This window comes from Streptomyces sp. NPDC002209 (assembly GCF_042890265.1).
Classification (GTDB): domain Bacteria; phylum Actinomycetota; class Actinomycetes; order Streptomycetales; family Streptomycetaceae; genus Streptomyces.
The window spans coordinates 1-112,933 of record NZ_JBIARX010000014.1 but is presented as its reverse complement, the minus strand read 5'-3'; the positions used below and the strand labels follow the sequence as shown (position 1 = coordinate 112,933).

Annotated in this window: 100 protein-coding genes, 1 tRNA gene and 3 pseudogenes (1 of these 104 cut by a window edge); 37 read left to right on the top strand and 67 right to left on the bottom strand. The window is 73.3% G+C overall.

What is annotated here, in order from left to right; translation table 11 throughout:
- A protein-coding gene (locus tag ACFYXK_RS25360; RefSeq protein ID WP_389413162.1) for a SpoIIE family protein phosphatase crosses the window boundary here: on the top strand, positions 1–1,328 show its 3' portion. Its footprint begins 787 nt before the window's first position; the window shows 1,328 of its 2,115 coding nt (coding positions 788–2,115); its start codon lies off the left edge, out of view; the stop codon is at positions 1,326–1,328.
- Positions 1,329–1,346: 18 nt separating this feature from the next.
- Here the strand turns inward: ACFYXK_RS25360 and ACFYXK_RS25355 are convergent, their stop codons facing one another.
- On the bottom strand, positions 1,347–4,136 hold the full coding sequence (locus tag ACFYXK_RS25355; RefSeq protein ID WP_389413161.1) for a SpoIIE family protein phosphatase: 2,790 nt from the start codon (positions 4,134–4,136) through the stop codon (positions 1,347–1,349).
- Between the two features lie 18 nt (positions 4,137–4,154).
- A complete protein-coding gene (locus ACFYXK_RS25350) occupies positions 4,155–5,132 on the bottom strand; it encodes a GlxA family transcriptional regulator (protein ID WP_389413160.1) in 978 nt (325 codons plus the stop codon).
- Positions 5,133–5,213: 81 nt separating this feature from the next.
- On the opposite strand from ACFYXK_RS25350, the gene ACFYXK_RS25345 reads away from it, so the two are divergent.
- The gene (locus ACFYXK_RS25345; protein ID WP_389413159.1) at positions 5,214–5,825 is read left to right on the top strand and encodes a cysteine hydrolase family protein; all 612 of its coding nucleotides are present in this window, start codon (positions 5,214–5,216) and stop codon (positions 5,823–5,825) included.
- Here ACFYXK_RS25345 and ACFYXK_RS25340 read toward each other — a convergent pair.
- Both ACFYXK_RS25340 and ACFYXK_RS25335 read right to left on the bottom strand, forming a co-directional pair.
- Complete coding sequence (locus ACFYXK_RS25340) at positions 5,780–6,295, bottom strand: GNAT family N-acetyltransferase (RefSeq protein WP_389413158.1); 516 nt, start codon at positions 6,293–6,295, stop codon at positions 5,780–5,782. The genes ACFYXK_RS25345 and ACFYXK_RS25340 overlap by 46 nt on opposite strands.
- 147 nt (positions 6,296–6,442) lie before the next feature.
- Positions 6,443–7,591 (bottom strand): glycerate kinase, encoded by a 1,149-nt coding sequence (locus tag ACFYXK_RS25335; protein ID WP_389413157.1) that lies wholly within the window; start codon positions 7,589–7,591, stop codon positions 6,443–6,445.
- Between the two features lie 143 nt (positions 7,592–7,734).
- Here ACFYXK_RS25335 and ACFYXK_RS25330 point away from each other — a divergent pair.
- From ACFYXK_RS25330 to ACFYXK_RS25315, 4 genes and pseudogenes are all read left to right on the top strand, one after another.
- Positions 7,735–8,016, top strand: a pseudogene (locus ACFYXK_RS25330) (BCCT family transporter); the annotation flags it as partial.
- Between the two features lie 24 nt (positions 8,017–8,040).
- Positions 8,041–8,508, top strand: a pseudogene (locus tag ACFYXK_RS25325) (BCCT family transporter); the annotation flags it as partial.
- Entirely contained in the window at positions 8,492–8,992 is a 501-nt protein-coding gene (locus ACFYXK_RS25320; protein WP_389413156.1) for an NUDIX domain-containing protein, read from the top strand. The pseudogene ACFYXK_RS25325 and the gene ACFYXK_RS25320, both read left to right, overlap by 17 nt.
- Before the next feature lie 35 nt (positions 8,993–9,027).
- The gene (locus tag ACFYXK_RS25315; RefSeq protein ID WP_389413155.1) at positions 9,028–9,456 is read left to right on the top strand and encodes a hypothetical protein; all 429 of its coding nucleotides are present in this window, start codon (positions 9,028–9,030) and stop codon (positions 9,454–9,456) included.
- Between the two features lie 16 nt (positions 9,457–9,472).
- Here ACFYXK_RS25315 and ACFYXK_RS25310 read toward each other — a convergent pair whose 3' ends face one another.
- The 11 genes from ACFYXK_RS25310 to ACFYXK_RS25260 all read right to left on the bottom strand — a co-directional run bounded on the left by ACFYXK_RS25310 (position 9,473) and on the right by ACFYXK_RS25260 (position 22,661).
- Positions 9,473–9,988 (bottom strand): methylated-DNA--[protein]-cysteine S-methyltransferase, encoded by a 516-nt coding sequence (locus ACFYXK_RS25310; protein ID WP_389413154.1) that lies wholly within the window; start codon positions 9,986–9,988, stop codon positions 9,473–9,475.
- A gap of 15 nt (positions 9,989–10,003) precedes the next feature.
- Entirely contained in the window at positions 10,004–11,485 is a 1,482-nt protein-coding gene (locus tag ACFYXK_RS25305; RefSeq protein WP_389413153.1) for an AlkA N-terminal domain-containing protein, read from the bottom strand.
- Positions 11,486–11,615: 130 nt separating this feature from the next.
- Positions 11,616–12,440: a CDP-diacylglycerol--serine O-phosphatidyltransferase gene (gene pssA / locus ACFYXK_RS25300; RefSeq protein ID WP_030155141.1), complete on the bottom strand. Its 825-nt coding sequence runs from the start codon at positions 12,438–12,440 to the stop codon at positions 11,616–11,618.
- 34 nt (positions 12,441–12,474) lie between these two features.
- Positions 12,475–13,131, bottom strand: coding sequence for a phosphatidylserine decarboxylase (locus tag ACFYXK_RS25295; protein WP_030868027.1), 657 nt, complete (start codon positions 13,129–13,131; stop codon positions 12,475–12,477).
- 186 nt (positions 13,132–13,317) lie between these two features.
- On the bottom strand, positions 13,318–14,523 hold the full coding sequence (locus ACFYXK_RS25290; protein WP_030868030.1) for an acyl-CoA dehydrogenase family protein: 1,206 nt from the start codon (positions 14,521–14,523) through the stop codon (positions 13,318–13,320).
- Between the two features lie 2 nt (positions 14,524–14,525).
- On the bottom strand, positions 14,526–15,038 hold the full coding sequence (locus ACFYXK_RS25285) for a MaoC family dehydratase (protein ID WP_030155134.1): 513 nt from the start codon (positions 15,036–15,038) through the stop codon (positions 14,526–14,528).
- Between the two features lie 5 nt (positions 15,039–15,043).
- The gene (locus tag ACFYXK_RS25280) at positions 15,044–16,018 is read right to left on the bottom strand and encodes a CoA ester lyase (RefSeq protein ID WP_030292956.1); all 975 of its coding nucleotides are present in this window, start codon (positions 16,016–16,018) and stop codon (positions 15,044–15,046) included.
- Positions 16,015–18,066, bottom strand: coding sequence for a protein meaA (locus ACFYXK_RS25275; RefSeq protein WP_383510237.1), 2,052 nt, complete (start codon positions 18,064–18,066; stop codon positions 16,015–16,017). Before ACFYXK_RS25275 ends, ACFYXK_RS25280 begins: the two co-directional genes overlap by 4 nt.
- Before the next feature lie 49 nt (positions 18,067–18,115).
- The gene (gene ccrA, locus ACFYXK_RS25270) at positions 18,116–19,453 is read right to left on the bottom strand and encodes a crotonyl-CoA carboxylase/reductase (protein ID WP_053786625.1); all 1,338 of its coding nucleotides are present in this window, start codon (positions 19,451–19,453) and stop codon (positions 18,116–18,118) included.
- A gap of 408 nt (positions 19,454–19,861) precedes the next feature.
- Positions 19,862–20,683, bottom strand: coding sequence for a TetR family transcriptional regulator (locus ACFYXK_RS25265; protein ID WP_389413152.1), 822 nt, complete (start codon positions 20,681–20,683; stop codon positions 19,862–19,864).
- Positions 20,684–20,858: 175 nt separating this feature from the next.
- Positions 20,859–22,661 carry a 3-hydroxyacyl-CoA dehydrogenase family protein gene (locus tag ACFYXK_RS25260; protein WP_389413151.1) on the bottom strand — a complete coding sequence of 601 codons (1,803 nt, stop codon included), beginning with the start codon at positions 22,659–22,661 and terminating at the stop codon, positions 20,859–20,861.
- Positions 22,662–23,075: 414 nt separating this feature from the next.
- On the opposite strand from ACFYXK_RS25260, the gene ACFYXK_RS25255 reads away from it, so the two are divergent.
- Positions 23,076–23,627 (top strand): adenylosuccinate lyase, encoded by a 552-nt coding sequence (locus ACFYXK_RS25255; RefSeq protein WP_389413150.1) that lies wholly within the window; start codon positions 23,076–23,078, stop codon positions 23,625–23,627.
- Between the two features lie 13 nt (positions 23,628–23,640).
- Entirely contained in the window at positions 23,641–24,087 is a 447-nt protein-coding gene (locus tag ACFYXK_RS25250) for a RidA family protein (protein WP_389413149.1), read from the top strand.
- On the opposite strand, the gene ACFYXK_RS25245 is transcribed toward ACFYXK_RS25250, so the two are convergent.
- From ACFYXK_RS25245 to ACFYXK_RS25210, 8 genes are all read right to left on the bottom strand, one after another.
- Positions 24,073–25,515 (bottom strand): acyltransferase family protein, encoded by a 1,443-nt coding sequence (locus tag ACFYXK_RS25245; protein ID WP_389413148.1) that lies wholly within the window; start codon positions 25,513–25,515, stop codon positions 24,073–24,075. The two genes, ACFYXK_RS25250 and ACFYXK_RS25245, sit on opposite strands and share 15 nt — an antisense overlap.
- Positions 25,516–25,672: 157 nt before the next feature.
- Positions 25,673–27,274 carry an alpha/beta hydrolase gene (locus tag ACFYXK_RS25240; RefSeq protein WP_389413147.1) on the bottom strand — a complete coding sequence of 534 codons (1,602 nt, stop codon included), beginning with the start codon at positions 27,272–27,274 and terminating at the stop codon, positions 25,673–25,675.
- Between the two features lie 112 nt (positions 27,275–27,386).
- Positions 27,387–28,427, bottom strand: a complete 1,041-nt coding sequence (locus tag ACFYXK_RS25235) for an Rv2578c family radical SAM protein (protein ID WP_389413146.1) — start codon at positions 28,425–28,427, stop codon at positions 27,387–27,389.
- Positions 28,428–28,660: 233 nt separating this feature from the next.
- Positions 28,661–28,861: a hypothetical protein gene (locus tag ACFYXK_RS25230; protein WP_389413145.1), complete on the bottom strand. Its 201-nt coding sequence runs from the start codon at positions 28,859–28,861 to the stop codon at positions 28,661–28,663.
- A gap of 43 nt (positions 28,862–28,904) precedes the next feature.
- Positions 28,905–29,222, bottom strand: a complete 318-nt coding sequence (locus ACFYXK_RS25225) for a hypothetical protein (protein WP_389413144.1) — start codon at positions 29,220–29,222, stop codon at positions 28,905–28,907.
- 294 nt (positions 29,223–29,516) lie between these two features.
- Positions 29,517–31,511, bottom strand: coding sequence for a DUF5107 domain-containing protein (locus ACFYXK_RS25220; protein WP_389413143.1), 1,995 nt, complete (start codon positions 31,509–31,511; stop codon positions 29,517–29,519).
- Positions 31,512–31,646: 135 nt separating this feature from the next.
- Positions 31,647–32,546 carry an arginase family protein gene (locus ACFYXK_RS25215; protein ID WP_389413142.1) on the bottom strand — a complete coding sequence of 300 codons (900 nt, stop codon included), beginning with the start codon at positions 32,544–32,546 and terminating at the stop codon, positions 31,647–31,649.
- Between the two features lie 4 nt (positions 32,547–32,550).
- The gene (locus ACFYXK_RS25210; RefSeq protein WP_389413141.1) at positions 32,551–33,129 is read right to left on the bottom strand and encodes a GNAT family N-acetyltransferase; all 579 of its coding nucleotides are present in this window, start codon (positions 33,127–33,129) and stop codon (positions 32,551–32,553) included.
- 11 nt (positions 33,130–33,140) lie between these two features.
- Here ACFYXK_RS25210 and ACFYXK_RS25205 point away from each other — a divergent pair, with 11 nt between their 5' ends.
- On the top strand, positions 33,141–33,887 hold the full coding sequence (locus ACFYXK_RS25205; RefSeq protein WP_389413199.1) for a hypothetical protein: 747 nt from the start codon (positions 33,141–33,143) through the stop codon (positions 33,885–33,887).
- Between the two features lie 9 nt (positions 33,888–33,896).
- Here the strand turns inward: ACFYXK_RS25205 and ACFYXK_RS25200 are convergent, their stop codons facing one another.
- From ACFYXK_RS25200 to ACFYXK_RS25180, 5 genes are all read right to left on the bottom strand, one after another.
- A complete protein-coding gene (locus ACFYXK_RS25200) occupies positions 33,897–35,891 on the bottom strand; it encodes a prolyl oligopeptidase family serine peptidase (RefSeq protein WP_389413140.1) in 1,995 nt (664 codons plus the stop codon).
- A gap of 13 nt (positions 35,892–35,904) precedes the next feature.
- Complete coding sequence (locus tag ACFYXK_RS25195) at positions 35,905–37,290, bottom strand: M20/M25/M40 family metallo-hydrolase (protein WP_389413139.1); 1,386 nt, start codon at positions 37,288–37,290, stop codon at positions 35,905–35,907.
- Between the two features lies 1 nt (position 37,291).
- Positions 37,292–38,125: a M55 family metallopeptidase gene (locus ACFYXK_RS25190; RefSeq protein ID WP_389413138.1), complete on the bottom strand. Its 834-nt coding sequence runs from the start codon at positions 38,123–38,125 to the stop codon at positions 37,292–37,294.
- Positions 38,126–38,313: 188 nt separating this feature from the next.
- Entirely contained in the window at positions 38,314–38,757 is a 444-nt protein-coding gene (locus ACFYXK_RS25185) for an SRPBCC family protein (protein ID WP_383510284.1), read from the bottom strand.
- Between the two features lie 157 nt (positions 38,758–38,914).
- On the bottom strand, positions 38,915–39,733 hold the full coding sequence (locus ACFYXK_RS25180; protein ID WP_389413137.1) for a methyltransferase domain-containing protein: 819 nt from the start codon (positions 39,731–39,733) through the stop codon (positions 38,915–38,917).
- A 194-nt stretch (positions 39,734–39,927) separates the two neighbouring features.
- On the opposite strand from ACFYXK_RS25180, the gene ACFYXK_RS25175 reads away from it, so the two are divergent.
- From ACFYXK_RS25175 to ACFYXK_RS25165, 3 genes are all read left to right on the top strand, one after another.
- Positions 39,928–40,500, top strand: coding sequence for a TIGR03086 family metal-binding protein (locus ACFYXK_RS25175; protein ID WP_389413136.1), 573 nt, complete (start codon positions 39,928–39,930; stop codon positions 40,498–40,500).
- 147 nt (positions 40,501–40,647) lie between these two features.
- Positions 40,648–41,865, top strand: a complete 1,218-nt coding sequence (locus tag ACFYXK_RS25170; protein WP_389413135.1) for an aminotransferase class I/II-fold pyridoxal phosphate-dependent enzyme — start codon at positions 40,648–40,650, stop codon at positions 41,863–41,865.
- A 68-nt stretch (positions 41,866–41,933) separates the two neighbouring features.
- Positions 41,934–43,175: an MBL fold metallo-hydrolase gene (locus tag ACFYXK_RS25165; RefSeq protein ID WP_389413134.1), complete on the top strand. Its 1,242-nt coding sequence runs from the start codon at positions 41,934–41,936 to the stop codon at positions 43,173–43,175.
- Between the two features lie 41 nt (positions 43,176–43,216).
- Here the strand turns inward: ACFYXK_RS25165 and ACFYXK_RS25160 are convergent, their stop codons facing one another.
- Positions 43,217–43,852, bottom strand: a complete 636-nt coding sequence (locus ACFYXK_RS25160; protein WP_389413133.1) for a DedA family protein — start codon at positions 43,850–43,852, stop codon at positions 43,217–43,219.
- Positions 43,849–44,625: an MBL fold metallo-hydrolase gene (locus tag ACFYXK_RS25155; RefSeq protein ID WP_389413132.1), complete on the bottom strand. Its 777-nt coding sequence runs from the start codon at positions 44,623–44,625 to the stop codon at positions 43,849–43,851. Before ACFYXK_RS25155 ends, ACFYXK_RS25160 begins: the two co-directional genes overlap by 4 nt.
- Positions 44,626–44,751: 126 nt before the next feature.
- Between ACFYXK_RS25155 and ACFYXK_RS25150 the strand changes: the two genes are divergently transcribed.
- The 6 genes from ACFYXK_RS25150 to ACFYXK_RS25125 all read left to right on the top strand — a co-directional run bounded on the left by ACFYXK_RS25150 (position 44,752) and on the right by ACFYXK_RS25125 (position 52,530).
- The gene (locus ACFYXK_RS25150; RefSeq protein WP_389413131.1) at positions 44,752–45,156 is read left to right on the top strand and encodes a hypothetical protein; all 405 of its coding nucleotides are present in this window, start codon (positions 44,752–44,754) and stop codon (positions 45,154–45,156) included.
- A 171-nt stretch (positions 45,157–45,327) separates the two neighbouring features.
- Positions 45,328–47,505 (top strand): phage holin family protein, encoded by a 2,178-nt coding sequence (locus ACFYXK_RS25145; protein WP_389413130.1) that lies wholly within the window; start codon positions 45,328–45,330, stop codon positions 47,503–47,505.
- Between the two features lie 77 nt (positions 47,506–47,582).
- Entirely contained in the window at positions 47,583–48,956 is a 1,374-nt protein-coding gene (locus tag ACFYXK_RS25140) for an amino acid permease (RefSeq protein WP_389413129.1), read from the top strand.
- Between the two features lie 63 nt (positions 48,957–49,019).
- Positions 49,020–49,460, top strand: coding sequence for an SRPBCC family protein (locus ACFYXK_RS25135; protein ID WP_389413128.1), 441 nt, complete (start codon positions 49,020–49,022; stop codon positions 49,458–49,460).
- A gap of 102 nt (positions 49,461–49,562) precedes the next feature.
- Positions 49,563–50,624, top strand: coding sequence for an ATP-binding protein (locus ACFYXK_RS25130; RefSeq protein ID WP_389413127.1), 1,062 nt, complete (start codon positions 49,563–49,565; stop codon positions 50,622–50,624).
- Positions 50,625–50,727: 103 nt separating this feature from the next.
- Positions 50,728–52,530 carry a hypothetical protein gene (locus ACFYXK_RS25125; protein ID WP_389413126.1) on the top strand — a complete coding sequence of 601 codons (1,803 nt, stop codon included), beginning with the start codon at positions 50,728–50,730 and terminating at the stop codon, positions 52,528–52,530.
- A 5-nt stretch (positions 52,531–52,535) separates the two neighbouring features.
- Here ACFYXK_RS25125 and ACFYXK_RS25120 read toward each other — a convergent pair whose 3' ends face one another.
- The gene (locus ACFYXK_RS25120; protein WP_030292906.1) at positions 52,536–54,125 is read right to left on the bottom strand and encodes an RNA polymerase sigma factor; all 1,590 of its coding nucleotides are present in this window, start codon (positions 54,123–54,125) and stop codon (positions 52,536–52,538) included.
- 226 nt (positions 54,126–54,351) lie between these two features.
- A complete protein-coding gene (locus tag ACFYXK_RS25115) occupies positions 54,352–55,113 on the bottom strand; it encodes a class I SAM-dependent methyltransferase (protein ID WP_389413125.1) in 762 nt (253 codons plus the stop codon).
- 251 nt (positions 55,114–55,364) lie between these two features.
- Here ACFYXK_RS25115 and ACFYXK_RS25110 point away from each other — a divergent pair, with 251 nt between their 5' ends.
- Complete coding sequence (locus ACFYXK_RS25110; RefSeq protein WP_389413124.1) at positions 55,365–56,273, top strand: bifunctional 5,10-methylenetetrahydrofolate dehydrogenase/5,10-methenyltetrahydrofolate cyclohydrolase; 909 nt, start codon at positions 55,365–55,367, stop codon at positions 56,271–56,273.
- A 339-nt stretch (positions 56,274–56,612) separates the two neighbouring features.
- A complete protein-coding gene (locus tag ACFYXK_RS25105) occupies positions 56,613–57,902 on the top strand; it encodes an NADH:flavin oxidoreductase/NADH oxidase family protein (RefSeq protein ID WP_389413123.1) in 1,290 nt (429 codons plus the stop codon).
- A gap of 17 nt (positions 57,903–57,919) precedes the next feature.
- Here the strand turns inward: ACFYXK_RS25105 and ACFYXK_RS25100 are convergent, their stop codons facing one another.
- From ACFYXK_RS25100 to ACFYXK_RS25085, 4 genes are all read right to left on the bottom strand, one after another.
- Positions 57,920–59,137 (bottom strand): MAB_1171c family putative transporter, encoded by a 1,218-nt coding sequence (locus tag ACFYXK_RS25100; protein WP_389413122.1) that lies wholly within the window; start codon positions 59,135–59,137, stop codon positions 57,920–57,922.
- The gene (locus tag ACFYXK_RS25095; protein WP_389413121.1) at positions 59,134–60,621 is read right to left on the bottom strand and encodes an NAD(P)/FAD-dependent oxidoreductase; all 1,488 of its coding nucleotides are present in this window, start codon (positions 60,619–60,621) and stop codon (positions 59,134–59,136) included. Before ACFYXK_RS25095 ends, ACFYXK_RS25100 begins: the two co-directional genes overlap by 4 nt.
- A 107-nt stretch (positions 60,622–60,728) precedes the next feature.
- Positions 60,729–61,292 (bottom strand): toxin-antitoxin system, toxin component, encoded by a 564-nt coding sequence (locus tag ACFYXK_RS25090; RefSeq protein WP_389413120.1) that lies wholly within the window; start codon positions 61,290–61,292, stop codon positions 60,729–60,731.
- A complete protein-coding gene (locus ACFYXK_RS25085) occupies positions 61,289–62,317 on the bottom strand; it encodes a hypothetical protein (protein ID WP_389413119.1) in 1,029 nt (342 codons plus the stop codon). The genes ACFYXK_RS25090 and ACFYXK_RS25085 overlap by 4 nt, the downstream gene beginning before the upstream one ends.
- 309 nt (positions 62,318–62,626) lie before the next feature.
- Between ACFYXK_RS25085 and ACFYXK_RS25080 the strand changes: the two genes are divergently transcribed.
- Entirely contained in the window at positions 62,627–63,049 is a 423-nt protein-coding gene (locus ACFYXK_RS25080) for a hypothetical protein (protein WP_389413118.1), read from the top strand.
- On the opposite strand, the gene ACFYXK_RS25075 is transcribed toward ACFYXK_RS25080, so the two are convergent.
- Together ACFYXK_RS25075 and ACFYXK_RS25070 are read right to left on the bottom strand one after the other, a co-directional pair.
- Positions 63,035–63,826: a helix-turn-helix domain-containing protein gene (locus tag ACFYXK_RS25075; RefSeq protein ID WP_389413117.1), complete on the bottom strand. Its 792-nt coding sequence runs from the start codon at positions 63,824–63,826 to the stop codon at positions 63,035–63,037. The two genes, ACFYXK_RS25080 and ACFYXK_RS25075, sit on opposite strands and share 15 nt — an antisense overlap.
- Before the next feature lie 24 nt (positions 63,827–63,850).
- Positions 63,851–65,665 carry an FAD-dependent oxidoreductase gene (locus tag ACFYXK_RS25070; RefSeq protein WP_389413116.1) on the bottom strand — a complete coding sequence of 605 codons (1,815 nt, stop codon included), beginning with the start codon at positions 65,663–65,665 and terminating at the stop codon, positions 63,851–63,853.
- 208 nt (positions 65,666–65,873) lie between these two features.
- Here ACFYXK_RS25070 and ACFYXK_RS25065 point away from each other — a divergent pair, with 208 nt between their 5' ends.
- Entirely contained in the window at positions 65,874–66,179 is a 306-nt protein-coding gene (locus ACFYXK_RS25065) for a 4a-hydroxytetrahydrobiopterin dehydratase (RefSeq protein WP_266997932.1), read from the top strand.
- A 92-nt stretch (positions 66,180–66,271) separates the two neighbouring features.
- On the opposite strand, the gene ACFYXK_RS25060 is transcribed toward ACFYXK_RS25065, so the two are convergent.
- From ACFYXK_RS25060 to ACFYXK_RS25015, 10 genes are all read right to left on the bottom strand, one after another.
- Positions 66,272–66,742: an RICIN domain-containing protein gene (locus tag ACFYXK_RS25060; protein WP_389413115.1), complete on the bottom strand. Its 471-nt coding sequence runs from the start codon at positions 66,740–66,742 to the stop codon at positions 66,272–66,274.
- Between the two features lie 10 nt (positions 66,743–66,752).
- Positions 66,753–67,601, bottom strand: coding sequence for an aldo/keto reductase (locus tag ACFYXK_RS25055; protein WP_389413114.1), 849 nt, complete (start codon positions 67,599–67,601; stop codon positions 66,753–66,755).
- 98 nt (positions 67,602–67,699) lie between these two features.
- Positions 67,700–68,470 carry an ABC transporter ATP-binding protein gene (locus ACFYXK_RS25050; protein WP_389413113.1) on the bottom strand — a complete coding sequence of 257 codons (771 nt, stop codon included), beginning with the start codon at positions 68,468–68,470 and terminating at the stop codon, positions 67,700–67,702.
- On the bottom strand, positions 68,467–71,199 hold the full coding sequence (locus ACFYXK_RS25045) for an ATP-binding cassette domain-containing protein (protein WP_389413112.1): 2,733 nt from the start codon (positions 71,197–71,199) through the stop codon (positions 68,467–68,469). Before ACFYXK_RS25045 ends, ACFYXK_RS25050 begins: the two co-directional genes overlap by 4 nt.
- 10 nt (positions 71,200–71,209) lie before the next feature.
- Entirely contained in the window at positions 71,210–72,478 is a 1,269-nt protein-coding gene (locus ACFYXK_RS25040) for an ABC transporter substrate-binding protein (protein WP_389413111.1), read from the bottom strand.
- A gap of 112 nt (positions 72,479–72,590) precedes the next feature.
- Entirely contained in the window at positions 72,591–74,414 is a 1,824-nt protein-coding gene (locus ACFYXK_RS25035; protein ID WP_389413110.1) for an AMP-dependent synthetase/ligase, read from the bottom strand.
- Between the two features lie 217 nt (positions 74,415–74,631).
- Positions 74,632–76,212, bottom strand: coding sequence for a protein kinase (locus ACFYXK_RS25030; RefSeq protein WP_389413198.1), 1,581 nt, complete (start codon positions 76,210–76,212; stop codon positions 74,632–74,634).
- A 212-nt stretch (positions 76,213–76,424) separates the two neighbouring features.
- Positions 76,425–76,509, bottom strand: a tRNA-Leu gene (locus tag ACFYXK_RS25025).
- A 145-nt stretch (positions 76,510–76,654) separates the two neighbouring features.
- On the bottom strand, positions 76,655–77,116 hold the full coding sequence (locus ACFYXK_RS25020; RefSeq protein ID WP_389413109.1) for a hypothetical protein: 462 nt from the start codon (positions 77,114–77,116) through the stop codon (positions 76,655–76,657).
- 214 nt (positions 77,117–77,330) lie between these two features.
- Positions 77,331–78,272 (bottom strand): beta-ketoacyl-ACP synthase III, encoded by a 942-nt coding sequence (locus ACFYXK_RS25015; protein ID WP_383510372.1) that lies wholly within the window; start codon positions 78,270–78,272, stop codon positions 77,331–77,333.
- Between the two features lie 218 nt (positions 78,273–78,490).
- On the opposite strand from ACFYXK_RS25015, the gene fdhD reads away from it, so the two are divergent.
- On the top strand, positions 78,491–79,327 hold the full coding sequence (gene fdhD, locus ACFYXK_RS25010; protein WP_389413108.1) for a formate dehydrogenase accessory sulfurtransferase FdhD: 837 nt from the start codon (positions 78,491–78,493) through the stop codon (positions 79,325–79,327).
- Positions 79,328–79,382: 55 nt separating this feature from the next.
- Here the strand turns inward: fdhD and ACFYXK_RS25005 are convergent, their stop codons facing one another.
- On the bottom strand, positions 79,383–79,814 hold the full coding sequence (locus tag ACFYXK_RS25005) for a (2Fe-2S) ferredoxin domain-containing protein (protein ID WP_389413107.1): 432 nt from the start codon (positions 79,812–79,814) through the stop codon (positions 79,383–79,385).
- Positions 79,815–79,823: 9 nt separating this feature from the next.
- Entirely contained in the window at positions 79,824–80,876 is a 1,053-nt protein-coding gene (locus tag ACFYXK_RS25000) for a bile acid:sodium symporter family protein (RefSeq protein WP_389413106.1), read from the bottom strand.
- Between the two features lie 176 nt (positions 80,877–81,052).
- On the opposite strand from ACFYXK_RS25000, the gene ACFYXK_RS24995 reads away from it, so the two are divergent.
- The gene (locus ACFYXK_RS24995) at positions 81,053–81,904 is read left to right on the top strand and encodes a LysR substrate-binding domain-containing protein (protein ID WP_389413197.1); all 852 of its coding nucleotides are present in this window, start codon (positions 81,053–81,055) and stop codon (positions 81,902–81,904) included.
- A gap of 396 nt (positions 81,905–82,300) precedes the next feature.
- Here ACFYXK_RS24995 and ACFYXK_RS24990 read toward each other — a convergent pair.
- Positions 82,301–83,020, bottom strand: a pseudogene (locus ACFYXK_RS24990) (IclR family transcriptional regulator C-terminal domain-containing protein); the annotation flags it as partial.
- Between the two features lie 794 nt (positions 83,021–83,814).
- Entirely contained in the window at positions 83,815–84,336 is a 522-nt protein-coding gene (locus ACFYXK_RS24985) for an RNA polymerase sigma factor (RefSeq protein WP_389413105.1), read from the bottom strand.
- A 520-nt stretch (positions 84,337–84,856) separates the two neighbouring features.
- On the opposite strand from ACFYXK_RS24985, the gene metG reads away from it, so the two are divergent.
- Positions 84,857–86,572, top strand: coding sequence for a methionine--tRNA ligase (metG, locus tag ACFYXK_RS24980; RefSeq protein ID WP_389413104.1), 1,716 nt, complete (start codon positions 84,857–84,859; stop codon positions 86,570–86,572).
- 156 nt (positions 86,573–86,728) lie between these two features.
- Positions 86,729–87,907: a glycosyltransferase 87 family protein gene (locus ACFYXK_RS24975; RefSeq protein WP_389413103.1), complete on the top strand. Its 1,179-nt coding sequence runs from the start codon at positions 86,729–86,731 to the stop codon at positions 87,905–87,907.
- Between the two features lie 52 nt (positions 87,908–87,959).
- On the opposite strand, the gene ACFYXK_RS24970 is transcribed toward ACFYXK_RS24975, so the two are convergent.
- Positions 87,960–88,628: a response regulator gene (locus ACFYXK_RS24970; protein ID WP_389413102.1), complete on the bottom strand. Its 669-nt coding sequence runs from the start codon at positions 88,626–88,628 to the stop codon at positions 87,960–87,962.
- A complete protein-coding gene (locus ACFYXK_RS24965; RefSeq protein ID WP_389413101.1) occupies positions 88,616–89,920 on the bottom strand; it encodes a sensor histidine kinase in 1,305 nt (434 codons plus the stop codon). The genes ACFYXK_RS24970 and ACFYXK_RS24965 overlap by 13 nt, the downstream gene beginning before the upstream one ends.
- A 216-nt stretch (positions 89,921–90,136) precedes the next feature.
- On the opposite strand from ACFYXK_RS24965, the gene ACFYXK_RS24960 reads away from it, so the two are divergent.
- Together ACFYXK_RS24960 and ACFYXK_RS24955 are read left to right on the top strand one after the other, a co-directional pair.
- Positions 90,137–90,808: a hypothetical protein gene (locus ACFYXK_RS24960; RefSeq protein WP_389413100.1), complete on the top strand. Its 672-nt coding sequence runs from the start codon at positions 90,137–90,139 to the stop codon at positions 90,806–90,808.
- Between the two features lie 48 nt (positions 90,809–90,856).
- On the top strand, positions 90,857–91,636 hold the full coding sequence (locus ACFYXK_RS24955; RefSeq protein WP_389413099.1) for a hypothetical protein: 780 nt from the start codon (positions 90,857–90,859) through the stop codon (positions 91,634–91,636).
- Positions 91,637–91,675: 39 nt separating this feature from the next.
- On the opposite strand, the gene ACFYXK_RS24950 is transcribed toward ACFYXK_RS24955, so the two are convergent.
- The 3 genes from ACFYXK_RS24950 to ACFYXK_RS24940 all read right to left on the bottom strand — a co-directional run bounded on the left by ACFYXK_RS24950 (position 91,676) and on the right by ACFYXK_RS24940 (position 94,150).
- A complete protein-coding gene (locus ACFYXK_RS24950) occupies positions 91,676–92,863 on the bottom strand; it encodes an MAB_1171c family putative transporter (RefSeq protein WP_389413098.1) in 1,188 nt (395 codons plus the stop codon).
- A complete protein-coding gene (locus ACFYXK_RS24945) occupies positions 92,860–93,417 on the bottom strand; it encodes a toxin-antitoxin system, toxin component (protein ID WP_389413097.1) in 558 nt (185 codons plus the stop codon). Before ACFYXK_RS24945 ends, ACFYXK_RS24950 begins: the two co-directional genes overlap by 4 nt.
- A gap of 67 nt (positions 93,418–93,484) precedes the next feature.
- Positions 93,485–94,150, bottom strand: coding sequence for a helix-turn-helix domain-containing protein (locus ACFYXK_RS24940; RefSeq protein ID WP_389413096.1), 666 nt, complete (start codon positions 94,148–94,150; stop codon positions 93,485–93,487).
- A gap of 219 nt (positions 94,151–94,369) precedes the next feature.
- Here ACFYXK_RS24940 and ACFYXK_RS24935 point away from each other — a divergent pair, with 219 nt between their 5' ends.
- The 3 genes from ACFYXK_RS24935 to ACFYXK_RS24925 all read left to right on the top strand — a co-directional run bounded on the left by ACFYXK_RS24935 (position 94,370) and on the right by ACFYXK_RS24925 (position 98,999).
- The gene (locus ACFYXK_RS24935; RefSeq protein ID WP_389413095.1) at positions 94,370–95,356 is read left to right on the top strand and encodes a helix-turn-helix domain-containing protein; all 987 of its coding nucleotides are present in this window, start codon (positions 94,370–94,372) and stop codon (positions 95,354–95,356) included.
- 130 nt (positions 95,357–95,486) lie between these two features.
- Positions 95,487–96,842: a 6-phospho-beta-glucosidase gene (locus tag ACFYXK_RS24930; RefSeq protein WP_389413094.1), complete on the top strand. Its 1,356-nt coding sequence runs from the start codon at positions 95,487–95,489 to the stop codon at positions 96,840–96,842.
- Positions 96,843–96,926: 84 nt separating this feature from the next.
- Positions 96,927–98,999 (top strand): MDR family MFS transporter, encoded by a 2,073-nt coding sequence (locus tag ACFYXK_RS24925; protein WP_389413093.1) that lies wholly within the window; start codon positions 96,927–96,929, stop codon positions 98,997–98,999.
- Between the two features lie 36 nt (positions 99,000–99,035).
- Here ACFYXK_RS24925 and ACFYXK_RS24920 read toward each other — a convergent pair whose 3' ends face one another.
- From ACFYXK_RS24920 to ACFYXK_RS24905, 4 genes are all read right to left on the bottom strand, one after another.
- Entirely contained in the window at positions 99,036–99,293 is a 258-nt protein-coding gene (locus ACFYXK_RS24920) for a hypothetical protein (RefSeq protein WP_389413092.1), read from the bottom strand.
- A complete protein-coding gene (locus ACFYXK_RS24915) occupies positions 99,280–99,552 on the bottom strand; it encodes a DUF6400 family protein (RefSeq protein ID WP_383510414.1) in 273 nt (90 codons plus the stop codon). Before ACFYXK_RS24915 ends, ACFYXK_RS24920 begins: the two co-directional genes overlap by 14 nt.
- Positions 99,553–99,666: 114 nt before the next feature.
- Complete coding sequence (locus ACFYXK_RS24910) at positions 99,667–100,152, bottom strand: NUDIX hydrolase (RefSeq protein ID WP_389413091.1); 486 nt, start codon at positions 100,150–100,152, stop codon at positions 99,667–99,669.
- Complete coding sequence (locus ACFYXK_RS24905) at positions 100,149–100,814, bottom strand: helix-turn-helix domain-containing protein (protein WP_389413090.1); 666 nt, start codon at positions 100,812–100,814, stop codon at positions 100,149–100,151. Before ACFYXK_RS24905 ends, ACFYXK_RS24910 begins: the two co-directional genes overlap by 4 nt.
- Positions 100,815–100,880: 66 nt before the next feature.
- On the opposite strand from ACFYXK_RS24905, the gene ACFYXK_RS24900 reads away from it, so the two are divergent.
- Both ACFYXK_RS24900 and ACFYXK_RS24895 read left to right on the top strand, forming a co-directional pair.
- Complete coding sequence (locus ACFYXK_RS24900; RefSeq protein WP_389413089.1) at positions 100,881–101,942, top strand: NAD(P)/FAD-dependent oxidoreductase; 1,062 nt, start codon at positions 100,881–100,883, stop codon at positions 101,940–101,942.
- 104 nt (positions 101,943–102,046) lie between these two features.
- Positions 102,047–103,447 carry an NAD(P)/FAD-dependent oxidoreductase gene (locus ACFYXK_RS24895; protein ID WP_389413088.1) on the top strand — a complete coding sequence of 467 codons (1,401 nt, stop codon included), beginning with the start codon at positions 102,047–102,049 and terminating at the stop codon, positions 103,445–103,447.
- Positions 103,448–103,484: 37 nt separating this feature from the next.
- On the opposite strand, the gene ACFYXK_RS24890 is transcribed toward ACFYXK_RS24895, so the two are convergent.
- Positions 103,485–104,558 (bottom strand): ATP-dependent DNA ligase, encoded by a 1,074-nt coding sequence (locus tag ACFYXK_RS24890; RefSeq protein ID WP_389413087.1) that lies wholly within the window; start codon positions 104,556–104,558, stop codon positions 103,485–103,487.
- Between the two features lie 75 nt (positions 104,559–104,633).
- On the opposite strand from ACFYXK_RS24890, the gene ligD reads away from it, so the two are divergent.
- The 3 genes from ligD (at position 104,634) to ACFYXK_RS24875 (ending at position 106,840) form a co-directional block, all read left to right on the top strand.
- A complete protein-coding gene (ligD, locus tag ACFYXK_RS24885) occupies positions 104,634–105,653 on the top strand; it encodes a non-homologous end-joining DNA ligase (RefSeq protein ID WP_266997976.1) in 1,020 nt (339 codons plus the stop codon).
- Between the two features lie 56 nt (positions 105,654–105,709).
- Positions 105,710–106,504, top strand: a complete 795-nt coding sequence (locus tag ACFYXK_RS24880; protein WP_389413086.1) for a VOC family protein — start codon at positions 105,710–105,712, stop codon at positions 106,502–106,504.
- Positions 106,505–106,585: 81 nt separating this feature from the next.
- Complete coding sequence (locus tag ACFYXK_RS24875; RefSeq protein ID WP_053790266.1) at positions 106,586–106,840, top strand: WhiB family transcriptional regulator; 255 nt, start codon at positions 106,586–106,588, stop codon at positions 106,838–106,840.
- Positions 106,841–106,949: 109 nt separating this feature from the next.
- Here ACFYXK_RS24875 and ACFYXK_RS24870 read toward each other — a convergent pair whose 3' ends face one another.
- The 4 genes from ACFYXK_RS24870 to ACFYXK_RS24855 all read right to left on the bottom strand — a co-directional run bounded on the left by ACFYXK_RS24870 (position 106,950) and on the right by ACFYXK_RS24855 (position 111,066).
- Positions 106,950–107,921, bottom strand: a complete 972-nt coding sequence (locus tag ACFYXK_RS24870) for an acyl-ACP desaturase (RefSeq protein WP_389413085.1) — start codon at positions 107,919–107,921, stop codon at positions 106,950–106,952.
- Between the two features lie 222 nt (positions 107,922–108,143).
- Positions 108,144–109,784 (bottom strand): ABC-F family ATP-binding cassette domain-containing protein, encoded by a 1,641-nt coding sequence (locus ACFYXK_RS24865; RefSeq protein WP_389413084.1) that lies wholly within the window; start codon positions 109,782–109,784, stop codon positions 108,144–108,146.
- Between the two features lie 261 nt (positions 109,785–110,045).
- Positions 110,046–110,462 carry an SsgA family sporulation/cell division regulator gene (locus tag ACFYXK_RS24860; RefSeq protein ID WP_389413083.1) on the bottom strand — a complete coding sequence of 139 codons (417 nt, stop codon included), beginning with the start codon at positions 110,460–110,462 and terminating at the stop codon, positions 110,046–110,048.
- Between the two features lie 187 nt (positions 110,463–110,649).
- On the bottom strand, positions 110,650–111,066 hold the full coding sequence (locus ACFYXK_RS24855) for a (4Fe-4S)-binding protein (protein WP_389413082.1): 417 nt from the start codon (positions 111,064–111,066) through the stop codon (positions 110,650–110,652).
- 95 nt (positions 111,067–111,161) lie between these two features.
- Between ACFYXK_RS24855 and ACFYXK_RS24850 the strand changes: the two genes are divergently transcribed.
- Positions 111,162–112,238 (top strand): WD40/YVTN/BNR-like repeat-containing protein, encoded by a 1,077-nt coding sequence (locus ACFYXK_RS24850; RefSeq protein ID WP_389413081.1) that lies wholly within the window; start codon positions 111,162–111,164, stop codon positions 112,236–112,238.
- A gap of 7 nt (positions 112,239–112,245) precedes the next feature.
- Here the strand turns inward: ACFYXK_RS24850 and ACFYXK_RS24845 are convergent.
- Positions 112,246–112,933 (bottom strand): GNAT family N-acetyltransferase (locus ACFYXK_RS24845; protein WP_389413080.1); only part of this gene is annotated, 688 nt, incomplete at its 5' end.

Here is a 112,933-nt window from a genome sequence, read left to right as displayed (position 1 = left end):
ACGCCGAGCGGGCCCGGCGCCGCTTCGCCGTCCTCGCCGAGGCCGGCACCCGCATCGGCACCACCCTCGACCTCGACCAGACCGCCCGGGAGATCGTGCAGGTCCTCGTACCCCAGCTGGCCGACTCGGCCGACGTACAGCTGCTGGAGGCCGTCCTCGCACCCGACGACGCCGCGGCCACCCACCAGGGCGTGCTGCGCCGCCTGGCGGTCCAGTTCCCCGACCCGGACGCCCCCACCGCCCGGCTGGCACCCGGCCAGACCTTCCAGATCCCGGCGGAGTCGGTCTACGAGCAGGTCATCGCCGAGGGGCGGCCCATGAACCTGTACGTGTCCGACGTCCACGCGCTGCTCCCCGACCCGCGCGCCACGGAACTGCGCGACTACCTCACGACCCTCGGCTCCGCCCGGCTGATCCCGCTCGTCGCCCGCGGCACCGTGCTCGGCGCGGTCACCGTGACACGGGTGCGCGGCCGCGAGCCCTTCGACGAGCAGGACTGCGTACTCCTCGACGAGGTGGTCGCCCGCGGGGCGCTCAACATCGACAACGCCCGCATGTACACCAACCAGCGGCGGGCCGCCCTGACCCTCCAGCGCAGCCTCAGCAACAGCGCCCTGCCCGAGGTGACCGGCCTCGAACTCACCGGCCGCTACCTGCCCGCCAGCGACCACGACGTCGGCGGCGACTGGTTCGACGTCATCCAGCTGCCCGGCGGCCGCACCGGCCTGGTCATCGGGGACGTCATGGGCCACGGGATCCACGCCGCCGCCGTCATGGGGCAGCTGCGCACGGCCGTACGCACCCTCGCCCGCCACGACGTCTCCCCGACCCGGCTGCTGCGCTCGCTGGACGCCGCGGTCGCCGACCTCGGCGAGGACGAGATGGCGACCTGCGTCTACGCCGTCCACGACCCGGCCACCGGCGGCTGCACCATCGCCCGCGCCGGCCATCCGCCGCCCGCCGTGGCCACGGCGGGCGGGGAGGTCACCTTCCTCGACGGGCCGCCCGGCACCCCGCTGGGCACGGGAGCACGCGAGTTCCGCACCGAGCAGGTCGCCCTGCCGCCCGGAAGCCTGCTCGTGCTGTACACCGACGGGCTCATCGAGTCCCGCGACCGGGACCTCGACCAGGGCATGGCCCAGCTGGGGTGGGCGCTGCGCGACGCCGGACAGCCGCTGGACCGTTTGTGCGACGAGATCCTGGCGCGCCTGCTGCGGGGGGCCCCGCAGGACGACGTGGCGGTCCTGCTCGCCCGTACGGCGGCCGCCGGCCCCGCTGCCCCGCCGCCGGCCCCGGGCGCGGAGCCCGGCGCCGCCCCGGGCCCGTGACGCCGGCGCCCCCGCCCGTCACCAGGCCAGGTCCTCCAGCGACTCCAGGTCCATCACCGGCAACGCCGGCTCCGGGCCGCCGGTCAGCGGCAGCTCGGCCCAGATGACCTTGCCGCGCTCGGTGTACCGGGTGCCCCAGCGCTCGGCGTACTGCGCGACCAGGAACAGGCCGCGGCCGCCCTCGTCGGTGGTGGCCGCGTACCGCAGGTGCGGCGAGGTGCTGCTGCCGTCGGAGACCTCGCAGATGAGGTTCCGGTCCCGCAGCAGTCGCACCCGGATGGGCGCGGTCCCGTACCGGATGGCGTTGGTGATCAGCTCGCTGAGGATCAGCTCGGCCGTGAACGCGATGTCCCCCAGCCCCCAGGCGGCGAGCTGCGCCGAGCCCGCGTTGCGCACCCGGGAGACCGCGGCCGGGTCGGCGGGCACGTCCCACTCCGCGATCCGGTCCGCCTCCAGCCGCCGCGTGTCGGCGATCAGCAGGGCGATGTCGTCGCTCGGGGCCGGGAACAGCATCGCGGCCAGCACGTCCGCACAGGCCTGCTCGGGGCTGCGGCCGGGCAGGGAGAGCGTGTCGGCCAGCAGGCCGAGGCCGGTGTCGAAATCCCGGTCGCGGTCCTCCAGCAGGCCGTCCGTGAACAGCACGAGCCGGCTCGACTCCGGCAGCGGCAGCTCGGTGGCCTCGAAGGGCATGCCGCCCACGCCCAGCGGCAGCCCGGCGGGCAGCTCCGGGAACTCCACGCCCCCGTCGGGCCGGACCAGGGCCGGTCCGGGGTGCCCGGCGCTCGCCATCGTGCAGACCCCGGAGACCGGGTCGTAGACCGCGTACAGGCAGGTGGCGCCCGTGACGCCGGCCGCGTCGCCCGCGCCCTCACCGGCGTCCCCGGACTCGTTCTGGTCGATCCGGTGGATCAGCTCGTCCAGGTGGCCCAGCAGCTCGTCGGGCGGCATGTCCAGGGTGGAGAAGTTGTGCACGGCGGTCCGCAGCCGGCCCATCGTGGCCGCCGCGTGCACGCCGTGCCCGACGACGTCGCCGACGATCAGCGCCACACGGGCGCCGGCGAGCGGGATCACGTCGAACCAGTCCCCGCCCACCCCCGCCTTCGCGGGCAGGTACCGGAAGGCCACGTCCACCGCGCTCTGGTCCGGCAGCACCCGGGGCAGCAGGCTCCGCTGGAGGGCCACGGCCGTCGCGTGCTCCCGGGTGAAGCGGCGGGCGTTGTCGATGGAGACGGCCGCCCGCGCCCCCAGCTCCTCCGCGAACGACAGGTCCTCCTCGTCGAAGGCCTCCGGGGTGTCGGCGGCCCGCCAGAAGTTGGCCATGCCGAGGACCACGCCGCGGGCCTGGAGCGGCACCGAGATCAGCGAATGCAGCCCGTACCCCAGCGCCTCGCGGGTGCCCGCCTCGTCCTGGGCCCGCCAGCCCATCGCCGCGTTCAGATCGGCCGCGAGCACCGCGTGCCCGGCGTCCAGGGCCGCCGCCATCGGAGCGGTGGGCACCTCGAAGCGGATGATGTCGCCGACCGGCTGGAGCGGCTGGTCGGTGCGCACCCCGCTCATCGCCGCCCTGCGCATCTGCGAGTACATGCCGGTGGCCGGCGAGGGCTCCTCGCCCTTCAGCACCGGCTCCAGCAGCTCCACGGTGACGAAGTCGGCGAACCGGGGCACGGCCACCTCGGACAGCTCCTCGGCGGTCCGCACCACGTCCAGCGTGGTCCCGATCCGCCCTCCCGCGTCGTACAGCAGCTGGAGCCGCTCGCGGGCCACCTCGGCGCGTCCGGAGAGCGAGGCGAGCTCCGTGGTGTCGCGCAGGGTCATGACGCTGCCGGACGGGTGTCCTCCGTACGGCTTGGTCGGGCGGACGTTGACGGCGAGGAGCCGGTCGCCCGCCAGGTGCACCTCGTCCGTCGCGACCCGCCCGGACACCAGCAGCGAGGTGGTGCGCGGGTCGAGGCCCAGCTCGCGCACATGGCGCTGCTCGGCGTCGGGCGGCAGGTTCAAGAGCCGCCGGGCCTCGTCGTTGGCGAGCAGCAGCCGCTGGTCGGCGCCGATGATCAGGACACCCTCGCGCACCGCGTGCAGGACCGCCTCGTGGTGCTCGTTCATCCGGGCCATCTCCCTCTCGCCCAGGCCCCGGGTCTGGCGCCGCAGCCGCCGGCTGACCAGGGCGGCGCCGCCCGTGCCGAGCAGCAGCGCGCCCGCGGCGGCGCCGAGCAGCAGCGGCAGCTGGCCCTCGACGACATCGGAGACCTTGGCGACCTCGATGCCGGTGCCGACCAGGCCGACGACCGCCCCGTTCGCGTCCCGTACCGGGACCACGGCGCGGACCGCATCGCTCGGCGACCCCTTGAACACCTCGGTGAAGGACTGCCCGCCGACGGCCCGCGAGAGGTCGCCGGTGGCCCGTTTGCCGATCAGCTCCGGCCGCGGGTCGGTGTAGCGGACCCCGTCGGGCGTCATCACGGCGATGAAGTCGACGCCCGAGGCCCGCCGGGCGGCCTCGGCCAGGGGTTGCAGTTCGTCCGTCGGGTTCGGCGTCTTCAGGGCTTCGGGGAGGCCGGGGGCGTGCGCGAAGGCCTCCGCGGCCGCCAGCGAGCGGTGGCGCGCGTCGCGCTCGGTGTCGTACCGCTCCTGGAACACGAGGGCCAGCGAGGCCGCGGCGATCAGCAGCACCACGATGACCGCCTGGAGCGTGAAGACCTGACCGGCGACGCTGCGGGCGCCCAGGGAGAGACGCGGCGGCAGGCCCGGGTCCCGCCCGGTCGGCTGCCCGGGTGGGGATCCCCTGGGTCGACCCAAACGTCCGGTCATGAGCCATTTCTAACACTGTCACCGGGATTTGGGCGGGGCTGCTGGTGTGGCGATCGCCGCACTGCGGTACGCACGGGGGCCGAGGCCCACGTACGAGGTGAAGTGCTGGCGGAAGGTGACCTCGCTGGCGAAGCCCGCGCGGCGGGCCACTTCCGCAACCGGATGGTCGGTGCGCTCCAGGAGCTTGCGGGCCTGGTCCAGGCGGTGGCCGAGCAGCCAGCGGTGCGGGGTGGTGCCGGTGGAGGCGACGAAATGGCGGGCGAAGGAGCGCGGCGACATCCCCGCCCAGCGGGCCAGCGTGGCCACGGACAGCGGCTCGTGCAGATGGCGCAGGGCCCGCTCACGTACGGCCGCCAGGGCCTCGGCGGTCCGGTCCGCCGTCGGGGTGGGCCGGTCCAGGTACTGGGCGTGCCCGCCGGTGCGGAACGGTCCCGTCACCATGGACCGGGCGATGGCGGCGGCGGCCTCCGCCCCGTGGGCCTCCCGTACGAGGTGCAGGCAGAGGTCGATCCCGGAGGCCACCCCCGCGGAGGTCCACAGCCCGCCGTCCTCCACGTACAGCGGGGCGTCCTCGACCAGCACGGAGGGATGGCGCTCGGCGAGCTGCGGGGCCAGCCACCAGTGCGTCACGGCCCGGCGGCCCGCCAGCAGGCCCGCCTCCGCGAGGATGAACGCCCCGGCGCACAGTGCGGCGACCGGCACGCCCCGGGCGTGCGCGTCCCGCAGGGCGGCCAGGACCGGCCCGGGCGTCGGGGCGGCGGGTTCGGCCAGCGCCGGCACGACGACGAGATCGGCCTCGGCCAGCCAGTCGAGCCGCCGGTCGGGGGCCAGGGTGAGCCCGCCGGGCAGCGCGATCGGCTCGGTGTCCACGGCGCACCGGCGCAGCTCGAAGCGGGGGACGCCGAGGTGGCTGCGGTCGGGGCCCCAGACCTCGGTGATGACGGCGAGGTCGAAGCTGCGGATCCCGGGCTGGACGACGACGGCTACACGATGCATGCTGCCATCCTGGCAGGATCCCATCGATTCGGGTCCCGGTTGCCGCTGTCGACGCGGCGGCGGGCCGAAGATCATGAAGTCATGACGAAGAACGAGATCGCACTCGCCCCGAACGCCGCCCTGCTGGTCATCGACGTACAGAAGGGCTTCGACGACGCCTCCTACTGGGGCCCGCGCAACAACCCGGCCGCCGACGCCAACATCGCCGCGCTGATGGATGCCTGGCAGGAGTCCGGCCGCCCCGTGGTGCTCGTCCGGCACGCCTCGCGGGCCGCGGGCTCGGTCCTGGCCGCCGACCACCCCGGCCACGCCTTCAAGGACTTCGTGGCCGACCGGGCGGGGCAGGAGGCCCTGCTGGTCACCAAGACCGTGAACTCCTCCTTCTACGGCACCCCGGACCTGGCCGCATGGCTCACCGCCCAGGGCATCGGCCAGCTCGTGGTCTGCGGGATCCAGACCAACATGTGCGTCGAGACCACCGCACGGATGGCCGGGAACCTGGGCTACGACGTACTCGTCCCGCTCGACGCCACCCACACCTTCGACCTCGAGGGCCCGGACGGGCTCCGGCTGACCGCCGACGAGCTGGCCGCCGCCACCGCCGTCAACCTCCAGGGCGGCGGCTTCGCCCGGGTGGTGAGCACCGCTCAGCTGCTCGCCGCCTCCGGGGCGCCCGCCCAGCTCACCGCGTAGTACCTCAGCCGCTCGTCCTCCCCGACGAGCCGCATCCCGGCCGCGGCCATGACCCGGTGCGAGGCCGCGTTCTCCCGGTCCGCATCACCCGCCGCCCCGCTCGCCCCGTGCGCGCGGGCATGGCCGAGCAGGGCCCGCAGGGCCTCGGCGGCGTAGCCCCGGCCGCGGGCGGCCGGGATCAGCCCGTAGCCGACGGTCACCACCCCGGCCGCGTCGGCCGGGCCGTGGAAGCCCGCCCCGCCGATCGTCAGCCCGTCGCCCCGGCGGCGGATCTCGTACGCGCCGAACGGCGCGGGATCCCCGGTCTCGGCCAGCACCCGCAGGTACCGCCGGGCTCCGGCCCGGTCTCCGTCGTCCGGATACCCGGGCCCCCACCGGCACCCAGCCCCGGGCACCCCGGAGAGGAGCCCCCGCGCCCGCGCCGGATCCAGGGGTACGAGTACGAGTCGCTCGGTCGGCAGCTGGTCCATGCCTCCACGGATAGCAGCCGAACCCGCCGCCCCGCACCGGGGTTCTTGCGGCTCACGCCCCCAGCCGCGCGTGGCGGACCGGCCGCCGAACGCCGAGGCCCGGCACCCCCGAGCGGGGGTACCGGGCCTCGTACGGCCGTCCGGGGGTCAGAGCACGTCGGCGGCGATGTTGGCCGCAACACGCTCCAGCAGGGGACCCGCGTTCGGGATCGACTTGGCCGGGTCGGGCTCCAGGTCCGTCAGCGGGTACGCCTTGCGGATGCCGGCCGCCTCCAGGGCCTCCTGGCCCAGCAGCAGCCGCCCGCACACCGCCACGACCGGCTTGCCCGCCGCGCGCGCCGCCGCCGCGACGCCGGCCGGGGCCTTGCCGTGCAGGGTCTGCTCGTCCAGCGAGCCCTCACCGGTGATCACCAGCGTCGCCCGCTGCAGGGCCGGAGCGAACCCCAGCACCTCCAGCATCAGCTCGATGCCGGGCCGGAACGACGCACCGAGCAGCAGTGCCCCGTACCCGATACCGCCCGCGCCACCCGCACCGGGCGCGGCGGCCAGCCGGCCCGCCTTCTCGCCGATCGACTTCTCCAGTACCACCGCGAAGTGCGCCAGCGCCGCGTCCAGCGCCGCCACGTCCTCGGGCGACGCCCCCTTCTGCGGGCCGTAGACCGCGGGCGCGCCCTTCGGGCCCGTCAGCGGGTTGTCCACGTCGCTCGCCAGGACGAGGTCGACCTCCGCGAAGCGCGGGTCGACCCCGGACAGGTCGGCGGACGCCAGCTCCGCGAGCGCGCCGCCGCCCGGACCGACCGGTTCACCGTTCGCGTCCAGGAACACCGCGCCCAGCGCGGCCAGCATCCCCGCACCGCCGTCGGTGGTGGCGCTGCCGCCCACACCGAACACGATCGAGCGCGCCCCCGCGTCCAGCGCGGCCCTGAGCAGCTCGCCCGAGCCGTACGTGGTCGCCGTCAGCGGGGCGAACACACCCGCCGGCAGCAGCTGCAGCCCGGAGGCCTCCGCCATCTCGACCACGGCGGTGCCGTCACGCAGCGCGAAAGCGGCCGTGACCTGCTCACCGAGCGGACCGGTGACCCGTACCTCCCGGCGTTCGAACCCGGCCGCCACGGCGGCCGCGACCGTACCGTCGCCGCCGTCCGCGACGGGGAGGGTCTCGATCTCCACGCCCGGTACGGCCTTGCGGAGGCCCGCCGTCACCCGCTCCGCGACCTGAACGGCCGTGAGCGAGCCCTTGAATTTGTCCGCGGCGATGAGCACGCGCGCGGTCTCAGTTACTGCTCCGTCCGTCACCTTGCTAATCCCTTGCTATCGAACAGTGCAGTCGCGCCCCCATGAGCCTATCCGGAGGATCCTCCTATGCCCATGGGTGGCCTGGGTCACGCCCGGCGCTCCATGCCCGTAAATGCGGATATACGCCTGCATAGTGTGGCCGCATGAGCGCGGAATCGCTGGAAGACGCACGTCCGGAAGGTGCGAACCCCGAACCGGACCGTGCCGTCGTCACCGCCGGCGTGGTCGCCGTACTCGCCGTCGTCGCCTGGGCGGCGCCGGGCAAGGATTCCTTCGACACCGCGTCGAGCACCGCGCTGGCCCGGGTGCTGGCCAACTTCGCCTGGCCGTTCGTGATCGCCGCCGACGCCTTCCTCGTCATGTGCGTCGTCCTCGCGATCAGCCGGTTCGGCCGGATCAGGCTCGGCGCCGACGACTCCGAACCCGAGTTCACGAACCGCCTTCGTCCCGCTGATGGGGGAGGAGCGCGCGGGCGGCCTGCCCGGCAGGGCCATCGACCTGCTCGCCGTCTTCGCGACCGTCTTCGGCACGGCGACCAGCCTCGGCCTCGGAGCGCTCCAGGTCGCCGAAGGCCTCCACATCACGGCCGGCATCGAGGAGGCGTGGAATGGCTCGGCACGATCAACATCGTGCTCGCGGCGGCCCTGATGACCTTCGTGTTCCTGCTCGGCCCGACCGTCCACATCCTCGACGTGATCCCCGCCGGCGTGGGCAGCAGCTACCTGCACACCAGCCGCGGCTCGCTGGACCCGCCCACCTGGCTCGTCGTCACCTGGGGCGTGCCGATGGCGGCGGCCCCGGCCGTACTCCTGGTCGCCGGCGGCCTCAAGTCCCCGCAGACCGCCACCATCCCCCGGAGCCGTGAACCCGGCGGCCGGGGCCGCTGGGTAGGGTGGCGGCGTGACCACCACGGATGACTACGCCACGTACATCGCGAGCCTGCCCCGGGTGCTGGCCGGAGCCGCCGCCCTCTACCGGGACGCCGAGGGCCGGGTGCTGCTCGTCGAGCCCAACTACCGTGAGGGCTGGGCCCTGCCGGGCGGCACCATCGAGTCGGACCAGGGCGAGTCCCCGCGCACGGCGGCCCGCCGCGAGAGCGCCGAGGAGATCGGCCTCGACCTGCCGCTCGGCCGGCTGCTCGCCGTCGACTGGACGCTGGGCGAGGGCCGCCCGCCGCTGGTCGCCTACCTCTACGACGGCGGCGTGCTCGACGCGGCACAGCTCGCCTCGATCAAGCTCCAGGAGGAGGAACTGCTCTCCTGGCGCCTGGTCGAGCCCGCCGAACTCACCGCCTACCTCCCCGGATCGCTCGGCCGGCGCACCCGAGAGGCCTACCGGGTCCTCGAGTCCGGCGAGGGCGCCGCGGAGCTGGAGAACGGCACGCGCCCGGTCTCCTCGTGACACCGGGCTTACTTCGAGCAGGACAGAATCATCTGATGATCACGATGTACGCCTGGCCCAGCACCGCCGATGGGCCCGACGCCCTGCCCATGGTCCACTTCACCACCGAAGAACAGGCGGGCGGCGAGGTCACCGCCGAGGGGACGCCGGTGTGGCTGTTCGACACCGCGATACGCGAGGGCGGCTGGGCCCAGTTCACCGATTTCGAGGGCTGGTCCGTCCCCGCCGCCGGCTGGCAGGCCTTCTACCGCCGCGAGGACGACCTCCTCGCCGTCACGGGCCCCGGCGCCTGCGAGGGCTGGTACCAGGGCAACCTCGGCGCCGACGCCGACTGGGTGGCGGCGGCCGGCGCCCAGCAGAGCGTGGTCCTGCTCGCCGCCCCCGTCCAGCACCCCTCGCTCTTCGGCTACGCGGTGGAGGCGGGCGCCGCGTTCGCCCTGCTCGTCCCGCTCGCGCTGGTCTGACCCACGCCGGGCCGGCTCAGAGGGCGGCCTCGCCGGCCTCGAAGGCCAGCAGCCGCACCTTGCGCTCGACACCGCCGCCGTAGCCGGTCATGCTGCCCGAGGCGCCGATCACCCGGTGGCACGGCACGATGATGCTCACCGGATTCTTCCCGTTGGCCAGGCCCACCGCGCGCGAGGCGTTCGGCTTGCCGAGCCGGGCCGCGAGCTCCCCGTACGACCAGGTCTCGCCGTACGGGATCCGTACGAGCTCGTCCCACACGCTGCGCTGGAACGCGGTGCCCTCGAGCCGGACGGGCACGTCGAACTCGGTCAGCTCCCCGGCGAAGTACGCGGTCAGCTGCCGCACGACCTCGGGGAACGGCTCCTCGGTCGCGGCGACCCGCTCCCCGAAGGACTCCTCGGCGGGCCGGTGCCGCTGCCCGGTCATGTACAGCCCGCTGAGGACGCCGTCCGTGGCGACCAGGGTGAGCGCGCCGTAGGGGCTCTCGACGACGGTGTGCTGCTTGGTGCTCATGGTGCCGGTGGTGCTCATGACGGGATGCACTCCTCAGACGGGCAGGTGGTTGACGGGGTGGGCGTCGGTGGCCCACAGGTACTGCACGGCGTACGCGCGCCAGGGCCGCCAGCCGGCCGCCCGGGCGGTGAGCGCCGCGGGCGTGGACGGCAGCCCGAGCTCCTTCGCGGCCCGCCGGACCCCGAGGTCGGACGGCAGGAAGGCGTCGGGATCGCCCAGCGCCCGCATCGCGATCACCTCGGTGGTCCACGGGCCGAACCCGGGCATCGCGTTCAGCTGCGCGCGGGCCGCCTCCCAGTCGCTGTCGATACCGAGCGGGAGGGAGCCGTCGGCCAGCGCGCCGACGAGCGTGGTGAGGGTGGCGCGCCGGCTGGCCGGCAGGGCCAGCGACTGCGGGTCCAGGGCGGCCAGCGCCTGCGGCGAGGGGAACAGGTGGGTCAGCCCGCCCTCGGGATCGGGGTCGGCCACCGGTTCCCCGTACGAGGCGACCAGCCGGGCGGCGTGCGTACGGGCCGCCGCCGTGGACACCTGCTGGCCGAGCACCGCCCGTACGGCGAACTCCGCCGCGTCGACCGTACGCGGCACCCGGCGCCCCGGGGCCTTGTCCACGAGCGGGACCAGCAGCGGGTCGGTGCGCAGCTGCTCGTCGACGGCCTCGGGGTCGGCGTCGAGGTCGAGCATCCAGCGGCAGCGGCTGATGGCGATGGTGAGGTCGCGCAGGTCGGTGAGGGCGAGCTGGCAGCCGATGTGGTCGGGCTGCGGGGTCAGCGCGACGACCCCGGTGCCGTACGGGAGCCGCAGCGTCCGGCGGTACGCACCGGACCGCCACTCCTCGACGCCGGGGACGGCGGTCGCGGCGAGGTGGCCGAAGAGGTTGTCGGGGTTGAGCGGGGCCCGGAACGGCAGGCGCAGGCTGATGGTCCCGGGAACCCGCGGGATGTGGCGGTTCGCCTTCTCGGCCCGCAGGCGCAGCTCGCCGGGGGCGAGGGCGAAGACCTCGCGGACGGTCTCGTTGAAGGTCCGGATGGAGGAGAACCCGGCGGCGAAGGCGATGTCGCCCATGGGCAGCTCGGAGGTCTCGATCAGCAGCCGTGCGGTCTGGGCGCGCTGCGCCCGGGCGAGGGCGAGGGGCCCGGCGCCGAGTTCGGCGTTCAGCTGCCGCTCGACCTGGCGGGTCGAGTACCCCAGCCGGACCGCCAGCCCGGGCACGCCCTCGCGGTCCACGACGCCGTCCTGGATGAGCCGCATGGCCCGGGCGACGGCATCGGCGCGGGCGTTCCACTCGGGGGAGCCGGGGGAGGTGTCGGGCCGGCACCGCTTGCAGGCCCGGAACCCGGCCTGCTGGCAGGCGGCGGCGCTGGGCAGGAAGGTCATGTTCTCGACCTTGGGCGGCACCGCGGGGCAGCTGGGACGGCAGTAGATCCCGGTGGTCCGCACGGCGGTGAAGAACCACCCGTCGAAACGGGCGTCCTTCGACTGCACGGCCCTGACGCAGCGCTCGGTGTCGGTGTACATGGCTCCAGGATCCCGGCCCAGTCCCTGCGGGGCTGGCGATTTTCCGACATCAAGCGTAGCCGCCACCGCATGCGGAAGCCCCCGGCGCCTGACGGCGGCCGGGGGCCTCGTACGACTGCAGTGGCCCGGGTTACGGGAGCTGCGACGCCGCTCGCGCCTCGCGGCGGTTGTGGCGGAAGGTGTTCGCGCGACGGGTCGTCGCGAACAGCGGGATGGTCGCCGCCAGGGCGATCTGCAGCGCGCAGCCCGCCTGGAGCAGCAGCTGGCCGCCCGGGGCGTCGAACGCCCAGGCCGCCAGCAGGCCCATGGCCCCGATGATCCAGCTCAGCATCGCCACCGCGAGGACACCCCGCGGCTTCGGGTACTCGACCCGGCTCACCATCAGCCAGGCCACCCCGATGATCGCCAGCAGCGTCGGGACGAACGGCAGCTCCAGCAGCACGATCGAGACGACCGTCAGCGCGCCGAAGGGGCTCGGCATGCCCTGGAACATGCCGTCCTTCATCGTCACGCAGCTGAATCTCGCGAGTCGGAGCACCACGGCCAGCAGCACCACGATCGCGGCCAGCGCCGACATCTTCTGCACCGCGTCGTCGGCGACCATGCCGTACACCAGGACGAAGTACGCCGGTGCCAGCCCGAAGCTGATGAGGTCGGACAGGTTGTCCAGCTCGGCGCCCATCGGCGAGCTGCGCAGCTTGCGGGCCACGATGCCGTCGAAGAGGTCGAAGACCGCGGCGAGCAGCATCAGTATCACTGCCGTCGCGGCGCTGTTGCGGGCCATGCCCGACTCGCCGCTGCCGGTGAGGTGCGGGATGAGGATTCCGGTGGTGGTGAAGTACACCGCCATGAATCCGCAGGTCGCGTTGCCGAGGGTGAGGGTGTCCGCTATCGACAGCCGCAGCGAGAGCGGCATGTCGTCCTCGGCGGATTCCTCTTCCGCGGCCTCGGGCACCCACCCACCCGAGGGTGTGGTGGGAGTCTCAGGGTCAGTCACGGTCAATTCGGGTCACCCCCGCAGTGGTGGCCTGCCCGACCTCGACCGCGACCTCGACACCCTCGGGGAGGTAGATGTCGACGCGGGAGCCGAAGCGGATCAGACCGATGCGTTCGCCCTGCTCCACCTTGGTGCCGGCCGGCAGGTACGGGACGATGCGGCGTGCGACGGCGCCGGCGATCTGCACCATCTCGATGTCGCCGAGCTCGGTGTCGAAGTGCCAGACAACGCGCTCGTTGTTCTCGCTCTCCTTGTTGAACGCCGGGACGAACCCGCCGGGGATGTGCTCCACGGACGTCACGGTGCCCGCGAGGGGCGCGCGGTTGACGTGGACGTTCAGCGGGCTCATGAAGATCGCGACCCGGGTCCGTCCGTCCTTCCACGGCATGATGCTCTGCACCACACCGTCGGCGGGCGAGATGACCCGGCCCTGCGTGATCTCACGCTCGGGGTCGCGGAAGAACCACAGCATGCCCGCCGCGAGCGCGGTGGTGGGCACGGCCACTGCCGCCCAGCGCCCGGACTTGCGGGCCCGGGTGAGGCTGAGCGCAGCGGTGGCGACGGTCGGCAGAAGCCACGGCGATGCTCCGCGTGCGAGACGTCCACCGAGGATGCCGACGCGAGGTGCAGAGGTTTGGCTGTGGGGCATGGATGACCTTCGTAGCGGGTGATTGCCGCGCCGCAAACAGGGGGACGGGACGGCGGCTTTACTGGAATGCTATCGGTTGCACGCAACAACTGGGCAAGCCAGAAGCCGAGTCGATGGCCGCAAGCCAGTGACTGCCAGTGATTCTTTTGCGACGAATCCACGGAGGATCCGCCGCAAAAGGGACTTTCAGCCCTGGAGTCGGTACTCCTCGAGAAGGCGCCGGCCGATGATCATTTTCTGGATCTCGGCGGTACCTTCACCGATCAGCAGCATCGGTGCCTCGCGGTAGAGGCGCTCGATCTCGTACTCCTTCGAGAATCCGTAGCCGCCATGGATACGGAAGGCGTCCTCCACCACCTCCTTGCAGTATTCGGAGGCGAGGTACTTCGCCATCCCTGCTTCGAGGTCGTTTCGTTCCCCGGAGTCCTTTTTGCGTGCTGCATTCACCATCATCGCATGGGCGGCCTCGACCTTGGTAGCCATCTCGGCCAGCTTGAACTGGATGGCCTGGTGCTCGGCGATCGCCTTGCCGAAAGTGTGACGTTGCTGGGCATACGAGACACCCAGCTCGAACGCACGCTGAGCGACGCCGCAGCCACGCGCCGCCACGTTCACGCGGCCGACCTCGACCCCGTCCATCATTTGGTAAAACCCTCGGCCCGTCTGGCCTCCGAGGACCCGATTGGCCGGAATGCGCAGTCCGTCCATGATGAGCTCGGTCGTGTCGACGCCCTTGTAGCCCATCTTGTCGATCTTGCCCGGGATGGTCAGGCCCGGACGGACCTCACCGAAGCCGGGCTCCTTCTCGACGAGGAAGGTCGTCATCGACTTGTGCGGGGCCGTGCCCTCGGGGTGGCCTTCGTCACTTCGCACGAGGACCGCCACCAGCGTGGAGCTGCCGCCGTTCGTCAGCCACATCTTCTGGCCGTTCAGGACGTACTCGTCGCCGTCCTTGACCGCCTTGGAGGTGATCGCCGACACGTCGGAGCCCAGCCCCGGCTCGGACATCGAGAACGCGCCGCGCACCTCGCCCAGCGCCATGCGGGGCAGGAAGTGGTCCTTCTGCTCCTGCGTGCCGTGCTGCTTGAGCATGTACGCCACGATGAAGTGGGTGTTGATGATGCCCGAGACGGACATCCAGCCCCGCGCTATCTCCTCCACGCACAGTGCGTAGGTGAGCAGCGACTCACCCAGGCCGCCGTACTCCTCGGGGATCATCAGCCCGAAGAGGCCGAGCTCCTTGAGGCCGTCGACGATCTGCTGCGGGTACTCGTCACGGTGTTCGAGCTCGGTGGCGACCGGGATGATCTCCTTGTCGACGAACTCGCGGACGGTCTTGAGGATCTCCCGCTGGACGTCGGTGAGCCCGGCGGTCTGGGCGAGTCGGGCCATGGCTACTTCCCCTGTTCCTTCAGCTGCGGGCGGCCGGGCTGCTCGCCGCCGCGCTCCTTGATGTACGTCTCGGTCGGGACCATCACCTTGCGCCGGAAGACGCAGACGAGGGTGCCGTCCTGCTTGTACCCCTTGGTCTCCACGTAGACGATGCCGCGGTCGTTCTTCGACTTCGACGGGGTCTTGTCGAGGACCGTGGTCTCGCCGTAGATGGTGTCGCCGTGGAAGGTCGGCGCCACGTGCCGCAGGGACTCGATCTCCAGGTTGGCGATGGCCTTCCCGGAGACGTCCGGCACGGACATGCCCAGCAGCAGCGAGTAGATGTAGTTGCCCACGACCACGTTCTTGCCGAAGTCGGTCGTGTTCTCCGCGTAATTGCTGTCCATGTGGAGCGGGTGGTGGTTCATGGTCAGCAGACAGAAGAGGTGGTCGTCGTACTCGGTGACCGTCTTTCCGGGCCAGTGCTTGTAGACCGCGCCGACCTCGAACTCTTCGTACGTGCGTCCGAACTGCATCGGGATCAGGCCTCCGGGATCTCGAACTTGGTGGTGCGCTGCATCCCGGCCGCGCGGCCCTTGCCCGCGATGACCAGGGCCATCTTGCGGCTGGCCTCGTCGATCATCTCGTCGCCGAGCATGGCCGAGCCCTTCTTGCCGCCGGCCTCCGAGGTGCACCAGTCGTACGCGTCGAGGATCAGCTCGGAGTGGTCGTAGTCCTCCTGGGAGGGGGAGAAGACCTCGTTCGCCGCGTCGACCTGGCCCGGGTGCAGCACCCACTTGCCGTCGAAGCCCAGCGCCGCCGCCCGGCCCGCCACCTCGCGGTACGCGTCCACGTCGCGGATCTGGAGGAAGGGACCGTCGATCGCCTGGAGGTTGTGCATGCGGGCCGCCATCAGGATCCGCATCAGGATGTAGTGGTAGGCGTCCGCCGGGTAGCCGGGCGGCTGCATGCCCACGACCAGCGACTTCATGTTGATGGAGGCCATGAAGTCGGCCGGGCCGAAGATGATGGTCTCCAGTCGCGGCGAGGCGGCCGCGATCTCGTCGACGTTGACCAGGCCCTTGGCGTTCTCGATCTGCGCCTCGATGCCGATCTTGCCGACCTCGAAGCCCATGGTCTTCTCGATCTGCGTCAGCAGGAGGTCGAGGGCGACGACCTGCTGGGCGTCCTGGACCTTCGGCAGCATGATGCAGTCGAGGTTCTGGCCCGCGCCCTCCACGACCGTGATGACGTCGCGGTACGTCCAGTGCGTGGTCCAGTCGTTGACGCGCACGACCCGGGTCTTGCCGGTCCAGTCGCCGTTGTTCAGCGCGTCCACGATCGTGTGGCGGGCGCCTTCCTTGGCGAGCGGGGCGCAGGCGTCCTCCAGGTCGAGGAAGACCTGGTCGGCCGGCAGGCCCTGGGCCTTCTCCAGGAAGCGCGGGTTCGAGCCCGGCACCGCGAGGCAGGAGCGGCGCGGCCGAAGGCGGTTCACGGGAGACGTGGGCGTGGTCATGCGGGGACCTCCAGAGGGTCGAGCTTGTTCGCTTTCCGGATCTCGTCGACGATACGGCCGATGATCTCCGTGATACCGAAGTCCTTGGGTGTGAAGACGGCGGCGACTCCGGCCGCCTTGAGGGCGATGGCATCGGCGTTCGGAATGATGCCGCCGAGCACGACGGGGATGTCACCCGCCCCCGCGGTACGGAGGCGTTCCAGCACGTCCGGCACGAGCGCGCTGTGCGAGCCGGACAGGATGGACAGTCCCACGCAGTGCACGTCCTCGGCCAGCGCCGCCGAGGAGATCTCCTCGGGCGTCAGCCGGATGCCCTGGTAGACCACCTCGAAACCGGCGTCGCGGGCCCGTACGGCGATCTGCTCGGCGCCGTTGGAGTGCCCGTCCAGACCGGGCTTGCCGACCAGCAGGCGCAGCCGGCCGGAGCCCAGGTCCTCGGCGGTACGGGCGACCTTCTCCCGGACGAGGGCCATCGGGGTGCCCTCCTCCGCGGTGACGGCCACCGGGGCCGAGGAGACCCCGGTCGGGGCGCGGAACTCGCCGAACACCTCGCGCAGTGCGTTCGCCCACTCGCCGGTGGTGACACCGGCGCGGGCGCACTCCAGCGTGGCCTCCATCAGGTTCTCGGTCCCGGCCGCGGCCTCCTTCAGCCGGTCCAGGGCCTGCATCACCGTCGGGAAGACGAACGGGTCGCCGTTCCCCTGCCGGTCCGAGGACTCCTGACGCTCCTCGCGCCAGCGCCCGATCCGCTCCACGGTCAGCGCCTCGACGGCCGGGTCGACCGTCATGATGGCGCCGTCCAGGTCGGCGGTGAGCGGGTTCGGCTCGGTCTGCTCGAAGCAGTTGACGCCGACGATCTTGTCCTCGCCGGCCTCGATGCGGGCCCGGCGCTCGGCGTGCGAGGAGACGAGCTGGGACTTCAGGTACCCGGACTCGACGGCGGCCATCGCGCCGCCCATCTCCTGGATCCGGTCGATCTCGGCCAGGCAGTCGGCGACCAGGGAGTCGACTTTGGCCTCGATGACGTGGGAACCGGCGAAGATGTCCTCGTACTCCAGCAGGTCGCTCTCGTGCGCCAGGACCTGCTGGATGCGCAGCGACCACTGCTGGTCCCAGGGCCGGGGCAGGCCCAGCGCCTCGTTCCAGGCGGGCAGCTGCACGGCGCGGGCGCGGGCGTCCTTGGAGAGGGTGACCGCCAGCATCTCCAGCACGATGCGCTGGACGTTGTTCTCCGGCTGAGCCTCGGTCAGGCCCAGGGAGTTGACCTGGACGCCGTAGCGGAAGCGACGCTGCTTCTCGTTCTCGATGCCGTAGCGCTCGCGGGTGACCTTGTCCCAGATGCGGCCGAAGGCGCGCATCTTGCACATCTCCTCGATGAAGCGGACGCCCGCGTTCACGAAGAAGGAGATACGGGCGACCACCTCGCCGAAACGATCCTCCGGGACCTGGCCCGAGTCGCGCACCGAGTCCAGCACGGCGATGGCGGTCGACATCGCGTACGAGATCTCCTGGACCGGGGTGGCCCCGGCCTCCTGGAGGTGGTACGAGCAGATGTTGATCGGGTTCCACTTCGGGATGTGGTTGACCGTGTACGCGATCATGTCCGTCGTCAGGCGGAGCGAGGGCCCGGGCGGGAAGACGTGCGTCCCGCGCGAGAGGTACTCCTTGACGATGTCGTTCTGGGTGGTGCCCTGGAGCAGGGCGATGTCCGCGCCCTGCTCCTCGGCGGCCACCTGGTAGAGCGCCAGCAGCCACATGGCGGTGGCGTTGATCGTCATCGAGGTGTTCATCTGCTCCAGGGGGATGTCCTGGAACAGCCGCCGCATGTCGCCCAGATGGGAGACCGGGACCCCGACCCGGCCCACCTCGCCGCGGGCGAGGATGTGGTCGGGGTCGTAGCCGGTCTGCGTCGGAAGGTCGAACGCGACCGACAGGCCGGTCTGGCCCTTGGCGAGGTTGCGGCGGTACAGCTCGTTGGACGCCTCGGCCGTGGAGTGGCCGGCGTACGTCCGCATGAGCCACGGACGGTCTTTCTGGCGCTCTGTCATCTCAGGCTGTCCCTTTGGCCCTTGAACGATCTCAGACGGGTCGGGCGAATCAGATGTTGCGGAAGCGGTTGATGGCTTCCAGGTGCGTCGCGCGCATCTCGTGGTCGCGCACGCCCAGGCCCTCCTCGGGGGCGAGGGCGAGGACGCCGACCTTGCCCTGGTGGAGGTTGCGGTGGACGTCGTACGCGGCCTGGCCCGTCTCCTCGAGGGAGTAGACCTTGGACAGCGTGGGGTGGATCTTGCCCTTGGCCACCAGGCGGTTGGCCTCCCAGGCCTCGCGGTAGTTCGCGAAGTGCGAGCCGATGATCCGCTTGAGCGACATCCACAGGTAGCGGTTGTCGTACTCGTGCATGTAGCCCGAGGTCGAGGCGCAGGTGGTGATGGTGCCGCCCTTGCGGGTGACGTAGACGCTCGCGCCGAAGGTCTCGCGGCCGGGGTGCTCGAAGACGATGTCGATGTCCTCGCCCCCGGTCAGCTCGCGGATGCGCTTGCCGAAGCGCTTCCACTCCTTGGGGTCCTGGGTGTGCTCGTCCTTCCAGAACTTGTAGCCCTCGGCGCTGCGGTCGATGATCGAGGTCGCGCCCATCGCCCGGCAGATCTCCGCCTTCTGCGCGCTGGAGACCACGCAGATCGGGTTGGCGCCGCCGGCCAGCGCGAACTGGGTGGCGTACGAGCCGAGTCCGCCGCTGGCGCCCCAGATCAGGACGTTGTCGCCCTGCTTCATGCCGGCGCCGTTGCGGGAGACCAGCTGGCGGTAGGCGGTGGAGTTGACCAGGCCGGGGGAGGCGGCCTCCTCCCAGCTCAGGTGGCCGGGCTTGGGCATCAGCTGGTTGGACTTGACGAGTGCGATCTCGGCGAGACCGCCGAAGTTCGTCTCGAAGCCCCAGATGCGCTGCTCGGGGTCGAGCATCGTGTCGTTGTGGCCGTCCGAGGACTCCAGCTCGACCGACAGGCAGTGCGCGACGACCTCGTCGCCGGGCTTCCAGGAGTTGACGCCCGGTCCGGTGCGCAGCACGACGCCCGCGAGGTCGGAGCCGATGACGTGGTACGGGAGGTCGTGGCGCTTGCTCAGGTCGCTGAGCTTGCCGTAACGCTCCAGGAAGTTGAAGGTCGACACCGGCTCGAAGATCGACGTCCAGACCGAGTTGTAGTTGACCGAGGAGGCCATGACGGCCACCAGGGCCTCGCCCGGGCCGAGCTCCGGCACGGGCACCTGGTCGAGGTGCAGGGACTTGCGCGGGTCCTTCTCGCGGGTGGTGAGCCCTGCGAACATCTCCGCCTCGTCCTTGTGCACGGTGATCGCGCGGTACGAGTCGGGGAGCGGCAGGGCCGCGAAGTCGGCGGCCGTTGCGGCCTGCGACTGGATCGCGTCCAGGATGTCCTTCACGGTGTGCCTCCGGCGAGCGCTGAGGGTGCGCTGAGGGATACGCGGGTGCGTGGAACGGGTGTGGTGTGGTGCTGCGGTGCTGCGAGATGCCGTCGGTCCGGCGGAGCTGTGGTGCTGGCGACGCCCGTGGTGAGGCGTGCGGTGCCTGGTGACGCAGGCATCCGGGGCGCGGTTCGTGCCGAGTGGGCGTGGACCGCGGGGACATCCGGACGAGATTCAACGTATGGCACCCCGTGTCACTCAGCAAGGCACCGCGTGCCAAAACTTTCTCTCATTTGCCTATTGACCTGCGCAGATGAGCGATGATCGATCAGAGTTACCCGTGAGTAGGGGCAAGTCGGACAAACAAAAGCGGCCGCCCCCGGAACGGGGACGGCCACTGTGATGTGTGTGACTCGAGGGATGTGACTACTGCTTGTTCCTCAGTGCTTCCTCGATGGTCCGCATGACCTCGTCGAGCGGGGCGTCCGTACGGGCCACCGCCACCAGCACCTCGCCCTGCGTACGGACCTCCGCCGGCGCGGCCGGGGCCGGCGCCGTGCTCAGGGTCCGGCCCGCCCCGATCCCGCTGCCGAAGGTCTTGCGCACGATCGAGAAGGCGTGGTCCAGCTGCGCCTCCACGTCCCCCTGGCCGCCCGCGCGCAGCCAGCGCCGCAGCACGTGGTTGTGGGCCGTGACGACCGCCGAGGCGGCCACCTCGGCCAGCAGCGGGTCGTCGTTGCCGTCGTGGTGGTCGGTCTCGTCGAAGTGGGCCAGCAGGTAGCGGGTGAACAGCCGCTCGTACCGGGCCACCGAGGCGATCTCCCGCTCCCGCAGCGCCGGTACCTCGCGGGTCAGCCGGTAGCGCTCCACCGACACCGCCGGCGAGGCGGCGTACATCTTCATGACTTCCTTGATCCCGCGGCACACCGTGTCGAGCGGGTGCTCGTGCGCCGGGGCCACGTCCAGCACGGCCTCGGCCCTGGTCAGGGTGTCGTCGTGGTCCGGGAAGATCGCCTCTTCCTTGGAGCGGAAGTGCCGGAAGAAGGTCCGGCGCGCCACCCCCGCGGTCGCGGCGATCTCGTCGACCGTCGTCGCCTCGTACCCCTTGGTCGCGAACAGCTCCATCGCGGCTGCGGCGAGCTCACGGCGCATCTTGAGCCGCTGGGCGGCCGCCTTGGTGCCGGCCGCGCTCTCCGGGCTGTCGGAGGCCGTGGCGGTGCGGGGCGAGGTCTTGGCGGGCTGGGACATGGATCGAAAGTACTTCATTTGCGCAGGGGAGCGCGCCTGAGGGGGGTGGGACAGGGGTGGATGCGGGGGAGAGCCCGCACTGGGCTCGGAAGGTACGGCCTGCCGTGAGGGTCCGGCAGACCCGAGCAGCCCTCCCCACGCATCCGGCTCTTGGGGCACCTGGCCAGGGCGCTGCTTACCGGCGGGCGTACTCACGGAATCCGCGGCCGGTCTTCCGGCCCAGGCAGCCCGCCGCCACCAGGTGCTCCAGCAGCGGGGACGGGGCCAGTCCCGGGTCGCGGAACTCCTTGTGGAGGACCTTCTCGATCGCGAGCGAGACGTCCAGGCCGACGACGTCGAGGAGCTCGAACGGTCCCATCGGGTAGCCGCCGCCCAGCTTCATGGCGGCGTCGATGTCGTCGAGGCTGGCGTAGTGCTGCTCGACCATCTTGACGGCGTTGTTCAGGTACGGGAACAGCAGCGCGTTCACGATGAAGCCGGCCCGGTCCCCGCAGTCCACCGGGTGCTTGCGCACCTTCGTGCAGATCTCGCGGACCGTGGCGTGCACGTCGTCGGAGGTCAGGACGGTCCGGACCACCTCGACCAGCTTCATCGCCGGCGCCGGGTTGAAGAAGTGCATGCCGATCACGTCCTGCGGACGCGAGGTCACGCGGGCGATCGCGATCACCGGCAGCGAGGAGGTGGTGGTGGCGAGCACCGCGCCCGGCTTGCAGACCTTGTCCAGGGCCGCGAACAGCTCCTGCTTGACCGCCAGGTCCTCCGCGACGGCCTCCACGGCCAGGTCCACGTCGGCGAACGCGTCCAGCGAGCCGGCCGGGGTGATCAGGGCCAGCGTCTGCGCGGCGCCCTCCTCGGTCAGCCGGCCCTTGGACACCGCACGGCCCAAGGACTTGCCGATCGCGGCCTTCGCGGCGTCCGCCTTCTCCTGGCTGCGGGCGGCGAGCACCACCGCGAAGCCGGCCTGCGCGAAGACCTGCGCGATACCGCTCGCCATGGTGCCCGAGCCGGCCACGCCGACCGAGCTGACCGGACGGCCCTCGCCGAGCCGGGCCCCGTCCAGCGGGGTCTGCGCGTCGCGGACGATCGCGGAGCTGCCCGGCTCCTCGTACGTGTAGAACCCGCGCCCGGACTTCTGTCCGGTCAGGCCAGCCTCGGCGAGGTGGCCCAGGATCGGGGCCGGGGCGTGCAGCCGGTCGCCGGAGGAGGAGTACATGGCCTCCAGGACGGTCCGGGCGGTGTCCACACCGATCAGGTCGAGCAGCGCGAGCGGGCCCATGGGCAGGCCGCAGCCGAGCCGCATCGCCGCGTCGATGTCCTCGCGGGAGGCGTACTTCGACTCGTACATCGCGGCGGCCTGGTTGAGGTAGCCGAAGAGCAGGCCGTCCGCGACGAAGCCGGGGCGGTCGCCGACCGCGACGGGCTCCTTGCCGAGCTCGCGGGCCAGCGCGGTGACCGCCTCGACGGCCGGCGGGGCCGTGAGGACGCTGGAGACGACCTCGACCAGCTTCATCGCCGGCGCCGGGTTGAAGAAGTGCAGGCCGAGGACGCGCTCGGGACGCTGCGACTCGGCGGCGAGGCGGGTCACCGACAGGGCGTTGGTGCCGGTCGCCAGGATCGCGTCGGGCCGGACGATCGCGTCGAGCTCGCGGAAGAGCCGCTGCTTGAGCTCGTAGTTCTCCGGCACGACCTCGATCACGAGATCGGCGTCGGCCGCGGCGGTCAGCTCGGTGAAGGTGCGGAAGCGGGCCAGCACGCCCTCCCGCTCCTGCTCGGTGAGGCGCTCGCGGGTCACCGAACGGGCCGTGGCGGCCGCGAGGGAGGCGGTGGCCCGGCGGGTGGCGGTGTCGCTGACGTCGATGCCGATGACCTCGCGGCCGGCCCGGGCGAGGACCTCGGCGATGCCGGTGCCCATCGTGCCGAGGCCGACGACGGCGATGGTCTGGAGGGTGGACTGACTGGACGTGGACGGAAGGTCCATCGCGGGACTCCAGTGGAAGAGGGTGACGACTGAGGGCGGCGCGCGGCGCACGACGCGCGGCAGGGATCCCGGCCCCGTCGAACGGGAGGGGCGCAGGGAGCGGCGGACCCTGTCCCGGGGCCACGCCGAACACGAGAAACACTCGAGGCAGCCGAGGTGCACGAGGTGCGTGCTGTGCCCGGGGTGCCCGATGTGCCTGAGGTACTGAACCTGACGTACCGAACCGACTGGTACGGGGCGGCTGCGTCACCAGGCCTGCCTCGTACGTTGAAAGGAGCGTAACCCGCCGGTAACTGGCGCGCCAGAGCGCGGAGATGTGACCTGTACCGCCCAAATGTACCGATCATCGATCATCGATCACCCATCTGCGGAAACCCGCCGCGGAGGGCGCCCCCACCCCCCTAGGGTGGCCGGGTGAACGACGTGCTGGAGCGCCTGCGAACGGAATCCGGGCAGTCCCCTCCGTACGAGGAGCTGCTCGCGGCGGAGCCCGACGCGCTCGCGGCCTCCCTGACCTCCGCCGGGCTGCCGCTGTGGGCCCGCGAGCTGGCCGCCTACCGCCTCGGCCTGGCCGGGGACCGGCGGGCCTTCGAGCCGCTGGTGCTGCTGCTCAACCACCGGGACCCGCCGCGCTGCGCGGCCGCCGCCGAGGCGCTCGCCGTACTGGGGGACCCGCGCACCGCCCGCGCGGCGGCCGCCCTCGCCACCAACACCCTGCGCACGGCCTACGCCCTCCAGCCCGTACGGCTGCTCGCCGCCCTGCGCGCCCCCGAGTCGGCGCCGGCGTTGATGGCCACCCTGGCCCGGCTGCTGTCCCCGCACGACCCGTACTGGCGGGTGGCCCTGGCCTGCGTCGAGGGACTCGGCGCCCTCGCCGACCCCCGGTCCCGCGAGGTGCTGACCCGGGCCCAGTCCCATCCGCGCCTCGCCGTGGCGGCCACCGCCGCGCTGCGCTCGCTCGGCTGACATGATCGTCCGTATGAGCGAACGCGACGACAGCCACATCACCCGCCTGGCCGCGCCGGAGGGCGTCCATCCCGGTACGGGCTACAGCCATGTCGCCTGGGGCACCGGGCGGTTCATCGCCGTCTCCGGCCAGTGTGCCTTCGACGAGCAGGGCGAGGTCGTCGGCGCGGGCGACGCCTCCGCGCAGGCCCGCCAGGTGTTCGAGAACCTGCGGCGCTGCCTGGCGGCGGCCGGGGCGACCTTCGACGACGTGGTGAAGCTGACCTACTTCGTCACGGACGTCGCCCACCTCCCGGCGGTACGGGAGGCACGCGACGCCGTCATCCCCGGCGACCGGCAGCCGGCCTCCTCGGCCGTCCAGGTCGCCGCCCTGTTCCGCCCCGAACTCCTGCTGGAGGTGGAGGCCTTCGCGGTGCTGCCGCTGCCCGCGGGCCGGCAGTCCGGGTCAGCGGGAGGCTGAGTTCCGGTCGCCCCGCGCGCGGACGGCGGCGGGCCCGCGGCCCGTGCCGTCCGGCTGCCGGGGCACCAGGATCACATCGGGCCCGGCCGCGGCCGCGGCCGGCGCGGCAGGGCCCGCCGGAACGGCCGGCGCGGACGGGGCGGACGGCGCGGACGGCCGGCGGCGCTCCGCCGCCCGCTGGACCCGCCGCCCGAGCCGCTGCGCCGGCAGCTCCACCAGGCGGTACATCACATGGCTCGCGGCGAGCAGCACGGCCAGGAAGATCCCCGTCCAGGCGAACTTCCCGAGCGTCGACGAGGGCATCGGCGGAACCCCGAGCAGTGGCCCGAGGGTGCGCAGCAGCGGGAAGTGCAGCAGGTACAGCGAGAAGCTGATCGCGCCGAGCCAGGTCAGCACCTTCGGGAAGCGCCGGTTGCGCAGCAGGAAACCGAGGCCGAACACGGCCCAGGCCGCCAGGTACGACAGCGAGAAGGCCTTCCACCCCCAGGTCCAGGTGTGCGCCTGGACCCCGTCCCGGTTGTACAGCCACCCGGCGAGCACGCCCGCGGCGACCACGAACGCGCAGGCGAGCAGGGCCGGGGCCCGGCGGAGCCGGCCGTGCTGCGCACGATGGACCGCGGTGCCGGCGAACATCGTCGCGGGGATCAGCAAGGTCTCGAACGTCACCGCCCGGCTGTTCAGTGTGAGCAGCACCAGGCCGAGCCCGCCGAGCAGCAGGGCGCCCGCCCCGGTCGCCCTCCGGTTCCCGCTGAGCACACCCCAGAAGCCCAGGAGGAAGACCGGGGTGACGATCAGCAGGAGCAGCCGGACCGAGCCGAGCTGCGTCAGCAGCAGCTGCGGCGCCAGGGCCGTGCCGATCACCAGCGCGGCGCCCGCGAAGGCCGCCGCGATCACGCCGCTGTGCCGGTGCAGGCCGCGGGTGAACAGCGCGGTGACGAAGAAGTAGAAGACCATCTCGTAGCAGAGGGTCCAGGTGACGTTCATGCCGTTGCGGACGCCGAGCAGGTCCTGGAGCATCAGGCCGTTCGCGACCAGCGAGGCGAGGTCGTCACCGGTGCGCAGCAGCGAGGTCGAGCCGTCCCCGGCCGGCAGCATCACGATCGAGGCGGCCAGCGCGACGACGAGAGCCGGGTAGATCCGGAAGATCCTGCCGATCCAGAAGGCCCGGACATCGCCCCGGCGCTCCAGCGAGGCCGGGATGATGTAGCCGCTGACGATGAAGAAGAGCATGACCCCGAACACGCCGAGGTCGAAGTTCTGCCGGACCGGCCCGCCGAACGGCAGCATCCGCAGGACGTCGAAGTGGTGCAGTGCCACGACCAGGGCGGCGAAGCCGCGCAGCGCGTCGAGCCAGCCGAGCCGCGCACCGGCGGCGGCCGGGGCTCCGGTGGTCTTCCGCCGGGCGAGGAGGGGTATGTGCTGCTTCACCGCAGGGACCCTAGCTCATACCCGGCCGGCCCGCCCCCGTTCACCGCAGCGTCGGGGACGGGCCGGGCGGAGCCGGTACGAGTGGCGCCGATCCGGGACGAAACCGGGCGAACCGGCAAACCCGAACCGGCCGGCCCGTGAACCCGGCGCTCCGCTCCTAGCCGCGGAAGCCCAGCAGGCCGTGCAGCGCCGTGCCGCCCGCCGACGGGGGCACCGCGCGGGTGGCCGTCGTCGGCTTGGGGGCCGCCTGGGCGGGGCAGGTGGCGTCCGAGGCCCCGCCCGTCCGCAGGTATGCCGCCACCTTCTCGTCCAGGCACTTGTTGCCGCTGAGCGCGACCCCGTGGTTGCCGCCGCCCTCCTCGACGACCAGCGACGAGCCCTTCAGCTTCCCCTTCATGCTCAGCGCCCCCTCGAACGGGGTCGCCGCGTCGTCCGTCGCCTGGAGGAGCAGCGCCGGCGGGAGGTCGGCGTTGGTCACGTCCGGCGCCGCCAGCGGCTCCGTGCGCCAGAACGCGCACGGGGCGTTGTACCAGGCGTTGTTCCAGGTCATGAACGGCGCCTTCGCATGGGTGCGCCACATGTCCGTGCGCCACTGGTTCCAGTCCTTCGGCCAGGCCGAGTCGCGGCACTGCACCGCCGTGTAGACGCTGTAGCTGTTGCCCGCGGACGGTTCCACCGCCCCGAACCGCTCGTACGCCGCCACCAGCGGCTTCGGGTCCCCGGACGCCGCGTACGCGGAGAAGGCCTCGGCGAGCACCGGCCAGTAGCCGTTGTAGTAGCCGCCCGGCATGTAGGTGTCCTCCAGCTCCGAGGGGCCCACCTTGCCGCCCGCCGGTGTCGTGCGCAGGGCGTCCCGCATCGCGTACCAGCGCTCCTCGACCCCCGCCGGGTCGGTGCCGAGCCGGTACTTCTCGTCGTACTGGGCCACCCAGGCCAGGAAGGCCTTGTGGCGGGCGTCGAAGGCCTGGTCCTGCGCGAGGTTGTCCTCGTACCAGACCCCGCCCGGGTCGACCACGGAGTCCAGGACCAGGCGGTGCACCCGGTCCGGGTGGAGTTTGGCGTACACCGCGCCCAGGTAGGTCCCGTACGAGTAGCCGAAGTAGCTGACCTTCGCCGCGCCGAGGGCTCCGCGCAGCACCTCGATGTCGCGGGCGGCCGAGACGGTGCCGATGTACGGGAGCACGTCCGCGTGCTTGGCCTGGCAGGACTCCGCGAAGGACTTCACCCGCTCCAGGTTGGCCTGCTCTGTCTGCGCGTCGAGCGGTACGGAGTCCGGGCGCACGGGGGTGAAGTGGCCGGGCCCGCAGTCGAGGGTGGGCTCGCTCTTGCCGACGCCCCGCGGGTCGAAGCCGATCACGTCGTACTGGGCGGCGACGTCCTTGGGCAGCGCGGAGGCGATGAACCCGGCCAGCGCCCGTCCGCTGCCGCCGGGGCCGCCGGGGTTGACCAGGAGCGGGCCCTGGGAGGTGCGGGCGGTGTGCGGGACCCGGGTCAGGGCCAGGGAGATCTGGCGGCCCGCGGGCCGGTCGTGGTCCAGCGGGACCTTGAGGGAGGCGCACTGCAGCGTCGGGTAGCGCTCGGTCGCACAGCCGGTCCAGCGCAGCGCGGCGGGCGCGGCGGCGGCGCGGGCCGGCGCCGCTGCCGTCGGCGTGGCGCCGGCCGGGCTCGTGACGGCGGCGGCCACGGTCGCGGTGGCGATCGAGAGCAGGACGGCGGCGCGCTTCTTGAAGGGGCCGCGCTTCTTCGCGGGGTGCAGCATGGGGCCTCCCAGCCGAGGGTTCTGGGCGGAATCGTCCCGGAAACCGTGCCTGGAAGGCGGGATTGGGCTGCCGATTGGCCCGATGTGATGAGCTTTCAGGGGCCGTACGAGGTCACAGGAGGCTGAGCTGGGTCGGGCCGGCGGGCGCGGGCTCGGCCGGGCGTTCGGGGACGGCGATCCTGCGGGCGGCGGCCTGGCGGGAGGGGCCGATGCCGAATTCCGCCGCGAGCTCGTGGACTTGCCGGGTGATCTGCCGCTGGTACCAGGTGGGCGCGTACGAGCCGCCGGCGTACATCCGCTCGTACCGTTCGACCAGGCGGGGGTGGTGGGCCCCCAGCCACGCCGTGAACCACTCGCGGGCGCCCGGCCGCAGATGGAGTACCAGGGGTGTCACGGAGGTCGCCCCGGACTCGGCGACGGCCCGCACCGTGGCCCGCAGCTGCTCGGGGGAGTCCCCGAGGAAGGGGATCACCGGGGCCATCAGCACCCCGCACTCGATCCCGGCGTCGGTGAGGACCCGTACGGCGGCCAGCCGGGCCGCGGGGGAGGGCGTGCCGGGTTCGACGGTCCGCCACAGGGCGGTGTCGGTGAACCCGACGGACACGGAGATGCCGACGTCGGCGACTCCGGCGGCCCGCTGCAGGAGGGGGAGGTCGCGCAGGATCAGCGTCCCCTTGGTGAGGATGGAGAAGGGGTTGGCCCGCTCGGCCAGGGCCTCGATGATCCCGGGCATCAGCCGGTAGCGTCCCTCGGCGCGCTGGTAGCAGTCGACGTTGGTGCCCATGGCGATGTGCGCGCCGGTCCACCGGCTCGAGCCGAGTTCGCGGCGCAGCAGCTCGGGGGCGTTGGTCTTGACGACGATCTGGGAGTCGAAGCCGATGCCGGTGTCGAGGTCGAGGTAGCCGTGGGTCTTGCGGGCGAAGCAGTACACGCAGGCGTGGCTGCACCCGCGGTACGGGTTGACCGTCCACTCGAACGGCATCCGCGAGGCTCCGGGGACCCGGTTGAGGACCGAACGGGCGCGGACCTCGTGGAAGGTGATCCCGCGGAACTCGGGGGTGTCGAAGGTCCGCGTGACGACGGAGCCGGCCCCGAAGAGCGCCCCCGCGTTCGCCGTGGTCCCGGGTCCGTCGGTCAGATTGTCCCAGCGCATGCGCGCCTCCCTCGGTAGCTCGGCCCGAGAATAGAACAAACGTTCCCATGATCGTGCGGAGGTCATGGCTGAAGGGCCGTGCCGCGACGGCGACCCGGTCCCGGTGCTCCGGTCGGGTGGGCCCGTCCGGCTCCTCGGGGAAGTGCGGACGGCGCGCAGCGCAATGCCGTCCGGCGGGTCCGAGGCTCCTGCCGGACGGCATCGTTGTCACGGGGGCGTGGAAAGGCTCAGGGCTACGCCCACTTCTTGTCGACCTTGATGGTGCCGTCCGCTCGCTTCACGGCCTTCCAGCCATCGACGTGCTCGCCCTTGTCGGGGCGGTTCTTGTTGCTGTGCGGAGTGGCGTCGAAGTCGTCGTTGAACGTGACCTCCGCGCCGGCCGGCTCATTCTTCAGCAGTTTCTCCGCAACCTGCTTCGCCTCGTAGGAGTTCATGTGGAGTCCCCTTTCTTTTGCGGATCGTGTCGGCGGACGTCGGCTACTGGTTCGCGAGCCTGAACTGCAGCTCTCGGATTTCCGGGAACAATTCCTTGTTCATGCGGTTGAGTGCCTGCAGGGCGAGTGAATTTCGCCGCAGACTCCTCACCTGGTCCGCGCGCGTGTCCGGGGGGTTCGGCCTGCTGCGCCGGAACATCCCCTTGGGCTCCGGAGCGGGCGGAAGGAGCCTGGCGGCAGCCGCGGCGATGCTGCTCTCGTCATCGTGATCGCCGCGCTCGACCGCGGCGACGAAGGCTTTGAGCGTCTCGACTTCGGTACATAGCTCGGCGAGTCTTGTCCGCATTTCATCTGGACTCATGAGTCGTCTTCTTCTGCTGGGCAATCGGCTGGCAGGAAGGTGTCCGGAAGGATCATACGGTTGGCCGATCATCGGCCGTTCGGTGCGAAGTTACCTGATGCCGAAGTGCGCCGCCCAGGTGCGACTGTGTGGATACGAAGTCTTTACCCGGCAGGAATTTCTCGAACGCAATACCTATTGTTCACCGCGGTTCACCCTCACTGAGCGGGGTAAGCGACGCCCGGGTATCCGGAGTTGCGGCGCCGAAAGCGCCGGAATCGGCTCGCCCATCAGAAACGCCCGTGCCGTCTGCTGCTACGCCGGCGGGCGCATGCGGAAGTCGTACGACGGGGGGAGCGGGCGGTCCGTCACGCGGGTCCAGACCTCCGAGAGGATCTCGTCGCCCTCGCGGAGGTCGGGCAGTTCGAAGCCCTCCTCGAACACCCGGCGGGCCGCGCCCACGTGGCCCTCCGCCGCCAGCAGCCGGGCGGCCAGCAGGCGGAACCGGCCCTCCTCGCGGAGCGCCGGCCGCAGCCGGTCCCACACCGCCCGAGCCGCCGGCAGGCGGCCCGCCGCCAGCAGCGCCGTCATCGCCTCCCGCCCCAGCGCGGACTCCGCGGCCGTCCACGGCTCGCCGCCCCGGCTCTCCTCGGTCAGGTCCTCGAAGGCCTCGGCGAACCGGTGCGCGGCCCGCGCCGGGTCGCCGGCCAGCGCGTCCGCCACCGCCAGGCACCGCAGCAGCGGCCACCTCGAGGGCGCCAGCCCCAGGCCGCGCTCCCAGCTGCGCACCGCCTGGGCCACATCGCCGGCATGCCACTGGGCCACGCCCAGGTGGTACTCGGTCAGCGGATCCGCCGGGGCGGTCTCCAGCATGTCCCGCCAGTGCGGGGCCACCAGGCTGGGCCCCGGCGGCGCCACCCGCCGCGGGGCGGGGAAGACCCCGGTGCGCCACAGCTCCAGCCAGGGCGCCTGCGCCTCGCCGAGCCCCGCTTCCTCGAACGGGGTGCCGGGCAGCTCGTGTCCGCCGCACAGCACCTCCAGCGCACCCCACCCCGAGCCGGCCGCCAGCCGCTCCCCGGGCTCGGTGTCGGCGGACCCGCGCCACGCCTCGTACGCCTCCTCGACCCGCTCCCGGGGCAGGGCCGCCGCCAGGGCCGTCTGCGCTGCGGACCGGGCCGCCGCCCAGTCGGGCCCGTGCACCTGCGCCGGGTCGGCGGCCAGCGGCCCGTACGCCTCCAGCCAGCTGAACTCCGCTCCGGCCTCGAGGCGTACGTGCTCCAGCTGGGTCCGGGCGAGGCCGGCCTGGATCTCGGCGTAGCCGCCGGTGCCGGGCTCGGTCAGCCACTCCTGCCAGCGCCGGCCGCCCTCCCCCGCGCCCCAGACGAACAGCTTGCGTCCGCGCAGCCGGGCCGTGGACGTCTGCACGAGCCCGTGCCCCTCGGCGTCCAGCGAGGCGATCCAGGGCCGGGCCCCGTCCGGGACCTCGTAGAAGAAGTCGGCCGGGTACGTGCTGCGCAGCGGGTACGTGCGGTCCTCGCCCTCCCACTGCGGCACGGGGATGCGCCGCAGCGCCCGCTCGTACCCGAAGTGCCAGGCCTCGTCGGCGGGGGCGAGCACCCTTGTGCCGGGGTCCTCCGGGACGGCGATGTTCGACCACCAGTAGACGGGGGCGGGCCGCTCGTGCGGGTTGCGGACGCGGACTGCGACGTACAGGAACTCCGAGTCCTCCGGCAGCCACAGGTCCACCTGGAACGGCAGGTCGCGCAGCCGCTCCCACTCCCAGAGCCGGACCATCACGCCCCCGTCGGGAGCCGGTACGAGCGCGGCGTGCAGCGGGGCGCAGGAGAGGGCGGTGTGGCCGGTCGCGCCGATGTTCCACTCGATGCCGCCCGAGAACCAGGCGCCGTTGAGGGCGAAGTTGGCGGGCTGGAACACCGGGTTGCGGTACAGCAGTTCGCGGCCGGTCGGCACGTGCACGAGGGAGTGGACCCGGCCGCCGAGCCCGGGCAGCACGGTGACCCGCAGATGTGCGTTCTCGATGACGACGGACTCGAACTCGCGTTCCTGCCTGCGCCGCCGGTACCCGTCCAGCAGGCGTACGGGCAGCAGCGAGCGCAGCGGCTCGTAGCCGATCTGCCGGGCCATGTCGCGCGGCAGCCCCTCGCGCCTGGGGGCACCTCCCAGCGGTAGCTGGGGGAGATCGTCGAGTGTGTGCACGTCGCCGGGTGCGCGCAGGACGGGCAGCGGGTTCTCGGGCCCCAAGGGGGCTGCGGGCAGGGTCAGTACGGCGCGGCGGACGGTGGTGGCCATGCAGGAAATGGAACACGCCACGGCGGCCGGTGCACAGGGGTTCCGCGGATCACCACCGGTCAGGATTGCGCAAAGCCCTGGCCGGAGCCCTACCCGAACGACCCGGGCAGCCCGAGCGCCCCGAACGGCCCCCGACTACGCGAACGCCCCCGCGACCAGGTCGGCGAGCAGCGCCCCGGCCCGCAGGTCCGGATCCAGGTCGGGGTCGTAGATCGTGACGTTGAGGCCGACGCACCGCGGGGAGCCCACCAACACGGCGAGCAGCTCGGCCAGTTCGCCGGGGAGCAGTCCCCCGGGGTCGGGACTGTCCACGGCGGGCATCACGTCCGGGTCCAGTGCGTCGGCGTCCAGGTGGACCCAGAACCCGGCGGTGTCCGGCGGGTGCAGCCCGTCCAGAGCGGCGCGCGCCACCCGGGCGGCGCCGCGTGCGCGGATGTCCCCGACGGTGGCCGCGGAGATCCCCGCCGCGCGCAGCTCCGGCAGGTCCAGGTCGCCGTCGCGCAGCCCGAAGAGCCGTACGTCCTCGTCCCGGAGGTAGGGCCCGAGCCCCTCCAGGTCGGCGAGGCCGGCCTGGCCGCGGCCGGTGGCGAGGGCGAGCTCCTCCCCGGCGGCGGCCCCCACGGGCCCGTTGACGGCCTCGTTGCCGGGGTGGCGGAAGTCGGCGGAGCCGTCGATCGCGGCCAGCCCGTACCGTCCCAGGCGCCGCATGGCGAGGGAGGCGCCGAGCTGGATCGAGCAGTCCCCGCCGAGCACGACGGGGAACTCCCCGTCGCGCAGATGCGTCTCGATCCGGTCGGCGAGGGCGACCGTGTACGCGGCGAGGGGGCCGGCGTGGAAGACCCCGTCGCCCTCCTTCCAGCTGCCGCGGTCGTAGCGCGGCGGCACCACGACCCCGCCCTCGCGGGCGCCGAGCCGGCTCAGCAGGCCCTGGTCCCGCAGGGCGCCCGCCAGTTTGTAGACACCGGGGACGGTGCCGGGCGCGGACGGGCGCAGACCCAGGTTGGACGGGGCGTCGATGAGCACCAGGCTTCGCATGCCTTCATCCTGCGCGATCGGCGCCCGCGGGACCACACATCTCGGCGGTGATCGCCCAGCGCTCGTGATCGCGCCAGGCGCCCTCGACGAAGAGGAAGTCCGGCGAGAACCCCTCCAGCCGGAACCCGGCACCGCGCACCAGCGCGAGCGAAGCGGCGTTGCCCGGCTGGATGTTGGCCTCCAGCCGGTGCAGTCCCAGGCCGCCCTCGTCCTCGGGGGCGAAGGCGTGCGCCACGACCACCCCCAGCGCCTCCCGGAACAGCCCGCGCCCGGCGGCGTGCGCGAAGGCGCCGTAGCCGAGCGCCCCGCAGTCGAAGGCGCCGCGGACGATGTTGTTGACGTTGACGAACCCGGCGATGGCCCCGGTCTCCCGCTCGCAGACCAGGAACCCCGCACGGCTCCCGCCCTCGATCAGGCGCGTCGCGTACGGCTCGTACTCCTCGATCGTCGCGGGCGGGGACAGCCACGGGTGGTGGAGGTCCCGGCTCTCGTGCACGCGTGCGGTGAACTCGGGGCCGTCGGCGAGCCGGAAGGGCCGAAGACCGACGTGCTCCCCCTCGCGGAGGTACGTGGAATATGACATCCGACCAGGCTATGGCGTGTGGCAGGATCCCCGGCGTGATCATTGCCCCGAACACCCGAGAACTGCTGCGCGCGGCGGTGCACAACAACGCGCAGTGGTGCGCGGCGGTCAGCGGCGGCGGGTCGTTCGCGGCCGACGCGTGGACCAGCGCGCGCCGCACCCCGCCGTACTACCCGGACGGCGTGACCCTGACCCGGGAGGCCTCGGCGGACGCGCTGCTGGCCGGCATGGACACCGACTCCCCCGGCTGCTCGGTCAAGGACAGCTTCGCCGTGCTCGACCTGGCCCCGGCGGGCTTCGAGGTCCTGTTCGCGGCGCAGTGGATCCACCGCCCGGCGGACGCCCCGGCTCCGGCCGCATCCGCCCTGACCTGGTCCCGAGTCGCCGACGCCGGAGAGCTGGCCGCCTGGGAGGCGGCCTGGGGCGGCGGCGAGAGCACCGGCCCGTTCCACCCGGGCCTGCTCACCGAGGAGATCGCCTTCTTCGCCGGCCGGTCCGCCGACGGCCGCATCGCCGCCGGGGCCGCGGCCAACCGGACGGGCGCCCACCGGACGCAGGCGGTGGCCGGCCTCTCCAACGTGTTCACCGCGGACGGCACCCCGGGCGACGAGGCCTGGACGGGGGCCCTCACCGCGGTCGCGGACGTCTGGCCCGGCCTGCCGGTCGTCGGCTACGAGGCCGGGGACGACCTCGACACCGCCGTCCGCCACGGCTTCGCCCCGCTGGGCCCGCTCCGCGTCTGGCTGCACACGGCCTGACCGCCCCGCTCAGAGGGGCCGCGGCTCCAGGACCACCTTCGGGACGTCCGTCCGGTCGATGCCGAACACCTGGGTGTACAGGGAGAGTTCGGTCTCCAGGGCGCGGATCATGGTCTCCGCCCGCCGGAAGCCGTGGCCCTCGCCCTCGAAGGCGACGTAGGCGTGCGGGACCGGGCGGCCCCGCAGGGCGGCCAGGAAGCGCTCCGCCTGGGCCGGCGGGCAGACCGGGTCGTCCAGGCCCTGGAGCAGTACGAAGGGCGCGGTGATCCGGCCGGCGCGAGCCACCGGTGAGCGCTCGCGGCACCGTACGGCCAGGGTCTGCGGGGGTCCGGCCAGGCCGTCGACGTACCGGGACTCCAGGTCGTGGGTCTCCTCGGCGAAGCCCCGCAGGTCCAGCACCGGGTAGATGATCGTCCCGCAGGCGTACAGGTCGGTGGCGGCCAGCGAGGCCGCCGCCGTCCAGCCGCCCGCGCTGGCGCCCCGGATGGCGAGCCGGTCCCGGTCCGCGGTGCCCTCGGCGGCCAGCGCCCGGGCCACCGCGGCGCAGTCCTCCACGTCGACGACACCCCACTGCTCGCGCAGCCGCTCCCGGTAGGCGCGCCCGTAGCCGCTGGAGCCGCCGTAGTTCACCTCGGCCACACCGATGCCGCGCGAGGTGAAGTAGGCGATGTGCAGGTCGAGTACGGGCGGCACGTGGTCGGTGGGGCCGCCGTGCGCCCACACAACGTACGGGGGCAGTTCGTCGGCCGGGGCCCGGCGCGCGGGGTGGTGCGGCGGGTAGACGTGGGCGTGGATCTCCCGGCCGCCCGGACCGAGGAAGGTCCGGCTCTGCGGTTCCGGGTAGTAGGAGGGGTCAACCGGGTCCACCCCGGCCGCGCCGACCACCCGGGCGTGCCCGTCGCCGGTGTCGAGCTCCACCACCTCGTAGGCGCTGCGCGGGCTGGCGGCGACCCCGTAGACGCGGCTGCCGTGCGCGGCGAGCGTGGGCTGCCAGGCCGTCCACGGCCCGGCGGCGTCCACCAGGTCGCCGCTCTCCGGGTCGAGGATGCCGAGCACCGAGGAGCCCTGGCCGTGCAGGACGGCGAGGAGCCCGCCGGGAAGCGGCGCCAGCCAGCTCAGCCCGGGCTTCCACAGGGGGCCGCCGAACTCCTCCTCGCGGGGGCACAGGTTGACGGCCTCGCCGGTCGCCGGGTCCACCCGGTACGGGTTCCACCAGCCGCTGCGGTCGCTCACGGCGAGGAGGTCCCCGCCGGGGGTCCACTCCACCTGGGCCACGGACTCCTCGGGACCGCCGAGCACCGTACGGACCCCGGTCAGCGTCCCGTCGCCGGCGATGTCGGCGAGGCGCACCTCGGTGCCGTCCCACGGCATCCGGGGGTGGTCCCACACCAGCCAGGCCGCGTGCAGTCCGTCGGGGGACAGCCGGGGTCCGGTGGTGAACCGGTGCCGGTCGTCGGTCAGTTCGCGTACGAGGGACCGGTCCTCGGCGGCCGAGCCGTCCAGCGGTACGGCGGCCGGCACCCGGCGCACGTCGGTCGGCGCCGGGCCGGTGAACTCCTCCAGCACGCACCAGACCTCGCCGCCCCGCAGGACGGGGTCGGCCCAGCGCAGGCCGCCGCCGACCGCGGAGACAGGGGTGAGGGGCCGCGGGGCGGGGCTGCCGGGCGCGTCGGGCTCGTACGCGTACATCCGCTGGTCGGCGAAGTGGACGAACACCACCAGGGGCCCGCCCGCGGGCCGTTCGGTGCCCGCCCAGGGCCGGCCGCCGTACTCGGTGACGCGGCTGCGGACGTTCCACGGGGCGGGCAGCACGGAGGCCTCGAGGCCGCCGTCGGCGGGCCGGCGCACCAGGGTGCGGCGGCCGCCCTCGGCCGGCCGGGGCTCGGTCCACCACACCTCGGGGCCGATGGTGCCGAGGTACTCGGGCCGCCCGTCGAGCGACGCGGCGGCCGCCGCGTCGATGGGCGAGGGCCAGCTGCCGTAGGGCCCGGTCGCCGCCGCCATCACCGGCTCCCCCTCACAGGGTCCGCAGGGCGCGGTCGAGGACGCGCACGCCGAAGTGCAGGGCTTCGACGGGGACCCGCTCGTCCACGCCGTGGAAGAGGGACCAGTAGTCGAAGCCGGGCGGCAGTTTCAGCGGGGAGAAGCCGTATCCGGTGATCCCGAGCCGGGAGAACTGCTTGGCGTCGGTGCCGCCCGCCATGCAGTACGGCACCACGTGGCCGTCGGGGTCGAAGCGCTCCACGGACTCGCGCAGGACCGCGAACGTCCGTCCGTCCACGGGAGCTTCGAGGGCCACCTCGCGGTGGTGGAACTCCCAGGTGACGTCGGGGCCGGTGAGCTCGTCGAGGGTGGCGATGAACTCGGCCTCGCCGCCGGGCAGCATCCGGCCGTCCACGTGGGCGGTGGCCGTCCCCGGAACGACGTTCAGCTTGTAACCGGCGCTGAGCATGGTCGGGTTGGCGCTGTTGCGTACGGTCGCCTCGACGAGCAGGCCGGCCGGGCCGAGCTTGGGGAGGACGGCGTCGAGGTCGAAGTCGCGGGCCCGGGGGTCGACCGACAGGCCCTGGAGGGCGGCGAGTTCGGTGATGCAGGCGGCGACCGTGCCGGTGAGCCGGACGGGCCAGCGGTACTCGCCGAGGCGGGCCACGGCGGCGGCGAGCCGGCTGACGGCATTGGCCCGGTTGGGCTTGGAGCCGTGGCCGGTCGTGCCGTGGGCGGTCAACTTCAGCCAGGCGGTGCCCCGTTCACCGGCGGCGATGGGGTAGAGGGCCTGACCGGGTCCGTTGTGCACGGTGAAGGCGCCGGATTCGCTCAGGCCCTCCGTACAGCCCTCGAAGAGGTGCGCGTGCTCGCCGGCGAGGAATCCCGAGCCGTCGACGGCGCTGTCCTCCTCGTCCGCGGTGTAGGCGATCACGATGTCGCGGCGCGGCCGCACGCCCGCGCGCGCCCAGGCCCGTACGACGGCCAGCACCATCGCGTCCATGTTCTTCATGTCGACGGCGCCGCGGCCCCAGACCACCCCGTCGCGGATCTCGCCGGAGAACGGGTCCACGCTCCAGTCGGCGGCCTCGGCGGGGACCACGTCGAGGTGGCCGTGGACGAGCAGGGCCGCTGCGCCGGGGTCGGTGCCCCCGATCCGGGCCACCACGTTGGTGCGGCCGGGCGTGCGTTCCAGCAGGACCGGCTCGAGGCCGGCCGCGGCGAGCCGCTCGGCGACGTACTCGGCGGCGGGGCGCTCGCGGCAGTCGCCGCCGCCCCGGTTCGTGGTGTCGATGCGGATCAGGCCGGAGGTGAACTCGACGGCTTCGTCGAGCGCCACCCGGTCGACGGGGGTCTCCTCGGCGGAGGGCTCCCCGGCGGGGGTCTCCTCGGCCGGGCGCTGGGGGGTGACTGCGGGCATGTCAGCCATACTGCTCCTCCACGGCTGCCGAGACGACCGTCGTGACCGCCTTGAAGGTCCGGATCCCCTCGTACATCGTCTCGCTGGTGTACGCGACCCTGCGTTCCCCGGAGCGTTCGACGCCCGGGACGACGGTGGCGGTCATCGCCAGGTGCTCGGCGTCGAACTCCAGCTCCACGGCGTACGGCCCGCCGCGCGCGGGCTCCCGGCGTACAGCGAGGGCCGTGGCCTCCTTGGCCGCGGCCCGGATGTCGGCGGCGGTGCGGGCCGGGGTGCGGCAGACGGCGGCGTAGCGGGAGACGTGGTCCTTCACGGCGACCTTCACCGCGTCCGGGGCGTAGCCGTCGGCGTCGGCGCAGGTCAGGTCGTCGCCGGTGACCAGGATGACGGGGACCCCGTACTCGGCGACGACGTGGGCGTTGAGCAGTCCCTCGCTGGCGCGCAGGCCGTTGAGCCAGACCCCGGTGATGGAGTTGGCGAGGTAGGTGTGGGCGAGGACGCCCGGCGTTCCGGCGCCGGTGTGGTAGCCGACGAAGGCGATGCCGTCGACGTCGCCGTGCTGGACCCCCTCGACCATGGAGAGGGACTTGTGGCGGCCGGTGAGCAGCTCGGCCCGGTCGTCGATCTGTTCGAGGAGCAGGTTCCGCATGGTCCAGTGGGCCTCGTTGATGAGGACCCGGTCGGCGCCGCCGTCGAGGAAGCCGAGTACGGCGGCGTTCACGTCGGAGGTGAACAGGTGGCGGCAGCGCTCCCACTGGGGCGTGCCGGGCAGGACGTCCGCGGGCCAGGTGACGCCCGTGGCGCCTTCCATGTCGGCGGAGACGAGGATCTTCATCGGGCCCCCCGGGCGGTCGGCTGCCACGGCGCGGCCGACACGGACGGAGCCGCCCACGCAGGCTTCCACCCTAAGCGGTCTCGGGGAAGCGGGGCACGCCCCCACGCCGGGTCCGGGGGCTCACCTGCGCCGGGAATTCCACCCGATCCGGTGAGCCGCCCGGCGCCGCTGCCCGGCAACGGCCTTGCTCAGCCCTCGACTTCGGCGGCCAGGTTGGCCAGCAGGGTGTCGTAGATCCGGCCGAGGCCCTTGGGGGCGAAGGTGCGCTCGAAGAAGCCGCCGATGCCGCCGGCGCCGTTCCAGACGGTGGTGACCACGGCCTTGGACCGGCCCTCGCCGGCCGGGGTGACGACCCAGGTGGTGACCATGGTGGAGTTGCGGTCCTTCTCCACGAGCTGGCCGTCGGTGGGCTCGGTGACCTCCAGCAGGCAGTCGCGCACGCGCTTGCTGGTGGCCTGGAGCTTCCAGTGGACGAGGGTGCCTTCGCCGTCGCCGCCCTCGCGCACCTCGTACTCGCTGAAGTGCTCGGGCAGGATCTTCCCCCGGGTCCCGGTGTAGTCCGCCAGCGCGTCGAACACGGTCTCCGCGTCAGCCGCGATGATCCGCTCCGTGGTGGCCTCGACCTGCGCCATAGCTGTTCCTCCAGCAGTTGTCTTCGCTCGTCGCGGCAAGCCAACCACCTCCGGGGCAAGGGCCCAAATCCGCATCGGACGTGCCGGCGGGGGCGGACGGGGAAACGTGTCCCCGGCGCCCGCGGACGGCGCCCGCGGACGGCGCGGCCGCGGGTGGTCAGGCCCGGGCCAGGATCTCGCCGTTCAGCACCGAGAACCAGCCGTCCGGGGCCGCGCCCCAGCGGTGCCAGGCCTCGGCGACGGCGGACAGCTCGGCCGCGGTCGCGTGGCCCCCGCCCGTGGCGAGGGTGGCGTACGCCGAGGCCGTCGTACGGTCCGCCCACAGGGAGGACCACCACGCGGTCTCCTCGGGAGTGGCGTAGCACCAGGCCGTCGCCGACGAGGACACCTGCGTGAAGCCCGCCGCCCTCGCCCAGGACAGCAGCCGGCGCCCGGCGTCCGGTTCGCCGCCGTTCGCGCGGGCCACCCGGCGGTACAGGCCCAGCCACTCGTCCAGGCCCGGCTCGGCCGGGTACCAGGTCATCGCCGCGTAGTCCGCGTCCCGGGCCGCCACGATGCCGCCCGGCCGGCACACCCGCCGCATCTCGCGCAGCGCCTGCACCGGGTCGCCGACGTGCTGCAGCACCTGGTGGGCGTGGACCACGTCGAAGGAGTCGTCCGGGAAGTCCAGCGCGTGGACGTCCGCCGTGGCGAAGGTGACCGCCGCGGTCAGGCCGCGCTCCTGCACGTACTGCGCGGCCCGCTCCAGGACGTCCTGCGCGGCGTCGACAGCCGTCACCCGCCCGCCCGGCGCGACCAGTTCCGCCAGGTCCGCCGTGATCGTGCCCGGGCCGCAGCCCACGTCCAGGACCGCCATCCCCGGCCGCAGCTCGCCGATCAGGTACGCCGCCGAGTTCGCGGCGGTGCGCCAGCGGTGCGAGCGCAGAACGGATTCGTGGTGCCCGTGCGTGTAGACCGCCGTTTCCCTGGTGCTCATGAGCCGACTCCTCCTCGTCGTTGAAGCGTTGTGATCACCGTAGGGGATGGGTTCGGAGTATGAGATATGTGTTTTGACATATGGACACGATCCTTGTGCTGCGCGGCAATCGGATGGGTCGGTGGCAGGGGAAAGCCGGTGCGAGGACAGTGGGCTCCAGGGGCGGGACCCGCTGGCAGAGGACGGTGGAAGCCATGGCGGACACGCTGCTCGACCAGCACGCCGGGGCCCTGCGGCTCTTCGGCGAGCGGGTGCGCGCCGTCGCAAACGGCCAATGGGGCGCCCCGACCCCCTGCACGGAATGGAACGTGCGCGACCTGGTCAACCACGTCACCGGCGAGCAGCTCTGGATCCCGCCGATGGTCACCGACGGCCGCACCGTCGAGGAGATCGGCGACGCGTTCTCCGGCGACGTGCTCGGCGAGGACCCGGCCGGGGCCTGGGACCGCGCGGCGGCCGCCGCACACGCCGCGTTCACCGCGGCCGGGGCGCTGGACCGCACGGTCAGGCTCTCGTACGGGCCCGCGCTGGGCCGGGCGTACTGCGCGGAGCTGACCGCCGACTGCGTCGTGCACACCTGGGACCTCTCCCGGGCCATCGGAGCCGACGACCGGCTCCCGGACGGGCTGGTCGAGTTCTCCCTCAAGGAGCTCATGCCGTACGCCGACGGTCTCGCGGCGAGCGGGATGTTCGCCGCGCCGCTGGACGTGCCGGCGGGTGCGGACGCCCAGACCCGGCTGCTGGCCCTGGTGGGCCGGCAGGGCTGAGCCGCCGGGCCGCAGCCCGTGACCCCCGGCGGGCGACAACAGGCGTACCCCCGTAAATAACCGTATAAAGGGCATGGTCGGTCGGCGGTGCGTACGGAATCGGCGGTACGCACCGAAAGGGGAAGGCAGGGCGGCGAGGTGTCGGGGATGCAGCGCACGGCGGAGGGCCGAGGTCCGGTCCGGTACGGGCCGCCCGTGCCCCAGCCCGGCCTGCCCGTGCTGCCCGAGCTCACCGCCGTGCTCGCCGCGGCCGCCGAACGGTCCGCCCCCGAACCCCCGGGCGGCGGGGAGCCCGTACGCGAGGCCGCCTGCCGGTACTGGGGGAGGCGCGGGCTCCCCGCCGAGCCGGAGAACGTGGCCGCCGGGCCCGGCGCGCCCGGCCTGCTGCTGGCGCTGCTCGGCGCGTACGGGGGCGATGTCATGCTGCCCCGGCCCTGCCCGGCCTGGTGGACGCCGCAGGTCCGGCTGCTGGGACGGCGGGCCTACCACGTGCCGACCCCGGCCGAGTGCGGCGGCATCCCGGACCCGTACGCCCTGCTGGAGACGGTACGGCGGGTGCGTGCCGAGGGCGGCGACCCGCGCGTCCTGCTGCTGTCGGTGGCCGACGACCCGACGGCGACCGTGCCCCCGCCGGAAATGCTGCGCGAGGCCTGCGAGGCCGCCGGGGACGCCGGGCTGTTCGTCGTCAGCGACGAGAGCTGGCGCGACACCGTCCACCGGCCGCACGACACGCTCGTTCTGAGCCCGGCCGAGATGCTGCCCGACTCGGCCGCCGTACTGGTCGACCTGTCCGGTGCGCTGCTGCCCGCCGGGTGGCCCGCCGCCGTGGTCCGCTTCCCCGGCACCCCGCGCGGCACCTGGCTGCGGGCCCGCACCCTCGACGTCCTCACCGCGACCGGCGCCCTGGTCGCCGGCCCGGTCGCCGGGGCCGCCGCGCATGCGCTCGACGAGCCCGACGCGGTCGCCGGCCGGGCCCATGCCGCGGCCGCGCTGCACGGGGTGGTCGCCGCCGCGGCCCACCGGGAGCTGCTGGCCGTCGGCGCCCTGGCGCGGCCGCCGCAGGCCGGACGCCACCTGTACGCGGACCTGAGCCCGCTGCGCTCCGGGCTGGCGCGGCGGGGGGTCCGCGACGCCATGGAACTGGAGGACTACCTGGGCGGCCGGCTCGGCGCACCCACCCCCGGCGGACAGCGGTTCGCGGATGACCTGGGCGCGCTGCGGGTCCGCCTGTCGACCGGTCCGCTGCTCGGTGCCACCCCGGAGGAGCGGCTCGCCGCGCTCACCGCACGCGACCCGCTCGCACTGCCGCACGTACGGCGCTCGCTGGACCTCCTCGGATCGGTCCTGGCCGGGCTGACCTCCTGACCGACCTCCTGACCGACTTTCGCCGACCGACGCGACGAGCCCGCTGTGCGGTGAACGGAGAGCTGTTGATGAGGCACCAGACGGACACCCCGACGGCCCCCGCCGCCACCGCTCCCGACCCGGTGGCCCCCGACCTCGCGGCCCCCGACCTCGCGGCCCCCGGCCCCGGCCGATCCGGCCGGCCGGGGTCCGGCTCCGCCGGTCCAGGCGTCGGCCTCGCGGCCCCCGGGCCCGCTCCCGCCCCTGGTCTCGGCCCCGGGCGCCCCGGTCCGGCCCCGACGGCCCCGGCGGCCCCCGGCTCCGGGCGTCCGGGTCCGGGTCCTGCGGAGCCCGGTCCTGGTGACGGCGCGCCGCGGGCGCTGGGGGAGGCGCGGAGCTGGCCGCGGTCCTTCGCCGACCGGCTCACCACGCCGCTGCCCGGCGTCCGCGCCTTCGCGCGGCTCGCCCGCGAGGGTGCGTTCCGGCCCGGCCCCGACGGGCTGCGCGGCATCCCCGACCTCCCGTACGCCCCGGCCCCGCTGCCCGCGGCCGGCGCCGGCACGCTCTGCGCCACCTGGGCGGGACATGCCAGCTGGGTGCTGCGGGTGGGCGGGCTGACCGTACTGACCGACCCCGTCTGGTCCCGGCGCATCCTCGGCACCCCGGCGCGGATGACCCCGGTCGGGGTCCGCTGGGAGGAGCTGCCGCCGGTGGACGCGGTGGTGATCAGCCACAACCACTACGACCACCTCGACGCCCCCACGCTCAAACGGCTGCCCCGGCACACCGCGCTCTTCGTCCCGGCGGGCCTGGCCCGCTGGTGCCGACGGCGCGGCTTCACCCGGGTCACCGAGCTCGACTGGTGGGAGTGCGCGGAACTGGGCGGCGTACGTTTCGACTTCGTCCCCGCGCACCACTGGTCCAAGCGGTCGCTCCTCGACACCTGCCGGACCCTTTGGGGTGGCTGGGTCCTGACCGACACGCGGTCTGCGGCGCCCAGGAGCGTGTACTTCGCGGGGGACTCGGGGTACGGGCACTGGTTCGGGGAGATCGGGCGGCGTCATCCGGGGATCGACCTGGCCCTGCTGCCGATCGGCGCCTACGCGCCGAGGTGGTGGCTCAGCGATGTGCACGCGGATCCGGAAGAGGCCGTTCAGGCGTGTCTGGACGTGGGGGCGCGGCGGATGGCGCCGATGCACTGGGGGACGTTCGTGCTGTCTGCGGAGCCGGTGATGGAGCCCTTGCAGCGGGTGCGGGCGGCGTGGGCCCGGGCCGGACTGGTCCGGGAGGACCTGTGGGACCTGCCGATCGGGGGCTCCCGAGCCCTTTAGGCCGTCTCTCCCTCCGGGTCCGGGCCGGTCCGGCGCCGCGGTCAAAGCCTTCGCAGGCGGCGCCAGAGGGCGGGGGCCCCGCTGATCAGGAGGGCGAGCGACACCGCCAGGGCCACGCCCTTCCACGGCTCCGAGAACAGGGACCCGCCCAGGATGCCGATCAGGCAGTACGTCGCCGCCCAGGCCAGGCAGGCCGGGGCATCACCGCGGGCGAACCGGCGCAGCGGGAGGCGGGCCAGGAGGCAGGCCAGCATCACCGGGATGCGGCCCGCCGGCACCAGCCGGGACAGCACCAGGACCAGGACCCCGTGTTCGTCCAGCTTGCGCTGCGCCTGCGCGAGCCGCTCGGGCGTCGCACGCCCGCGCAGCGCCTCCAGCCGGCGTGAGCCGTTGCGGGACGCCACCCCGCGCTGCCCCAGCCAGTACAGCGCCACGTCCCCTGCGAACGCGGCCACCGCCGCCACCGCGAACACCAGCAACAGCCCGAAGGGCAGCGACTGGTGGAACGCCACCACCGCCGCCGTGCTCACCAGCGCCCCCGTCGGGATCACCGGCACCAGCGCCCCCAGAGCCACCAGCAGGAACAGCGCCGGGTAGCCCACCGCCTGCTGGGTCGTCTCCGGCGGCGCCTGGCCCGCCCCCGCCCCCGCCGCTGCCGCCAGCTCGCGCCACGTCACGGCAGCCGCACCCGCTCGCCGTGGCCGGGCACCCGTACCGTCACCTTCGGCGCCAGCTGCCGGGCCCGCCGTACGAACTCCTCGCCCGGCGCGTGGAATTCGTGCGGCCGCACCGCGTCCAGCCCGATCGGCCAGTACGTCCCGTAGTGCACCGGCACCGCCGCCGCCGGCGCCAGCGCGGCCAGAGCCTGCGCCGCCCGGCCCGCGTCCAGGTGCCCCGGCCCCAGGTACGGGCCCCAGCCGCCGACCGGCAGCAGCGCCACGTCCACCGGCCCGACCTCCTCGGCCATCGCGTCGAACAGCCCGGTGTCCCCGGCGAAGTACGTCCGCGCCGAGCCCTGGACCACGTACCCGAGCGCCGGCGCGAGATGCGGACCGAACGGCAGCCGCCGCCCGTCGTGCCGCGCACTGACCGCCCGTACCCGCACGCCGGCCCGTACGCCGGCCTCGTCACCCGGAGCCATCTCCGTGACCGCCAGCCCCCGCACCCGCGCGACCCGCGCCAGCCCCGGCACGGCCCGGCGTGCCCCGCGCGGCACCAGAAGCCGCGTCCCGGGCGCCAGCCGGGCCAGCGACGGCAGGTGCAGATGGTCGGCATGCAGATGCGACACCAGCACCGCGTCCGCCTCGGCCGCCTCCGGCGGGGGCAGCGCCCCGCGCCGCCGCCGCAGATGCGCGAGCCGCCGCGCGAACAGCGGATCCGTCAGCAGCCGCACCCCGGAGTCCTCGACCGTGCACGTGGCATGCCCCCACCAGGTGATCTCCACCGGCACCCGGCCTCCCCGTCCCCGTCGCGTCCCCGGACCCCTCGAGCCTAGAGGCTGCCCCGCCCGAGCGCCGGGAACCGAAGGCCGCAGCCCCCTCCTCCCGGGCGGCGGATCGGAGTAGGGTCGGGCGGCATGGATGAGCTGCGCGTGGCCGCGATCGCCAGCCTGGCCCCGCTCGAGGATCTGGACACCGACCCCTTCGTCGTCGACACCCGCAGCCAGCACGCCATGTGCACCCGCTGGGCCGCCGGCCAGGGCTACGTCGTGACGAGGGAGCTGCTCTTCTACGGGCTGCGCGCCGACCACTGCGGGCTCTGGTGCGACGTCGAGGCCGGGCAGGTCGACCTGTTCGTCGCCCCCAACCACCGGGTACTGGCCCGGGCACTGCGCTCCGTCGAGGAGTTCACCGCCGAGTGCCGGCGGCGCGGCGTACGGCTGGAGACCGCCGGGCTCGCCGAGCCGCAGTACACCTCCGCCATGAAGGCCGAGGTGCACCGCCGGCTGTCCATGCCGACCGCCGGATACGACGGCACGTAGGCTCCGGCGGCCTCACTCCCGCCCCGCGCCCCGGCTCCCGTCGCCACGCCTTCCGCACGTCCGTGCGCCATCCCTGTCACCCGGCCTCCGGAGCCGCCCTGTGCGACGCTGGAGGGTGCGGCGCGGCCGCGCGCGGGGCGCGGGTCCGGGGGAGACACGAGGCGGTACGGCGTGTGGCGAGGACGGTGGCGGACCACGGGCAGCGCCCTGGCACGGGTGATCATCGTCTGGGCGGTGTCCACCCTCACGATGCTCGCGCTCGCCGGCATCCTCCCCGACTTCCGGCTCCAGTCCGGCGACGGCGACAGCGTCACCGAGATCGGGCTGACCGCGGCCTGGGGCGCCGGAGCCTTCGGCCTGCTGAGCGCGCTCGTGTGGCCGGTGCTGGTCCGGGCGCTGCTCCTGGTGCCCGCCTTGGTGCTCGGCCTGCTCGTCTTCTTCCTCAACGGCTCGCTGCTGCTGCTCGCCCTCAGCCTGATCCCGTCCGGCCGCGGCGAAGTGGCCCCGGAGACCGCCGTGGTGGTGGCCGCGGTGATGTCCGCCGTCGCCTCGGCCACCTCCACCGCGCTCGCCGTACGCGACGACGAGGCGTACCGGCGCAGGCTCTACCGGCTCGCCGACCGGCGCCGCCGGCGGATGCGGCACAAGGGCGCGCCCGGCGGCGCGGAGAGTGCGCCCGCACTGGTCTTCCTCCAGCTCGACGGGGTCGGGTACGAGGCCCTGCGGCGCGCCGCGGCCAGCGCCCTGATGCCCACGGTCGCCGGCTGGCTGGACGGGAGCCACCGCATCACCTCCTGGCGCACCGACTGGTCCAGCCAGACCGGCGCCAGCCAGCTCGGCATCCTGCACGGCTCCAACTTCGACGTGCCCGCCTTCCGCTGGTACGAGAAGGACACCGGTGAGGTGGTGGTCTGCAACCGGCCCACCAGCGCCGCCGAACTCCAGCGCCGGGCCATCACCCGCACCGCGGACGGCGGGCTGCTCACCCTCGACGGGGCGAGCCGCGGCAACCTGTTCAGCGGCGGCGCCGACCAGCTGGCCCTCGTCCTGTCGGTCTCGGCGCGGCGCGGCCGGGCGAACCGTTCCCGCGCGGGCTACTTCGCGTACTTCTGCGACCCGGCCAATGCCGTCCGCACCGCGCTGTCCTTCGTCGCCGAGGTCGCCCGGGAGATCGGCCAGGCGCTGCGGGCCCGGGTGCGCGGGGATCGGCCGCGGGTCGCCCGGGGCGGGCTGTACCCGCTGATCCGGGCCTTCGCGACGGTCGTCGAACGGGACGTCGTGGTGGCGGCGGTGATCGGCGACATGCTCGCGGGGCGTGCCGCGATCTACGCGGACCTGGTCGCCTACGACGAGGTGGCGCACCATTCGGGGCCGCACGGCCGGGACACCGACCAGGTGCTGGCCCGGCTCGACCGGAGCCTCGCGCTGATCGCCCGGGTCGCCGAGCACGCACCCCGGGAGTACCGGATCGTGCTGCTGTCGGACCACGGCCAGAGCCCGGGGGAGACCTTCCTGGGCCGGTACGGGCTGACGCTGAAGGACCTGGTCCGCGCGGGCTGCGGGCTGCCGGTCTCCCGCTGGGCCGGGCGTACCCGCAGCGGCGCCGAGGCCCGCGCGGCGGTCCTCGCGGCCCTGCACCGGCCGGTGGAGGAGGGGGCCGAGGCCCATCCGGAGCGGGGCCCGGACCCGGTGGTGCTGGCCTCGGGCAACCTCGGGCTGATCTCCTTCCCGGACGTGCCGGGCCGCGCCTCGCGGGAGCGGATCGAGCGGGCGCACCCCGCGCTGCTGGCGACCCTGGCCAACCACCCGGGCATCGGGTTCCTGCTGGTGGACGGGCAGGTGCTGGGCCCGGGCGGGGCGGCGGCCCGCCTCGACGAGCCCGGCGCGGCGGAGGAGCTGCTGGCAAGGTTCGGACCGGGCGCGGCGCAGGCGGTCCGCCGGACCGACGCCTTCCCGCACGTGGCCGACGTCATGGTGAACTCGGCGTACGACCCGCTGACCGGTTCGGTGCACGCCTTCGAGGAGCAGATCGGCTCGCACGGCGGCCTGGGCGGGGAGCAGGGGCACCCGTTCCTGATGTGGCCGGCGGAACTGTCGGAGCCGGGACCCGGCCTCGTGGGCGCGGAGGCGGTGCACGCGGTGCTGCGGCGCTGGCTGCGGGAGGCGGACGGGCCCCAGGTGCCGGTGGCTCCGCCGGTGGGCGGGTCGGCGGCGGACGCCGCGGGCCGGCCTGCGGACCGGGCCGGGGGGCACCTGGTGGGGCAGCCGGCGGAGGAACCCCCGCCCGAGGGCGGAAAGAGCGGAAGCCTTCCTTCCGCAGGGGTGTCCGCACGGGACGAAATCCGCTGATTTTGTGGCGCCTTCGCGGTGGTCAACCATGTGTTGACCCCTGCCCAACATGTGAGACATCCCGAGGCGCACCACCGATGACCAGCACCGCAACCCTGCCCGCCGAGGCCGCCGCACCCCCCGAGCAGGGTCGCGAGCCCCACGCGCGCCGCTTCGGCCTCCCGATCGCGACCTGTCTGGTCATGGGCAACATCATCGGCGGCGGGATCTTCCTGCTGCCCGCCTCCGTCGCACCCTTCGGCACGATCAGCCTGGTCGCCTTCGGCGTGCTCACCGCCGGTGCGATCGCCCTCGCCCTCGTCTTCGGCCGGCTCGCGCAGCGGCTCCCGCAGACCGGCGGCCCGTACGTCTACGCCCGCGCCGCGTTCGGCGACTTCGCGGGGTTCCTCGCGGCCTGGAGCTACTGGATCACCGCCTGGGTCTCGAACGCGGCCCTCGCCGTGGCGGCCGTCGGCTACCTCACCGTGCTCTTCCCGGCCGTCGGGGAGCACAAGGCGGCGATGTGCCTGGCCGCCCTCGCCGTGCAGTGGCTCCCGGCGCTCGCCAACCTGGCCGGCACCCGCTACGTCGGGGCCGTCCAACTGGTCGCCACCGTGCTGAAGTTCGCCCCGCTGCTGCTGGTCGCCGTCGGCGGGCTGTTCTTCTTCGACCCGGCGAACCTCGGCCCCTTCCGGGCCACCGACCAGAGCCCCGTCGGCGCGGTCTCCGCCGCTGCGGCGATCCTGCTCTTCAGCTACCTCGGCGTCGAGTCGGCCGCCGTCAGCGCGGGCGAGGTCCGCGACCCGGCCCGCAACGTCGGCCGGGCCACGATCCTGGGCACCGCCGGTGCGGCCGCCGTCTACCTGCTGGGCACCCTCTCCGTCTTCGGCCTGGTCCCCCACGACAAGCTGGTCGCCTCCGAGGCCCCCTTCACCGACGCAGTCGACGTGATGTTCGGTGGTACCTGGGGCGGCACGCTCGTCGCCTGCGCGGCCGTGATCTCGATGCTCGGCGCCCTCAACGGCTGGACCCTGCTCAGCGCGCAGACCCCGTACGCCGCCGCCCGCGACGGGCTCTTCCCGAAGGTCTTCGAGACGAAGAAGCGGGGCGTCCCGGTGGCCGGCGTGCTCGTCACCGTCGTCCTCGCCTCGGGCCTGACCGTCTACAACTACACGGCCGGCTCGGACGGGGTCTTCGAGGTCCTCGTCCTGGTCACCACCTTCACGGCGACCGTCCCGTACCTCCTCTCCACCGCCGCGCAGATCCACTTCCTGCTCTCCGGGCAGTCCGAGCGCGTCCACCGCGGACGCCTGGTCCGCGACGGCGTCCTCGCCGCCCTGGCCTTCGGATTCTCGATGTGGCTGGTCGCCGGCTCCGGCTACGCGGCCGTCTACCAGGGCGTCCTGTTCCTCTTCGCGGGCGTCCTCGTCTACGCCGCGATGTCCGCGCGAAAGCACCGGGCCACCGCCTGACCTGCGCGGTAGTTTGGAATGAGAGGAAAGAGAGGACAAGAAGGGGGCAGTGAAGGGGTCGCCATGTCCGCGATCAGAGAAAGCATCGACATCTCCCGCAGTCCTGAAGACGTCTTCGACTACGTGACGGACCCCGCGCACCTGCCGGAGTGGCAGGACAGCGCCGTCTCCGCCCGCCCGCTCGACGGCGCACCCCTGCACGTCGGCTCGAAGGTCAAGGTCACCCGGCGCATGGGCAGGCGGAAGTTCCCGATGACCATGGAGGTCAAGGAGCTCGACCCGCCGCGCAGCTGGCGCCTCCACGGGCTCGACGGACCCGTACGCGGCGATGTGCGCGGGACCATCGAACCCCTCGACGGCGGCAAGCGCTCGCGCGTGACCCTCGACCTCGACTTCGAGGGCCACGGCATCGGCAGGGTCATCGCACCGCTCGTGGTCAAGCCGTACGCCCGCAAGGAGATGCCGCGCAACGAGGAGAAGCTCAAGCACCTGCTGGAGCACTGAAGCACCCGGCCACTGCCCCGCGGCGGAAAACCGGATGCCCCGGGGTACGCGGTGCGCCCACACTGGGCGCGCCACGTACCCCACCCCTGAGGACCGCTTCTCGTGCAGGCCGCCGTCACCGTCACCCCCGCCCAGATCCCCGAACTGCTGCTGGGCCTCGCCACCGTGCGGCCCGTGTTCCTCTGGGGGGCACCCGGAATCGGCAAGTCCTCGCTGGTGCGGAAGTTCGCCGACTCCCTGGGCCTGGAGTGCGTCAGCCTGCTCGGCACGCAGCTCGCGCCCGAGGACCTGATCGGGGTACCGCAGATCCGTGACGGCCGGTCCGTCTTCTGCCCGCCCGAGGCCATCGCCCGCGACGAGCCGTACTGCCTGTTCCTCGACGAGCTCAACGCCGCGACCCCGGACGTCCAGAAGGCCTTCTACTCGCTCATCCTGGACCGCCGGATCGGCAGTTACGAGCTCCCGGCCGGCTCCATCGTCATCGGCGCGGGCAACCGGGCCACCGACAACGCGCTGGCCCGGCCCATCGCCTCCGCGCTCGTCAACCGGCTGACCCACGTACACCTGCAGGCCTCCGCGCAGGACTGGCTGGTCTGGGCCGGGGAGAACGGCATCCACCCGTGGATCACCGATTACCTCACCGACCGCCCCGACCACCTGTGGTCCGCGCCGCCCAAGACCGAGGAGCCCTTCTCCACCCCGCGCTCCTGGCACATGCTCTCCGACGCCCTGCACTCCTTCGGGACCGGCCTGGACGAGCAGACCCTCAAGATCGTCGCGCACGGCACCCTCACCCCGGCCCACGCCGTCTCCTTCTGCGGCTACGCCAAGATCGTCCGCCACACCTTCGGCATCGAGGCGATCATCAAGGGCGATGCCCCGTGGCCGACCCGCCTCGCCGACCGCGATCTGCTCTACTACCTCGCCGAGGCCTTCCGGGGCCGCCTGGTCAAGGAGCTCCCGGAACGCAAGGAGCACGCCTCGCCCGCCGTCCGGCAGACCGCGTACCGCGCGAAGTCCCTGCTCGTGCAGCTCGCCGAGATCTCCGTCGAAGTCGCCCAGACGGTCATCGCCGACGACGCCGACGGCCTGCCGGTGCTGCCCGCCTGGTTCCTGGTGGAGGCCGCCCGCGACATGCCGAGGCTCGTCGCGGCGCGCCGGTGAGCCGTACGAACCCGCCGCGCCGGGCACCCCGGCGCACACGCCCCGACGCAACCCCGCCCGGGAACCGGAAGCGATCCGGGAGCGAGCCGGAAGTGAGCCGCCCGTGACCCGTAAGAAGAAGCCCGCCGTCCAGGACCCGGCCACCCTCGCCTACGAGGCCGGGCGGGCCGCGATCCGGCAGAACCCGGCCCTGGGCGCCCTCTCCGCCACCCACTGCCGCGACCCCCGGTGCGCCTCGTGCACCGGCGCCGGGCTCGTCCTCGTCACCTCCAACGGGGTCATCCACGCCCATCCCACCCGCCGCGCCGAACCGCAGGAGTGGGCCTGGGCGCTGGCCCACAGCCTGCTCCACCTCGGCTTCGGCCACGTGCCCGCCGCCAAGGAGGAGGACCGCCCGCAGCCCGCCGCCGCCGAGCTCGCCGCCCGCTGCGTCGTCGTCAACCGCTTCCTGCTGACCCTCCCCGTGGGCCGCGCCCCCGACCACCTCCCCGCCGAGTACCCCGGCGGGGACGAGGAGCAGCTCGCCGCCCGCTGGCGCCGCGACGGCGTCCCCGCCGCGTACGCGCACTGCGGCACCTCCGGTGAGCACCCCGACCAGGTCCTGGTCGGCTGGCGCGCCCTGACGACGGACGTTCCCGACTGGGAGACCTCGTTCGCGCACGCCCTGACCCGCAGCGTCTGCGCCGCCATGGACGTGGCGGGCGGCCGCCGCGACCGGATCACCGGGGAGCGGGTCCGCCGGCACCCCTGGGACCGGGCCCTGAACTGGTTCGTGTCCTCCTACCCGCTGCTCGGCGGGCTCGCGGCCGGGCTGCGGATCGTCGCCGACGCCGAGCTCGCCCGCGCCCGGGACATCGCCGTCGCCGCCGTCAGCGCGAGCGCCGGGGAGATCTACGTCAACCCGCTGCGCACGTTCACCGACGCGGAGTGGCGCTTCGTCCTGGCCCACGAGATGCTGCACGCCGCCCTGCGGCACGGCGAGCGCTGCGGTGCCCGCGACCCGTACCTGCACAACGTGGCGGCCGACTACGTGGTCAACGGCTGGCTCGTGGAGATGGGCGTCGGCGAGATGCCCGAGGGGCTGCTGTACGACCCCGGGCTGCGGGACCTGTCCGTCGAGGAGGTCTACGACCGGATCGCCACCGACCTGCGCCGGGTGCGCCGGCTCGCGACGCTGCGCGGCAAGGGCCTCGGGGACGTCCTGGGCGAGCCGCTGCCGCACGCGGGCAGCCTCCCGTACACCGATCTGGACGATTTCTACCGGCGCGGCCTCGTCCGGGGCTTCGACCTGCACGAGCACGGGGAGCGCGGGCTGCTGCCCGCCGGGCTGGTCCAGGAGATCCGGGCGCTGGCCCACCCGCCCGTGCCCTGGGACGCGCAGCTCGCCCGCTGGTTCGACGAGTACGTGCCGCGCCCCGAGCCCGTACGGTCCTACGCGCGCCCGGCGCGCCGCCAGGCGTCCACCCCGGACATCCCCCGCGCGGGCCGCTGCTTCCCGCCCGAGGAGATCGCCCGCTGCACCTTCGGGGTGGTGCTCGACACCTCGGGGTCGATGCCCGCCGCCCTGCTCGGCAAGGCGCTGGGCGCCATCGCCTCGTACGCGGAAGCCCGCGACGTACCGGCGGCACGCGTCGTGTTCTGCGACGCGGCGCCGTACGACGCGGGCTATCTGCCCCCGACCGAGATCGCGGGCCGGGTGAAGGTGCGCGGCCGGGGCGGGACCGTACTGCAGCCGGGCATCGACCTGCTGCACCGGGCGGAGGACTTCCCGCCCGGCGCCCCGGTGCTGGTGATCACGGACGGACAGTGCGACACCCTGCGGATCCGGCGCGAGCACGCCTTTCTGGTTCCGCAGGGTGCCTCCCTGCCGTTCACACCGAAGGGGCCGGTCTTCCGGCTGACCTGACCGGTTTAGTCGAGGTAGTCGCGCAGCACCTGCGAACGCGACGGGTGGCGCAGCTTCGACATGGTCTTGGACTCGATCTGGCGGATGCGCTCACGGGTGACCCCGTACACGCGGCCGATCTCGTCCAGGGTCTTGGGCTGGCCGTCGTTCAGGCCGTAACGCATCGAGACGACGCCCGCCTCACGCTCGGAGAGCGTGCCCAGGATCGACTGCAGCTGCTCCTGGAGGAAGGTGAAGCTCACCGCGTCGGCAGGGACGACCGCCTCGGAGTCCTCGATCAGGTCACCGAACTCGCTGTCGCCCTCCTCACCCAGGGGGGTGTGCAGGGAGATCGGCTCGCGGCCGTACTTCTGGACCTCGATGACCTTCTCGGGGGTCATGTCGAGTTCCTTGCCCAGCTCCTCCGGAGTGGGCTCCCGGCCGAGGTCCTGGAGCATCTGGCGCTGGACGCGCGCCAGCTTGTTGATGATCTCGACCATGTGGACGGGGATGCGGATGGTGCGCGACTGGTCGGCCATGGCGCGCGTGATCGCCTGCCGGATCCACCAGGTCGCGTACGTGGAGAACTTGAAGCCCTTGGTGTAGTCGAACTTCTCCACGGCGCGGATCAGGCCGACGTTGCCCTCCTGGATCAGGTCCAGGAAGAGCATGCCGCGGCCGGTGTAGCGCTTGGCCAGCGAGACCACGAGGCGGAGGTTGGCCTCCAGCAGGTGGTTCTTGGCGCGGCGGCCGTCCTCGACCAGGATCTCCAGCTCGCGCTTGAAGGCGGGCTTGTGGTCCTCCTCCTCTTCGAGCTTGTACTCGGAGAACAGACCCGCCTCGATGCGCTTGGCGAGCTCGACCTCCTGCTCGGCGTTGAGGAGCGGCACCTTGCCGATGAGCTTGAGGTAGTCCTTGACGGGGTCGGCGGTGGCGCCCGCCACCATGACCGTCTGCGCCGGGGCGTCGTCCTCGTCGTCGTCGGACAGGACGAAGCCCTGGGCGCCGCCGGCCTTGGGGGCCTCCTCCTCGACGTCGTCGACGAGGTCCTCGGCGGCCCAGTCCTCACCCTCGGCTGCCGGGGTCTCGCCCTCGTCGGCATCCTTGGCGCTGGTCTTCTTGGCCGCGGCGGTCTTCTTCACCGCGGTCTTCTTCGCGGCGGTCTTCTTGACCGTCCGCTTCTTCGGCTCGGCGGCGGCGTCGGCCGTCACCTCGTCCTCGGCGGCCGCCGCCGGCGAAGCGGATATCGCCGCCGCGGTGGCGGTGGCCGGGCTGGTGGCCGAGGCCTTGCGCGCACCGATGGGGCGCGGCGCGGCGGCCGCCTTCTTGGTCACGGTGCGGGCAGGCGCAGCGGCCGCCTTGCGGGGCTTCTTCGCGGCAGCCTTCGTGGCGGGGGCGGCGCTGACGTGCAGCGCGACACCCTCCTCGTCCAGGACCTGGTTCAGGCTGCGCAGGACCCGCTTCCACTGGTCCACCGGGATGCGGCCGGCCTCGAAGGCCTGGCGCACGTCGTCACCGTTGATGTGACCCTGCTCGCGGCCGCGCTCGACGAGCGCGACGAGGGCCTCCGATTCGGCGATCTCCGGAGGGAACGTACGGGACGGGCTGAGCGACACAAGGAGCCTCTCGTTGCGAACAGATAGGGAGTGGGCGGGACATCATCGCGCGGACTCGGGAAACAGACCCGAGGGGGGTCTGTATTCCGGGGCCGCGCGAGGACACCTGTCGGTTCATCGCATGCCCGAGTCGATTCGTTACGCGCTGAATTGAGTGACCTGCGCCACGCTGTGGGCGCGCAACCGATCGGCCGTGGATCCGTCCGTGCCTCCGCCGCCTCTCGCGTCAGCCCGTTTTGCGGGCTTCGATGAGGAAACGGGCGGTGTGCGCCACGAACGGACCGTCGCGTTCGATCTGTTCGTGGAGCTCGCGCAGCCGGTCCCGGTACTGCCCGACCGTGAAGCCGGGCACCATCCAGATCACCTTCCGGAGAAAGTAGATCACGGCTCCGATGTCGTGGAACTCCGTACGCAGTCGTTCGGAGCGCAGATCGACGACCTCGAGGCCGGCCTTGCCGGCGTCGGCGACCGCGTCATCGGGGTGCCGGCCGCGCCGGACCTCCTCCGGCTGCGGCCCGAGGAAGTACTCGACGAGCTCGAAGACGCTCGCCGGCCCGACCTGCTGCGAGAGGTACGTTCCGCCCGGACGCAGGACCCGGGCGATCTCCTCCCACCAGATGGTCACCGGGTGCCGGCTCGTGACCAGCTCGAAGGCCTCGTCGCCGAACGGCAGCGGCGGCTCGTCGGCGTCCGCGACCACCACCGCACCGAGCGGGTGCAGCAGCCGGGTCGCCTTCGCGATGTTCGGCGGCCAGGACTCGGTGGCGACCATCAGCCGCGGCAGGGTCCCCGCCCCTGCGAGCACCTCGCCGCCGCCGGTCTGGATGTCGAGGGCGGCGTCGACCCGGGCCAGGCGCTCGCCCATGAGTCCCTGGTAGCCCCAGGAGGGGCGCTGCTCGGTGGCCCGGCCGTCGAGCCAGGAGAAGTCCCATCCGTCGACGGAGACGGACTCGGCTTCGGCGACGAGATGGTCGAAGGTGCGCGTCATGTCTCGATCGTCCCAGGTCGGACGCCGGTGATCCACCGGTTTGACCGGATCTCGCGCGCACGGGGCCGCCGCGCACTCCGGACGCGCCGACGAGGTCCATTAGAGTGGGGGAGGGCCGTGACTGGCGTTCGGGTGGATCACCACCGGGGAGCGGCCCGGCGCACCTCCCGTGCGCCCGGCGTACCGCGGGTACGCCGACCTGCCGCGCGCCTGGGCGAACCGCGATTCCGCAGCGACGCTCAGGAGACCCCATGACGACTGCCCAGACGACGACCGCCCAGACCGCCGAGCCGGTGGCGCAGGCTGCCCGGCTCATGGACGGCACCGCCCTCGCCCGCCGCATCTCGGAGCAGACCGCCGTCCTCGCGGCGAAGATCACCGAGCGCACCGGCACGGCTCCCTGCCTCGCGACCGTGCTGGTCGGCGAGGACCCGGCGTCCGTCACGTACGTACGGATGAAGCAGAACCGCTGCGCGAAGGCCGGGATCACCTCCCGCCACGTGGAGCTGCCGGCCACGACCACCACCGAGGAGCTCGTCGCCGCCCTCACGGCCCTTTCCGAGGACCCGGAGATCAGCGGCATCCTGCTGCAGCACCCGGTCCCGCACCACATCGACGAGCGCGCCGCCTTCGAGGCCATCGCCCCCGGCAAGGACGTCGACGGCGTCACCATGCACTCCTTCGCCGCCATGGGCTTCGGGCTGCCGGGCTTCGTCTCCTGCACCCCCGGCGGGATCATGCGGCTCCTCGCCGAGTACGACGTGGACCTGACCGGCAAGCACGCCGTCGTCGTCGGCCGCAGCGCGATCCTGGGCAAGCCGGCGGGCATGCTCCTGCTGGAGCAGAACGCCACCGTCACCTACTGCCACTCCCGCACCGTGGACCTGCCCTCGATCGTGCGCCAGGCCGACGTGCTGGTCGCCGCCGTCGGCAAGGCCGAGTTCATCCGCGGCGAGGACATCAAGCCGGGCGCCGTGGTCCTGGACGCCGGTTACAACGAGGGCAACGTCGGCGACGTCCACTTCGAGTCGGCCGCCGCCCGCGCCTCGCTGATCACCCCGGTTCCCGGCGGCGTCGGCCCCATGACCATCGCCGTCCTGCTGGAGCAGACCGTCCAGGCCGCCGCCGCGCAGGCGGGGCTGGCGCTCGCGGAGCTCTGATCCGCCGCGCATCCGCGACGGTGAACGGTGAACGCCCCGGGCCCTTCGGCCCGGGGCGTTCCGCATCCCCGGGTGTCCGGTTTCTTGTGTCCGCCACCGGTAGGGCGACCGGTGCGCAACCGCCCCGCCGGGCGCGGCGGCCGCCCGGAGCCCCCGCGTCCCCAGGCGGCCGGCCGGCTCGTCGCGGCGGTGCGGTGGCGCCCTTCCCAGCTCTTCCTCACCAAGCGCCTCAAGGGACCCACGGGTGCCGAGGACCCGGCCGAAGGCCTGCGAACCGGTTCACGCAGCAGCCTGCCGGCGGCCCGGGAGGGAGCGGTATGTTTTGCGCCGGGGCGCGCGATGACACGTGCAACACGTTTCCTGGGGGAACTGCTGATGGACCTGTTCACGCCACTGGAGCTGCCCAACGGGACGGCCCTGCCGAACCGCTTGGCGAAAGCGGCGATGGAGGAGAGCCTCGCGGGGTCCGGCCAGCTGCCGGACGAGCGCATCGAACGGCTCTACCGCCGCTGGGCCCAGGGCGGCGCCGGGCTGCTGATCACCGGGAACGTGATGGTCGACCGCCGGGCGCTGACCGCGCCGGGGACGATCGTCCTCGACGCCCGTTCCCCGCTCGGCCCCTTCCGCCGCTGGGCCGAAGCCGCGTCCAGCGGCGGCGGCCGGGTCTGGATGCAGATCAACCACCCCGGTCGGCAGGTCGGCTCGGAGATGCCCGGCACGGCCTGGGCGCCCTCCGACATAGGGGTGAGCCTCGGCAGGCACACCAAGCGCTTCGCCCGCCCCACCGCGATGACCGAGGCCGACATCGAGGCCACCGTCGCCCGCTTCGCGGTCACGGCCCGGCGGGCCGAGGAGGCCGGCTTCGACGGGGTGCAGATCCACGCCGCCCACGGCTACCTCCTCAGCCAGTTCCTCTCCCCGCTCGTCAACCGGCGCACCGACCGCTGGGGCGGCAGCCTGGAGAACCGGGTCCGGCTGCTCACCGAGGTCGTCGGCGCCGTCCGCGCGCAGGTGGGCCCCGGCTTCGCGCTCGGGGTCAAGCTCAACACCGCCGACTTCCAGCGCGGCGGCTTCGACACCGAGGAGGCGGCCCAGGTCCTCGCGGTCCTCGGCGGCCTCGGCGTCGACCTGGTCGAACTGTCCGGAGGCAGCGTCGAGAGCCCCGCGACCCTGGGCCACACCGCCGATCTGCGGACCCTCGAACGGGAGGCCTACTTCCTCTCCTTCGCCGAGCAGTTCCTGGGCTCGGCCACGATGCCGCTGATGCTGACCGGCGGGATAGGCCGCCAGGAGACCGCGCAGAAGGTCCTGGAGCGCGGCGTGTCCGTCGTGGGGCTCGCCTCGGCCCTGGCGTTCCGCCCCGACCTGCCGGCCCGCTGGCGGGCCGGGGAGGACGTACGGGTGACGGTGGAGCGGCTGCGCTGGAAGGACCGGGACCTGGCCGGCGCCGGGTTGCTGGCCTTCGTACGCTTCCAGCTGCACCGGCTGGCCCGCGGCCTGGAACCGCGCCCGGAGGCCTCCCCGAGGGCGACGTTCGCCCTCGACCAGCTCCAGCACTGGCGCAGGGTGCGGGCGTACGGGGCCTGGCTCGCCCGCAATCCCGAGCCCGAGGAAGCCCTCGCCGGCTGACGCCCCCCGCGGGCCGCTCACAGGCTCGCCGGGGCCCGCCGGACGGCCGCCACGATGGGGGAGGCGCGGAACTCCCGGGCCAGCGCCGCGAGCGGCCGGGAGTCCAGCCGGTACGGCTCGGGCAGCCCCTGATCGGCCTCGGCGGGGTGCTCCCCGGCGCCGTCCGCGTCCGCCGGCTCGAGAGCCTCGGCGGCTTCGGCCGCCTCCCGGCGCCGGCAGGCCGCGGCGAGCATGGCCGCGTCGGCCACGACCGAGGCCCGCGACGCGCACAGGCCCTGCCCGAGCGCGGCCGCGTACGCGGCGCCCCGTACGGCCGGGTCGAACCAGCGGGCCAGCGCCAGGATCCCGTCGTCGATGACGGATTCGCGGTGGATCAGCCGGATCCCGATCGGCGACCACCAGGTCAGCGGCACCGTCGTCACGCTCGACGCGGCGAACCCGCGCAGCGCCTTCCACAGCGGGTGCAGCCTGCGGTAGCGGCTGAAGTCCCGCCAGGCCGCCGAGCCGCCGACCAGCGGCACGATGAACCCCGACCCCACCATCAGGGCGGCCGCGGAGGCGAACGGCGGTGCCACGTACGTCGACAGGCCGTCCCAGTCGCGGCCCGTCCAGCGGGCGCCCACCGCCGCCCACTTCGTGACGAGGTAGCCCAGGTCCAGCACCCCGCCGAGCACGATCAGGGCCAGTCCGGTGCGCAGCGGACGCAGCGAGGGGCGCACGCGCAGCAGCCACTTCCAGCACAGCACGGTGAGCGTCGAACTGCCCACGGTGTGCGCGACCAGGTAGCAGACGATCATCTCGCGCAGCCAGGGCGTGTTGGCGTAGTACGTGTCCAGGTCGCGCAGCCGCTCCACCGGCGCGTCGCCGACCGCGAAGAGGACGACGATGAGCAGCGTGACGGCGCCGAACGCGGCCACCGTCAGCCAGGTCGCCCGCCGCACGACCGCGGGCGGCCCGCCGCCCCACTGCAGGACCAGCACGATGCACGACCCCGAGAACGCGGTCAGCACGCTGTACACCAGCGGGGCCGAGAAGTTGACGACGCCCGTGAGCCGGTTGACCGCGGAGATCGTCGGCGGCGCCGCCAGGAACATGACCATGCAGCCGACGACGAGCAGGGTGCACACGGCCCGCATGAGCGGCTGGTCCCAGCCCCGGCGCAGGGTCGGCGCCTTGATCAGCAGCGCCAGGATCATCACCGACCCCGGTACGTACAGGATGAGACCGTCGGTCATCGCGCCTGGCCGACGGGACCGACGGGACCGACCGGGCCGACCGGGCCCACGGGATCGGCCGGGCCCTCCGGGCCGACCGGGCCGGACCCCTGGTCGAGCCCCGCGACGGCCCGCTCGGCCGCGGTCAGCGGCGGCGCCTTCAGCGCGCCCCGGTCCGAGGCGCGCAGCACGTGCCAGACCACCGAGGGGCGCAGCCAGTACGTGGGCGAGCTGCTCATGGTGATGACCTGGAGGAACGCGGCGGTCAGCGCCTCCCGCGTGGTGGCGCCGGTCATCAGCCGGCTGACGTACGCGTTGAGCAGCCCGGCGCCGGCCCGCGGCTTCATGCCGGTGGCCCCGGGATACAGGATGTCCTGCGAGGTGGCGAGCTCCCATGCGGTGGCCACCTGCGGGACGAGCGCGCGCTGCGCCTCACGTCCGAAGCCGGGATGCGCGAGGCCCTTGGCGCGCAGCAGGGCGCGTACGGCCAGCAGGCCCTGGGCGGCGACCGTCATGCCCTGTCCGTACAGCGGGTTGAAGGTGGCGACGGAGTCGCCGACGGCGAAGAAGCCGTCGGGCAGGTCCGCCTTCTCGAAGTAGACCCTGCGGTTGGCGGTGCCCTGGGTGACGGCGACGTCCGTGAGGGGCTTCCTGCCCTCGAGGAGTTCGCCGACGACGGGATCGCGGATGCCCTTGGCGAACGGGATGAACTGCTCGGGGTCGCCGGTGGGCTGGCCGCCCCGGGTGCCGGACAGGGTGGCCTGCCACTGGCCGTTCTCGATGGGCACGATCGTCGCGGTCTGCCCGGGTACGTGCACCCGCGGATCGGACTGCACGTTGACGATCGGGAAGCCCATCTCGTGGGCTCCCGGCGGGGCTTCGAAGATCCGGGTCGCGTACACCAGGCCGGAGTCGACCTCGGCCCGTCTGATCCCGCCGACCCCGAGTTCGTGCAGCCAGGCCCGGGCCCGGGAGCCGCGCCCGCTCGCGTCCACCACGAGGTCGGCGCCCAGCAGCCGGCCCGCCTCGTCGGGGGTGTCGACGCGGACGCCGGTGACGCGGGCCGCCGTACCCTCCAGGGCCTGTACGCGGCTCTGCTGGAGCGTGGTGACGCCGCGCAGGCCGGTCACCCGGGCGCGGACCACCGAGTCGAGGAGGTCGCGGCTGCACGAGATGTTGAACTGCTTCTCCCCGCAGCGCGGTATCCAGCCCTGGGCGGTCTTGGTGACCAGGTCGGTGGGCAGGCTGCGGCGGATCGCGCCCGCCGCCGTCCAGTCGTCGGTGATGCCCGGGAGTATCTTCTCGATGGCGCGGGCCCCGCCCGACCACATGACGTGGACGTGCCGGGCCTGCGGGAGTCCGCGCCGCGGCGCCGGGCTGTCGGGCAGCGTGTCGGCGTCGATGATCGTGACCGTCGCGTGCTCGGCGAGCACGGCCGCAGCGAGCAGACCGGCCATGCTGCCGCCGATGACGACGGCGTGGCGGGGCGGGGAAGACTGGGTCATCGAGGTGCTCTCTGTCGGGGCCGTGCGAGGGCAGCGGCACGTGAGGTGCGTCGGCGGGGAAGGCGGTGGTCACCGGGGCGTCATCGGTACGCCGCGGGGACGTGCACTCAACGGCCCCAGCCGAGCGAGGTCTTGATGCGCTCGATCGCCTCGGGGAACCGTTCCTCGTGGGGCCCCGGCAGGTACGCCTTCAGGACCTGTCCGAGGTACAGCCCGAAGGTCTCCGCCCGGATCTCCGCCGGATCCTCCCGGTCCGCACGGGCGGCCGCCTGCCGGACCACGCTGCCCAGTCCGGCCTCCGAGTGCAGCAGCTCGGCGAGATCGCCCCGGTGCCCCGTGAGCCGGGCCGCCACGGCCATGCCCGGACCGTGGCTGTCACACGTGCCTTCCTCCAAGTGCCATAACTCGTGGCAGGCGATGACGAGCTGGTGCTCGGGCCGGGTGCGCTCCTCGATGACCAGCAGGTCGCGCTCTTCCATCTCCAGCCACAGCCCGCTGGCGGTGTCGGGCGGGAATCCGGCGAACCGGAACTCCACCGGCCGGCCGCCGCGCCGGCGGCCGTACGCGGCGCACAGACTCCCGATGATCTCGGCGGCATCGGCCGGCTGCGCCAGGCGCGCATCCGCCAGCAGCTCTCCTCCGAGTTTCCGCATGGTCCGTGTGGTCCTCATCGCGCTCCCCCCTCGGCAGCCTTACGGTCGTCGGGCACCGCCGCGTGGAGCGGGCGTTCGCCGCCCGCGCCCGGGCGTCCCAGCCGGCCCTCGCGGGCCAGCAGGTCGTCGAGGTGGTCGGCCAGCGACTTCCAGCCCGCCGGGGAGAGCCGCCCGGCCCGCGTGACGATGCTCCGTACATCGTGCGCCCGCAGCACGGCGAGCATCGGGTTTCCGGCGTTGCGTCCGGCGGTTTCCAGCTCGTGCTCGATCCCGGAGAGGGCGGTGGCGAGCGCCTCGGTGTCGTCGGCGAGTAAGAAGCCGCCGTCGACCCCGTAGAAGCGCTGGATCCCGGCGGCCGCCGCGAGGTTGGGCAGGCCCTCACCGCGCGCGAGGCGGGTCAGCGACTGCCCCGAAGCGTCGAAGGAGTGGGCGATGGCCGCGAGGGAGTGGGCCTGGCCGTCGGCGCGCAGTCTGGTGCGGCGCAGGTGCTCGAACCGCTGGTGCACCTGCTCCTTCAGCGGGAGCCGGGGCGGTGCGCCGTCGAGGGTGAGCCGGATGTCGTGCGGGGGCATGCCCGTCAGGTACGAGAGGTGCTCGAGATCGTCCGCCGCGTCGGTGGTGGCGAGGGCGTGTTCCACCGCGCACTGGCTGTCGGCGAGGAGGAAGCCGGAGTAGACCCCGAAGAACCGCTGCACCCCCGCCGCGTGGCCCAGCCGGGGCATCCCGGTGCCCGCGTTGAGGGGGCCGAGGGAGGCGCCGGGAGCCTGGAAGTCCTCCGCGATGGCGGCCAGCGACCACTCCCTGCCGTGCTTGTCGCGGCGGGTGGCCCGCAGCCGCAGGAAGCGCCGGTGCACCCGCCGGCACAGCGGCACTTCGGGCGCGGTCCCGGCAACGACCTCGGGGACGAGCGCGGGTTCGACCCCGCACAGGCGGCTCAGCCGTTCGGGGGACAGCACCTCGGCCGGGTCCCGGCCGCTCCGCTCCGCTAACGCCGCGACGCGGGCCCAGGCCGAGGCCAGGTCGGGTCGGGCGGCGGCTGACACCGTGAGGTTCTCCGTATGCCGAGAGGACGTTCGAGAGCTTCAGCTCTGTGCAGCGTAGCCCGCGGCCCCCCGGCGAAACAGGAGATCCCCCACCTTTCTTGCGATGTGAGTCAAAGAAGGTTGGCACGACCGCAGCCGGGCCGGGCATGACCTCCGGGGTAATCGACCTCGGTGCGGGGCGCGGGGGACAGTGGAGCCATCGGGTTCCGAGACCGCGCACTCGGCCTCGGGACCCGTCCTCACCAGCGCATTCGAGCGCGCGGCCGGCAGCCGCGCCTCGCCCCGACCTTCGACGGAGGCTGATCCGCCATGTCCGCAACCCTGCTCGGCAGCGTCGCCCGCACCACCGTCCCGCAGACCGCGCTGCGCCGCTTCCTCGCCCTGGACTCCGTGGTCACCACCGGGAACGGGCTCGCGTACGCGGCCTTCTCCGCCCCGCTCGGCCGGTTCCTCGGCGTCGGCCAGGCCACCCTGCTCGAACTCGGCCTGTTCCTGACCCTCTACGGGGCCGGCGTCGGCTGGCTGGCCTCGCGCCGCCGGCCGCCGGTCCTGGCGGTGAAGGGCGTCATCGAGGCCAACTGGGCCTGGGCGGCCCTCAGTCTGGTCTCGCTCCTCCTCTGGGACGCGCCCACCACCGCCGGTCTGGTGTGGATCCCGGTGCAGGCCCTCACCGTCGCGGCGTTCGCCTTCCTCCAGCAGCTGGCGGTGCGCTCCGCATCAGGGCCCCAGTGAGCGCAGGTACTTCACCGTCGCCGGGTCGGCCGGCAGGAGGGTCTCGATGGCCAGCTCGGCGACGGTCACGTCCATCGGCGTGTTGAACGTCGCGATCGAAGACACGAAGGAGAGCAGGTGCCCGTCGTGCTCGATCACCAGCGGCAGCGCGATGTACGCGACGGCCTCCCCGGGTGCGGCGTCCTCCGGCCGGTCGGCGACCGGATAGGCGGACACCTCCTCGTACAGCGCGCGCAGCGGCGCGGAGCGGGCCAGTGCGATCTGCCGCTCCATCTGGGCCAGCAGGTGCCCGCGCCACTCCGCGAGGTTGCGGATCTTCGGGGCCAGGCCCTCCGGGTGCAGGGTGATCCGCATGGCGTTCAGCGGCGGGACCAGCAGGTGCTCCGGCAGGCCGTCGAGCAGCATCGCGATGCCGCGGTTGGCGGCCACGACCTGGTACGTGGCGTCCACGACCAGCGCCGGATACGGCTCGTAGCCGGTCAGCAGCCGCTCCAGGCCCTCGCGCAGCCCCTCCATGGAGGGGTCGTCCAGCGGGGTCTGCGCGTAGTGCGGGGCGTAACCGGCTGCCAGGAACAGGGCGTTGCGCTCGCGCACCGGTACGTCGAGGCGGTCCGCGAGCCGCAGGAGCATCTCCTCGCTGGGCCGGGACCGGCCTGTCTCGACGAAGCTGATGTGGCGGGAGGAGGAGTCGGCGCGGCCCGCCAGCTCCAGCTGGCTGATGCCGCGCCGCTCCCGCCAGGTACGCAGCAGGGCTCCGACGGAGGGGGTGGAGGTCATGCCCACGACGGTAGCCCAAAGGGGTCAGCCCAGGTCGAAGACGTTGCGCAGGCCGAGCCGGTGGCGCCACAGGTCGTGCCGCTTGAAGGACTCCACCTCCGGAGCCCGGTACATCGGCAGGACCGCAACCCGCGCGGCCTGCGAACCGTCCCTGTCCAGCAGGGCGTTGACGGCGGCGCGGGCCGAGGCGTTGGCGCCCTCCATCGTCGCCAGGTCGATGTCGACGGCCACGTAGTCCCCGCTGAGGAAGAAGTTGGGGACCCGGGTGTCCGCGCTCGGCCGGTTGTGGAAGGTGCCGGTGGGGTGGATCAGCAGCTGGTCCTGGTTGGTCGGGTTCGGGGTGCCGAGCCCGTCCACCCCCGGGTCCAGGAACCACGAGTGCAGGGTGCGGTCCGTCAGCAGCGTCTTCCCGGTGTCGTTGAGGGAGGCCTTCAGCTGCGCCCACACCTCGCGGGCGACCTCCTCGCGGGTGCACTGCTTGGCCGTCTTCCCGTACAGGATCCCCGGCTCGTCCCAGTCGGAGATGTCCACCGACAGGCAGTCCACCGCCACCCCGTCGCCGTAGTGGGCCGGGAAGTCGCGGGCCGGCCAGTGCTCGGCCTGCTGGATCGCGGTCAGCGACCAGGGCGAGTCGATGCAGTTGAGGTGGCCGTGGACGAGGGGCGCGCGCTCGGTGAGGTAGAACTGGATGCCGGTCATCCAGTCGGTCTCCAGCCGGTCGCAGCGGCCCAGCATCGGGTCCGCGGCCCGCAGCCCCGCACTCCAGGTGCGCCGGGCGTGCTCGACCGGCAGCGCGCTGACGTAGTGGTCGGCGCTGACGGTCTGCCGGGCCCCCGCCGGGTCCAGGACCGCGACCCCGCTGACCCGGCCGCTGCCGTATTGAACCTCCTGCACCGTCCAGCCGATCTTGAACTCCACGCCGAGGGAGCGCAGGTGGGCCTCCCACGGGTCGATCCACGCCTCGTTGGTCGGCAGGTTGAGGATCCGGTCCGGCGGCCCGTCCGCGCCGCGCCCCAGCGCGTTGAAGACGAAGGCCTCGCCCAGGGCGCCGACGGTGCGGGTGGAGGCCTCCTCGGCCTTGGTCGCGACGATGTTGCGGGTGATGCCCACGGCGAGGATGCGCTGGTACTCGTTCGACATCTGCGCGGCCCGCACGAACTCCCACCAGGGGGTGTACTCCCAGACCTCGTTGCGGCGCTCGTCGCAGCTGGTGAGGAAGACCAGCACGCGGTCGACGAAGTACGCGGTCTCGTGCGGCGGCAGCCGGACCAGTGACTGCAGGATGCCGGTCAGGGCCCGGCGGATCTCGTCGGGCGTCAGCTCGGCCGCGGAGTGGCCGGGCCAGGGGATGGGCGCGCGCAGGTCCTCCCGGCCGCCGGCCCGGGCGAACATCATCTCGGGCGGGGCGACGAGGTTGTCCCACACGCCGTGGGCGTTGCCGGGGAAGGGGATGCGTCGCATGGTGTCGGGCAGGTTGTGGTAGATGCCCGGGATGAACCGGAAGCCGTGCTCGGCGGGCAGCGGCCGGCGCCCGCTGCGGGCACTGCCGGGGACGTCCATGCTGCGGGCCTTGCCGCCGAGCGCGCGGCGCTCGTAGACGGTGACGGCGTAGCCGCGCTCGGCGAGTTCGTGGGCCGCGGTGAGTCCGGCGACCCCGCCGCCGAGGACGGCGACGCGGCGGCCGGTGGGATTCCGCACCGGGGACTGGGCCTGGGCCTGAGACGGGGCCTGGGCCTGGGCGGGGGCGGCCAGGGCCCCGGAGGCCCCCAGCGCCCCGGCGGTGGCCGCCGCCCCCGCGCCCGCGATGAACCTGCGCCTCGAACTGCCCGTGCGCGTCATGAGGAAGCCCCTTCGGAGTCGTCGGCGACGTGTGCATTACCGGCGGTAACAGTCACGTCCGGCGCAGGAGCATAGGGGCGGCACCGTGGACCCGGAAGGCACGGAAGTACCCGCACGCACTATGGCGCGAAACCTCCCCTCCGGCGTGCGCTGTGGGAACCTTGACCCCACGTCAGAAGTCGGGCCCGAACGGTGAAGGAGCATGCCGATGGCAGACGAGCCGCTTTCGCAGAAGGAGATCGAGGACCGGTTGCGGGAACTCCCCGGCTGGGCCTTCGAGGACGACCGGATCATCCGCACCTACCGGCTGGGCACCCACTTCGCGGCGAGCGCCCTCGTCGCCCACATCGCCGCGGTCCAGGAGGAGTTGAACCACCACTCCGACCTCACCCTCGGCTACAACACCGTTCGCGTGTCGGTCAACACGCACAGCGCCGGAGACGCCGTCACCGGCGCCGACTTCGCGCTCGCCGAGCGCGTCGAGGCCCTCGCCCCCGCCCACGGCGCGAGCTGACCCCGGCGGGCGGGTCACGGGCGGGTGCGGGACGGCCGACCGGCGCCCGCCCCCGCGCCCGGCACGGACACGCCCGCGCTGCCCACCGCGCGCTACGGCGAGGCCCAACCCGCCCCTCCCCGGCCGCCGGGGCGGGGGAGGACCGGCTCCAGGCGCCACCACTGCGACGGCGAATCGTTGTCCTCGCACTGGCGGGCCCGGCCCTCCTCGTCCCCCTCCAGCGGCAGCCCGCTGATGCACGCGATCAGGGACACCACACCGGGATCGTCGAGATGCTCCTCGACGATCCACTCCTGTGCGCCGAACGCGTTCGGCCGCCACACCTGGACCCGGGTCCCGCTCTCCGTCGACGCGTTCGCGACGTCGAGCCGCTTGTCGTTGTGCACGCTGACGACGTGGACGATCCCCCCGCCGCTGTGCACCGGCGAGATCCGCCACTGCCGGGCGGCCGGGGGCCCTGCCGGATCCTCGGGCCCCACCCGCACCCGGGTGCCGCCCTCCAGCTGGAGCAGCAGTCCGCTGGCCGCGTTGCGCACCAAATACACCCCGTCGGGGACGCTCACACCGCACCCCTCAGTAGTCGAAGACGGCCGGGTCCGGCCCGATCCGCCGGGCCGCGGGACCCGTGCCCAGCGCGTCCAGCGCGGCGAGGTCGGCGGCGTCCAGCTCGAAGCCGAAGACGTCCAGGTTCTCCCGGATCCGCGCCGGGGTCACGGACTTCGGGATCACGATGTTCCCGAGCTGCAGGTGCCAGCGCAGCACCACCTGGGCGGCCGAGCGCCCGTGCCGGGCGGCGACCTCGGCGACGGCCGGGAGCGTCAGCAGCTCCTTGCCCTGGCCGAGCGGGGACCAGGCCTCGGTCGCGATGCCGAGCCGGCGGTGCAGGGCGCGCAGCTCGGCCTGCGGGAAGAGCGGGTGCAGCTCGATCTGGTTGACGGCCGGGACCAGGGAGCTCTCGGCGCCGAGCCGCTCCAGGTCCGCCGGGCGGAAGTTCGACACGCCGACGGCGTGGGCGCGACCGCTCGCCGCGATCTCCTCGAAGGCCTTCCAGACGGCGACGAAGTCGTCGCGCATCGGGCGCGGCCAGTGGATCAGGTACAGGTCGATGTGGTCGAGGCCCAGGTTGGCCAGGGAGTCGTCGAACGCGCGCAGCACCGCGTCCCGGTCCCACGCCTGCGACGGCCCGTTCCACAGCTTGGTGGTGACGAACAGCTCCTCGCGCGGCACCCCGGCCCCGGCCAGGCCCCGGCCGGTGCCCTCCTCGTTGCCGTAGACGGCGGCCGTGTCGATGCTGCGGTAGCCCGCCTGCAGTGCCGCCGCGACCACCCGCTCGGCCTCGGCGTCCGGAACCTGCCAGACGCCGAAACCGAGCTGGGGCATGAGCGTGCCGTTGTTGAGCCTGATGCTGGGGACCTGGTTCACGTCTGGCCGTTCCCTCGGATCGTAGATCGGTACGGGGGGCGACAACCGGCCGCCCGTGCGACGTATTCCCGCCATGACCCGCAGGGATCGACACACCGTCAGGACGTACCCAGATAGGCCTCCCGGACGAGCGGGTCGCCGCGGATCTCGGCGGGGGTGCCCTCGGCGAGGACCGTGCCGAGGTCCAGGACGACCACCCGGGTGCAGAGGTCCATCACGAAGGCCACGTTGTGCTCCACCAGCAGCACCGCACACCCCTCGTCGGCCAGCCGCCGCACGACCGCCGCGAGCTGCTCGCGCTCGGGCGCCGACAGTCCGGACGCGGGCTCGTCCAGCAGCAGCACCCGCGGCGGATCGGCCACCGCGCGGGCCAGCTCGGCCATCCGGGCCTGACCGGCCGGCAGCCCGCCCGCGTACGCCGCCCCCAGCGCGCCGATCCCGCAGGAGGCGAGCACCCGCTCGCCCTGCTCGCGCCGCTCCCGCTCCCGGCGGCGCCGGGCCGGGGAGCCGAGGAGGTCGGCGGCGATCCCGCCCCCGCCGCCGCGCCACTCCTGGGCGACGAGCACGTTGTCGGCCACGCTCAGCTGCCCGAACAGCTGCTGGCGCTGGAACGTCCGGCGCATCCCGTGCCGGGCCCGCCAGACCGGGGAGCGCCTGGTGATGTCCGCCCCGTCGAGCAGCATCCGCCCCCGGTCGGGCCGCCGGATCCCGGACAGTACGTCGAACAGGGTGGTCTTCCCGGCCCCGTTCGGCCCGATCAGCCCGCACACCTCACCGGCCCGGACCCCGAGGGCCACCCCGGTGAGCGCCCTCACCCCGCCGAACCGGACGCTGATCCCGGCGCTCTCCAGTACGTAGGGCCCCGTCATCGCGCCATCCCCAGATAGGCCGCGGTGAGCCGGTCGGCCTCCACCTCGGCGCGCGGACCGCACCACGCGACCCGGCCCTGGGAGAGGTACGCGACGGTGTCGGCGACACCGAGGATCCCGGCGGCCTTCTCCTCGACCAGCAGCAGCGCGGTGCCGGCGTCCCGCAACTCGGTGAGCAGCGCGTACACCTCCTCCACGACGCGGGGGGCGAGCCCCAGCGAGGGCTCGTCGGCGATCAGCACCTCGGGCGGGCGCTGCAGCAGCGGAGCGAGGGCCAGCATCTGCTGCTCGCCGCCGGACAGTGCCCCGGCGGGGACACCCCGCCGCTCCCCGAGCCGGGGGAACCGGTCGTAGACGGCGGTGCGCGCGTCCGCCTCGCGCAGGTACAGCGCGAGGTTCTCCTCGATCGTCAGCGCCGGGAAGATCCCGCGCCCCTCGGGGGCGAGCAGCACCCCGGCCCGCGCACGGCGCACCGGCCCGTCGCGGGTGGCGTCGCGCCCGCGTACGAGGACCGCTCCGCGCACGGTGGGCAGGAGTCCGGCGGCGACCCGGCACGTGGTGCTCTTCCCGGCCCCGTTCGGCCCGAGCACGGCGAGGATCTCCCCCTTCCGGACGGCGAGATCGACCCCGTGCAGTACGAGCCCCCCGTCGTACCCGGCGGTGACACCGCGCAGCTCGAGGGCGGGGCCGGAGCCTGCGGGGCCCTCTCCCACCCCGGCCCTTCCCGCACCGGGGCCCGGGGGCGGAGCCCCCGAGGGCGTCCCGGGCGGAGCCCCGGTTCCGGGCAGGGGCGGGGTGGGGGACGGGCCGCCCGCGGGGCCCGCCGCCCGCCGCTTCGCGAGCCGTACCGGCGCCGCCGCGCAGTACCCGTCCGGATCGTTGGCCAGGGCCAGCCCCGCGAGCCCGAACAGGATCACCGGCAGGTGCGCGGACTGCGTCACGTAGTCGGACAGCAGCCGCGGGGCCACCGCGAACACCACCCCCGCCACCACCGCGTACTGCGGCCGCCGGACCCCTGCGGCCACCACCACCGCCAGCCACACCAGCCCGGTCATCGCCGTGAAGTCCGTCGCCGTGATCCGGGTGTTGTACGACGCCACCAGCACGCCCCCGAACCCGGCCAGCCCCGCCGACAGCGTGAACAGCAGCAGCTTCGTGCGCAGTACGGACACCCCCGAGGCCATCGCCGCCGCCGGAGCCGACCGCACGGCCAGCATCGCCCGCCCCGAGGGCGAGTTCCGCAGCGCGCTCAGCCCGGCCGCGCACACCGCGACGAGCACCACCAGCGCCACCCCCAGAGCCCGGTCGTCCCCCAGGTCCACCGGCCCGAACACCGGCCGCGGGACCGCCCACCCGGAGTCCCCGTTCCGCAGCCACCGCAGCTGGAACAGCACCTGGTCCGCGAGGAACGCCAGCGCCAGCGTCGCCAGCGCCAGGGTCCGTCCCCCCAGCCGCAGCGCCGGCAGTGCGACCAGCGCCCCGAGCAGCGCCGCCACGCACGTCCCCACCGCGAGCGCCGCCACGAACGGCCAGCCCCGGCTCATCAGCAGCCCCGCCACCAGGGCGGCCCCCGTCACGAACGTGCCCTGGGCCAGCGACACCATCGCCCCGAGCCCGGTCACCACCGTGAAGGACATGAACACCAGCCCGAGGGCCAGCCCCTGCGCGAGCAGCCCGCTCCAGAACGGCGTGGTCACCGTGTAGAAGGCCACGCACAGCGCCCCGGCGAGCGCTGCCCACACCCCCCACCGCCGTCCCCACGCGGCCCCTTCCAGATGGTCCACGGGCGCCGCGTCCACGGCCGCGGTCCCCGCCGTCCGGGCCCGCCGGGTCAGTACGAGCAGGCCGCCGAACAGGATCAGGAAGGGAACCGCCGTCCGGAACCCGGTGATCCCCTCGGCGAACGACGCGTACCCGGCCACCAGGTTCTGCAGCACCCCCAGCACCAGCCCGCCCGCGAACGCGAGCGGCACGGACGCGAACCGCCCGAGCACCGCCGCCGTCGCCGAGACGAACAGGAACAGGGTGAAGTCGTGCGCCGACAGTCCCAGCAGCGGCGTCGCCAGCACCCCCGCCAGCCCCGCCAGTGCGGAGGCGATCATCCACGCCACCGACGAGAGCCGGTCGGCGCTGATCCCGCGCAGCTCGGTCAGGGAGCGGTCGTCGACGGCCGCCCGCAGCTGCAGCCCCAGCCGCGTGTGCCGCATCAGCACCCACAGGGCCACCGCCACGACCGCCGTCACCACCCAGGTGATCAGCTGGTCGGAGTCGATGCCGACGCCCTCCGTGAGCTGCCAGGACCTCGCCGGACTCGGCCCCACGCCCGGCAGCCCGAACTGGTTCTCCGCGGGTTTCACGGGCGCGCCCGCGTCCCCCAGCAGCTCGACGGCCCACAGCCCCGCCGCGGGCAGCGCGACCAGCAGCCCGATCGTGGCGACGATCTGCGCGGTCTCGCCGACGCGCGCGAGCCGCCGGAACATCAGCCGGTCCAGCCCCCACCCGAGCCCGGGGGCCAGTACGCACACCACCAGCAGGGCCGCCCGGACCGCCGGCCAGCCCAGCCCGGAGTGCACCTCGTAGAAGGTCAGCGCGCACAGGTAGGCGGTGGCCCCGTGGGCGAAGTTGAACAGCCCGGACGCCGAGTACGACAGCACCAGCCCGGTGGCGAGCAGTGCGTACAGGGCGCCGGAGACCAGACCGCTCAGGACGAAGACGAGCAGATCTCCCATGGGACCAGCCCTACTTGAAGGGGATCGGCGCGTGGCACGTGAACGGTACGGAGACCTCGTACGCCCCGTTCTTCAGCTGGACCAGTGCACCGCAGCCGAAGCTGTCCTTCTGCCCCTTGGGCTCGGCCCGGTCGCCGACGAGGGTGCCGGTGTCGGAGAAGCTCTGGGCGGCGTTCTGGAAGTGCGTGACGGTCAGGTCCTTGCCCGCCTTCTGCGCGATGGACACGAACAGGTCCGCCGACATGTACCCGGTCAGCATGTGCATGTTCAGGGGTACGTCCTGGCCGCCGGAGGCGGCCTTGATGTCCGCCTTGAACCGGGCCATGGCCGGGCTCGCCGACTCGAAGGGCTCGAACTGGAGCAGGACGTGCACCCCGTCGAGGGCCTGCTTCGTGGCGTCCTTGGTGAGCAGACCGGGGTCGTAGTCGGTCGGGTCGGAGAGCAGCCCCTTGTACCCGCTGCGCTTGAGCGCCGTGAACAGGCCGATGTTGTTCGGGGTCTGCATGACCGAGACGACGGCGTCGGGTGCCTTGCCGTCGTTGCTCTCCAGGATCTCCTTCACGTACGCGGACCAGTCGCTCGGCACCGCCGTCGCGGGTACGGAGGGCTTGGCGTAGGCGACCTCGAACCCGGCGGCGGCGAAGCCCTGCTGGAAGGTGCGGATGCCGAACTTTCCGGCGTCGCTGTCGTTGGCGATGACCGCGACCGACTTGCCCTTGGCCCCGCCGAGGATCTGGGCGATGCCCTCGGGCCAGGTCTGGTTCAGGGTGCCGCCGGGGGAGGGGACCAGGCAGCCGTTGAACCCGTAGATGTACTTGGGCCCGCAGAAGGAGGGCAGGGTGCCCCAGCCGAAGGTGGGGACCTTCTCCTGCTCCAGGAAGTCGGCACCGGAGAAGGTGACCGAGCTCATCGGGGAGATCGCGAAGACCTTGTCCTGCTGGACGAGCTTGCGGGCGGCGGCCATGTTCTTGGCGGGGTCCTGGCCGTCGTCCTCCGCGCCCAGGTACTCGATCGTGCGCCCGTTGATCCCGCCCTCGGCGTTGGCCCTCATGTACCGGGCCCTGGCACCGAGGTCGGTGTCCTTCTTGCTGTAGCCGCTGGCACTGGTCATGGAGACGATGCCGCCGACCTTGATCGATCGGTCGCTCACCCCGCGGAAGTTGGCGGCCGAGCCCGCGTCGGGCTTGCCGGGGGAGCTCGTGTCGGAGGCGGAGTTGCAGGCGGAGACGAGCGCGAGCGCCGCCGCCGCGGCGGCCAGGGTGCGGATCGGTCGCAACATGTGTGGGATCCCCTCCGGTCGGAATCCCCGCATTCTGTGGGCGACCTGACGGATCGTCAATATTGCTGACGAAGTGAAGTGACGCATCGTCAGTTATGTGGTGCGGGGGCCGTCAGGGCTGGTAGAGGGCCGCCACCTCCGTCGCGTACGCCTTCTCGATCGCCCGCCGCTTCAGCTTCAACGAAGGCGTCAGCAGACCCCGTTCCTCCGTGAACTGCTCCGCCAGCACCCGGAAGGTGCGGATCGCCTCGGCCTGCGAGACCAGCGTGTTCGCGGCCACCACCGCCCGCCGCACCTCCGCCGTCAGGTCCGGGTCGTGGACCAGCTGCGACGCGGGCATCTGCGGGCGCCCGCGCATCGACAGCCAGTGCGCTATCCCCTCCATGTCCAGCGTGAGCAGGGCGGCCACGTACGGCCGGTCGTTGCCCACCAGCACGCACTGCGCGACCAGCGGATGCGAACGCACCCGCTCCTCGAGGGCGGTCGGCGAGACGCTCTTGCCGTTGGAGGTCACCAGGATCTCCTTCTTGCGCCCGGTGATCGTGAGGTACCCGTCCTCGTCCAGCCGCCCCAGGTCGCCCGTCGCCAGCCAGCCGCCGCGCAGCACCTCCTCCGTGGCGCGGGGGTCGTTGAGGTACCCGCTGAAGACGTGGCCGCCGTGCAGCCAGACCTCCCCGTCGTCGGCGATGTGCACCGTGCTGCCCGGGATCGGCCGGCCCACCGTGCCGTACTTCGTCGCGCCCGGCGGGTTCGCGGTGGCCGCCGCACAGGACTCGGTCAGCCCGTAGCCCTCGAACACCGTGATCCCGGCCCCGTCGAAGAACAGCCCGAGGCGGCGCGACATCGCCGACCCGCCCGACATGGCGTGCCGCACCCGGCCGCCCATCGCCTCGCGGACCTTCCCGTACACCAGCTTCTCGAAGAGCTGGTGCTCCATGCGCAGGGCGGCCGAGGGCCCCGGCCCGATCCCGAACGCCTTCTGCTCGCGCGCCTCCGCATACCGCACGGCCGCCTCCACCGCCCGGTCGAAGGGGCCCGTACGCCCCTCCGCCTCCGCCTTGCGCCGCGCCGCCGCGAAGACCTTCTCGAAGACGTACGGGACCCCCAGCACGAACGTCGGCCGGAACGCGGCGAGGTCGGGCAGCAGCTCGGCCGCCGCCAGCACCGGCTGGTGCCCGAGCTTGACCCGCGCCCGGACCGCCGCCACCTCCACCATCCGCCCGAAGACGTGGGCGAGCGGCAGGAACAGCAGCGTGGAGGGCTGCTCCCCGGGCCCGGCCTGGAAGACCGACTCCCAGCGGGCCACCATCGTGTCGGCCTCGTACATGAAATTGCCGTGGGTGAGGACGCAGCCCTTGGGGCGTCCGGTGGTGCCCGACGTGTAGATCACGGTGGCGACGGCGTCGGGCGTGACCGCGGCGCGGTGCCGGTGCACCAGGTCGTCGGCGACCCCGCGGCCGTCCGCGACGAGCGCGTCGACGGCCCCGGCGTCGAGCTGCCACAGCCGCCGCAGGTGCGGCAGCCGCTCGATGACCGAACCGACGGTCATGGCCTGGTCCTCGTCCTCGACGACGCAGGCGGTGCAGTCGGAGTCCTGCAGGATCCAGTGCACCTGCTCGACGGACGAGGTCGGGTAGACGGGGACGGGCTGGGCGCCGATCGCCCACAGGGCGAAGTCGAACAGGGTCCACTCGTACCGCGTCCGCGCCATGACGGCGACCCGCTCCCCGAACCGGACCCCCTGGGCCAGCAGCCCCTTCGCCAGCGCGAGCACCTCGGCGGCCAGCTCCCCGGAGGTCACGTCCCGCCAGACCCCGTCGGCCTTGCGCCCGAGCACCACCCGGCCGGGATCCTCCTGGGCATGCCGGAACACGGCGTCGGCGAGCCCGCCGACGGGCGCCGCAACAACGACTGGTGGGACGGTGATCTCGCGCATGCCCCGCTCCTCTCCGCGCAGCGCGGCGACGCTACCCCACCCCTCACCGCGGTTGATCACGGTGCGAAGACCTCCACAAGACCTCCCCAGGGAACCGGGGAAGGGCCTGCCGGAGGTGCGCGAGGGCCGCCCGGGGAGACACTCCCCGCGCCGACGGCCCGGAAACGCCGGACGCCCCGCAGATCGTGCGCCGGACGGGAGGCGCCGGGGCGCGGGCTCAGCCGTTCGCGGCTGCCGCCCCGCCCGGAACGAAGGAGTCCAGCGCCGCGTCGAAGTGGCTCCGCGCCTCCGCGAGCCGGCCGACGGGCGCGGACACCCACACGTCGTACAGGCGCCCGTTCTCGTCCCAGCAGACGTCGAAGGTGTGCCGGGCGCCCTCGGCGGCGGTGAAGCCGTTCCAGGTGAACTCCCAGAGGGCCGCGGGCAGTCCGTTGTGCGTGGTCGGGACGACCGTGCCGTCGCGGTAGCCGGGGTTGGTGGCCGGGCCGTTCGCGTGCGAGAGCCGCATGACGGAGACCGGCCCGTCGGACACCGACGGCTTCTCCTTGATGCCGATCCGGAAGGCCCCGTCCGGCGAGACGTAGAAGACCCGCTCGCTGTCGGTGGAGCGCTGGAAGCCGTCCGGGACGGCGAGGCTGAAGCCCGCCGGGTCGGACACGGACCGGTACCCGGCGGGCGCGGGCTTGGCGGGCCCGGGCACCGACGGGGGCGCGGTACGGGCGGGGGACGGCGCCGGCGAGAGGCCCTGCGCGGGCTTGGCGTCGGCGGAGGCCCGGCTCCGTCCGGAGGCGGTGGCGGCGGGCGTCGTCCCCCGCGCACCGTCTGCCGACCGGTCGCCGAGCTGCGAGGTGACGGCCACGGCGCCGGCGACCGCGACGGCGAACAGCGCGGCGATCACCCCCGCCCGCAGCGCGGGCCGGGCGCGCCGGACCGGGGCGGACGGCTGGGAGACGTGCTCGGTCGGCGAGTATGCGGCTGCCGCGCCCGCCCCGGATGCGGTCCCGGCCGGCGGCGCGGTCACCGGACTCGGTGCCGGTACCCGGTCGGCGACGGCGGGGACCTTGCCCGTGCTCACGTAGGCCGACAGCAGCCGCTCCGCCTCGGCCGCCCCCATCCGCCGCTCCGGAAGGCGTTCCAGCAGGCCGCGGACGACCGGGAGCAGCGGCCCGGCCTGCGCCGGCGGCCGGATCTCGTCGTACACCACGGCGTGCAGGACCCCGCCGAGCGAATCGCGGCGGAACGGCGACTCGCCGGTCAGCGCCGCGCACAGCAGGACGCCGAGCGACCACAGGTCGGATGCCGGTCCCGCGGCGGCTCCCTGCATGCGCTCGGGCGAGGTGTACTCGGGCGAGCCGACGAACGCACCGGTCTCGCTGATGGTGGTGGACCCGGCGAGCCGCGCGATGCCGAAGTCGGTGAGCACCACCCGCCCGGTCCCGGCCTCCATGAGGACGTTGGCCGGCTTGACGTCCCGGTGGAGCACTCCGCGCGCGTGCGCCGCGGTCAGGGCGCCGAGCAGGGCCAGCCCGGCGCGCGCGGTCTCGGCCGGGGTGAGCGGTCCCTCGGCGCCGAGCCGGTCGGCCAGCGAGCCGCCGTCGACGAGTTCCATGACGATGTGGGGGCGCCCGTCGTGCTCCACGACGTCGTGCACGACGACGACGTGCGGATGCCTGACCTGGGCGACGGTCCTGGCCTCCCGCAGCGCCGCCCTGGCGTCCGCACCCCCGTCGACATGGAGCTCCTTGACGGCGACGGGCCGCCCGAGCAGCTCGTCGGAGGCCCGCCAGACGGTCCCCATGCCGCCCCTGCCCAACCGCTTCTCCAGGCGGTACCGCCCGGCGATCACGATGCTGCTCTCCGGCCCGTCGTGCGACACGTTGCTTCCCCTCCGAACCCGTGGCGCCCCATGATGCCGCACCACCGCATCCGCACCCGCCGTCCGAGCCGGACACCGCGGGGCCACCGCACCCCCAACGCAAAAAACCCCACCGAAGTGGGGTTTTTGTTTTGTGTCCGAGGGGGGACTTGAACCCCCACGCCCGATAAAGGGCACTAGCACCTCAAGCTAGCGCGTCTGCCATTCCGCCACCCGGACCAGGTGGTCGGCCCCGGTTTCCCGCGGCGACAAGGACAACAATAGCAAAGGATCGGGGTGGTTCCGACCAGGTATTCGGGCCCGGGCCGCTCGCTGACCTGCAGGCATGTCCCCGAGGGGGCGGCGAGACTCCCCGTCTCGCGGGTCAGCGGCCCGCCGCGGTGCGCTCGGCCCGCAGCCAGTCGTCGTTGTGCTGCCACGCGTAGAGGGTGGTGCCGTCCATGTAGGCGTAGTACAGCCCGCAGCGCGCGGTGGCCTTCCCCCGGGCGTCCTTCGGGAACCAGTCCGCCGCGAGCGGGACCTCCTGCGCGCGGGGCCGCGGCTCCGTCGTGCACGCGGTCGGCAGCCGTTCGTCCGGCAGGGTCGCCGTCAGCAGGCGGTCGCCGCCCGTCGTCCTCATCGCGTACTGCACCGACGTCGCGTCGTCCGCCAGCCAGCGCGGGACCGAGGCCCGCGCGGTCTTCGCCTCGGCGCCCGTCGCGTACGTACCCGTCTCCTGGTGACGGTTCCCGTACCAGTCGGCCGCGGCGGGGAGGGCGACCATGGTCGCGAGCCCCACGGCCGAGACGACTGCGGCGGTGGTCAGGATGGCGGACCTGCGGATCATGCGGCGTTCGCTTCCCTCGGCGGCGGATGGCGTGCGTGCCTCCATCCTCCGGCCCCGCCCCGGGGCGGCGCGTCCTTCCACCGGGCGGGATCCGCGTACGTCTCAGGTCGCACAACCCCCAGGAGCCGCCCGTTGCGGCCTTCGGGGCGGGCGGGGTCGCCTTCGGGAGCGGGGCCGGCTCGCTGCCGCCCGGCCCCGGCCGCCGCGGCGCCCGCTACGGGCAGCGGATGACCTGGCCCGCGTAGGAGAGGTTGCCGCCGAAGCCGAAGAGGAGGACCGGGGCGCCGGTGGGGATCTCACCGCGCTGGACCAGCTTCGAGAGGGCCATCGGGATGCTGGCGGCCGAGGTGTTGCCGGAGTCCACGACGTCGCGGGCGACGACCGCGTTGACCGCGCCGATCTTCGCGGCGAGCGGCTCGATGATCCGCAGGTTCGCCTGGTGCAGGACGACGGCGGCCAGCTCCTCGGGGGCGACCCCGGCCTTCTCGCACACCTTGCGGGCCAGCGGCGGGAGCTGGCTGGTGGTCCAGCGGTAGACGGACTGGCCCTCCTGGGCGAAGACCGGCGGCGAGCCCTCGATCCGCACGGCGTGGCCCATCTCCGGGACCGAACCCCACAGGACCGGGCCGATGCCGGGCTCCTCGCAGGCCTCGACCACGGCCGCGCCCGCGCCGTCGCCGGTCAGCACGCAGGTGGTGCGGTCCGTCCAGTCGGTGATCTCGGTCATCTTGTCGGCGCCGATGACCAGGGCGCGGGTGGCGGAGCCGGCCCGGATCGCGTGGTCGGCGGTGGCCAGGGCGTGCGTGAACCCCGAGCAGACGACGTTGAGGTCCATGACGGCCGGGCTGCCGCCCATGCCCAGCTTGGCGGCGACGCGGGCGGCCATGTTGGGCGAACGGTCGATCGCGGTGGAGGTGGCCACCAGGACGAGGTCGATGTCGTCGGGGGACAGGCCCGCTCCGGCGAGGGCCTTGCCCGCGGCCTGGAAGGCCAGCTCGTCCACCGGTTCGTCGGGGCCCGCCATGTGCCGGGTCTTGATGCCGACCCGGGAGCGGATCCACTCGTCGTTGGTGTCGACCATCGCCGCGAGGTCCTCGTTGGTGATCACTTTCGCGGGCTGGTAGTGCCCTAGCGCCACCACGCGTGAACCGGTCATGGGCGGGGTCCCCCCTCGTACGGAAGTCAGGATCACCCAGCTTGACCTGCTACTGGTGGGTACATGTGCACGTGACCCAACAGGATTACCTGCCCTGAATTTGGAGATTCCGGAGGATCTTCCTGCCGGGAGCACCCTGGAACGGCGATCCGGGAGAATGGGCTCGTCAGCTGCACGACGAGGTGCGCGACGAGGACAGAACGGGTGGGCTGATCACCATGGGACGGGTCACCGAGCGCCGTCGTGTCGTCCGGGTGCGGAACGGGGTGAGCGGGGTCCGCCCGGACACGCTGGTCGCCGAGGAGCCGCTGGAGATACGGCTGAACGGCAAACCGCTCGCCATCACGATGCGCACCCCCGGCGACGATTTCGCGCTGGCGGTGGGCTTCCTGGTGAGCGAGGGCGTGCTCGGCTCCGCGTCGGACGTCCGGGCCGTCACCTACTGCGAGGGGGCGACGGAGGACGGCTCCAACACCTACAACGTCGTGAACGTGCAGCTCGCGCCCGGGGTCCCGGTGCCGGACATCACGCTCGAACGGAACGTCTACACCACCTCCTCCTGCGGCCTGTGCGGAAAGGCCAGCCTCGACGCGGTGCGCACGGCGACCCGCTTCCCGCTGCGGCACAGCGCTGCCGAGGACACCGTACGGATTCCCGCCCGGCTCCTCGGCGAGCTGCCGGACCGGCTCCGCGCGGCGCAGAAGGTGTTCGACCGCACCGGCGGCCTGCACGCGGCCGGGCTGTTCTCCCCGCAGGGCGAGCTGCTGGACCTGCGGGAGGACGTCGGCCGGCACAACGCCGTCGACAAGATCGTCGGCCGGGCCTTCCAGGCCGGTCTCCTCCCGCTGGCGGGCGCGGTGCTGCTGGTGTCCGGCCGGGCCTCGTTCGAGCTCGCGCAGAAGGCGGTGATGGCGGGCATCCCGATCCTGGCCGCCGTCTCGGCTCCGTCCTCGCTCGCCGTGGACCTGGCCCTGGAGTCGGACCTGACGCTGGTGGGCTTCCTGCGCGGGCAGAACATGAACATCTACGCGGGCGAGGAACGGATCACCCTGTAGCGGATTCCCGGGCGCTTGCTCCCGCGGTCCGGCCTGCCGCCGTCCGGCCCTGCGGTCAGCGGCCCCGGCGGGTGCGGCGCTTGCCTTCCGGCCTGGGCTTGGGCTCGGGCGGGTCGATGCGGTGGAGGTCCAGGGTCGCCGGGACCGGGGTGACGCCCGGGCCGCCGGATTGCGCCCACGCGATGACCTCGTCGGTCGCGGTGTCGTCCAGGGCCCAGCCGAACCAGGCCGCGCGGGCTCCCCTGCGGCGGGCCTCGGTGGTGGGCTGGACCACGATGACGTTGGCCTGTGCGCACGGCCCGAGGCAGTCGCTCGTACGGACGGCCAGCCGGCCCCCCGACGCGGCGGCGGCCTCCCGCAGCCGGGCCAGCTGGCCGGCGTGGTCGGAGCCGGGGTTCTTGCGGGGGTCCCCGCAGCAGCAGCCGCGGCAGACCACGAGGGTGCAGGGGCGTTCGGCGTGGGCGGCGAGCGGGCGAATCCAGGTCACCGCCGCACGTTACCGGGCCTGCGGCGCAGGGTGTTGGGCCCGGGAGGAGACCTCCACCACATGTCCGGCGGGCAGTTCGCCGTCCGCTGCGGCCCCGGTGTCCCGGGCGCGGCGGCGCGCCAGCACCGCACACACCATCAGCTGCATCTGGTGGAACAGCATCAGCGGCAGCACCGCGAGGCTCGCCTGGGCCCCGAACAGCACGCTGGCCATGGGCAGTCCGGCCGCGAGGCTCTTCTTGGACCCGGCGAACTGGATGGCGATCCGGTCCGCCCGGCCGAACCCGAGCCGCTTCGCCCCGTACCAGCTGACCAGGAGCATGACGGCGAGCAGTACGGCCTCCACCATCATCAGCGCGGCCAGGCGCGCGGCGCTGACCTGGTGCCAGATCCCGGCGGCCATGCCCGCGCTGAAGGCGGCGTAGACGACGAGCAGGATCGAGCCGCGGTCGACGAGGCCGAGGACCTTCTTGTTGCGGACCAGGAAAGCGCCGACCCGGGGGCGCAGCACCTGGCCCAGCAGGAAGGGCAGCAGGAGCTGGAGGACGATCTTGACGAGGGAGTCGAGGGAGAACCCGCCCGCGCCGTTGCCGAGCAGGCCGGCGGCGAGGAGCGGGGTGAGGAAGATCCCGGCGAGGCTGGAGAAGGAGCCTGCGCAGATCGCCGCGGGGACGTTGCCGCGGGCGATCGAGGTGAAGGCGATCGAGGACTGGATGGTCGAGGGGACCAGGCACAGGAAGAGCAGTCCGCTGTGGAGCGGGGGAGTCAGGAGGGTGGGCACCAGGGCGCGGGCCGCCAGGCCGAGCAGCGGGAAGAGGACGAAGGTACAGGTCAGCACGGTCAGGTGGAGCCGCCAGTGGCGCAGGCCGTCGAGGGCCTCACGGGTGGACAGCCGGGCGCCGTAGAGGAAGAAGAGCAGGGCCACGGCGCCGGTGGCGGCGCCCTCGGCGACGGATGCGGCCGGCCCGCGGGCGGGCAGCAGCGCGGCGAGGGCGACGGTGCCGAGGAGGGCCAGGACGTACGGGTCCAGGGGCAGCCGTGAAGGTATCTGCGGGCGGCGCATGTACGGGGCTCTCTTGCTGTCGTGGCGGGGGCGGGGGCAGGGCCCGGCGAGCGGGGGCGTGTCGCGGGTGTGCCCCCTCATCGTGGCGCTCGGGCCGGTGATCGGGAAACCTGCACACCGCACTTACTGTCATTGCGATCCGTGATGACCGTGGCAGCATGGGAGCCATGCCGGCCATGTACGACCCCGTCCAGTTGCGCACGTTCCTCACGGTGGCCCAGACGCTCAGCTTCACCCAGGCCGCGGGGCGCCTCGGCGTGCGGCAGTCCACGGTCAGCCAGCACGTACGGCGGCTGGAGGAGGCGACGGCGCGGCAGCTCTTCCTCCGGGACACGCACAGCGTGGAGCTGACGGAGGACGGCGAGGCACTCCTGGGCTTCGCCCGGACGATCCTGGAGGCGCACGAGCGGGCGGCGGCCTACTTCACCGGGACGCGGCTGCGGGGGCGGCTGCGGTTCGGGGCCTCGGAGGACTTCGTGCTGACCCGGCTGCCGGAGATCCTCGAGGGCTTCCGGCACGAGCACCCCGAGGTGGACCTGGAGCTGTCGGTCGAGCTGTCCGGGACCCTGCACGAACGGCTGGACGCGAGGCGGCTCGACCTCGTCCTCGCGAAGCGGCGCGGCCCGGGGGACGAGCGGGGCCGGCTGGTGTGGCGGGACCGGATGGTGTGGATCGGCGCGGAGGGGCTGCGGGTGGACCCTGACCGGCCCGTGCCGCTGATCGTCTTCCCGCCGCCGGGGATCACCCGGGCCCGGGCGCTGGAGGTGCTGGAGCGGGACGGGCGGGGGTGGCGGATCGCGTGCACGAGCGGCAGCCTGAGCGGGCTGGTCGCGGCCGCCCGGGCGGGCCTGGGCGTGATGGCGCACACGAGGGGGCTGATCCCGCCGGGCCTGGTCCGGGTGCCGGGGCTGCCGGACCTGGGCTCGGTGGAGTTCGCGCTGCTGCGGGGCGAGCGGAGCTCGCAGGCGGCGGAGGCACTGGCGGCCGCGATCCTCTCGGGCGCCGACCGCCTCACCCGCCCCGCCTGACACCCCGCCGGGGCGGGACGGCCGCGGCGGGGCCGGAAGCAGGGCCGGTCAGTCGGTGCCCAGGACCAGGAGGCCCTCGGAACGGGGGAGGCTGCCGGGGGTGAGGGGGGCGAAGGTGAGGGGGAGGGCCAGGCGGGGTGGGCCGGATTCCGGGAGGGGATCGAAGAAGTACGCCGCCTCGGCCGCGGTGTCGCTGACCAGGTGGGGACCGGCCGGGGACGGCGCGGCGCGGGCCAGCGGGGTGCGGAAGAGACTGCGGAGGTGGCGCAGGGTCTCCGGAGTGACGTGCGACGGACGGGGCAGGGGGGTGCTCGCCGGGGTGCCGCCGCCCTCCGGGGCCCCGGCGGCAGCAGGGGCGGCCGGCGCGACCGGGGCGTCCGGGGGGATCGCGCCCGACAGGAGCAGTGCCAGGAGCACCGGGACGGCCTTGCGGCGCAGGGCCTCCGTGGCCTCGGGCAGCCGGTGGGCGCGGTTCGCGGGCAGCGACAGCGCGAGGCTCCCGGCGGCGTCGCCGGTCGCGATCGGCACCGCCGAGCACACCACGCCCGGGGAGTACTCGCGCAGGTCGAAGACCGGCGCGCCCGGCGCCAACGCGTCGAGGGCGGTGAACAGCACCCGGCTGTCGGTGATGGTCCGCGGGGTGAGCCGGGCCGGCCGGTACCGGGCGACGTGGTCACGGCGGCGCTCGTGGTCGAGCTGGGTCAGCAGGCACTTGCCGACCGCGCTGGCGTGCGCGGCGGCCTTGAAGTCCACCCACTCCCGGACCGGCGGAGCCCCCGGCCCGTCGGCCATCTGGGTGATCCTGACCTCCCCCTCGGCGTACCGGCTCAGGTACACCGCGGCGCCCGCGCTGTCCCGGGCCAGGGCCAGGGTGCGCTGGAGCTGGTCCGCCAGCCCGCTGCCGCCGGGGGCGGCGAGCCGGTCGAGGGCGGGCCCGCGCGCGTACACGCCCGCGCCCGGCCGGTACGCGTACTCCTCCTCGCACAGCATCGCCAGCACCGGCCACAGCTCGGCGTCGGCCAGACCGGCCTCCCGCCCCAGCTGGCCGGCCCGCACCCCCAGCGGATGCCTCTCGAGGACCCGTACGACGGCCAGCGCGCGCCGCGCCTGCGCCAGGGCCTCGCTCGTTCCGGCCCGGGTGCGGCCCTTGCGCGCCGCGGACGCCAGCGCGGGATGCCGCAGCGGCCCCGCGCCCGGCCGGGTCCGCTCCGGGGACTGCGCCACCACCGGGGGCGCCGGCCGGAACGCGTCGAGCGCCGAGGCCAGTCCGGGCCTCGGCAGCGGCACCGGGCCCAGATCGGGATCGTCGAGCTGGTCGACGTAGCGCAGGACCGTGGCCTGCGCGCACAGCCGCACCTCGCGCAGATCCCGCCGGCCGCTCGGCCGGAAGCCGCGCCGGCCCAGCTCGCGCGCCCAGATCCGCGCGTCGTGGTGCTCCCCGCGCCGGGAGTGGTCGAGGAAGAGGCAGTACGCGGCCGGCGCGGTCCGCGCCCGCCCGGAACCGGCGGCGAACTGCCACCAGAAGCGGGCCCCTTCGCGCAGCCCGGCCAGGTGCAGCAGGCAGCCGAAGACGACCGCCCCGGCCAGGTCGGTGTGCCCGCTCTCCACGAAGGCCGTCAGCTGGGCCTCGGCCTTCGGGGTGCACACGGCGGCCAGGCAGACGGCCTTCAGGTCGCGCCGGGCCCGTTCGGAGTCGAGCGGGCAGTCCCGCGCGGGGTCGCTCCACCCGTACGCCCGGCGCCGGGAGGGCGCCGCGGCGGCCTGCCCGCGGGCGGCGCACAGCAGCCGCGCCTCGGCCGCGCCCAGGTCGTAGTGCGGGTACCGGTCGCGGACCCCGGCCCGGGTCAGAAACTCGGCCAGGGAACGGCGGGTGGCGTCGCCGCCGCGCTCCTCCTTGCCCTCGCGCCGCCTCATGATTCGGCGGAGGTGTCGAGCAGGCGGGCGAGCCGCCGGTGGGCCTGGCCGAGCTGCGAGCGGACGGTGGCCTCGTCGACGCCCATCACGGAGGCGGCCTCGCCGGGGGTGCACTGGAGCCCGTAGCGCAGCAGCACGGCGTCGCGCTGCCGCTCGGCGAGCCGGGACACGGCGGAGTAGAAGCGGATGGTGTCGGTCAGCACCTCGTACTGGTCGGCGTGGGCCTCCTTGAGGGCGGCCTCGAAGGCGCTGATGTCCATCGGTTCGGGCCAGGTGCTGCGCCGCTGCTGCCGGTCGACCAGCCGCTGCTTGAGGATGGTCCAGGCGTAGGCGTCGAGCCGGTCCATGTGGAGCATGCGTAACCACTCGTTCATGATCGAGTCGAAGGTGGCGTCCACCGCGTCCTCGGCAGCCTTGTCGGAGCCCAGCTGCAGGTACGCGAAACGCATGTACGAGGGCCGCCGGTTGGCGTGGAAGGCCCAGTACGACAGGCGCGCCGTCGGGTCCCACTGACTCATGGGCGTCGGCCGCCGCCGTCGGCTGGGCAGTCCCACGGCCCCACCGGACTCCTCTGGTCCGCCATCGCTCACCGTTCCACCTCACCTCATCCCCTGTGCGCGGACAGCCTGGCAGTGCGGGCGCACCCGGGGGGCGCAGAAGAGAGACGTCGAGAGATTACGTTCGGTGATGACCGGCGGATGACCGACTTCGACCGGGCGCGGGCCCAGTCCGTGCGTACGCATATGCCGGGGCCAAGCCGGGCCGCCATGCACCGGCGTACGCCGTCTGACCGGCCGGGACGACCGCCGCGGCGGACCCGCCCGGCCGTACCCCGGACACCGGTCCGCGGTGATCCGGTCCGGCTGTAGCATGGGCCCACTGCGAGGGCCGTGACGGAGAGGTCACTTCCCTCGCTTTTGCGTTACGTCCACCCCGAAAAAATGCGGCACGTGGCCTTTCGGCGGTTCGATACGATGAACCGCATCACAATCCGTCACGGCACGTTGTCACCGCAGAGATGAAATGGAGCATCCGAGGATGGCTCGACACCTGATCACCAGCGCGCTTCCGTACATCAACGGGATCAAGCACCTGGGCAACATGGTCGGGTCGATGCTTCCGGCGGATGTGTACTCCCGGTACCTCCGCCAGCGCGGCCACGACGTCCTCTACATCTGCGCCACCGACGAGCACGGCACCCCCGCCGAACTCGCCGCCAAGGAGGCCGGCGTCTCGGTCGCCGAATTCTGCGCGCAGGCCCACGACGCCCAGAAGGCGGTCTACGACGGCTTCGAGCTGTCCTTCGACTACTTCGGCCGCAGCTCCTCCGCGCAGAACCGCGAGATCACCCAGCACTTCGCGCGCAAGCTGCAGGAGAACGGGTTCATCGAGGAGCGCGCGATCCGGCAGGTGTACTCGCCGGTCGACGGCCGCTTCCTGCCGGACCGCTACGTCGAGGGCACCTGCCCGCACTGCGGCTACGACAAGGCCCGCGGCGACCAGTGCGAGAACTGCACCCGCGTCCTGGACCCCACGGACCTGATCGAGCCCCGCTCGGCCATCTCCGGCTCCACCGAGCTGGAGGTCCGCGAGACCAAGCACCTCTTCCTCCTGCAGTCCAAGCTCCAGCACGAGGTCGAGGCCTGGGTCGCAGAGCACGAGGCGGAGTGGCCGCAGCTCGCCTCCTCCATCGCCCGCAAGTGGCTGACCGAGGGCCTGCACGACCGCGCCATCACCCGCGACCTCGACTGGGGTGTTCCGGTCCCGGCCGACACCTGGCCCGAGCTCGCCGCCGAGGGCAAGGTCTTCTACGTCTGGTTCGACGCCCCGATCGAGTACATCGGGTCCACCAAGGAGTGGTCGGACCTGGACCCGGCGAACCGCGACTACAAGTCGTGGTGGTACGAGGCCGAGGACGTCCGCTACACCCAGTTCATGGCCAAGGACAACGTCCCGTTCCACACGGTGATGTTCCCCGCCACCGAACTGGCCACCCGCGAGCCGTGGAAGAAGGTCGACTACGTCAAGGCCTTCAACTGGCTGACGTACTACGGCGGCAAGTTCTCCACCTCGCAGAAGCGCGGCGTCTTCACCGACCAGGCGCTGGAGATCCTCCCGGCCGACTTCTGGCGCTACTTCCTCATCGCCAATGCGCCCGAGTCCGACGACTCGTCGTTCACCTGGGAGCACTTCGCCGCCACCGTCAACAAGGACCTCGGCGGCACGCTCGGCAACTTCGTCAACCGCGTGCTGACCTTCTCCCGCAAGAAGTTCGGCGACGAGGTCCCGGCGGGCAGCCCGGCCGGCGAGGCCGAGGCCAAGCTGGGCGAGCAGATCGCCGAGCTGCTCGCCGAGTACGAGGGCCACATGGAGTCCCTCCAGTACCGCAAGGCCGCGGCCGCGCTGCGCGCCCTGTGGTCGGCCGGCAACGCCTACCTCGACGAGAAGGCCCCCTGGCTGGAGGTCAAGACCGACCTGGAGGGCGCGGCGCTCACGCTGCGCACCGCGATGAACCTGATCCACCTCTACTCGGTGGTCTCGGAGCCGTTCATCCCGGCCTCGGCGCGCGCCATGCGCTCCTCGTTCGCGCTCGCCGACGACACGGCCACGTGGGTCACCCCGGAGCAGGCCAGGTCCCTGGACGCGGTCCCGGCGGGCACGCCGTTCACCGTGCCGCCGGTGCTCTTCGCGCGGGTCACCGAGGAGGACCTGGAGTCCTACCGCGAGCGCTTCGGCGGTACCGAGGCCGGCTGACATCCGTCCGAGCCAAGGGGCGCGGCCTTTCGGGGCCGCGCCCCTTCGCCGTACCCCCTTCCCCCGCGCGGGCGCGGCGGGGTAGGGAAAACCCGACCCCGAAGTGTCCACCTGGGTGGGCAGACCCGGCCGGGGGCGGACGGCTGGAATGGGCCCATGACCCCTTTCCGTACGGTCCGCACCGACCTTCAGGTGACCGGCTGGCTCGTGGCGGCCGCCTGGGCGCTGTCCTTCCCGCTCTTCTCCTCACTGGGGCCGCACCGGCTGTGGGGCGGGTGCGCGGCGGCCGGCTACCTGTGCGCCGCGGCGCTCACCGCCCGGTGGCCGCGGGCCGCCGTGGCGGCCGCCCTCGTGGGAGCCGTCGCGGTCCCGCTGTTGTGGCTGGTGCTGACCGGCCGGGGGCAGTCCGAGGTGATGGTCGTCGAACGCTCCGGACGGCTGCTGCTGGAGACCGGGCGGATGTACGTGGATCAGCCCGCGGGAGTGGACGAGTACACCCCGTACCTGCCGGCCATGGCGGCCCTCGGCATCCCGCACACGGTGCTGGGACGGCTGGGCGACGCCCGGCTCTGGTGCGCGGCGGTCCTGTTCGGCGGGTTGTGGGCGGGGCGCCGCCTGCTCGGCGGGGCGCGGTCGCCCCTGGTGCCCGTGCTGGTGGCCTCGCCGGTGGTGGCACTGCCGCTGGCGGTGAGCGGCGTGGACCTGCCGCTGGCCGGGATGTGCTGCCTGGCGCTGGCGGCGGCCGCGGCGGGGCGGCCGGTCCTGGCGGGGGCGGCCCTCGCCGCGGCGTGCGCGCTGAAGTGGACGGCGCTGCCCGCGGTGGCGGTGGCGGTGGCCCTGCTCGCGGCCTGCCGGGGCGGTCGGGCGGCGGTGCGCTGCGCTGCGGTGGCGGTCCTCGGCACGGCAGCGCTGGTGCTGCCGAGCGCGCTGCTCCAGCCGGCGGAGACGGTGCGGCAGGTGTTCGCCTTCCCGACCGGGCGCGCGGAGGTTCCCACCCCGGCGAGCAGCCCGCTGCCGGGACATCTGCTGGCCGAACTGGGCACCTGGGGGTGGTGGCTGACGGTGGCTCTGCTCGCGGTGGGCGGCCTGGCCGTCGCGGTCTCACTGGCGGTGCGGCCGCCCCGCACGCTCGTGGCGGCGGCCGACCGGCTCGCGGCCGGCCTCACGCTGGCCTTCCTGCTGGCCCCGGCCGGGCGCTTCGGCTACCTGGCGCTCCCGGTGCTGCTGGTGGCGTGGGGGCGGTCGGTCACCGCCCCCGGGTACTCCCGCGTCGTGGCCGGCTCCGCGGGTCAGTACGTCAGGGGCGGGGCGGCGACGAATTCCGCGCACGCGTAGTCCCTTCCGTCGGGAAGGATCTGCAACCCGGCCCGGTGGAGGTGCCCGGAGGTCAGCCCTCCGCGCCGCGCAGGTGGGCCAGTACCGCCAGGACACGGCGGTTGCCCTCGGTCGGGTCGAGGTCCAGCTTCATGAAGATGCTGCTCGCGTGTTTGACGACGGCCGCCTCGGTGACGAACAGGCGGGCCGCCAGGGCCTGGTTGTTGAGGCCCTCGGCCATCAGGGCGAGCACCTCGCGTTCGCGCGGGGTGAGCCGGGCGAGCGGCCGGTCCGCCGCCTGCCGGCCCAGCAGGACGCGGACCACCTCGGGGTCGATGACCATCTGGCCCCCCGCGACCCGTTCGAGGGCGTCGAGGAACTCGGCCACCTCGCCGACGCGGTCCTTGAGCAGATAGCCCAGCCCGGCCGGGCCGCCGGCCGCCGTGCCGGCGGTGAACAGCTGGGCGGCGTACGCCGTGGCGACGTACTGGGAGAGCACGAGCACGGGCAACGAAGCGTCCCGCGAACGCAGTTCGAGGGCGGCGCGCAGGCCCTCGTCGCGGAATCCGGGCGGCATCCGGACGTCGGTGACGACGGCGTCGGGCCGTTCGGCCTCCACCGCCCGGATCAGTTCCTCGGCGTCGCCGACGGCGGCGAGGACGCGGTGGCCGCTGCGGGTGAGCAGTTCCGTCAGCCCGGCGCGCAACAGGACGGAGTCCTCCGCGAGGATCAGCCGGAGCACGGCACCTCCACCCGGAGTTCGGTCGGACCGCCCACCGGACTGGACACCACCAGCCTGCCCTGCAACATCGCCACCCTGTCCGCGAGACCCGCCAGGCCCGCTCCCGCACCGGGATCCGCCCCGCCGCGGCCGTCGTCGGTGACGGAGAGAGTCAGCCGGCCCCCGTCGACCTTACCGGCGATCCCGATGTGCGAGGCGCCGCTGTGCTTCGCCGCGTTGGCCAGGGCCTCCGTGACGGTGAAGTACGCCGTGATCTCCACCGGTTCGGGCAGCCGGGGCACGTCCAGGTCCACGGTCACCGGCACGGGATGGCGCAGCGCGACCTCCGCGACGGCCGCCGCGAGCCCGTGGTCGGTGAGCACCTGCGGGTGGATCCCCCGTACGAGGTCCCGCAGTTGCTCCAGGGCCAGCCGCGCCTCGCCGCGGCCCCGGGCCACCAGCTCGGCCGCGTCGGCGGCCTGCGGCACCCTGCGCAGCTCCAGTTCGGCGAGACCGAGGGTCATGCTGAGGGCGACCAGCTGCTGCTGGGCGCCGTCGTGCAGATCCCGCTCGATCCGCCGCCGTTCGGCCTCGAAGGCGTCCACGAGGCGGACCCGGGACCGGGTCAGCTCCAGCACCCGGGCGTCCTCCTCGCGTGCTCCGAGCAGCAGCCGCGCGGTCTTCACCTGGGCTCCCGCGAGGAGCCCTCCCGCGTACGCGGCCACGACGAGCCCGGCCAGCCCGACGCCGGTACCGCCCAGGGCTTCCAGGGGGCCGGAGACCGGCCTGCCGGGGATCAGCATCACGGTCTCGGGGGCAAGGGCCCACACGACGACCGGGCTCGCCACGAGCATCAGCGAGAAGGCGAACAGCGTGACGACCCCGAAGCCGGCCGCGGCGAACACCGGCCCGAGCAGGGCCGCATACCCGAGCTCCCGCCAGGTGGCGCGCTCGCGCAGCCGGGTCCGCAGCCAGGCGGCGGCGCCGGCCCCGGCGAGCGAGACGTGGGGTTCCGGCACGGGGACGGGCTCCACCCACCGCAGCCGCCACCGCTCGAACCGCCCGAGCGGCACCGCGGCGGCCACGGCGGCGAGCAGCAGGAGCAGCCCGATCCCGGCGACGGCCAGCAGCACCCCCAGCCCGACGAACAGCACCAGCGCGAGCAGGACCCCGTACCCGAGGGGGATCCCGCCGCCGAGGTACCCCCAGCACCGCCACGGCCACCAGGAGCCGAGGAAGCGGACCGGCCGCTTCAGTGCCCCCCAGACGGCGACCGGCTCCTCGGGGACGGCAGATCCGAACACGCGCGACATGCGGCCAGCCTAGGTCGTGTCGTCGAAGTCCCTTCCGGTCGGCGGGGTCTGGCACGCACGCTCGGTCCGGCGCTCTCCGTCGGCCGGCAGGCCCGCCGAACGCCCTCGGCGGCCGGACGTCACCCGTGCGTCGGCGATCTTGACGCGTCTGCGGCGTGTCGAAGCGCCGTCGTGATCGTTTCTTCAGCCGAGACCCTCACAACGGGAGGACGCGCGGTGACCGCTTGGCAGTACTTCGCCGGAGCAGGCCTGGTGGCGGCCCTCTGCCCGCTGCAGGGCCAGGTGGCGGTCGCCGACGACGGCACCGGCATCGCCCAGGGCCACGGCGCCGGCGTCGGCATCGGCCAGCCCGACGGCGCAGACGCAGGCGCAGGCGCCGGCACCGGCTCCCGCACCGACACCGGCACCCGCCACGGGGTTCCGCGCGACGCCTGTGTTCCGGCCGGGCAGCCGCGGCCGCCCGCCGCTGCGCCCCCGGCCGTCCTGCCCCCCGCGGTCCGGCCCCCGGTACGCGCCGTCCTGCCCGGCGCCCAGCGGCCGACCGTGCACCACCCCGGGCGGGGCCCCGCGCCGGCGGTCGCCGCGCCCGAGCCGCCGGAGCCGCCCCGGCCGACGGCGAAGGCGAGGGCCGCGGAGCCGGAGCCCGCGCCACCCGCGCCGGCTGCCGAGGCGGTGGAGGAGCCGGCGCCGGCCGAAGCTGCGGCCCCGCCCCGGCCCGCAGCCGTGGCCGCGCCCGTGAGCGCCTTCCACGTGCGTCCGTACCACTCGATCGCCCTGGAGCGGCGCGGCCCGGGCGGCATGTCCACCGTGATGCTCATGGTCGTCGTCACCACCCCGGCCGTGCTCGCCGCCGCCGCGCTGCGGCCGCGTTCCAAGAGCCGCGGCTGAGCCCCGTCCCCTGCACCGACCCACCGATCCACCAACGGGAGAACCCTCGTGTCCGAATGGCTGGTCCTGGCCTTCGCCATGGCGCTCGTCTGCGCCCTCGTCCTCGCCTGCACCGCGCTCCGGCACCGCCGGGTCGCGGAGGACGAGGACACCAGCGAAACCCCCGACGTCATCGAGTACATGACGATGATGGTGGGCGTGGTCTACGCGATCGTGCTCGGCCTGGCCATCGCCGGCGTCTGGGAGGCGCGCGGCGCCGCCGAGGACAGCGTGCGCCGTGAGGCCCAGTCGCTGTACGAGGTCACCCAGCGCGCCGACGTCTACCCGGCCCCCGTCCGCGACCGGATCCGCGGCGAGGTGGACGCGTACGTCTCCCACACCGTCGCCGTCGACTGGCCGCGGCTGACCTCGGGCGAGGGCGCGTCCCCGCAGGGCGCCGAGCTGCTCGGCAAGCTGCGCAGCGACGTCACCCACCAGAGCCCGACGAGCGAGCTGCAGGCGCAGGCCTACCAGCCGCTGCTGGACCACATCGCGGCCGCCGACGACGCCCGCCACTCCCGCGTGCAGGCCGACGAGTCGACCCTGCCGGGCGTGGTGTGGTTCGGGCTGCTGGTCGGCGGGGTGGTCACGGTGGGGTTGATCTTCACCCTGCAGATCCGCCGTTCCGGGCGGGAGCTGCTGCTGGCCGGGCTGTTCAGCGCGCTGATCGTGTTCCTGCTGTTCATGGTGTGGAGCTTCGACGCACCCTACGGCCGGGAGGGAATCGATTCCGCGGGCCCGTTCCAGGACCTGTTCCCGAAGGTGGCGCTGGCCGCGGCCGAGCGCTGACGCCCCGAGGCCGCCGGCGCGGGGCGCGGGCGGGCCGGCTCAGGCCGGCCCGCTCCCCGTCAGCGCGACCTGCCGCCGGACGGCCGCCACCACCGGCGAATGCCGCAGCGCGTGGGAGATCCGTACGAGGTCGCGCGCGCTGCCGAGGGTGTCGAGGACGCTCTCCTCGCTGGCCCCGATGACCGCGCCCTCCGGGTCCGCCGAGCGGGCCTGGACCGCGGCCGCGACCATCGCGGCGTCGGCGACCGCGCGCGCCGTCTCCTCCCCGGCCCCGTCCGCGAGGGCCCGCGCGTACGCGTCCTCGCGGCGCCCCAGGTCGAAGTACGGGCCGAGGTGCAGGAATCCGTCGTGGATGTCCGACTCGCGCTGGATCACCCGCAGTTCGGCCGGGGCCCACCAGGACATCTGCACGCAGGGCGTGCCGCTGGGGGCCCCGATCTGCACCTCGTGCCAGAGCGCGCCGAGCCGGCGGTACGTCGTCCAGGTCTGCCAGCTGTCGGACAGCCGCTGGCACAGCAGGGGCAGTACGAAGCCGATCGCGCTGATCAGCGCGCCGACGGAGGCCAGCGGCGGGGCGATGAAGGTGCTCAGGCCGTCGAGGTCGTGGCCGGCCCAGCGGGCGACGACCGCGGAGATCTTGGTGGCGTCGTAGCTGAGGTTGAAGACGTAGCCCGAGACGATGATCATCAGGCCGATCCGCAGCCAGCCGTGCACCTGGAGGGACCAGCGCCAGCACATGGCCACCATCACGACGGCCGCCACCAGGTGCGCCGTCAGGTACAGGGCGATCATCTGCTGGATGTAAGGGGTGTTGGCGTAGTACGTGTCGAAGTCGCGCAGCCGCTCCACCGGGGTCTCGCCGAGCAGGAAGAGCACCACCAGCACCACGACGACCGCGGCGTAGCCGAGGATCCAGCGGCGCGAGATGCGCCGGGTCTCTTCGGGCGGGCCGCCGCGCCAGTTCACGATCAGTACCAGGCAGGCGGCGCTGAACAGGGTGATCAGGCAGTAGACGAGCGGTGCGGAGAAGTTGGTGACGCCGGTCCAGCGGTTGACGGCCTCGATGGTGGGCGGAGCGGCGAAGGTGAACACCGATCCGGCCAGGATCAGCAGGGCGCAGACCGACCGCAGGAGCGGGTCGCGCCAGTTGTGCCGCAGCGCCGGCAGCTTGAAGGCGAGTGAGACCGCCAGGGCGGCTGCGGGTATGTAGTAATCCTGGCCGTTCAACGGTCGTTCCTGTGCCCCCGGTATCCGAGCGAGGCCTCGATGCGGCCCGCCAACTGGTCGCGCTGTGCGGGCGCCCGGTGGCCGCCGGAACCGGCGAGCCAGGTCCGGCAGCGGCTGCCCAGCAGTAAACCGAACGTCTCCGCCTCGGTCTCCTCCGAGACGTCGGCGCGCGTGCGCGCGGCGACGCGCCGGACGGTCTCCCCGAGATCGGCCTCGTCGCTCAGCAGCCGGGCGGCGACGGCGGCTCCGTCGACGTGGTGGCTGCAGTGGCCGGCCTTCATGTGCCACAGCTCGTGGCCCAGGATGACCAGCTGGTGGTCCGGTGCGGTGCGTTCCTCGATGACCACCAGATCGCGGTCCGCCATGTCGAGCCACAGGCCGCTGGCCGTTCCCGGCGGGAACGAGGCCATCCGGAAGTCCACCCGGCGGCCGCGGTGCCTGCTCATGCCCTCGCAGAGGGCGGCGTAGAGGTCCACGGGTTCCACGGGCGCGGTCAGCCGGAGCCCGGCCACCAGTTCGCTGCACAACCGGCGCTGCTCTCTGCCTATGCTCACCGTTCTCCCCGTCGGCGCGGATCCGGATCAGGACTCAAGGATCAGACCCAGACTCTCGACTGGGTCATCATTCATTCGGTTTGACGCTCTCGAGGAGCATGTCCAGCCATTCGGTCACCTTGTCCCGGTGCTTGTCGCTGGGCAGTTGGGCGGCGCGCCAGGCGATGCCCCGGACACCGTGGTTCTGGAGGAGTCTTGCCAGCGGATCGCCGGTCGAAGCCGCCGGGGCGGGTACGGTTTCGCGCGTGCGGCCCGCGTAGTCCTGGAGCAGCTGCTGCTCGGTCCGCTGGAGCGCGTCGGTGAGGGCGTCGGTGTCGTGCGCGGTGAGGAACCCGGCGTGGACGCCGAAGAAGCGCTGGATCGCGTCGCAGTGCTCCATGGTGGGCCTGCGGTCGCCGTTGATCAGGGCGCCCGCCTGCTGGCGGGACATCCCGGCGCCGTCCGCGATCTCCTGCTGCGTGTAGCGGCGGCCGTTGGCCTTGAGCCGGGTGCGCCGGAGCAGGTCGAGGCGCTGGAGGAAGCGGGTCTGCAGGCAGGGCTCGCCGGCGGGCCCGCCGTCCAGCAGGGTCCTGACCACGTCGGCGGGGACGCCGGAGGCCTCGGAGAGGCGGCGCAGGTCGAAGACCTTGTTCAGGTCACGGCCCATCTTGCCCGCGAGTTCGGCGACGCGCGTGACGGTGGCTGCCAGGGGCGCGTTGGCCACCACGACGGGAGCCGGGAAGCCGTCTGTCACCAGTGGTTCTCCTAGATCGCGGCGGGGTCGGTACGGGCACATGGTCGGCTTTTGGAATCTAGCCGAGGAGCCGCCGCGGGGCCAGAACTTGCCACAGCTGTGGCGGGAATGAGCTGTCAAGAGGCTGGAATTGCCACGATAGTTGACACTCGAATGAAGTCGGTAGCAGGATCGCCACAGGCAATTGAAGATCCAGACCGTGAAGAGGGGGAGCTCTCGGTGCCACATCTCGCAGCGGTGGGCCCGTCCGATGGCCTCGCCCGAGCCGGTGAGGAGCGCCTGGCGGGCGAGGAGTCCGTACGCGGCGCAGTGCGGTCGGAGCGACGCAAGGAGATTTTGCGCCAGCGGCGCGAGGAGCTCGGCCTGAGCCAGGAAGACCTCGCCGCCCGGCTCCGTATCAGCGTCCGCGCCTACGGGAACTGGGAGCGCGGCCTGGTCAAGGAGTGGACGGACCGCAAACTGCTCGCCCTGGCCGAGGCCTTGGAGATGAGCGAGCGGCAGTGCTTCTGGCTCTTCCGGGTCATGGTCGACCGGGACCCGCCGCCGACCTGGCGGGCGGCCGAGGAGAACCGGCTGCCCCAGGACCCCGCCCAGCGCGACTACCTGTGCGACTACGCGGCCCTCATGGAGGCCGTGCCCTACCCGAGCTTCCTGGTGGACCACCGCTGGGACGTGGCGCTCACCAACTCGGCGTTCGACAAGCTCTTCCAGTCGGTGCGCCCCCACCCGACCGCCCTGCCGGACGACAACTTCCTGCGCTTCGTGCTGTTCCACCCGGACGCCGCGGCCGTGCTCGAGGACCACGAACCGGCCTGGTGCGTCCCGCTGCTGGCCCAGTTCGCGAACGCGCTCGCCGCCGCCCCGGAGGACGAGGGCCTGACCAGCATCCGCCAGGAGGTGGCCCGCGACCCGTTCATGGAAGCGGCCTACCGCTACGGGGTGCCGCACTGGCTGAGCACCCACGGGGCCGACGCCGCCGAGCGCGACGGGGCCGTGCGGACCGTCCGCCACTGGGACCCGCGCTGGGGGCTCGTACGCTGCCGCCTGGTGGCCGAATCCAGCCGGATGCTCGACGGGATGGGCCTCACCCGGATCACCATGGTCCTGTCGACGCCGCAGGGCGCGGCGACCGGTCCGGTCCCGGGCGCCGCCGCCCCGCTCCACCAGGGGCCCCGGCTGCGCGCCGTCCCGTCGCTGGAGGACTGAAGCGGCCGAGCCCCCGCCGCGCCGCCCGGCAGGGGACACTGGAGCCCTCCAACATGTGTCGATCACGTGTCGCGGAGCGGATGCCACCGATCGTGGCACCGATCGTGGCACGGGCGAAGGGCGGTAGGGCGTGCGGCTGACCATCCTCGGCGGGGGCGGATTCCGGGTACCGCTCGTCTATGGCGCACTGCTCGGCGACCACGCCGAGGGCCGGGTCACCCGGGTGACGCTGTACGACGAGGACCCCGCCAGGCTCGCCGCCATGACCCGGGTGCTCGCCGACCAGGCGGCCGCCTCCACAGCGCCCGACGCCCCGGCCGTCACCGCCACCGGGGACCTCGACGAGGCCCTGCGCGGGGCCGACTTCGTCTTCTCCGCCATCCGCGTCGGCGGCCTCGAGGGGCGCGCCGCGGACGAGCGGATCGCGCTGGCGGAGGGCGTGCTGGGCCAGGAGACGGTCGGCGCGGGCGGGATCGCCTACGGCCTGCGGACGGTGCCGGTCGCCCGGGAGATCGCCCGCAGGATCGCCCGCAGCGCCCCCGAGGCCTGGGTCATCAACTTCACCAACCCGGCCGGGCTGGTCACCGAGGCCATGTCCGAGGAGCTCGGCGACCGGGTGATCGGGATCTGCGACTCCCCGGTGGGGCTCGGCCGGCGCGTCGCCCGGCTGCTCGGCGCCGACCCGCAGGAGGCCTGGATCGACTACGTCGGCCTCAACCACCTGGGCTGGCTGCGCGGGCTGCGCATCGGCGGCCGTGACGAACTGCCCCGGCTGCTGGCCGACACCGGGGCGCTGGAGTCCTTCGAGGAGGGCCGGCTGTTCGGGGCCGAATGGCTGCGCTCGCTCGGCGCGATCCCCAACGAGTACCTGCATTACTACTACTTCAACCGTGACACCGTACGGGCGTACGCGCAGGCCAAGCAGACCCGCGGCGCGTTCCTGCGCGACCAGCAGCGCGGCTTCTACGCCGAGGCGGGCCGCGCGGACCGGCCGGCCGGGGCGGCGCTGGCCGCCTGGGACCGGACCCGGGCCGAACGGGAGGCCACGTACATGGCCGAGAACCGCGAGGCGGCCGGCACGGGCGAGCGCGACGAGAGCGATCTGGAGTCCGGCGGGTACGAGAAGGTCGCGCTCGCGCTGATGCGGGCCATCGCCCGGGACGAGCGGGCCACGCTGATCCTCAACGTCCGCAACCGCGGGGTGCTCTCCGTGCTCGACGCGCAGGCGGTCATCGAGGTGCCCTGCCTGGTCGACGCGAACGGCGCCCACCCGGTGGCCGTGGACCCGCTGCCGCTGCACGCGGTGGGCCTGGTGACCTCGGTCAAGGCGGTCGAGCGGGAGGTCCTCGCGGCCGCCGCGAGCGGCTCCCGGGCCGCTGCCGTCAAGGCCTTCGCGCTGCACCCGCTGGTGGACTCGGTCGGGGTGGCCCGGCGGCTCCTGGACGGCTACGCGGCGGAGCACCCGGGGCTGGCCTACCTGCGCTGATCCCGCGCCCGGCAGCCCGCTGCCCGTCCCTCGTACGGCCCGGTGCGCATGCGGCGGGGTGGGGGCGCTGTGAGAGTGCGAGATGTGACCACTGCCCCGGCCGAAGCCTCCGCCGCAGCCGCGGCGCCTCCCGAGCTCGACCGGCGGCGGCGCAACGTCGTCTTCGGCACGATCATGCTGGGCGTGCTGCTCGCGGCCCTCGACCAGACGATCGTCGGGACCGCCCTGCCCACGATCGTGGCGGATCTCGGCGGCGGGGACCACATGTCGTGGGTGGTGACCTCGTACCTGCTCGCGGAGACTGTCGCGACGGTGCTGGTGGGCAAGTTCGGTGACCTCTTCGGCCGGAAACTGATCTTCCAGATCTCGGCGATCATCTTCATCACCGGCTCGTTCCTGTGCGGCCTGGCCGGCAACATGTCCCTGCTCATCCTGTGGCGGGGCGTCCAGGGCGTCGGCGCCGGCGGCCTGATGGTCACCTCCATGGCCCTGATCGCCGACGTGGTCCCCTTGCGCGAACGCGGCAAGTACCAGGGCGCGATCGGCGCCGTCTTCGGGGTCGCGACCGTCATCGGGCCCCTGCTCGGCGGCCTGTTCACCGACCACCTGACCTGGCGGTGGGCCTTCTACGTGAACGTCCCGATCGCGATCTTCGTCGTGATCGCGGCGGCCCGGACGATCCCCTCGGTCCGGGCCGCCGGGGGGACCCGTATCGACTACCTGGGCATCGCCCTGGTCGCCGTGGGCTCCAGCGCCCTGATCCTGGCCACCAGCTGGGGCGGGAACGAGTACGCCTGGGACTCCGCGACGATCATCGGGCTCTTCGTGCTCGGCGTGCTGGCCCTGGCCCTGTTCTGCCTGGTCGAGACGCGGGCGGCGGAACCGATGCTGCCGATGCGGCTGTTCCGCAACCCGGTCTTCACGGTCTGCTCGGTGCTCAGCTTCGTGGTCGGCTTCGCCATGCTCGGCGCGATGACGTTCCTGCCGACGTACCTGCAGTTCGTGGACGGGGACTCGGCCACGGTCTCGGGCGTACGGACCCTGCCGCTGGTGATCGGCCTGCTGATCGCGTCCGTCTTCAGCGGGAACGTCACCAGCAAGACCGGGCGCTACCGGATCTTCCCCATCGTGGGCTGCCTGGTGATGGGGATCGGCCTGTACCTGCTGTCCCGGATGGGCCCGGGGACCGGCGCCTGGCTGGAATCGCTGTACATGTTCGTGCTCGGTGCCGGGATCGGCCTGTGCATGCAGGTCCTCACGATCGCCGTGCAGAACACCGTGGACTACGCCGATCTCGGCACCGCCACCTCGGGCGTCACGTTCTTCCGTACGCTCGGCAGCTCGTTCGGCACCGCCGTCTTCGGCACGATCTACGCCAACACCCTGGGCCCCGCACTGGAGACGGCGGTCGCGGAGGCCGCCCGGGCCACCGGGGGCGATCCGGCGCAGCTGGCCGAGGCGGCCCAGAGCCCCAAGGGCGTCCACGGGCTCGAGCCGGCGGCGGCCGGGCCGATCGTCGAGGCGTACGCGCAGACGCTGCACACGGTGTTCCTGTGGACCGTGCCGGTGGCCGGGATCGGCTTCGTCGTCGCGCTCTTCCTCAAACAGGTCCGGCTGCGCGACACCGCCAGGGCGGGCTCGACCGACATGGGCGACGGCTTCGCCTCACCGGTCACGGCCTCCGGCGATTCGGCCAACCTGCTGGAGCTGGCGGTCGGGAAGCTCGTACGGAACATGCAGCCGGAGACGGCGCGGGCGATCGTGCACGCCTCGGACACCCGGCTGGACGTGGCGGGCGCCTGGGCGGTGATGCAGGTGGAGCTCATGACCCGCACCGTCGGCCATGCCAGCCTCGGGCTCGTCGCCTCGCGCCGCTCCCTGCCGCCGGAGGTCCTGCTGCCCGTCTTCGACCGGATGATCGAGGAGGGCTACCTGACCCGCGAGGGCACCTTCTTCACGCTCACCTCGGCGGGGGAGCGGGAGGCGGCGACCATCTCGAAGGCGTGGGGCGACTGGCTCGGGGACCAGCTGGAGAAGGACCGCGGCCGCCCGCGCAGCGATGAGCTCCGGGCGGCGGCCGACGCGATCGCGAAGCGGCTGCTGGTGGAGGACCTGCGCGAGGGCCACTTCGCGCAGCGGGCCCCGGCGGGGGTGTGATCCGCCCTCGTGCCGGCAGCCGGGTGAACGCCCCGGTCAGAGCCCCGTGCGGCCGCTCGTGATGCGGTTCCACAGGGAACGGGTCGCGCCGAAACCGCTCTCGTGAACCCAGACGTGGGTGCAGGACGGGCACTGCAGGTGCAGCAGGCTGCCGGTGTTGGACAGCAGGTAGCGCCAGTGGTCGGAGCACGTGCGCTGCTGTGCGCACGGTTCGCACCCGCGACTGTCGTTGCAGCCGGGACAGGTCACCCACGCGCGGCGCCCGATGTCCGCCTGCGGGTCAAGCGGCAGCATGGCCGCCCCCGCGCGAGGGCAGTACTCCGGCCGCGACCAGGTCGTCGTACACGCGCTGCTGCTCCGCGTCGAGGCCGGAGTACAGCAGGTCGTACGCCGCCTCCTCGCCGCGCAGTACCTCGATCGGGTCCCAGTCGGAGCCGAGGGCTTCCATGACCTGGGCCCGGCGGAGCACCTCCTGCGCGGTGAGGTCGACGGTGAAGTCGACCAGCGCCGGGGTGCCCGGGCCGGTGGGGGGTGTGGGGTGGTGTGGGGCCATACGTCTGAACTTAGGTTTGCCTTCTTTGCTGTGGCAAGAGGGGGTGGGAGATGTCACAGCAGGTCGGCGGGCCCCTGCGGGCGGGTCCTGCGGGCGGGTCCGTGGCGGCGGGCCCTACGCCGTCGGGTAGTCGTACGACGGCACGGGCGGCAGGGTCGGCCCGAGCCCGGGGCGCCAGGTGCGCAGGACGGCCGCAGAGGGGGCGTACAGGGCATCCGGGATCGTGTCCGGGGCGAACCACTGCCAGCGCAGGATCTTGTGCGGCTCCGTGACCCTGGGGGTGCCCTCGGCGGCGGTGGTGACGGCCCCCGCGGTCAGGCGGGTCACCGCGGCCTCCGGGGAGAGCTGGACGGTCAGGATCCGGACGTCCCCGGGAGCCACCCGCAGATCCGTCTCCTCGGCCAGTTCCCGGGCGGCGGCCTGCTCGAAGCTCTCCCCGGGGTCGACCTTCCCGCCGGGCAGCTCCCAGCGGCCGTCGTGCGCCTGCCCGAGGAGCACCCGGCCCTCGGCGTCGGCCACGACCAGCCCGACGCCGACGACGGCGTTGGGCTGCGGGACGGCCCGGGCGGGGCGTTCGGGCCGGTCGTTCGGCGTCGTCATCGCTGTGCTCCGCTCTCCTGCTTCGGTGGGGTGGCGGGTCTGGCCCGTACGTGGATCCGCTCGCCCTGGGGCCCGAAGAGGCTGAGGAACTCGGCGGGCTGCGGTCCCGCGTTGAAGAAGGCGTGCGGGGTGCGGGTGTCGAACTCGGCGGCTTCCCCGGCGCCGAGCACGAGGTCGTGCTCGCCGAGCAGCAGCCGGACCTGCCCCGAGAGCACGTACAGCCACTCGTAGCCCTCGTGGACCTGCAGCTCGGGGTCGACCAGCGGCCCGTCCAGGGGCGGCAGGATCTGCTTGAACGCGTGCACCCCGCCGAAATTGCGGCTGAGCGGCACGTACGTACAGCCGTGCCGGACGAAGGGGCGCGGGCGGATCCGCGGGTCGCCCGTCTCCGGCGCGCCGACCAGCTCGTCCAGCGCCACGCGGTGCGCCCTGGCCAGCGGAAGCAGCAGCTCCAGCGTCGGCCGGCGCTGCCCGGACTCCAGCCGGGAGAGGGTGGAGAGCGAGATCCCGGTGGCCTCGGCGAGCTGGGCGAGGGTGCTTCCGCGCTGCAGGCGCAGAGCGCGCAGCCGTGGCCCGACGGCCGTCAGCACGTCCGCGAGTTCCTCGTCGTCCTGCTGCCGCCGGTCGCCTTGCCGGCGTGGCGGCCGCTCCTCGGTGGCCATGGCTCCATTTGCCGGTTCGGCAAGAGCATTTGTCAAGCGGGTGCCCACGGCCACACCCTCGCCGGTATGGACGACACAACGGACGGAATCGGCGTCGACGCCGGCATCCACGGCGACATCGACATCGACAGCGTCAGCGACGCGCGGGCGAGCTTCTTCGACGTGGTGGTCGTGGGCGGCGGGACCGCCGGACTCGCCGGGGCACTGACCCTGGCCCGGGCCCGCCGGTCGGTTCTGGTGCTCGACTCCGGCAGCCCCCGCAACGCCCCCGCCGCCCACCTGCACGGATACCTGGGCCGGGACGGCGCGAGCCCGGCGGAGCTGCTGGCCGTGGGACGGGCGGAGGTCGCCGGGTACGGGGGCGAGATCCGGTCCGGGGCGGCCGGCACCGCCGTCGCGGCCGACCGGCTGCCCGGGGGCGGCTTCCTGGTCCGGTGCGCCGACGGGTCGGCGGTCCGCTCCCGCCGGCTGCTGATCGCCACCGGCCTGGTGGACGAGCTGCCTCGGATCGCGGGGCTCCGGGAGCGCTGGGGGCGGGACGTGCTGCACTGCCCGTACTGCCACGGCTGGGAGGTCCGCGACGAGCCGATCGCCGTGCTGGCCACCGGCCCGGTCGCCGTGCACCAGGCGCAGATGTGGCGGAACTGGAGCGACCGGGTCACCCTGCTGTCCCACACCTGGCCGCTCACCGACGAGGACCGGGAACTGCTGGCCGCCCTCGGCATCGCGGTGGCGCAGGGTGAGGTGACCGGCCTCGACATCGCCGACGGCCGGCTGGCCGGGGTGGCCCTGGCCGATGGAGGGACCGTGGCGTGCGCGGCCCTCGTGGTGGGGCCGCGGTTCACCGCCCGCGCCGGGGTGGCGGCGAGTCTGGGGCTGCCGGTCGCCACCGTGGAGCGGGCCGGGGCGGCGATCGGGACCTGCCTGGAAGCGGATCCGGTGACCGGGGCCACCGCACTGCGGGGCGTCTGGGCGGCCGGGAACGTGGCCGGCCCGATGGAGCAGCTGGCCGGCGCGGCCGCGGCGGGGGTGCGTACGGCCGTGGCGATCAACACCGACCTGATCGAGGAGGAGACCCGGCAGGCGCTCGAGGCCCACCGCGCGGGCAGGAGCGCGGGCGGGGCGTAGCGCATCGGACAGGTGTGCGGGTTTCGGCCAGGGTCCGCCCGTGCAAGCTCTGAGCGGTCTGATCTTCGTACCGTTCATCGGCTCAGAGGCTCGGGGGGCACGCAATGGCACATGTGGTGGTCATCGGCGGGGGTGTCGGGGGGCTGGCGACCGCGCTGCTCGCAGCGCGGCACGGACACACCGCCGAACTCTTCGAACGGGACACGCGCGCCCCGGGCCGCGCCCTCGACCGGGACTTCTTCGGCTGGCACCGGCCCGGCGTCCCGCAGGCCACCCAGCCGCACGCCCTGCTCGGCGCGGCCCGCACCGTGCTGCGGGACGAACTGCCCGACGTCCACGCGGAGATGCTGCGGCTCGGCGCCCGCGAACGGCACGAGCTGGACTGGTTCGAGGTACGCCCGCCCGCGCGGCCCGGCGACGAGGACCTCGTGATGCTGCAGGCCCGGCGCATCCTGCTGGAGAGCGCGCTGGCCACCGCCCTGCGCGCCGAACCGGGGGCGGTGATGCACCACGGGGAGCCCGTGACCGGACTGACCGCCGTGACCGGGCCAGGGCCCTGCGGGGTGCGGGTGACGGGCGTGACGACGCAGGCGGGCACGTACGCGGCGGACCTCGTCGTGGACGCGGGCGGGCGGCGCGGCGGGGTCGAGCGGCTGCTGGCCGCGGCGGGCTGCCGCCCGGCGGTCGTCGAACGCCACCGTACGGGGCTGGCGTACTTCTGCCGCTGGTACCGGCTGCCCGAGGGGCTCGAGGAGGGGCCGCGCCGGCCGTGGGCGGTGACCGGCGGCACGTTCGCCGGGTGCGCGGTCTTCCCGGCCGACAACCGGGTGTTCGCCGTGACCCTGTTCGTCCACACCCGGGACACCACCCGCTCGGCGCTGCGCGATCCCGCCGTGTTCGAGGCCGCCGCCCGGGCCTTCCCGCCCGGTGCGGCCTGGCTGGACCTGGGCGCCGAACCGCTGTCCGGCGTACTGGCCACGGCGAGCCTGGACAACCGCTGGAGCGCGCTCGTCGACGAGCAGGGGCCGGTGGCGACCGGACTGGTGCCGGTCGGGGACGCGATCACGCACACCAACCCGACGCTCGGGCAGGGCACCTCGCTCGCGCTGTGGGCGGCCCGCAGGGTGGCCCGTACGGCGCACCAGGACCCGGGATCGGCGCGGTTCGCCGCCGAGTACCACGCGTGGGCCGTGCGCACCCTGAAGCCGTGGTTCGACTTCCAGGTGGTGGCCGACGCGGCCATCGGCGAGCGGTTCGCGACCCGGGCGGGGCGGACGGGGACGGCCCGCGAGGTGGCCGCGCTGTTCGAGTGCGCCCTGGAGGATCCCGAGGTGATGCGGGCCCGGGCCCGGGTCCGGCACCTGGCCGAGCCGCCGGAGCGGGCGTACGCGGACCCGCAGGTCCGGGCCCGGGTGGCGCGCTGGCTGGCGGACCGGCCCGGCTACGCACCGCACGCGGTGGGCCCGGACCGGGAGGAGTGGGAGAAGCTGACGGCGGGGTCCTGAGGGCGGAGCCCCGCGGCGCCGGTCCGGGGCGGGCCGGCTACGCGCCGGCGGCCCCGCCGAGGACCTCGGCGAGGTCGTAGCCGACGACCTCCTCGAGCTGGGCGTACGTACAGCTCTCCGGTGCCCGGTCGGGCCGCCAGCGGCGGAACTGGGCCGTGTGCCGGAAGCGGTCGCCCTCCATGTGGTCGTACGCCACCTCGCAGACGCGTTCGGGGCGCAGCGGCACCCAGGAGAGGTCCTTCTTGCCGGTCCAGCGGCTCTGCGCGCCGGGCAGCCGGGCGCTCTCGTGGGCGGACTCCTCGGCCCAGGCGGCCCACGGGTGCCCGGCGGTGTCCGCCATCCGCAGCGGTGCGAGCTCGTCCACCAGCTCGGCGCGGCGCTTCATCGGGAAGGCGGCGCAGACCCCCACGTGCTGGAGGGCGCCGTGGCCGTCGTACAGGCCCAGGAGCAGCGATCCGACGATCGGACCGCTCTTGTGGAAACGGAATCCCGCGATGACGGCGTCGGCCGTACGCTCGTGCTTGATCTTGAACATGAGACGGGCATCGGGCCGGTAGGGGAGATCGAGCGGTTTGGCGACCACCCCGTCGAGCCCGGCGCCCTCGAACCGCTCGAACCACTCCTGCGCGAGCGCGGGGTCGGTGGTCGCGGGCGCGAGATGGACGGGGGGCCGAGCGCTGGACAGGGCGGCGGTCAGGGCGGTGCGGCGGTCGGTCAGCGGGGTGTCGAGGAGCGCCTCGTCGCCGAGCGCGAGCAGATCGAAGGCGACGAAGCTGGCGGGGGTCTTCTGCGCCAGCATGTCGACACGGGACTGCGCGGGATGGATCCGCTCGGTCAGCCGGTCGAAGTCGAGCCGCCCGCCGTGCACGATGACGATCTCGCCGTCCACCACGCAGCGGGCCGGCAGGTTGTCCCTCAATGCGGTCACCAGCTCCGGAAAATACCGGGTCAGGGTCTTGCCGGTGCGGCTGCCGATCTCCACCTCGTCGCCGTCGCGGTGCACGATGGCCCGGAAGCCGTCCCACTTCGCCTCGTACTGCATACCCGGCGGGATCTTGGCCACCGACTTGGCGAGCATCGGCTTCACGGGCGGCATCACGGGCAGATCCATGTCTTAGATTCTGCGGTGGTACGCCCCGACCCGCCCGGTATGCGCACCTGGCCGGGCCCGCCTACCGTGGCGCACATGGGTGCATCCGGTAATGCGATCGAGCTGGACGCGGGCGGGCGGACGGTGCGGCTGTCCAGCCCGGACAAGGTGTACTTCCCCGAGCGGGGCCTGACGAAGCTGGACGTGGCGCAGTACTACCTGGCCGTCGGCGACGGGATCACCCGGGCCCTGCGCAACCGGCCCACCACCCTGGAGCGCTACCCGGAGGGGGTGGAGGGCGAGTCCTTCTTCCAGAAGCGCGCCCCGAAGAACCTTCCCGACTGGATCCCGACCGCCCACATCGAATTCCCCTCCGGGCGGACGGCCGACGAGATCTGCCCGACCGAGCCCGCCGCCGTGCTGTGGGCGGCCAACCTGGGCTGCCTGACCTTCCACCCCTGGCCGGTGCGCCGCGAGGACACCGACCGGCCCGACGAACTGCGCATCGACCTGGACCCGCAACCGGGCACCGACTACCACCACGCGGTGATCTGCGCCCACGAACTGCGCGACGTACTGGAGGACCTGGGCCTGCGCGGCTGGCCCAAGACCTCGGGCGGGCGCGGCCTGCACGTCTTCGTCCCGATCGAGCCGCGCTGGACCTTCACCGAGGTCCGGCGCTGCGCGATCGCGATCGGCCGGGAGCTGGAACAGCGGATGCCCGGGAAGGTGACCACCGCGTGGTGGAAGGAGGAGCGAGGCGAGCGGATCTTCGTCGACTACAACCAGACCGCCCGCGACCGCACCATCGCCTCCGCCTACTCCGTACGCCCGCGCCCGCACGCCCCGGTCTCGGCCCCGCTGCGCTGGGACGAGATCGACTCCGCCGAGCCCCGCGACTTCGACATCACCACCATGCCCGCGCGCTACGCCGAACTGGGCGACCTGCACGCGGACATGGACGACCACGCCTTCACCCTGGACGCGGCCCTGGAACTGGCCGACCGCCACGAACACGACCACGGCCTGGGCGACATGCCGTACCCGCCGGACTACCCGAAGATGCCGGGGGAGCCGAAGCGCGTCCAGCCGAGCCGCGCGAAGCACGAGGACTGAGCCCGCTGTCAGTGGCGGGTGCCATGCTCGTAGTGAGGACGGAAGGAGTACGGGTCATGCTCACGACGGACTACAAAGACGGCTCCCCGAACTGGGTCGACCTCGGCACGCCCAACCTCGACGGTGCCGCCGGGTTCTACACCGGACTGTTCGGCTGGGACTTCCGGCCGGGCGGCGAGGAAGCCGGCGGGTACGCGATGTTCCACCTCGGCGGCAAGACGGTGGCGGGCGGCATGGCCGTCGCGCCGCAGGAGGTCCGCTCGGCCTGGACGCTGTACTTCCAGAGCTCCGACGCGGACGCCACTGCGGCCGCCGTGGTCAAGGCGGGCGGCACGGTGGCCGTCGAACCCAGGGACGTCATGGGCCTCGGCCGGATGGCGATCTTCGCCGACCCGGCGGGGGTCACGTTCTCGATCTGGCAGCCGGGCAGGATCGAAGGCCTGGGAGCGGTGACCGACGTCGGCTCCCTGTGCTGGGCCGAGCTGTACACGGCCGATGTGCAGGCGGCCGCGGCCTTCTACGGCTCGGTCTTCGGCTGGGAGATCACCGAGATGCCCTTCGAGGGCGGCTCGTACACGATGGTCAAGGCGGCGGGCACACCCGACGGCGCCGCCTTCGGCGGCCTGGTCCCGATCGGCTCGGACCCGGTGGAGGATGCCGAACGCCCCTACTGGACCCCGTACTTCGAGGTCGCCGACTGCGACGTGACCGCAGCGAAGGCCGAGGAGTCGGGCGGCAAGGTCCGGCTGTCGCCGGTGTCCATGGAGGGCGTCGGCCGCTTCGCGAAGCTGGCGGACCCCTACGGAGCACGGTTCGCGGTCATAGCCAGCGCTCCCGCACAGGGGGCCTGAGGCCCTGCGGCGGCCGGAGAGCGGGCCGGTGTTGATCAGGCGTTGATCGGACGTCCATCGGCGGCGGTGAGGATCTGCGGCATGTCGATGAACACCGCTACCGCCACCACTGCCACCACCGCGCCCGCCTGGTACGACCTCGCCCTCTGCGCCCAGACGGGCCCCGGCTTCTTCTTCCCGGAGCCCGGCTCGTCCCTGCGGGACGCGAAGCGGCTGTGCGGGGCGTGCGAGGGCCGCGTGGCATGCCTGGAGTACGCCCTGGCCAACGACGAGCGCTTCGGCGTCTGGGGCGGCCTCTCGGAGTCGGAGCGCCTCGCCCTGCGCCCGCGCAGCTGACGGCCCCGACGACTGCGCGGGACCGACGGCTTCGGGGCCCGACGGCTGCGCAGCGCGAAACCCTGGCGGAGTACGGCTCTGCCAGGGTTTCGGTGACCGGTCCGAGCGGTCAGGCCTTGCGAGCCGCGATACGGGCCGCGCGGGCGGCCAGGCGCTCGTCGAACTTGCGGGCCTCGGAGTCCAGGCCGTTCATGAACAGCCCCAGCTCCTCCTGGGCCTTCTGGCCCTCGGGGCCGAGACCGTCGATGTCCATGATCTTCAGGAAGCGGATCACGGGGCTCAGCACGTCGTCGTGGTGGATCCGCAGGTTGTAGACCCCGCCGATCGCCATCTGGGCGGCCATCCGCTCGAAGCCGGGCATGCCGTGTCCGGGCATCCGGAAGTTGACCACGACGTCCCGCACGGCCTGCATCGTCAGGTCCGGGGCGATCTCGAAGGCGGCGCCCAGCAGGTTCCGGTAGAAGATCATGTGCAGGTTCTCGTCCTGCGCGATGCGGGCCAGCATCCGGTCGCAGACCGGGTCACCGGACTGGTGGCCGGTGTTGCGGTGCGAGATGCGGGTCGCGAGCTCCTGGAAGGCCACGTACGCCACCGAGTGCAGCATCGAGTGGCGGTTGTCGGACTCGAAGCCCTCCGACATGTGCTGCATGCGGAACGCTTCCAGCTTGTCCGGGTCCACGGCGCGCGAGGCCAGCAGGTAGTCGCGCATCACGATGCCGTGGCGGCCCTCCTCGGCCGTCCAGCGGTGCACCCAGGTGCCCCAGGCGCCGTTGCGCCCGAAGAGCGTGGCGATCTCGTGGTGGTAGCTGGGGAGGTTGTCCTCGGTCAGCAGGTTCACCACCAGCGCGATCTTGCCGATGTCGGTGACCTTGGACTGCTCCGGGTCCCAGGCCTCGCCGTCCTCGAAGAAGCCCGGGAAGTTCCGGCCGTCGCTCCACGGGACGTACTCGTGGGGCATCCAGTCCTTGGTGACCTTCAGATGGCGGTTGAGTTCCTGCTCGACCACCTCTTCCAGCGCGTACAGCAGCTTGGCGTCGGTCCACGCCTCCGAGCTGCCGAGGTGGGGAGAGGTGATCGTCACGGGTGCTCCTGGGGACAAAGCGAATTACCTACGGTTCCGTAGCCTACGAATCCGTAGGTTAAGCGGAGCGTGAGGAGCCGCCAAGCCCCAGGCGTTCATATGCCCGGTTACATCCGGTTATCTATGCAGTTTGTGGGCGTGCCAGAGGGGCGCCTGAGCGCGAAACTCACGCCGACAGGTGGTCCCCGACGTCTTCCTTGACGGCGGGGACCGGCGCACCCGTCACTCGTCCCAGAGCGCCTCCCGCACCTCCTCGGCCGTGGTCGGCCGGATCTCGCCGTCGAGCAGCAGCCACCGCGTGATGCCGATCGACTCCAGGAACGGCACGTCGTGGCTCGCCACCAGCAGTGCGCCCTCGTACGACTCCAGCGCGCCCGTCAGCTGCCGCACGCTCGCCAGGTCCAGGTTGTTCGTCGGTTCGTCCAGCATCAGCAGCTGCGGAGCCGGCTCCGCCAGCAGCAGCGCCGCCAGCGCGGCCCGGAACCGCTCGCCGCCCGACAGGGTGCCCGCCGGCCGGTCCGCCCGGGCGCCCCGGAACAGGAAGTGCGCGAGCCGCGCCCGGATCAGATTGTTCGACGCCTGCGGTGCGAACCGCGCCACGTTCTCCACCACCGAACGGCTCTCGTCGAGCACGTCCAGCCGCTGCGGCAGGAACCGTGCCGGCACATGGGTCACCGCCTCGCCGGATGCCGGAGCGAGCAGCCCCGCGATCGTGCGCAGCAGGGTCGTCTTGCCCGAACCGTTGCGGCCCACGAGCGCGATCCGCTCCGGACCGCGCAGCTCCCATTCGCCCGCGACCCTGGCCCCGTGCGCCAGGTGCACATCGCTCAGGGTCAGGACGCGGCGCCCCGGCGGGACCTGCGTGGCGGGCAGCTCGATCCGGATCTCGTCGTCGTCCCGGACCGCCTCCACCGCCTGGTCCAGCCGCTCCTTCGCCTGCGCCAGCTTCTCGGTGTGCAGGATGCGGTGCTTGCCGGCCGACTCCTGGGCCGCGCGCTTGCGGGCGCCCATGACGATCTTCGGCTCGCGCTTCGAGTCGTTCATCTTCTGGCCGTACCGCTTGCGCCGCGCCAATTTGCCGTGGGCGTCCGCCAGTTCCCGCTTCTGCCGCTGTACGTCGGCCTGCGCCACCCGGACCATCCGCTCGGCCGCGTCCTGCTCGGTGGCGAGCTGCTCCTCGTACGCGCTGAAGTTGCCTCCGTACCAGCGGACTTCGCCGTCGTGCAGGTCGGCGATCTGGTCGACCCGCTCCAGCAGCTCCCGGTCGTGACTGACCAGCAGCATCACCCCGGACCAGGACTCGACCGCCGCATACAGGCGGCGCCGGGCCCGCAGGTCGAGGTTGTTCGTCGGCTCGTCCAGCAGCAGGACGTCGGGGCGGGCGAGCAGCAGGGCCGCGAGCCGCAGCAACACGCATTCGCCGCCGGAGAGTTCGCCGACCGTGCGGTCCAGGCCGATCCGGGCGAGCCCGAGCTGGTCGAGGGCGGCCAGGGCCCGCTCCTCGACGTCCCAGTCGTCGCCCACCGCGGCGAAGTTCACCTCGGTGGCCTCGCCCGCCTCGATGGCGTGCAGGGCGGCGCGGGTGGCACGGATGCCGAGCACCTCGTCGACGCGCAGGGCGGTGTCGAGGGTGACGCCCTGCGGGAGGTGTCCGAGGGTGCCGGCCACGGACAACTGCCCGTCGGAAGGCGTCAGTTCACCCGCGATGAGCTTCAGCAGGGTGGACTTCCCGCAGCCGTTGAGCCCGATCAGGCCGGTGAGGCCGGGGCCGACGGCCAGGTGGAAGTCCTCGAAGACGGGAGTGCCGTCGGGCCAGTCGAAGGACAGGGCGGAACAGGTGATGAAAGCAGGGGTATGGCTCATGGAGGCCTCCAGGTTGCGTGAGTGGTGCGTGCAACGCGGGGAGACAGCCGACGGTGGATACGGCCACGGTCAGGGCGTCACGGTCACGGCCGGGATGGGGCCGGGGGCGCGTGCTGACGGGGGCGGCGCGTTCGGTCGGTGTCTCGAACCTCAGAAGAGCAACGTCCTGCTCCGTTTCGACGGCGGTGGGGCGCCTGTGAAACTACGGGCGGCCGGGGCCGCCCGCAAACGAATAACGGCGTCGGGGTGGGGGGTGCGGCGTCAGCGGGGGTCGCGCATCAACTCGGCCAGGCTGTGGTCCATGTCGAGGTACAGGTGTTCCAGACCCGGCGGCACGACCGTCGCGGCCCGTTCCAGGAACCGGTGCAGTTCGGCCGTCAGCATCAGCACGATCGCCACCCCCTCGGGCGCGTGGAACTCGATGGTGGTCCGGTCGATGTCGTACGGCCGCACCCGCACGTCGCCGCACCCCGCCGGACCGTCCAGCCCCGATTCGAGGAGCTCGCGCGCGAAGGTCCACGACACCTCGACGCCCTCGAGGGTCGCGGGGGCGGGGAACGCCATGCGCACGGCGAAGGGATCCGCACGGTCGTAGCAGAGCGTGACGGGTACCGTCTCGACCTTCGGGGCGGTGGCGACCAGGCGGGCCTGCACGGCCTGCTCGATAACAGTGATCAAGGCTCGCTCCCTTGCGGCGGATCTGCTGCCGGGCGTGGGTGGAACCCGGCAACCGGATAGACGCCGGAATCGGCAAATCCGTGCAGGCGAACTGACGTGAGCTGTGTCACCGATTGGCTGGAACGCGTCCGTTTCATCGCACAGAGTGACGGTGCGAGTGAGTGTGAGGGGTGCGTGCGAAGGGGCCTCAGTCGCTGCCGCACGCTCCGGAGTGGTCGCAGAACGGCTGGTTCCCGCTCACTCCACAGGCGCAAAGCATCGCCCTGGTCTCCCTGCGGACGGTCCCGTCGGGGGTCGTCACGCGCAGATCGCCGCGCATCACGAGCTGGCCGGCGGGCGACCGTACGACCGTGGTCGGCCGGTCCGGCTCCTCGGCCGGCCCGTCGTCCGCGAGCCGGTACTGCAGCGCACCCGACGGGCAGCGACGGATCACCTCGGCCACCCGCCCCGGCTCGGCCCCGTCGGGCTGCACCCAGGGACGCTTCCCGGAGTCGAACACCTCGGGCAGTCCGCCCACGCACTCGGCGGCGTGCAGACACCGGCCGGTGTCGTACGTGACGGTGATCCGCTTGCCGTCGTAGGCCTTGGGTTCCTTGGAGGGCATGGCCTCAGCCTAGGAACCCGGCGGCCCGGATGCACCCTGGACGCCGGATCCGGGGTGCATTAGCTTCCGGCGCCATGAGACTTCTGGGAGTTGGCATGTGCGCGGCGGCTCTGACGATGGGGCTGCTGGCCGCCCCGGCGTACGCGCAGGACGCGCAGGGGCAGGACGTGCAGGGGTTACGGGGCGTGGGCTGGGCGCTGAAGGAGACCGGCAAGGACTCCCGCTTCCGCGGACTGGCCGCGGTCAGCCGCTCCACCGCCTGGGTGGCCGGCTCCAAGGGCACGGTGCTGCGCACCGTGGACGGCGGCCGCAGCTGGCACGACGTCTCACCGCCGGGCGCGGTCGCGGAAGGCCTGGAGCTGCGCGACATCGAGGCCTTCGACGCACGGCGCGCGGTGGCCCTGTCCATCGGCGAGGGCGAGGCGTCACGGGTGCTGCGCACCGAGGACGGCGGCGCCACATGGACCGAGGCCTTCCGCAACCCCGACCCGCGCGCCTTCTACGACTGCCTCACCTTCTTCGACTCCCGGCACGGGCTGGCCATGAGCGACCCGGTGGACGGCAGGTTCCGGATCCTGTCGACGGACGACGGCGGCCGGAACTGGTCGGTGCTGCCGAGCACGGGCATGCCGGAGGCCCTGCCGGGCGAGGCGGGCTTCGCGGCCAGTGGCCAGTGCCTGGTGAGCGCCGGGTCCCGTGACGTCTGGCTGGCCACGGGCGGCGGCGCGGCCGCCCGGATCCTGCACTCGGCGGACCGCGGCCGCACCTGGCGGGTCGCCGAATCGGGCATCCCGGCGGGCGACCCGGCCAAGGGGGTCTTCGCCCTGGCCTTCCGCGACCGTACGAGGGGCCTCGCGGTCGGCGGTGACTACCGCACCGGCGAGGCCTCCCCGCAGGCCGCGGCCGTATCGGCGGACGCGGGCCGCACCTGGCGCCCGGCCGCCGCCCCGCCGCCCGCGTACCGCTCGGGCGCGGCCTGGCTCCCGCACCTGCGCGACGCGGCCCTGGCGGTGGGCCCGACCGGGACGGACGTCACGACGGACGGCGGCAGGAGCTGGCGCTCGCTGACGCCGGGCTCGTTCGACACCGTCGACTGCGCCGGTGACGGGGGCTGCTGGGCGGCGGGGGAGAAGGGCCGGGTGGGGAGGCTGGAACCGCAAGAGCGGTCGTGACGCTCGATCAGGAGCGGGGGGCGGCCTGCGGGGTGTCCCGGGGAGTGGTGAACAGGTCCATTCCCGGGTAGCGGCCGGTGACGAAGCCCGCCGCCTTGTACACGGGCTCGCCGTCGGAGCTGGCGTGCAGCTGGATGTAGTGGATCCCGTTGCCGTTCAGCCAGGCGGTGAGCCCGTCGACGATCCGTCGGCCGTGGCCCTGTCCGCGGGCGCCCTCGTCGGTGACGATCCCGTCGAGGTAGCCGCGCCGCCCGTCGGTCCAGCGGGGACCGGGCAGGTGGTACGTGATCCAGGCCATGCCGGTGGCCAGCAGGGGCTCGCCGGGTGCTCCCCCGACGACCAGGCAGTGCACATCGGGGCGTTCGCTGATCCGCTCGAGCAACCACCCGCGGGCGACGCCCCGCCAGGCGGCATCGAGAGGCCCGGGGTCCACCCCGAGGGCGGCAAGCGCCACGGCCCGAAGCCGGACGAGCTCGGGTATGTCGGCGGGGACGGCGGGCCGGGGCGAGTGCTGCATGCGGGACTCCAGGGGGTGTCGGGGTTCTGTGTTCGGGGTGGGGTGGGGTGGGTGGTGGGGGTCGGGGGTGGCGGGGTTCGTGTACTCGGGGTCGGGAGGGTCGAGCGGGATGCCGGGGGCGGGGTCCGTGCACTCGGGGTCGGGAGGGTGGGTCTGGGGGCCAGGGAGGGGCGGGGTC

Excerpts from the sequence above, each read along its gene's own strand:
- ACFYXK_RS25215 (WP_389413142.1), bottom strand. The coding sequence starts at position 32,546 with ATGCGAAGCCTGGTGCTCATCGACGCCCCGTCCAACCTGGGTCTGCGC.
- ACFYXK_RS25190 (WP_389413138.1), bottom strand. The coding sequence starts at position 38,125 with ATGAAGATCCTCGTCTCCGCCGACATGGAAGGCGCCACGGGCGTCACC.
- ACFYXK_RS24865 (WP_389413084.1), bottom strand. The coding sequence starts at position 109,784 with ATGAGCCATACCCCTGCTTTCATCACCTGTTCCGCCCTGTCCTTCGAC.
- ACFYXK_RS25050 (WP_389413113.1), bottom strand. The coding sequence starts at position 68,470 with ATGACGGGGCCCTACGTACTGGAGAGCGCCGGGATCAGCGTCCGGTTC.
- ACFYXK_RS24915 (WP_383510414.1), bottom strand. The coding sequence starts at position 99,552 with ATGGCCCCACACCACCCCACACCCCCCACCGGCCCGGGCACCCCGGCG.
- ACFYXK_RS25345 (WP_389413159.1), top strand. The coding sequence starts at position 5,214 with ATGACGAAGAACGAGATCGCACTCGCCCCGAACGCCGCCCTGCTGGTC.
- ACFYXK_RS25015 (WP_383510372.1), bottom strand. The coding sequence starts at position 78,272 with ATGACCGGTTCACGCGTGGTGGCGCTAGGGCACTACCAGCCCGCGAAA.
- ACFYXK_RS25090 (WP_389413120.1), bottom strand. The coding sequence starts at position 61,292 with ATGAGGACCACACGGACCATGCGGAAACTCGGAGGAGAGCTGCTGGCG.
- ACFYXK_RS25110 (WP_389413124.1), top strand. The coding sequence starts at position 55,365 with ATGACGACTGCCCAGACGACGACCGCCCAGACCGCCGAGCCGGTGGCG.
- ACFYXK_RS24895 (WP_389413088.1), top strand. The coding sequence starts at position 102,047 with ATGGCACATGTGGTGGTCATCGGCGGGGGTGTCGGGGGGCTGGCGACC.
- ACFYXK_RS24920 (WP_389413092.1), bottom strand. The coding sequence starts at position 99,293 with ATGCTGCCGCTTGACCCGCAGGCGGACATCGGGCGCCGCGCGTGGGTG.
- ACFYXK_RS25100 (WP_389413122.1), bottom strand. The coding sequence starts at position 59,137 with ATGACCGACGGTCTCATCCTGTACGTACCGGGGTCGGTGATGATCCTG.
- ACFYXK_RS24975 (WP_389413103.1), top strand. The coding sequence starts at position 86,729 with ATGACCCCTTTCCGTACGGTCCGCACCGACCTTCAGGTGACCGGCTGG.
- ACFYXK_RS25290 (WP_030868030.1), bottom strand. The coding sequence starts at position 14,523 with ATGGCCCGACTCGCCCAGACCGCCGGGCTCACCGACGTCCAGCGGGAG.
- ACFYXK_RS25205 (WP_389413199.1), top strand. The coding sequence starts at position 33,141 with ATGGCGTGTGGCAGGATCCCCGGCGTGATCATTGCCCCGAACACCCGA.
- ACFYXK_RS25140 (WP_389413129.1), top strand. The coding sequence starts at position 47,583 with ATGACCAGCACCGCAACCCTGCCCGCCGAGGCCGCCGCACCCCCCGAG.
- ACFYXK_RS25340 (WP_389413158.1), bottom strand. The coding sequence starts at position 6,295 with ATGGACCAGCTGCCGACCGAGCGACTCGTACTCGTACCCCTGGATCCG.
- ACFYXK_RS25035 (WP_389413110.1), bottom strand. The coding sequence starts at position 74,414 with ATGCGCGAGATCACCGTCCCACCAGTCGTTGTTGCGGCGCCCGTCGGC.
- ACFYXK_RS25260 (WP_389413151.1), bottom strand. The coding sequence starts at position 22,661 with ATGGACCTTCCGTCCACGTCCAGTCAGTCCACCCTCCAGACCATCGCC.
- ACFYXK_RS25095 (WP_389413121.1), bottom strand. The coding sequence starts at position 60,621 with ATGACCCAGTCTTCCCCGCCCCGCCACGCCGTCGTCATCGGCGGCAGC.
- metG (WP_389413104.1), top strand. The coding sequence starts at position 84,857 with ATGGCTCGACACCTGATCACCAGCGCGCTTCCGTACATCAACGGGATC.
- ACFYXK_RS24880 (WP_389413086.1), top strand. The coding sequence starts at position 105,710 with ATGCTCACGACGGACTACAAAGACGGCTCCCCGAACTGGGTCGACCTC.
- ACFYXK_RS25235 (WP_389413146.1), bottom strand. The coding sequence starts at position 28,427 with ATGCGCTGGGACAATCTGACCGACGGACCCGGGACCACGGCGAACGCG.
- ACFYXK_RS24890 (WP_389413087.1), bottom strand. The coding sequence starts at position 104,558 with ATGGATCTGCCCGTGATGCCGCCCGTGAAGCCGATGCTCGCCAAGTCG.
- ACFYXK_RS25040 (WP_389413111.1), bottom strand. The coding sequence starts at position 72,478 with ATGTTGCGACCGATCCGCACCCTGGCCGCCGCGGCGGCGGCGCTCGCG.
- ACFYXK_RS24855 (WP_389413082.1), bottom strand. The coding sequence starts at position 111,066 with ATGCCCTCCAAGGAACCCAAGGCCTACGACGGCAAGCGGATCACCGTC.
- ACFYXK_RS25195 (WP_389413139.1), bottom strand. The coding sequence starts at position 37,290 with ATGCCCGCAGTCACCCCCCAGCGCCCGGCCGAGGAGACCCCCGCCGGG.
- ACFYXK_RS25350 (WP_389413160.1), bottom strand. The coding sequence starts at position 5,132 with ATGCATCGTGTAGCCGTCGTCGTCCAGCCCGGGATCCGCAGCTTCGAC.
- ACFYXK_RS25210 (WP_389413141.1), bottom strand. The coding sequence starts at position 33,129 with ATGTCATATTCCACGTACCTCCGCGAGGGGGAGCACGTCGGTCTTCGG.
- ACFYXK_RS25220 (WP_389413143.1), bottom strand. The coding sequence starts at position 31,511 with ATGGCCACCACCGTCCGCCGCGCCGTACTGACCCTGCCCGCAGCCCCC.
- ACFYXK_RS25315 (WP_389413155.1), top strand. The coding sequence starts at position 9,028 with ATGATCACGATGTACGCCTGGCCCAGCACCGCCGATGGGCCCGACGCC.
- ACFYXK_RS25265 (WP_389413152.1), bottom strand. The coding sequence starts at position 20,683 with ATGTCCCAGCCCGCCAAGACCTCGCCCCGCACCGCCACGGCCTCCGAC.
- ACFYXK_RS24850 (WP_389413081.1), top strand. The coding sequence starts at position 111,162 with ATGTGCGCGGCGGCTCTGACGATGGGGCTGCTGGCCGCCCCGGCGTAC.
- ACFYXK_RS25170 (WP_389413135.1), top strand. The coding sequence starts at position 40,648 with ATGCAGCGCACGGCGGAGGGCCGAGGTCCGGTCCGGTACGGGCCGCCC.
- ACFYXK_RS25030 (WP_389413198.1), bottom strand. The coding sequence starts at position 76,212 with ATGGGGACCGTCTGGCGGGCCTCCGACGAGCTGCTCGGGCGGCCCGTC.
- ACFYXK_RS25180 (WP_389413137.1), bottom strand. The coding sequence starts at position 39,733 with ATGAGCACCAGGGAAACGGCGGTCTACACGCACGGGCACCACGAATCC.
- ACFYXK_RS25355 (WP_389413161.1), bottom strand. The coding sequence starts at position 4,136 with ATGACCGGACGTTTGGGTCGACCCAGGGGATCCCCACCCGGGCAGCCG.
- ACFYXK_RS25295 (WP_030868027.1), bottom strand. The coding sequence starts at position 13,131 with ATGCCCCACAGCCAAACCTCTGCACCTCGCGTCGGCATCCTCGGTGGA.
- ACFYXK_RS24910 (WP_389413091.1), bottom strand. The coding sequence starts at position 100,152 with ATGACGACGCCGAACGACCGGCCCGAACGCCCCGCCCGGGCCGTCCCG.
- ACFYXK_RS25250 (WP_389413149.1), top strand. The coding sequence starts at position 23,641 with ATGAGCGAACGCGACGACAGCCACATCACCCGCCTGGCCGCGCCGGAG.
- ACFYXK_RS24905 (WP_389413090.1), bottom strand. The coding sequence starts at position 100,814 with ATGGCCACCGAGGAGCGGCCGCCACGCCGGCAAGGCGACCGGCGGCAG.
- ACFYXK_RS25075 (WP_389413117.1), bottom strand. The coding sequence starts at position 63,826 with ATGACCTCCACCCCCTCCGTCGGAGCCCTGCTGCGTACCTGGCGGGAG.
- ACFYXK_RS24875 (WP_053790266.1), top strand. The coding sequence starts at position 106,586 with ATGTCGATGAACACCGCTACCGCCACCACTGCCACCACCGCGCCCGCC.
- ACFYXK_RS25080 (WP_389413118.1), top strand. The coding sequence starts at position 62,627 with ATGTCCGCAACCCTGCTCGGCAGCGTCGCCCGCACCACCGTCCCGCAG.
- ACFYXK_RS25200 (WP_389413140.1), bottom strand. The coding sequence starts at position 35,891 with ATGGCGGCGGCGACCGGGCCCTACGGCAGCTGGCCCTCGCCCATCGAC.
- ACFYXK_RS24985 (WP_389413105.1), bottom strand. The coding sequence starts at position 84,336 with ATGAGTCAGTGGGACCCGACGGCGCGCCTGTCGTACTGGGCCTTCCAC.
- ACFYXK_RS24965 (WP_389413101.1), bottom strand. The coding sequence starts at position 89,920 with ATGTCGCGCGTGTTCGGATCTGCCGTCCCCGAGGAGCCGGTCGCCGTC.
- ACFYXK_RS25175 (WP_389413136.1), top strand. The coding sequence starts at position 39,928 with ATGGCGGACACGCTGCTCGACCAGCACGCCGGGGCCCTGCGGCTCTTC.
- ACFYXK_RS25240 (WP_389413147.1), bottom strand. The coding sequence starts at position 27,274 with ATGCTGCACCCCGCGAAGAAGCGCGGCCCCTTCAAGAAGCGCGCCGCC.
- ACFYXK_RS25305 (WP_389413153.1), bottom strand. The coding sequence starts at position 11,485 with ATGTACACCGACACCGAGCGCTGCGTCAGGGCCGTGCAGTCGAAGGAC.
- ACFYXK_RS25135 (WP_389413128.1), top strand. The coding sequence starts at position 49,020 with ATGTCCGCGATCAGAGAAAGCATCGACATCTCCCGCAGTCCTGAAGAC.
- ACFYXK_RS25225 (WP_389413144.1), bottom strand. The coding sequence starts at position 29,222 with ATGAGTCCAGATGAAATGCGGACAAGACTCGCCGAGCTATGTACCGAA.
- ACFYXK_RS25285 (WP_030155134.1), bottom strand. The coding sequence starts at position 15,038 with ATGCAGTTCGGACGCACGTACGAAGAGTTCGAGGTCGGCGCGGTCTAC.
- ACFYXK_RS24900 (WP_389413089.1), top strand. The coding sequence starts at position 100,881 with ATGGACGACACAACGGACGGAATCGGCGTCGACGCCGGCATCCACGGC.
- ligD (WP_266997976.1), top strand. The coding sequence starts at position 104,634 with ATGGGTGCATCCGGTAATGCGATCGAGCTGGACGCGGGCGGGCGGACG.
- ACFYXK_RS25185 (WP_383510284.1), bottom strand. The coding sequence starts at position 38,757 with ATGGCGCAGGTCGAGGCCACCACGGAGCGGATCATCGCGGCTGACGCG.
- fdhD (WP_389413108.1), top strand. The coding sequence starts at position 78,491 with ATGGGACGGGTCACCGAGCGCCGTCGTGTCGTCCGGGTGCGGAACGGG.
- ACFYXK_RS25165 (WP_389413134.1), top strand. The coding sequence starts at position 41,934 with ATGAGGCACCAGACGGACACCCCGACGGCCCCCGCCGCCACCGCTCCC.
- ACFYXK_RS25070 (WP_389413116.1), bottom strand. The coding sequence starts at position 65,665 with ATGACGCGCACGGGCAGTTCGAGGCGCAGGTTCATCGCGGGCGCGGGG.
- ACFYXK_RS25045 (WP_389413112.1), bottom strand. The coding sequence starts at position 71,199 with ATGGGAGATCTGCTCGTCTTCGTCCTGAGCGGTCTGGTCTCCGGCGCC.
- ACFYXK_RS25150 (WP_389413131.1), top strand. The coding sequence starts at position 44,752 with ATGGATGAGCTGCGCGTGGCCGCGATCGCCAGCCTGGCCCCGCTCGAG.
- ACFYXK_RS25280 (WP_030292956.1), bottom strand. The coding sequence starts at position 16,018 with ATGACCACGCCCACGTCTCCCGTGAACCGCCTTCGGCCGCGCCGCTCC.
- ACFYXK_RS25230 (WP_389413145.1), bottom strand. The coding sequence starts at position 28,861 with ATGAACTCCTACGAGGCGAAGCAGGTTGCGGAGAAACTGCTGAAGAAT.
- ACFYXK_RS25000 (WP_389413106.1), bottom strand. The coding sequence starts at position 80,876 with ATGCGCCGCCCGCAGATACCTTCACGGCTGCCCCTGGACCCGTACGTC.
- ACFYXK_RS25020 (WP_389413109.1), bottom strand. The coding sequence starts at position 77,116 with ATGATCCGCAGGTCCGCCATCCTGACCACCGCCGCAGTCGTCTCGGCC.
- ACFYXK_RS25310 (WP_389413154.1), bottom strand. The coding sequence starts at position 9,988 with ATGAGCACCACCGGCACCATGAGCACCAAGCAGCACACCGTCGTCGAG.
- ACFYXK_RS25275 (WP_383510237.1), bottom strand. The coding sequence starts at position 18,066 with ATGACAGAGCGCCAGAAAGACCGTCCGTGGCTCATGCGGACGTACGCC.
- ACFYXK_RS25065 (WP_266997932.1), top strand. The coding sequence starts at position 65,874 with ATGGCAGACGAGCCGCTTTCGCAGAAGGAGATCGAGGACCGGTTGCGG.
- ACFYXK_RS24995 (WP_389413197.1), top strand. The coding sequence starts at position 81,053 with ATGTACGACCCCGTCCAGTTGCGCACGTTCCTCACGGTGGCCCAGACG.
- ACFYXK_RS25115 (WP_389413125.1), bottom strand. The coding sequence starts at position 55,113 with ATGACGCGCACCTTCGACCATCTCGTCGCCGAAGCCGAGTCCGTCTCC.
- ACFYXK_RS25105 (WP_389413123.1), top strand. The coding sequence starts at position 56,613 with ATGACACGTGCAACACGTTTCCTGGGGGAACTGCTGATGGACCTGTTC.